Annotated in this window: 111 protein-coding genes, 1 rRNA gene, 1 pseudogene and 1 riboswitch (1 of these 114 cut by a window edge); of the genes and pseudogenes, 43 read left to right on the top strand and 70 right to left on the bottom strand. The window is 70.3% G+C overall.

Going from position 1 to position 110,599, the window contains the following annotated elements; genetic code table 11:
* From ASF53_RS16435 to ASF53_RS16410, 6 genes are all read right to left on the bottom strand, one after another.
* Positions 1–559, bottom strand: partial view of an NUDIX domain-containing protein gene (locus tag ASF53_RS16435; RefSeq protein ID WP_056200583.1) — the 5' portion only. It extends 8 nt beyond the left edge of the window; the window shows 559 of its 567 coding nt (coding positions 1–559); the start codon lies at positions 557–559; its stop codon lies off the left edge, out of view.
* 20 nt (positions 560–579) lie between these two features.
* Positions 580–861 carry a sulfurtransferase TusA family protein gene (locus tag ASF53_RS16430; protein WP_056200580.1) on the bottom strand — a complete coding sequence of 94 codons (282 nt, stop codon included), beginning with the start codon at positions 859–861 and terminating at the stop codon, positions 580–582.
* A gap of 78 nt (positions 862–939) precedes the next feature.
* Positions 940–1,356: a hypothetical protein gene (locus ASF53_RS16425; protein WP_056200577.1), complete on the bottom strand. Its 417-nt coding sequence runs from the start codon at positions 1,354–1,356 to the stop codon at positions 940–942.
* A gap of 111 nt (positions 1,357–1,467) precedes the next feature.
* Positions 1,468–2,838: a glutamate--cysteine ligase gene (locus ASF53_RS16420; RefSeq protein WP_056200574.1), complete on the bottom strand. Its 1,371-nt coding sequence runs from the start codon at positions 2,836–2,838 to the stop codon at positions 1,468–1,470.
* A gap of 186 nt (positions 2,839–3,024) precedes the next feature.
* On the bottom strand, positions 3,025–4,008 hold the full coding sequence (locus ASF53_RS16415) for an asparaginase (RefSeq protein ID WP_056200572.1): 984 nt from the start codon (positions 4,006–4,008) through the stop codon (positions 3,025–3,027).
* 29 nt (positions 4,009–4,037) lie between these two features.
* Positions 4,038–4,790: a 16S rRNA (uracil(1498)-N(3))-methyltransferase gene (locus ASF53_RS16410; RefSeq protein WP_056200569.1), complete on the bottom strand. Its 753-nt coding sequence runs from the start codon at positions 4,788–4,790 to the stop codon at positions 4,038–4,040.
* Positions 4,791–5,099: 309 nt separating this feature from the next.
* On the opposite strand from ASF53_RS16410, the gene ASF53_RS16405 reads away from it, so the two are divergent.
* The 3 genes from ASF53_RS16405 to ASF53_RS26820 are packed head-to-tail and all read left to right on the top strand — an operon-like array spanning position 5,100 to position 6,907.
* Complete coding sequence (locus tag ASF53_RS16405; RefSeq protein ID WP_056200564.1) at positions 5,100–5,702, top strand: hypothetical protein; 603 nt, start codon at positions 5,100–5,102, stop codon at positions 5,700–5,702.
* A gap of 21 nt (positions 5,703–5,723) precedes the next feature.
* A complete protein-coding gene (gene ubiA / locus ASF53_RS16400; RefSeq protein WP_056200561.1) occupies positions 5,724–6,674 on the top strand; it encodes a 4-hydroxybenzoate octaprenyltransferase in 951 nt (316 codons plus the stop codon).
* 44 nt (positions 6,675–6,718) lie between these two features.
* Positions 6,719–6,907: a ribosome modulation factor gene (locus ASF53_RS26820; RefSeq protein ID WP_056200558.1), complete on the top strand. Its 189-nt coding sequence runs from the start codon at positions 6,719–6,721 to the stop codon at positions 6,905–6,907.
* Between the two features lie 14 nt (positions 6,908–6,921).
* Here the strand turns inward: ASF53_RS26820 and ASF53_RS16390 are convergent, their stop codons facing one another.
* Positions 6,922–7,422, bottom strand: coding sequence for a DUF6101 family protein (locus tag ASF53_RS16390; RefSeq protein ID WP_056200555.1), 501 nt, complete (start codon positions 7,420–7,422; stop codon positions 6,922–6,924).
* A gap of 365 nt (positions 7,423–7,787) precedes the next feature.
* Between ASF53_RS16390 and ASF53_RS16385 the strand changes: the two genes are divergently transcribed.
* Complete coding sequence (locus ASF53_RS16385) at positions 7,788–8,606, top strand: inositol monophosphatase family protein (protein ID WP_056200552.1); 819 nt, start codon at positions 7,788–7,790, stop codon at positions 8,604–8,606.
* Positions 8,607–8,666: 60 nt separating this feature from the next.
* On the opposite strand, the gene ASF53_RS16380 is transcribed toward ASF53_RS16385, so the two are convergent.
* The 5 genes from ASF53_RS16380 to ASF53_RS16360 all read right to left on the bottom strand — a co-directional run bounded on the left by ASF53_RS16380 (position 8,667) and on the right by ASF53_RS16360 (position 14,069).
* Positions 8,667–9,290: an ABC-type transport auxiliary lipoprotein family protein gene (locus ASF53_RS16380; protein ID WP_056200549.1), complete on the bottom strand. Its 624-nt coding sequence runs from the start codon at positions 9,288–9,290 to the stop codon at positions 8,667–8,669.
* Between the two features lie 120 nt (positions 9,291–9,410).
* Positions 9,411–10,493 (bottom strand): MlaD family protein, encoded by a 1,083-nt coding sequence (locus ASF53_RS16375; protein WP_056200546.1) that lies wholly within the window; start codon positions 10,491–10,493, stop codon positions 9,411–9,413.
* Positions 10,494–10,564: 71 nt separating this feature from the next.
* On the bottom strand, positions 10,565–11,401 hold the full coding sequence (locus tag ASF53_RS16370) for an ABC transporter ATP-binding protein (protein ID WP_082482769.1): 837 nt from the start codon (positions 11,399–11,401) through the stop codon (positions 10,565–10,567).
* A gap of 96 nt (positions 11,402–11,497) precedes the next feature.
* Entirely contained in the window at positions 11,498–12,646 is a 1,149-nt protein-coding gene (locus tag ASF53_RS16365) for an ABC transporter permease (RefSeq protein WP_056200997.1), read from the bottom strand.
* Between the two features lie 217 nt (positions 12,647–12,863).
* On the bottom strand, positions 12,864–14,069 hold the full coding sequence (locus tag ASF53_RS16360; RefSeq protein ID WP_056200543.1) for an MFS transporter: 1,206 nt from the start codon (positions 14,067–14,069) through the stop codon (positions 12,864–12,866).
* Between the two features lie 158 nt (positions 14,070–14,227).
* Here ASF53_RS16360 and ASF53_RS16355 point away from each other — a divergent pair, with 158 nt between their 5' ends.
* Both ASF53_RS16355 and ASF53_RS16350 read left to right on the top strand, forming a co-directional pair.
* Complete coding sequence (locus tag ASF53_RS16355) at positions 14,228–15,445, top strand: hypothetical protein (RefSeq protein WP_056200541.1); 1,218 nt, start codon at positions 14,228–14,230, stop codon at positions 15,443–15,445.
* Positions 15,446–15,541: 96 nt separating this feature from the next.
* Complete coding sequence (locus ASF53_RS16350; protein WP_056200538.1) at positions 15,542–15,982, top strand: DUF1489 family protein; 441 nt, start codon at positions 15,542–15,544, stop codon at positions 15,980–15,982.
* Between the two features lie 272 nt (positions 15,983–16,254).
* Here the strand turns inward: ASF53_RS16350 and ASF53_RS16345 are convergent, their stop codons facing one another.
* Positions 16,255–16,482 carry a hypothetical protein gene (locus ASF53_RS16345; RefSeq protein ID WP_056200536.1) on the bottom strand — a complete coding sequence of 76 codons (228 nt, stop codon included), beginning with the start codon at positions 16,480–16,482 and terminating at the stop codon, positions 16,255–16,257.
* Between the two features lie 208 nt (positions 16,483–16,690).
* A complete protein-coding gene (locus ASF53_RS16340) occupies positions 16,691–16,900 on the bottom strand; it encodes a cold-shock protein (protein WP_003598898.1) in 210 nt (69 codons plus the stop codon).
* A 345-nt stretch (positions 16,901–17,245) separates the two neighbouring features.
* On the opposite strand from ASF53_RS16340, the gene ASF53_RS16335 reads away from it, so the two are divergent.
* Entirely contained in the window at positions 17,246–17,635 is a 390-nt protein-coding gene (locus ASF53_RS16335) for a hypothetical protein (protein WP_003598900.1), read from the top strand.
* 57 nt (positions 17,636–17,692) lie between these two features.
* Here the strand turns inward: ASF53_RS16335 and ASF53_RS16330 are convergent, their stop codons facing one another.
* Positions 17,693–18,127 carry a hypothetical protein gene (locus tag ASF53_RS16330; protein WP_056200533.1) on the bottom strand — a complete coding sequence of 145 codons (435 nt, stop codon included), beginning with the start codon at positions 18,125–18,127 and terminating at the stop codon, positions 17,693–17,695.
* 180 nt (positions 18,128–18,307) lie between these two features.
* Positions 18,308–18,529 carry a hypothetical protein gene (locus tag ASF53_RS16325; RefSeq protein WP_056200531.1) on the bottom strand — a complete coding sequence of 74 codons (222 nt, stop codon included), beginning with the start codon at positions 18,527–18,529 and terminating at the stop codon, positions 18,308–18,310.
* A 173-nt stretch (positions 18,530–18,702) separates the two neighbouring features.
* Here ASF53_RS16325 and ASF53_RS16320 point away from each other — a divergent pair, with 173 nt between their 5' ends.
* A complete protein-coding gene (locus ASF53_RS16320; RefSeq protein WP_056200528.1) occupies positions 18,703–19,281 on the top strand; it encodes a type 1 glutamine amidotransferase domain-containing protein in 579 nt (192 codons plus the stop codon).
* 75 nt (positions 19,282–19,356) lie between these two features.
* On the opposite strand, the gene ASF53_RS16315 is transcribed toward ASF53_RS16320, so the two are convergent.
* Together ASF53_RS16315 and ASF53_RS16310 are read right to left on the bottom strand one after the other, a co-directional pair.
* Positions 19,357–19,659: a hypothetical protein gene (locus ASF53_RS16315; RefSeq protein ID WP_056200525.1), complete on the bottom strand. Its 303-nt coding sequence runs from the start codon at positions 19,657–19,659 to the stop codon at positions 19,357–19,359.
* Positions 19,660–19,800: 141 nt separating this feature from the next.
* On the bottom strand, positions 19,801–20,826 hold the full coding sequence (locus ASF53_RS16310) for a TerC family protein (RefSeq protein WP_056200521.1): 1,026 nt from the start codon (positions 20,824–20,826) through the stop codon (positions 19,801–19,803).
* 315 nt (positions 20,827–21,141) lie between these two features.
* Between ASF53_RS16310 and ASF53_RS16305 the strand changes: the two genes are divergently transcribed.
* On the top strand, positions 21,142–22,365 hold the full coding sequence (locus ASF53_RS16305) for a TIGR03862 family flavoprotein (RefSeq protein WP_056200518.1): 1,224 nt from the start codon (positions 21,142–21,144) through the stop codon (positions 22,363–22,365).
* 1 nt (position 22,366) lies between these two features.
* Here ASF53_RS16305 and ASF53_RS16300 read toward each other — a convergent pair whose 3' ends face one another.
* Complete coding sequence (locus ASF53_RS16300) at positions 22,367–23,245, bottom strand: collagen-like protein (RefSeq protein WP_056200516.1); 879 nt, start codon at positions 23,243–23,245, stop codon at positions 22,367–22,369.
* Between the two features lie 336 nt (positions 23,246–23,581).
* Between ASF53_RS16300 and ASF53_RS16295 the strand changes: the two genes are divergently transcribed.
* The 7 genes from ASF53_RS16295 (at position 23,582) to ASF53_RS16265 (ending at position 31,183) form a co-directional block, all read left to right on the top strand.
* On the top strand, positions 23,582–24,022 hold the full coding sequence (locus ASF53_RS16295; RefSeq protein WP_056200513.1) for a hypothetical protein: 441 nt from the start codon (positions 23,582–23,584) through the stop codon (positions 24,020–24,022).
* 157 nt (positions 24,023–24,179) lie between these two features.
* The gene (locus ASF53_RS16290) at positions 24,180–25,712 is read left to right on the top strand and encodes a malonate--CoA ligase (protein ID WP_056200509.1); all 1,533 of its coding nucleotides are present in this window, start codon (positions 24,180–24,182) and stop codon (positions 25,710–25,712) included.
* Positions 25,713–25,916: 204 nt separating this feature from the next.
* A complete protein-coding gene (locus tag ASF53_RS16285) occupies positions 25,917–27,383 on the top strand; it encodes an HWE histidine kinase domain-containing protein (RefSeq protein ID WP_056200507.1) in 1,467 nt (488 codons plus the stop codon).
* A 132-nt stretch (positions 27,384–27,515) separates the two neighbouring features.
* Entirely contained in the window at positions 27,516–28,670 is a 1,155-nt protein-coding gene (locus ASF53_RS16280; protein ID WP_056200504.1) for a YihY/virulence factor BrkB family protein, read from the top strand.
* A 103-nt stretch (positions 28,671–28,773) separates the two neighbouring features.
* Positions 28,774–29,190, top strand: a complete 417-nt coding sequence (msrB, locus tag ASF53_RS16275) for a peptide-methionine (R)-S-oxide reductase MsrB (RefSeq protein WP_056200501.1) — start codon at positions 28,774–28,776, stop codon at positions 29,188–29,190.
* Positions 29,191–29,435: 245 nt separating this feature from the next.
* Positions 29,436–30,491 carry a CYTH domain-containing protein gene (locus ASF53_RS16270; protein ID WP_056200497.1) on the top strand — a complete coding sequence of 352 codons (1,056 nt, stop codon included), beginning with the start codon at positions 29,436–29,438 and terminating at the stop codon, positions 30,489–30,491.
* Positions 30,492–30,892: 401 nt separating this feature from the next.
* On the top strand, positions 30,893–31,183 hold the full coding sequence (locus ASF53_RS16265) for a hypothetical protein (RefSeq protein ID WP_056200494.1): 291 nt from the start codon (positions 30,893–30,895) through the stop codon (positions 31,181–31,183).
* Here the strand turns inward: ASF53_RS16265 and ASF53_RS16260 are convergent.
* From ASF53_RS16260 to ASF53_RS16225, 8 genes are all read right to left on the bottom strand, one after another.
* On the bottom strand, positions 31,153–32,127 hold the full coding sequence (locus tag ASF53_RS16260; RefSeq protein ID WP_286134498.1) for a DMT family transporter: 975 nt from the start codon (positions 32,125–32,127) through the stop codon (positions 31,153–31,155). The two genes, ASF53_RS16265 and ASF53_RS16260, sit on opposite strands and share 31 nt — an antisense overlap.
* A gap of 469 nt (positions 32,128–32,596) precedes the next feature.
* The gene (locus ASF53_RS16255) at positions 32,597–33,865 is read right to left on the bottom strand and encodes a BatD family protein (protein WP_056200487.1); all 1,269 of its coding nucleotides are present in this window, start codon (positions 33,863–33,865) and stop codon (positions 32,597–32,599) included.
* A 167-nt stretch (positions 33,866–34,032) separates the two neighbouring features.
* Positions 34,033–34,983, bottom strand: a complete 951-nt coding sequence (locus ASF53_RS16250) for a tetratricopeptide repeat protein (RefSeq protein ID WP_056200484.1) — start codon at positions 34,981–34,983, stop codon at positions 34,033–34,035.
* Positions 34,983–35,906, bottom strand: coding sequence for a VWA domain-containing protein (locus ASF53_RS16245; protein ID WP_056200482.1), 924 nt, complete (start codon positions 35,904–35,906; stop codon positions 34,983–34,985). The genes ASF53_RS16250 and ASF53_RS16245 overlap by 1 nt, the downstream gene beginning before the upstream one ends.
* A gap of 11 nt (positions 35,907–35,917) precedes the next feature.
* Complete coding sequence (locus ASF53_RS16240; RefSeq protein ID WP_056200480.1) at positions 35,918–36,937, bottom strand: VWA domain-containing protein; 1,020 nt, start codon at positions 36,935–36,937, stop codon at positions 35,918–35,920.
* A 5-nt stretch (positions 36,938–36,942) separates the two neighbouring features.
* Positions 36,943–37,419: a DUF4381 family protein gene (locus ASF53_RS16235; RefSeq protein WP_056200477.1), complete on the bottom strand. Its 477-nt coding sequence runs from the start codon at positions 37,417–37,419 to the stop codon at positions 36,943–36,945.
* A gap of 123 nt (positions 37,420–37,542) precedes the next feature.
* Entirely contained in the window at positions 37,543–38,472 is a 930-nt protein-coding gene (locus ASF53_RS16230) for a DUF58 domain-containing protein (RefSeq protein WP_056200474.1), read from the bottom strand.
* Between the two features lie 5 nt (positions 38,473–38,477).
* Positions 38,478–39,473, bottom strand: a complete 996-nt coding sequence (locus tag ASF53_RS16225; RefSeq protein ID WP_056200470.1) for an AAA family ATPase — start codon at positions 39,471–39,473, stop codon at positions 38,478–38,480.
* A 284-nt stretch (positions 39,474–39,757) separates the two neighbouring features.
* Here ASF53_RS16225 and ASF53_RS16220 point away from each other — a divergent pair, with 284 nt between their 5' ends.
* The 3 genes from ASF53_RS16220 (at position 39,758) to ASF53_RS16210 (ending at position 41,611) form a co-directional block, all read left to right on the top strand.
* Positions 39,758–40,474 carry an MgtC/SapB family protein gene (locus tag ASF53_RS16220; protein ID WP_056200467.1) on the top strand — a complete coding sequence of 239 codons (717 nt, stop codon included), beginning with the start codon at positions 39,758–39,760 and terminating at the stop codon, positions 40,472–40,474.
* A gap of 62 nt (positions 40,475–40,536) precedes the next feature.
* Positions 40,537–40,722 carry a hypothetical protein gene (locus ASF53_RS16215; protein ID WP_056200464.1) on the top strand — a complete coding sequence of 62 codons (186 nt, stop codon included), beginning with the start codon at positions 40,537–40,539 and terminating at the stop codon, positions 40,720–40,722.
* Between the two features lie 202 nt (positions 40,723–40,924).
* Entirely contained in the window at positions 40,925–41,611 is a 687-nt protein-coding gene (locus tag ASF53_RS16210) for an SDR family NAD(P)-dependent oxidoreductase (protein WP_056200462.1), read from the top strand.
* A 35-nt stretch (positions 41,612–41,646) separates the two neighbouring features.
* On the opposite strand, the gene ASF53_RS16205 is transcribed toward ASF53_RS16210, so the two are convergent.
* Entirely contained in the window at positions 41,647–42,018 is a 372-nt protein-coding gene (locus ASF53_RS16205) for a hypothetical protein (protein WP_056200459.1), read from the bottom strand.
* 310 nt (positions 42,019–42,328) lie between these two features.
* On the opposite strand from ASF53_RS16205, the gene ASF53_RS16200 reads away from it, so the two are divergent.
* Positions 42,329–43,189, top strand: a complete 861-nt coding sequence (locus ASF53_RS16200; RefSeq protein WP_056200993.1) for a C40 family peptidase — start codon at positions 42,329–42,331, stop codon at positions 43,187–43,189.
* A 6-nt stretch (positions 43,190–43,195) separates the two neighbouring features.
* Here ASF53_RS16200 and ASF53_RS16195 read toward each other — a convergent pair whose 3' ends face one another.
* On the bottom strand, positions 43,196–44,347 hold the full coding sequence (locus tag ASF53_RS16195; protein ID WP_056200456.1) for an aminotransferase class I/II-fold pyridoxal phosphate-dependent enzyme: 1,152 nt from the start codon (positions 44,345–44,347) through the stop codon (positions 43,196–43,198).
* 106 nt (positions 44,348–44,453) lie between these two features.
* Between ASF53_RS16195 and ASF53_RS16190 the strand changes: the two genes are divergently transcribed.
* From ASF53_RS16190 to ASF53_RS16165, 6 genes are all read left to right on the top strand, one after another.
* On the top strand, positions 44,454–44,684 hold the full coding sequence (locus ASF53_RS16190) for a hypothetical protein (protein ID WP_056200453.1): 231 nt from the start codon (positions 44,454–44,456) through the stop codon (positions 44,682–44,684).
* A 59-nt stretch (positions 44,685–44,743) separates the two neighbouring features.
* A riboswitch (glycine riboswitch) is annotated at positions 44,744–44,845 on the top strand.
* Positions 44,846–44,992: 147 nt separating this feature from the next.
* Complete coding sequence (gene gcvT / locus ASF53_RS16185; RefSeq protein WP_056200451.1) at positions 44,993–46,171, top strand: glycine cleavage system aminomethyltransferase GcvT; 1,179 nt, start codon at positions 44,993–44,995, stop codon at positions 46,169–46,171.
* A 26-nt stretch (positions 46,172–46,197) separates the two neighbouring features.
* Entirely contained in the window at positions 46,198–46,560 is a 363-nt protein-coding gene (gene gcvH, locus ASF53_RS16180) for a glycine cleavage system protein GcvH (protein ID WP_056200448.1), read from the top strand.
* A 181-nt stretch (positions 46,561–46,741) separates the two neighbouring features.
* A complete protein-coding gene (gene gcvP, locus ASF53_RS16175) occupies positions 46,742–49,588 on the top strand; it encodes an aminomethyl-transferring glycine dehydrogenase (RefSeq protein ID WP_056200444.1) in 2,847 nt (948 codons plus the stop codon).
* Between the two features lie 219 nt (positions 49,589–49,807).
* On the top strand, positions 49,808–51,058 hold the full coding sequence (locus tag ASF53_RS16170) for an adenosylmethionine--8-amino-7-oxononanoate transaminase (RefSeq protein WP_056200441.1): 1,251 nt from the start codon (positions 49,808–49,810) through the stop codon (positions 51,056–51,058).
* A gap of 268 nt (positions 51,059–51,326) precedes the next feature.
* Positions 51,327–51,725: a response regulator gene (locus tag ASF53_RS16165; RefSeq protein WP_056200438.1), complete on the top strand. Its 399-nt coding sequence runs from the start codon at positions 51,327–51,329 to the stop codon at positions 51,723–51,725.
* On the opposite strand, the gene ASF53_RS16160 is transcribed toward ASF53_RS16165, so the two are convergent.
* The 6 genes from ASF53_RS16160 to ASF53_RS16135 form a co-directional block, all read right to left on the bottom strand.
* Positions 51,700–52,689: an NAD-dependent epimerase/dehydratase family protein gene (locus tag ASF53_RS16160; RefSeq protein ID WP_056200989.1), complete on the bottom strand. Its 990-nt coding sequence runs from the start codon at positions 52,687–52,689 to the stop codon at positions 51,700–51,702. The two genes, ASF53_RS16165 and ASF53_RS16160, sit on opposite strands and share 26 nt — an antisense overlap.
* Complete coding sequence (locus tag ASF53_RS16155; RefSeq protein WP_056200435.1) at positions 52,686–53,219, bottom strand: dTDP-4-dehydrorhamnose 3,5-epimerase family protein; 534 nt, start codon at positions 53,217–53,219, stop codon at positions 52,686–52,688. Before ASF53_RS16155 ends, ASF53_RS16160 begins: the two co-directional genes overlap by 4 nt.
* A gap of 178 nt (positions 53,220–53,397) precedes the next feature.
* Positions 53,398–54,627: a class I SAM-dependent methyltransferase gene (locus tag ASF53_RS16150; protein ID WP_056200432.1), complete on the bottom strand. Its 1,230-nt coding sequence runs from the start codon at positions 54,625–54,627 to the stop codon at positions 53,398–53,400.
* Positions 54,624–55,718, bottom strand: coding sequence for a CDP-glucose 4,6-dehydratase (rfbG, locus tag ASF53_RS16145; protein ID WP_056200429.1), 1,095 nt, complete (start codon positions 55,716–55,718; stop codon positions 54,624–54,626). The genes ASF53_RS16150 and rfbG overlap by 4 nt, the downstream gene beginning before the upstream one ends.
* Positions 55,718–56,485: a glucose-1-phosphate cytidylyltransferase gene (gene rfbF, locus ASF53_RS16140; RefSeq protein ID WP_056200426.1), complete on the bottom strand. Its 768-nt coding sequence runs from the start codon at positions 56,483–56,485 to the stop codon at positions 55,718–55,720. The genes rfbG and rfbF overlap by 1 nt, the downstream gene beginning before the upstream one ends.
* A gap of 31 nt (positions 56,486–56,516) precedes the next feature.
* On the bottom strand, positions 56,517–58,697 hold the full coding sequence (locus tag ASF53_RS16135) for a glycosyltransferase (protein ID WP_056200984.1): 2,181 nt from the start codon (positions 58,695–58,697) through the stop codon (positions 56,517–56,519).
* A gap of 245 nt (positions 58,698–58,942) precedes the next feature.
* On the opposite strand from ASF53_RS16135, the gene ASF53_RS16130 reads away from it, so the two are divergent.
* Positions 58,943–59,575: a MarR family winged helix-turn-helix transcriptional regulator gene (locus ASF53_RS16130; protein ID WP_056200423.1), complete on the top strand. Its 633-nt coding sequence runs from the start codon at positions 58,943–58,945 to the stop codon at positions 59,573–59,575.
* 121 nt (positions 59,576–59,696) lie between these two features.
* Here ASF53_RS16130 and ASF53_RS16125 read toward each other — a convergent pair whose 3' ends face one another.
* From ASF53_RS16125 to ASF53_RS16090, 8 genes are all read right to left on the bottom strand, one after another.
* Positions 59,697–60,023, bottom strand: coding sequence for a hypothetical protein (locus ASF53_RS16125; RefSeq protein WP_056200420.1), 327 nt, complete (start codon positions 60,021–60,023; stop codon positions 59,697–59,699).
* Complete coding sequence (locus ASF53_RS16120) at positions 60,020–60,331, bottom strand: hypothetical protein (protein WP_056200418.1); 312 nt, start codon at positions 60,329–60,331, stop codon at positions 60,020–60,022. Before ASF53_RS16120 ends, ASF53_RS16125 begins: the two co-directional genes overlap by 4 nt.
* Positions 60,332–60,499: 168 nt before the next feature.
* Positions 60,500–61,162, bottom strand: coding sequence for a M15 family metallopeptidase (locus ASF53_RS16115; RefSeq protein ID WP_056200981.1), 663 nt, complete (start codon positions 61,160–61,162; stop codon positions 60,500–60,502).
* Entirely contained in the window at positions 61,162–61,599 is a 438-nt protein-coding gene (locus tag ASF53_RS16110; protein ID WP_056200416.1) for an EamA family transporter, read from the bottom strand. Before ASF53_RS16110 ends, ASF53_RS16115 begins: the two co-directional genes overlap by 1 nt.
* A gap of 11 nt (positions 61,600–61,610) precedes the next feature.
* Complete coding sequence (gene crcB / locus ASF53_RS16105; protein ID WP_056200413.1) at positions 61,611–61,979, bottom strand: fluoride efflux transporter CrcB; 369 nt, start codon at positions 61,977–61,979, stop codon at positions 61,611–61,613.
* A gap of 188 nt (positions 61,980–62,167) precedes the next feature.
* A complete protein-coding gene (locus ASF53_RS16100) occupies positions 62,168–64,429 on the bottom strand; it encodes a xanthine dehydrogenase family protein molybdopterin-binding subunit (protein WP_056200410.1) in 2,262 nt (753 codons plus the stop codon).
* Between the two features lie 9 nt (positions 64,430–64,438).
* Positions 64,439–65,455 (bottom strand): FAD binding domain-containing protein, encoded by a 1,017-nt coding sequence (locus ASF53_RS16095; RefSeq protein WP_056200407.1) that lies wholly within the window; start codon positions 65,453–65,455, stop codon positions 64,439–64,441.
* A complete protein-coding gene (locus tag ASF53_RS16090) occupies positions 65,452–65,976 on the bottom strand; it encodes a (2Fe-2S)-binding protein (RefSeq protein ID WP_003599579.1) in 525 nt (174 codons plus the stop codon). The genes ASF53_RS16095 and ASF53_RS16090 overlap by 4 nt, the downstream gene beginning before the upstream one ends.
* 290 nt (positions 65,977–66,266) lie before the next feature.
* Here ASF53_RS16090 and ASF53_RS16085 point away from each other — a divergent pair, with 290 nt between their 5' ends.
* The 6 genes from ASF53_RS16085 to ASF53_RS16060 all read left to right on the top strand — a co-directional run bounded on the left by ASF53_RS16085 (position 66,267) and on the right by ASF53_RS16060 (position 73,645).
* On the top strand, positions 66,267–67,652 hold the full coding sequence (locus tag ASF53_RS16085) for a dipeptidase (RefSeq protein WP_056200404.1): 1,386 nt from the start codon (positions 66,267–66,269) through the stop codon (positions 67,650–67,652).
* 185 nt (positions 67,653–67,837) lie between these two features.
* Complete coding sequence (locus ASF53_RS16080) at positions 67,838–68,524, top strand: hypothetical protein (protein WP_056200401.1); 687 nt, start codon at positions 67,838–67,840, stop codon at positions 68,522–68,524.
* A complete protein-coding gene (locus tag ASF53_RS16075; RefSeq protein WP_056200975.1) occupies positions 68,524–70,437 on the top strand; it encodes a glycosyltransferase in 1,914 nt (637 codons plus the stop codon). The genes ASF53_RS16080 and ASF53_RS16075 overlap by 1 nt, the downstream gene beginning before the upstream one ends.
* Positions 70,438–70,440: 3 nt before the next feature.
* Positions 70,441–72,516: a glycosyltransferase gene (locus ASF53_RS16070; protein ID WP_056200398.1), complete on the top strand. Its 2,076-nt coding sequence runs from the start codon at positions 70,441–70,443 to the stop codon at positions 72,514–72,516.
* On the top strand, positions 72,513–73,397 hold the full coding sequence (locus ASF53_RS16065; RefSeq protein ID WP_056200394.1) for a hypothetical protein: 885 nt from the start codon (positions 72,513–72,515) through the stop codon (positions 73,395–73,397). Before ASF53_RS16070 ends, ASF53_RS16065 begins: the two co-directional genes overlap by 4 nt.
* Positions 73,398–73,465: 68 nt before the next feature.
* Positions 73,466–73,645, top strand: coding sequence for a hypothetical protein (locus ASF53_RS16060; protein ID WP_056200972.1), 180 nt, complete (start codon positions 73,466–73,468; stop codon positions 73,643–73,645).
* A 172-nt stretch (positions 73,646–73,817) separates the two neighbouring features.
* On the opposite strand, the gene ASF53_RS16055 is transcribed toward ASF53_RS16060, so the two are convergent.
* Together ASF53_RS16055 and ASF53_RS16050 are read right to left on the bottom strand one after the other, a co-directional pair.
* Complete coding sequence (locus ASF53_RS16055) at positions 73,818–75,257, bottom strand: acetamidase/formamidase family protein (protein WP_056200392.1); 1,440 nt, start codon at positions 75,255–75,257, stop codon at positions 73,818–73,820.
* A 103-nt stretch (positions 75,258–75,360) separates the two neighbouring features.
* Positions 75,361–77,694 carry an NADP-dependent malic enzyme gene (locus ASF53_RS16050; protein ID WP_056200389.1) on the bottom strand — a complete coding sequence of 778 codons (2,334 nt, stop codon included), beginning with the start codon at positions 77,692–77,694 and terminating at the stop codon, positions 75,361–75,363.
* 75 nt (positions 77,695–77,769) lie between these two features.
* On the opposite strand from ASF53_RS16050, the gene ASF53_RS16045 reads away from it, so the two are divergent.
* On the top strand, positions 77,770–78,396 hold the full coding sequence (locus ASF53_RS16045; RefSeq protein WP_056200385.1) for a CatB-related O-acetyltransferase: 627 nt from the start codon (positions 77,770–77,772) through the stop codon (positions 78,394–78,396).
* A gap of 33 nt (positions 78,397–78,429) precedes the next feature.
* Entirely contained in the window at positions 78,430–78,681 is a 252-nt protein-coding gene (locus ASF53_RS16040; RefSeq protein ID WP_056200381.1) for a DUF3297 family protein, read from the top strand.
* A 252-nt stretch (positions 78,682–78,933) separates the two neighbouring features.
* On the opposite strand, the gene ctrA is transcribed toward ASF53_RS16040, so the two are convergent.
* Entirely contained in the window at positions 78,934–79,635 is a 702-nt protein-coding gene (ctrA, locus tag ASF53_RS16035; protein ID WP_003599593.1) for a response regulator transcription factor CtrA, read from the bottom strand.
* 438 nt (positions 79,636–80,073) lie between these two features.
* Here ctrA and fliI point away from each other — a divergent pair, with 438 nt between their 5' ends.
* From fliI to ASF53_RS16015, 4 genes are all read left to right on the top strand, one after another.
* Positions 80,074–81,429 carry a flagellar protein export ATPase FliI gene (gene fliI, locus ASF53_RS16030; RefSeq protein ID WP_056200378.1) on the top strand — a complete coding sequence of 452 codons (1,356 nt, stop codon included), beginning with the start codon at positions 80,074–80,076 and terminating at the stop codon, positions 81,427–81,429.
* A 95-nt stretch (positions 81,430–81,524) separates the two neighbouring features.
* Positions 81,525–81,929, top strand: coding sequence for a flagellar export protein FliJ (fliJ, locus tag ASF53_RS16025; protein ID WP_003599595.1), 405 nt, complete (start codon positions 81,525–81,527; stop codon positions 81,927–81,929).
* Between the two features lie 246 nt (positions 81,930–82,175).
* Complete coding sequence (locus ASF53_RS25845) at positions 82,176–82,709, top strand: hypothetical protein (protein WP_056200375.1); 534 nt, start codon at positions 82,176–82,178, stop codon at positions 82,707–82,709.
* 260 nt (positions 82,710–82,969) lie between these two features.
* Positions 82,970–84,022, top strand: a complete 1,053-nt coding sequence (locus ASF53_RS16015) for a lysylphosphatidylglycerol synthase domain-containing protein (protein ID WP_056200372.1) — start codon at positions 82,970–82,972, stop codon at positions 84,020–84,022.
* Positions 84,023–84,196: 174 nt separating this feature from the next.
* On the opposite strand, the gene ASF53_RS26445 is transcribed toward ASF53_RS16015, so the two are convergent.
* The 3 genes and pseudogenes from ASF53_RS26445 to flhA all read right to left on the bottom strand — a co-directional run bounded on the left by ASF53_RS26445 (position 84,197) and on the right by flhA (position 86,940).
* Positions 84,197–84,478, bottom strand: a complete 282-nt coding sequence (locus ASF53_RS26445; protein WP_210168538.1) for a hypothetical protein — start codon at positions 84,476–84,478, stop codon at positions 84,197–84,199.
* 67 nt (positions 84,479–84,545) lie between these two features.
* Positions 84,546–84,728, bottom strand: a pseudogene (locus ASF53_RS16010) (methyl-accepting chemotaxis protein); the annotation flags it as partial.
* Positions 84,729–84,792: 64 nt separating this feature from the next.
* Positions 84,793–86,940: a flagellar biosynthesis protein FlhA gene (gene flhA, locus ASF53_RS16005; RefSeq protein ID WP_056200366.1), complete on the bottom strand. Its 2,148-nt coding sequence runs from the start codon at positions 86,938–86,940 to the stop codon at positions 84,793–84,795.
* A gap of 200 nt (positions 86,941–87,140) precedes the next feature.
* Here flhA and ASF53_RS16000 point away from each other — a divergent pair, with 200 nt between their 5' ends.
* Together ASF53_RS16000 and ASF53_RS15995 are read left to right on the top strand one after the other, a co-directional pair.
* On the top strand, positions 87,141–87,446 hold the full coding sequence (locus ASF53_RS16000) for a hypothetical protein (protein ID WP_056200363.1): 306 nt from the start codon (positions 87,141–87,143) through the stop codon (positions 87,444–87,446).
* Positions 87,447–87,483: 37 nt separating this feature from the next.
* Complete coding sequence (locus ASF53_RS15995) at positions 87,484–88,200, top strand: hypothetical protein (RefSeq protein ID WP_056200360.1); 717 nt, start codon at positions 87,484–87,486, stop codon at positions 88,198–88,200.
* A gap of 10 nt (positions 88,201–88,210) precedes the next feature.
* Here the strand turns inward: ASF53_RS15995 and ASF53_RS15990 are convergent, their stop codons facing one another.
* Both ASF53_RS15990 and ASF53_RS15985 read right to left on the bottom strand, forming a co-directional pair.
* Positions 88,211–89,455: a KpsE/RkpR family capsule polysaccharide export protein gene (locus ASF53_RS15990; protein ID WP_056200357.1), complete on the bottom strand. Its 1,245-nt coding sequence runs from the start codon at positions 89,453–89,455 to the stop codon at positions 88,211–88,213.
* Positions 89,456–89,607: 152 nt separating this feature from the next.
* On the bottom strand, positions 89,608–90,261 hold the full coding sequence (locus ASF53_RS15985) for an ABC transporter ATP-binding protein (RefSeq protein WP_056200354.1): 654 nt from the start codon (positions 90,259–90,261) through the stop codon (positions 89,608–89,610).
* 324 nt (positions 90,262–90,585) lie between these two features.
* On the opposite strand from ASF53_RS15985, the gene ASF53_RS15980 reads away from it, so the two are divergent.
* Entirely contained in the window at positions 90,586–90,891 is a 306-nt protein-coding gene (locus tag ASF53_RS15980) for a hypothetical protein (RefSeq protein ID WP_286134496.1), read from the top strand.
* On the opposite strand, the gene ASF53_RS15975 is transcribed toward ASF53_RS15980, so the two are convergent.
* The 19 genes from ASF53_RS15975 to ASF53_RS15885 all read right to left on the bottom strand — a co-directional run bounded on the left by ASF53_RS15975 (position 90,878) and on the right by ASF53_RS15885 (position 109,533).
* On the bottom strand, positions 90,878–93,199 hold the full coding sequence (locus ASF53_RS15975; protein WP_056200350.1) for a Tex family protein: 2,322 nt from the start codon (positions 93,197–93,199) through the stop codon (positions 90,878–90,880). The two genes, ASF53_RS15980 and ASF53_RS15975, sit on opposite strands and share 14 nt — an antisense overlap.
* Before the next feature lie 98 nt (positions 93,200–93,297).
* The gene (locus ASF53_RS15970) at positions 93,298–94,836 is read right to left on the bottom strand and encodes a hypothetical protein (RefSeq protein WP_286134495.1); all 1,539 of its coding nucleotides are present in this window, start codon (positions 94,834–94,836) and stop codon (positions 93,298–93,300) included.
* A 2-nt stretch (positions 94,837–94,838) separates the two neighbouring features.
* The gene (locus ASF53_RS15965) at positions 94,839–95,441 is read right to left on the bottom strand and encodes a hypothetical protein (protein ID WP_286134493.1); all 603 of its coding nucleotides are present in this window, start codon (positions 95,439–95,441) and stop codon (positions 94,839–94,841) included.
* Positions 95,429–95,692, bottom strand: a complete 264-nt coding sequence (locus ASF53_RS15960; RefSeq protein ID WP_056200346.1) for a hypothetical protein — start codon at positions 95,690–95,692, stop codon at positions 95,429–95,431. The genes ASF53_RS15965 and ASF53_RS15960 overlap by 13 nt, the downstream gene beginning before the upstream one ends.
* 97 nt (positions 95,693–95,789) lie before the next feature.
* Positions 95,790–96,215 (bottom strand): hypothetical protein, encoded by a 426-nt coding sequence (locus tag ASF53_RS15955; protein ID WP_056200342.1) that lies wholly within the window; start codon positions 96,213–96,215, stop codon positions 95,790–95,792.
* Between the two features lie 67 nt (positions 96,216–96,282).
* Positions 96,283–97,050 (bottom strand): hypothetical protein, encoded by a 768-nt coding sequence (locus ASF53_RS15950; protein ID WP_286134491.1) that lies wholly within the window; start codon positions 97,048–97,050, stop codon positions 96,283–96,285.
* A 51-nt stretch (positions 97,051–97,101) separates the two neighbouring features.
* Positions 97,102–98,091 carry a hypothetical protein gene (locus ASF53_RS15945; RefSeq protein ID WP_056200339.1) on the bottom strand — a complete coding sequence of 330 codons (990 nt, stop codon included), beginning with the start codon at positions 98,089–98,091 and terminating at the stop codon, positions 97,102–97,104.
* A complete protein-coding gene (locus tag ASF53_RS15940) occupies positions 98,088–98,432 on the bottom strand; it encodes a hypothetical protein (protein WP_056200336.1) in 345 nt (114 codons plus the stop codon). Before ASF53_RS15940 ends, ASF53_RS15945 begins: the two co-directional genes overlap by 4 nt.
* A 14-nt stretch (positions 98,433–98,446) precedes the next feature.
* Positions 98,447–99,403, bottom strand: coding sequence for a hypothetical protein (locus ASF53_RS15935; RefSeq protein ID WP_286134490.1), 957 nt, complete (start codon positions 99,401–99,403; stop codon positions 98,447–98,449).
* A 38-nt stretch (positions 99,404–99,441) separates the two neighbouring features.
* Positions 99,442–100,305 (bottom strand): OmpA family protein, encoded by an 864-nt coding sequence (locus ASF53_RS15930; protein WP_286134489.1) that lies wholly within the window; start codon positions 100,303–100,305, stop codon positions 99,442–99,444.
* Between the two features lie 106 nt (positions 100,306–100,411).
* Positions 100,412–100,837, bottom strand: coding sequence for a type II toxin-antitoxin system VapC family toxin (locus ASF53_RS15925; protein ID WP_056200329.1), 426 nt, complete (start codon positions 100,835–100,837; stop codon positions 100,412–100,414).
* Positions 100,834–101,091: a FitA-like ribbon-helix-helix domain-containing protein gene (locus ASF53_RS15920; protein WP_056200956.1), complete on the bottom strand. Its 258-nt coding sequence runs from the start codon at positions 101,089–101,091 to the stop codon at positions 100,834–100,836. The genes ASF53_RS15925 and ASF53_RS15920 overlap by 4 nt, the downstream gene beginning before the upstream one ends.
* A 79-nt stretch (positions 101,092–101,170) precedes the next feature.
* Positions 101,171–102,211, bottom strand: a complete 1,041-nt coding sequence (locus ASF53_RS15915; protein ID WP_286134488.1) for a trypsin-like serine peptidase — start codon at positions 102,209–102,211, stop codon at positions 101,171–101,173.
* A gap of 16 nt (positions 102,212–102,227) precedes the next feature.
* Positions 102,228–103,406, bottom strand: coding sequence for a hypothetical protein (locus tag ASF53_RS15910; RefSeq protein WP_056200325.1), 1,179 nt, complete (start codon positions 103,404–103,406; stop codon positions 102,228–102,230).
* A gap of 34 nt (positions 103,407–103,440) precedes the next feature.
* A complete protein-coding gene (locus ASF53_RS15905) occupies positions 103,441–103,944 on the bottom strand; it encodes a hypothetical protein (RefSeq protein ID WP_056200323.1) in 504 nt (167 codons plus the stop codon).
* Positions 103,941–105,332 (bottom strand): hypothetical protein, encoded by a 1,392-nt coding sequence (locus ASF53_RS15900; RefSeq protein ID WP_056200321.1) that lies wholly within the window; start codon positions 105,330–105,332, stop codon positions 103,941–103,943. The genes ASF53_RS15905 and ASF53_RS15900 overlap by 4 nt, the downstream gene beginning before the upstream one ends.
* 232 nt (positions 105,333–105,564) lie before the next feature.
* Entirely contained in the window at positions 105,565–106,896 is a 1,332-nt protein-coding gene (locus tag ASF53_RS15895; protein ID WP_056200316.1) for a hypothetical protein, read from the bottom strand.
* A complete protein-coding gene (locus tag ASF53_RS15890) occupies positions 106,893–108,983 on the bottom strand; it encodes a caspase family protein (protein WP_056200312.1) in 2,091 nt (696 codons plus the stop codon). Before ASF53_RS15890 ends, ASF53_RS15895 begins: the two co-directional genes overlap by 4 nt.
* Positions 108,984–109,272: 289 nt before the next feature.
* Positions 109,273–109,533 carry a hypothetical protein gene (locus ASF53_RS15885; RefSeq protein ID WP_056200307.1) on the bottom strand — a complete coding sequence of 87 codons (261 nt, stop codon included), beginning with the start codon at positions 109,531–109,533 and terminating at the stop codon, positions 109,273–109,275.
* Positions 109,534–110,490: 957 nt separating this feature from the next.
* Between ASF53_RS15885 and ASF53_RS15880 the strand changes: the two genes are divergently transcribed.
* A 16S ribosomal RNA gene (locus ASF53_RS15880) occupies positions 110,491–110,599 on the top strand; the annotation flags it as partial.

Below are 110,599 nucleotides of genomic sequence, written 5' to 3'. Positions count from 1 at the left end.
AGAGTTCGGGGCGGCGCAGGCGCAGCGAGAGCAGGAGCACCAGCGTCTTCATATCGACGATCTCGCCGGCCTCGCTCATGGCGGCGAGGGTGGAGAGCGGCATCTCGACCACGGTGATCGCCTCGTGCTCCTCGGCCAAGCCGCCGCCCGGCCCTTCCCGGTCGCTCTCCGCGTAGGGGGCGAGGAACAGGTGCATCCGCTCGGTGGAAATCCCCGGCAGGCTCCACACCGTGGAGACGGGCTCGAGATGCGACAGTCGCAGCCCGGTCTCCTCGAAGGCCTCCCGGCGCACGCCCTCGGCCGGATCGGCCTCGTCGAGCAGGCCGGCCGGCACTTCGAGCAAATCAGTCACGCCCGCGGTGAAGAAGGGCGGAGCGCGGAACTGTCGGATCAGCATGGCCACCTTGCGCGCGGGATCGTAGGGCAGCACGCAGACCGCCTCGCCGTGATCCTCGATCTCGCGGGTTACCGCGGCGCCCTCGGGGGTCGTCACCTCGGCGACGAGGAAGCTCGCCCAGCCATCGTGAATGGTGCGGGTGCCGCGGATCTCGGGGGGCATGGCGTCTCCGGCTCGTCGCTTCAGGTCGGGGTCAGGCTTGCACAGGCCGGCGGGCGGTCGGCGCTGCGGCGGATCAGGAAGCGCGCGGCCGGGCCGTGGCGCTCCTGCGCCTCCAGCGCGGCCCCTTCCTCGCGGACGACGTTGGGGATGTCGATCCCGGCCAGCGGATCGGTCGCGGTCACGGCCAAGCGCGCGCCGGGCGCCAGCGCCCGCAGGGCCTTGCGCGTGCGGAGCGCGGGGAGGGGGCATTTGAGGCCGCTGAGGTCGAGTTCGACCGTGCCGTCCTGCGAGATCTCGGACATGGGAGCGGCGCATAACACGAAAACGCCCTGCCGGCTGAACCCAACCGCAGGGCGTTGTCTTCACGGAGGAGCAGACGGCTACCAGGCGTAAGGGTCGTAGCCGTAATAGCCGCCATAGGCCGGGTAGCCGTAGCCGCCGTAATAGCCCACGGGGCGGGCGTATCCGTAGCCGTAGTAACCGCCATAGGCCGGATAGCCGTAGTAGCGCGGGGCCGCGCTGGCGGCGATCGCGCCGCCGATCAGGCCGAGCGCCGCACCCGCGAACAGCGCACCGCCGATGTTGCGGCGGCGATACCCGTAGCCGTAGCCGTAACGGGGGCCGTAATAGCCTCCGTAATATCCGCGGCGCCAGCCGACGGTCTCGACGGTGGTGCCGCCGCCGACCTGCGCGGCATTCATCGCCGGTAGGGGCGCGGCCTGGACCGGCGGAACGGACGTCACGGTCAGGCTCGCCGCGGTGAGGCCGGCCAGCGTCAGGGTCGTGATGCGAGACATGGATGCGGACTCCTTAAGCGATAAGGAACACGCAGAGGAACAACGATGCGCCGAACGCGTTCCAACCGCCACGCTTTCCGCGGGTGAAAATCCGCCGCGGCGCCCTGACAATCAGAACGTGCAGGCGGTGAAGGCCGGATCGACTGATTTCTCCCAGGGGCCCTCGTAGTCGGCGAGCCGCTCCTGCGCATGGCTGCGGCCGGCGGCCACGATCGCTTCCAGCGGCTGAAGATAGACCGCCTCGTCGCGGCCGTTGCCGTCGCGGCGCGCCCGCGCCTGCAGGCCGGTGCGGGCGATGGCGAGCGCCTCCGCCGCGACCGCGCCGACGCAACGCCCGCCGATGCTGGCATGGAGCCCGAGCCGCGGCACGGCGGCGCGCATCGATTCCCGCTCGCTGGCCGTCCAGCCGCGCACCAGATCCCAGGCGGCGGAGAGGGCGGTCTCGTCGTAGAGGAGCCCGACCCAGAAGGCCGATTGCGCCGCGATCATCGCCGGCCCGCCGACATCGGCGCCGCGCATTTCGAGGAAGCGCTTGAGCCGCACTTCGGGGAAGACGGTGGAGGCGTGGTTCGCCCAGTCCGAGACGGTGGCCCGCTCGCCGGGCAATTGCGCGAGGCGCCCGGCCATCAGGTCGCGGAACGAGGCCCCGGCGACGTCGTGATAGGTCTCGCCGCGCTTGACGAAGTACATCGGCACGTCGAGCAGCCAATCGGCATAGGCCTCGTAGCCGAAGCCCTCATCGAAGGCGAAGGCCAGCATGCCGGTGCGGTCCGGGTCGGTGTCGCGCCAGATCTCCGAGCGGCGCGACAGGAAGCCGTTGGGCCGCCCGTCGGTGAAAGGGGAGTTGGCAAAGAGCGCCGTGGCGATGGGCTGGAGCGCGAGGCTGACGCGCATCTTGCGCACCATGTCGGCCTCGGAGGCGAAATCGACATTCACCTGCACGGTCGCGGTGCGCAGCATCATGTCGAGGCCGAGCTGGCCCACCTTCGGCATGTAATTCCGCATGATGCGGTAGCGGCTCTTCGGCATCTGCGGCGTCGCCTCGCGGGTCCATTTCGGACTCATGCCGAGGTCGAGGAAGCCGATGCCGAGGGGCTCGGCCGCGCGCTTCGTGGCGGCGAGATGCTCGTCGAGTTCGGTCGCCGTCGCGTGGATGTCGGGGAGCGGCGCGCCGGAGAGTTCGAACTGGCCGCCGGGCTCGATCGAGATCGCGCCGCCGCCCTCGGGTCCCGCCAGACCGATGATGTTGCCGGCATCCAAGATCGGCTCCCAGCCGGTCTCGCGGCCGAGATTCTCCAGAAGCGCCCGGATGCCGCGCTCGCCCTCATAGGGAACGGGTGCGTGGTCGGCGATGTAGAACGGGATCTTCTCGTGTTCGGTGCCGATGGCGAAGCGCGCGCACGGTTTCTCGCCCGCGGCGAACCACGCGATCAGTTCGTCCCGCGTCGTCAGCGGGGTGGTGTCGGACGTATCGCGCGCCATGCGCTGCCTCGAAGGTAACGTCGGTCGAAGGGGTCAGCGGCGCGCCGAGGATCCGCCACCGGAGGGGCCGGCCGCGGCCTTACCGGATGTCGTGTCCTTAGAGGACGCCGCAAGGGTGAACAACGCGCCCGCCGACCGCATGGCAGACATGACACAAGCTTCTGTTCACGGCGCTGACCCCGTCGATCACGGATCCGCGAAGTAAGCTCCGTAGGCCGCTCGATCGACCCCCGCGCGAAGGAGAAGCTGCAAGAGCAGCCGCGCCTTCACACCCGACAGAAGGCCTGCCGAGAGCGCACCGCGAGCGAGCAGATCGATCTCGCCGCCGGGATACCCGTATGTGCGCGAGAACACAGGACCGGTCTCGGTGCGGGAGGCGAGCAGTACCGGAAGCCGCGCGACCAGGGTGGAGACGGTCTCTGCCAGCGCCTCCGGCACGTGGCCCGCGCCCATTCCTTCGATCACGACGCCGGCGAAGCCGAGATCGGGCAGGGCGGCGAGCAGCCGTCCGTCGTCGCCGATGCCCATCTTCAGGAGCGCCACGGGGGCCGGCTCCGATGCGAGGGGGCCGCCGACGATGGGGCCGCGGCGGGGCGACACGAAAATCCGGGCCTCGCCCTCGATCACGAGCCCGACCGGGCCGGCAAGCGGTGAGCGGAAGGCCGAGGGCAGGGCGGTGTGGGCCTTCTGCACGAGGCGGGCGGCGTGGATCTCGTCGTTGAGGACGGCGAGCACGCCCATGCCCCGCGCCGCCGCGCTGCCCGCGACGATGGCGGCCGCCAGCAGGTTGCCGGGCCCGTCGGCCCCGGCGCTTTCCGGTCCGCGCATCGCGCCCGTGACGACGACGGGCTTGTCGCCGGCGACCAAGCTGTCGAGGACGAAGGCCGTCTCCTCGATCGTGTCGGTGCCCTGGATCACCACCGCGCCGTCGAGGTCGCCCGCGAGGCGCTCGGTGAGCGTGCGCGCCACGCCGATCAGGTCGTCGAGGGTGAGCCCGGCGCTCGGCCGGCGCAGGGGCGAAAGCGTCTCAATGGATGCCACCGCGGCGAGCCCCGGCACCGAGTCGGCGAGGTCGGCGGCCGTCAACGTCGGCACGATCCCGCCCTCACGGCTCCGGGTCATGGTGATCGTCCCGCCGAGGGACAGGAGGAGGATGCGGGGGGGAGTCATTCTTTAAGACATCCTCGAATCGGTCCGGCTCACCGCGCATCCCCCAGCACCGCCTGCACCAGCGTCAGCACGGCCACGGCGGCCGTATCCGCCCGCAGGATGCGCGGTCCGAGCGACAGCGCGACCGTGTTGGGACGGGCGGCGATCAACGCCCGCTCTTCGGCGTGGAACCCGCCCTCGGGGCCGACCAGCACGGCGAGCGGCGGCGGGCGCGCCGGATCGGCCGCGCCGCGCAGGGCCGCCACCGGGTCGGTGACGGGCGCGTCCTCGTCGCAGAACACGAGCAGGCGCTCGGGTTCGAGGGCTTCGAGGCAGGCGGGCAGCCGGGCCGGCTCGCCGATCTCCGGCACGGAGAGGATGCCGCATTGCTCGGCCGCCTCGATCGCGTTGGCCTGGAGGCGATCGAGCTTGATCCGCTCGCCTTGGGTGAAGCGGGTGAAGACCGGTTGGAGGCGCCCCGCGCCCATCTCCACGGCCTTCTGGGCCATGTAGTCGATGCGCCCCGTCTTCAGGGGCGCGAACAGGTAATGAAGGTCGGCGGGCGCCGGCTGCGGCCGGGTCTGCGCCACCACGCGCAGGTCGGCGCTCTTGCGGCCCTGCGGCACGATCTCGGCGCGCCACTCGCCGTCGCGCCCGTTGAACAGCAGGACGGGCTCGCCCTCCGCGCGGCGCAGCACCGTGAGCAGGTAGTTCGCCTGCGCCCGCTCCAGCGGCAGGACGCGCCCCTCCGCCAGATCCGCTTCGACGAAGAGGCGTGGGGCGGTGAAGTCGTAAGCAGCCATGGTCTCTCGCAGCCAAGCCGGTCTCGTCGCGTGGCGGCCCCGGCCTGTCAATCGGCGGCGAGCCCGATGCGCACTGGTGCAAAAAGAACACGCGCCCAATGTTTCACGGCGTTTCCCACGCTCCTGGCATTGGGGCGGCGGACAGCACCATTGGCGCCACAATCCCGTGCGCAGAAGACTCCCGCATCGAAACACTTCAAGCCCCTCTGCCGGGCCCGCGGCGCAAGCTGCCAGGGATTCGGGCCGGATGGGCGCTGCGGGATCGGGGGTTACACCCGTCGCGGCATGCGGGGAGAAGGACCGGGCCGAATGTCTGCCAGGATTGTTGCACCGACGAAGACCGCCGCCGCGCTAGTCGGCCTTGTCCTGCTGGCCGGGCCGGCTCTGGCCCAGAGCATGGGCGGGATGCCGCTGCCGGCGATGGATACGCCGGCCGAGCCGGCACCCTCGGCGGGCGCGCCGATGAGCGTGCCCGCGCCGATGGCTCCGGCCGCGCCGGCCCAGTCCGTGCCGCAGCAGGCGGGCACCGATTGCAGCTCGATCCAGAAGACGCTGATCGAGCGCAAGAACCTCGTGGCCAAGGCCAACTCCGCTTCGAACTCAAAGAAGAAGATGACGCCGCAGGAGGCGTGCTCCCTGTTCGGCCAGCTCCAGGCCAACGGCGCCACCGGCATCAAGTGGATCACCGCCAACAAGGAATGGTGCTCGATCCCGGATTCGTTCTCGGAAGGCTTCAAGGCCGACCACAGCAAGGTCGCGGCGATCCGCACCAAGGTCTGCGGCATCGCTGCCCAGGCCTCGAAGATGGAAGCCCAGGCCAAGACTCAGGCGCAGAACGGCGGCGGTGGCGGCGGTCTGCTCGGCGGTCCCGGCCTGTCGGGCGCCTTCCGCATGCCGCAAGGCGCACTGTAAGTCCTCAGCGCCCCGTCACCGTTGCCCTCTCCGTTCGAGCCCGGCTCCGGCCGCGTCGCCGACGCGGTCGCCGGCCATTGGGCCGACCGGCTCGCGCCGGCCGGGGCGCGGCCCTATCTGCGGCTCGCCCGGATCGAGCGGCCGATCGGCTGGTGGCTGCTGCTGCTGCCATGCTGGTGGTCGGCGGCCCTCGCTTCGACCGCCGCCGGGAATCCCGGCCCGCATCCCGGCCATCTCGTGCTGTTCCTGATCGGCGCGGTGGCGATGCGTGGGGCCGGCTCGACTTATAACGACATCGCCGACCGGAAGCTCGACGCGCAGGTCGAGCGCACCCGCTCGCGCCCGCTGCCCTCGGGACAGGTGACGACGAAACAGGCCGCCGCCTTCCTCGTGGCGCAGGCGCTGGTCGGCCTTGCGGTGCTGCTGCAATTCAACCCGACTGCGATTCTCGTCGGCATGCTCTCGCTGGCGCCGGTGGCGATCTACCCGTTCATGAAGCGGGTGATGCCGATGCCGCAGGCGGTGCTTGGCCTCGCCTTCGGCTGGGGCGCCTTGATGGGCTGGGTCGCCGTGTTCGGCCGCCTCGATCCGCCGGCCCTGTGGCTCTATGCGGGCACGATCTGCTGGATCGTCGGCTACGATACGATCTACGCGGTGCAGGACATCGAGGATGACGAGATCGTCGGCATCCATTCCTCGGCCCGTTTGTTCGGGGCGCGCCTGCGACTCGCGGTGGGGCTCTGTTACGCCGGCACCATCGCCCTGTTCGTGCCGGCGCTGGTCGGCGCCGGGGCCGGCCTCTTGAGCTGGATCGGGCTCGGGCTGTTCGCCGCCCATCTCGCCCGGCAGGTGATGCAGCTCTCCGAGCGCGACGGCCTGCGGGCCCTGGCATTGTTCCGCTCGAACCGCGATGCGGGCCTCATCCTGTTCGCGGGGCTTGCCGCCGACGCGCTGTGGCAGGGTCTGCACTGAACCCGACCGTGGCGAGGGCTCGGTCCCGCGCCATATCCGCTGTCATGAGCAAGACAGATCCGCACCGACCCCCCGACGATCCGATCACCGAGGGCGCCCGGGCCCGGGCCCAGGGGCGTCCCCGCGACGCCTGCCCCTATCCGGTGAATTCGCCCGAGCGCATAGAATGGCTCGAGGGCTATGACGGCGCTCCGGCCGACCGTTCGTCGGACAGGCCGCTCGAGAACGGCTGAGGCGAGACGCCGTCTCAGCCGCGCGAGATAATCTCGCTCTCGCCCCGGTGGATGCAGGGCCGGGCCGGGAGGCGGGCGGGCTTGCGCCGCACGAGGAAGCGCGGGCGGCGTCCGCTGAGCGCGGCGTGACGGCGGCGCTGGCGGCCCTTGCCGAGCACGACCGGGCCGAGCTGCTGCGAGACCGGGACGATGGAGCCGTCCTCGCGCAGCAGCATCCGGGCAAGACCGCCCGTGGTCGAGATGTCGCGCCACACCGCCACGACATCCTCCTCGGGGAACGGCCCGAGCTGCATCGTCACCTCGCCCTCGCCGTCGATGAGAAGCAGGGAGAAGCGGTCCTCGCCGCAAGCATCGGCCGCATCGTCGGCAAAGGCCAGCGCCACGCCGACGGGTGTGACGCCACGGGTCACCCCGAGAACCGGCAGCGGCGTCGCCTGCGCCTCGATGCGGAGCGCGCGCGTCTCGGTCTCGACGCCGGGCCGACAGTTCAGATTCACGGTCTCGAAAGTCATCATCGGTTCGACGCCCTATCCCTCGCCGCGGTCTCTGTCGGACGCGCTGATCTGACAAGCACAGTGCCGGTCGTCTCCCCCAAGGCGCCTTAAGAGTGAGCGTTAAGCGTTCGTGGATCGAGCCGAAGTCTGCCGGATGCTCAACGAACCCTTGCCGGGATTGGTGCAAATGTCGGTAACCGTGCGGACGCTCCGGCGCCGGCTCGGCGGTGCGGCCGAGCCGGGGCGCGGCCGAGGCGGCCGGCCCTGCATCACTGCGTTCCGAAATCCGATGGCCACTTTTTCCGCCGATGCTCTAGAACGAAAGGGCGCCTGCGCCGTTCAAACGGCATGAAGCCGGCTTTGTACGAACGGCTCCGACCGGATCCATGACCCAAACGACATCCTCTCTCGCGGCGCTGCGGCCCGTGCTGCACGACGCGATCCGGGAGGCCGCCGCGCTCGCGCTGCCCTTCTTCCGTAACGGGGAGCAGACGAGCGCGCGGGTCTGGTCGAAGGCCGGCGGCTCGCCGGTCACGGAGGCGGACGTCGCCGTGGACACCTTCCTCAAGATCCGCCTGTCGCAGATCGAGCCGCGCGCCGCTTGGCTCTCGGAGGAGACCAGCGACGATCCGGTGCGGCTCGGCCATGACTTCGTCTGGATCGTCGATCCGATCGACGGCACCCGCGCCTTCCTGTCCGGGCATCCGGATTGGTCGATCGCCGTGGCCCTGCTGGCCCGCGGCGAGCCGGTGCTCGGCGGCGTCTTCGCGCCGGCGACCGAGCAGTTCTACGAGGCGGTGGCGGGCGAGGGCGCGACCCTCAACGGCGCACCGATCCGCGTTGCGCCGCAGGCCATGCTGGAGGGCGCGCGCATCACCGGCCCGAAGCCGTTCCAAGACCGCCTGCTCGACGGTGCGGCGCGGCGCGGGCCGCGCCCCTCGGTCACGGTGGTCGATCGGGTGCCTTCGCTGGCGCTGCGGCTCGCGCGGGTGGCCGAGGGCCGGATCGACCTCGGCCTCGTCTCGAGGGATGCGCGGGATTGGGATCTCGCCGGTGCCGACCTCATCGTCCGCGAGGCGGGCGGCGTGGTCTGCGATCTTCAGGGCCGGCCGGCGGTCTACAACCGCCCGGAGCCGCGCCACGGCGAGTTGATCGCCGTGCCGCTGTCGCTGCGCGGTCCCGCGCTCGCCGCGCTGGAAGCGTGAGCGCCGGGCCCGCCGGGAACCGGGCGGGCTCGGTCGTTCGGGTAAAGGGTGGCCGCGGCCCTAGCGCGCGGTGTTCACCCACCGCACGAGGTCGGCGAGAACCTGGCCCAAAGCCGCATCGAGGCCCGCGGCGGCGCTCTGCGGATCGACCTTCTTCACCGGCACGCGGGCGGTGAAGACGCGGGCATTGACGACCCGCCCGGTTCCCTCGGCTATCAGCTTGGCCGAAAGGTCCACCACCGCTTCGCCGGTGCCGGAATTGACGTCGAACTCGCGGATCTCGCTGACGAGCTGGTAGTCCGACGGCACCTTGTCGCTGGGCCGCGAGACCGAGCGCAGGCGGCCGGTATTCTCCAGGCTCTGGATCACCCGCGTCTGGATCAGGCGCGGCAGGCGGTCGGCCCACTGGCCGCCGCCGAGGAAGGAGAGGGAGCCGCCGGGCTCGCGCACGATGATGCGGTCGGCCTCCATCGGCTGAAGGCCGACGGGCTCGGACACGACGATCGAACGCGCCGCGCCGCCCGCCCGCGCCTGACCCGGCAGGGCGGCGAGATCGAAGGTGAGCGGCGTGCCGCCACCGCAGCCGCCGAGGAGCGCGAGCGGCGCGAGAAGGGCGCCCGCCCTCAGGATGCGGCCGGGCAGGGGGCGACCGGGAAGAGCAGGCGAGAGAGGAAGACGCGTCATACGCTCGGGCACCGTCCGTTCGCTGTCGGGGAGACTGAGACCCCCTCTAGCACGCGGGAGCATACGCAAACGCTCAAGCTACGCCGTGCGTGCCGACACATCATCCGGAAACCGAACGGCTCAGCGGCCACCGTTGTATTCCGGCAACGATGGCTTGCCGCCGAAAATCACCTGTGACGGGTCGCGCTCCAGGCTGCGGGCCGCCCGGCTCAGGGTGTTGAGAGTGCGCTGGCCGTCGCTCGACAGCGCTTCGACCTCGCGCCGGCTCGTGCCCGACAGGCGGTTGAAGCTCGTCGAGATGTTGGCGGTGCGCTTGTCGAGGTTCTCCGACAGCGCCCGGAAGGCCCGGCCGGCATCGCGCACGGAGATCGCCGCCTCTCGGATCTCGGCGAAGGTGCCCGCGCCCTGCTGGCCCGAGGCCGAGCCGAGGAAGCCCTCCGCCCCCTTGAGCACGCCGTCGATCTTGTCGGCGGAGGCGTTGAGCTTGGCGGCGAGGCTGCGGGCATCGTGCAATCCGGCCTGGATGTCCCCGCTCGAATTCGCCAGCGCGGTCGAGAAGGTCTCGGCGTTCTCGATCACCCGGTTGAGGCGCTGCCCGTCGACCGACTTGACGAGGCCGGCGATGGAGGGCCCGGCCTCGGCCAGCGTCTTCGAGAAGGACTCGACGTTGGCGAGCGTGCGGTTGATCACGCCCTCGTTGCCGGCCACCACCTTGTCGAGGCGCTGGAGCACGTCGTCGGCCCGCTGCGCGATCTGCTTGGCGGCCGCCATCATGTCCTGGATGTCGCTCGAATCGGCGAAGATCGTCGGCATCTTGTCGCCCGAGCCCGGCGTGAGGGCGGGCGCGTCGGCGCTGCCGCCCGAAAGCGCGATCTGCGAGACGCCGGTCAGCATCGCGGAATCGAGCCGCGCGCGGGTGTCGGCGCGCAGGGGCGTCGAGGGATCGACCTGCACGATCGCCACGACCCGGCGCGGGTCCTGCGGCAGCAGGCGCACATCGAGCGCCTCGCCGACCTTGATGCCGTTGAACGAGACGGTCGAGCCCTTGGCGAGGCCGCCGACCGAGCCGGAGAACACGATGCGGAGCGCCTGGGTCGCCTGCCCCCGGGAGCCGCCCTGGAGCCAGAACACGAAGCCGAAGGCGGCCAGCACGACGCCGATGGTGAAGGCGCCGATCAGGACGTAGTTTGCGCGAGTCTCCATCGGCTCAGCTCTAATCCCGATCCGAGGGGGCGAAGCGGTGCGCAACCGCACCGGGGGCGATCAGCGGGGCTTTACGCATGGGCGTAACCGGGCTGCGCCGACTGGTTCGGCGTGGCGATGGCGCGGGCGCGCTTGCCGTGGAAGTAGGAGCGCAGCCAGGGATGGTCGCTCGCCAGCATTTCCTCGATCGTCCCCTGCGCGATGATCCGGCCGTCGCCGAGCGCCGCGATGCGGTCGCAGGCGGTGTAGAGGCTGTCGAGATCGTGCGTCACCATGAAGACGGTGAGCCCCAGCGTCTTCTTCAGGGTCGAGACGAGGTCGTCGAACTCGCCCGCGCCGATCGGGTCGAGGCCCGAGGTCGGCTCGTCGAGGAACAGGATTTCCGGGTCCAGCGCCAGCGAGCGGGCGAGCGCCGCGCGCTTGATCATGCCGCCCGAGAGTTCCGAGGGGTACTTGTCGGCCGCATCCGGCTTGAGGCCGACCATCTCGATCTTCAGGCGGGCGAACTCGTCGAGCAGCCGCTCGGACAGCTTGAGATGCTCGCGCATCGGCATCTGGATGTTCTGCTTGACGGTGAGGCCCGAGAACAGCGCCCCCTGCTGGAACAGCACGCCCCAACGCTGCTCCAATTGGCGCCGCCGGGCGACCGTGAGCCCGTCCACGTTCTCGCCGAAGATCTCGATCGTGCCGGAGCGTTTCGGCACCAGCCCGAGGATGGTGCGCGTCAGCACCGACTTGCCCTGGCCCGAGGGACCGACGAATCCCAGGATCTCGCCGCGGCGGATGTCGAGGTCGAGCCCCTTCATCACGATGCGCGGGCCGAAGCCGACCACGAGATCGCGCACGCGAATAATCGCGTCGCTCTGGGCGGCGTCTGGCCCGGCCGGGAAAAGGTGAGGGGTGGTCAAAGGGTCCGTCCGAACGTCGTCTGGCCGCGTGCTCTAGGTTTTTGTTTTCGCATCATCTTTTTCCGAAAGTCGGCGGCCACCTTTCGGGATGATGCTTTAGAAATCGATCGCGGCGAAGAAGACCGCGAACAGGCCATCCAGCACGATCACCATGAAGATTGACTTGACGACTGAGGCGGTGACGTGGCGCCCGAGCGACTCCGCCGAGCCCTCGACCGCGAACCCCTCGATCGTCGCGATGATGCCGATCGTCAGCGCCATGAACGGCGCCTTGATCAGCCCGACCGCGAAATGGTGGAACGACACCGCCGCCTGGAGCCGCGCCAGGAAGGCATCGGTGGTCATGCCGCCATAGATCGCGGCGGTGAGGCCGCCGCCCGCGAGCGCGGCGAGTGAGCCGAGGAAGGCCAGGATCGGCAGGCCGATCACGAGTGCGAGAACGCGCGGCAGGATCAGGATTTCGATTGGGTCGAGCCCCATCACCCGCAGGGCATCGACCTCCTCGCGCATCCGCATCGAGCCGATCTCGGCGGTGAACGCAGAGCCGGAGCGGCCCGCCACCATGATCGAGGTGAGCAACACCCCGAGTTCGCGCAGGATCAGCAGGCCGATCAGATTCACGACGAAGCTCTGCGCGCCGAAGCGCTGGAGCTGGAAGATGCCCTGCTGCGCGACGATGCCGCCGACGAGGAACGAGATCAGCACGATGATCGGCACGCCGTGCAGCGCCACCTGTTCGAGCTGGTTGACGAGCGCGGCCATGCGGAAGGTCCGCGGCCGGCGCGCGACCCGGCCACCCGCGGCCACCACCTCGCCGAGGAAGGCGATGCCGGACAGGATCTCGTTGCCGCCGCGGGCGACGCGCTGACCGGTGGCATCGAGGAAGCGCAGGGCTGGGTTACGGGTATCCTGCGGCGCCGGCTCGGGGTCGCGCAGGCCCATTTCGCCCAGAAGAATGCGGTGCTCGGGCCGCGCCCCGGCATAGGCCAGCCGCCCGCCCGCCGCCTCGATCTCGGCGCGGGTCCGCTCCAAGACCCAGGCGCCGAGGGTGTCGAGGCGCGCTAGGCCGCTGAGATCCACCAGAACGGGCTGGGTGCGGCCCTGGGCGGCGATGCGCGCCGAGGCGCTCTCCACCGCCGGCCCCTGATCCGCCGTCCAGCGCCCGTGCAGGATCACGCGGCCGCCGCCCGCATCGAGGTCGGCGCCCGCGGCTTCCGAGATGCCCGAGCCGTCTGCGATCCGCACGCGCCGCTCCCGCTTCCGCTCCAGCCTATTGTTTTGCATCATCTTTTTCCGAAAGCCGGAGGCCACCTTTCGGGATGATGCTCTCGGGATCTTGAAACGAATTCCTTACCAAGAAGCGTCGAATCCGAACCTTCGGGCTCGATGCCGCTTCTCGGGGCTCTGCCCCGAAACCCCGCCAAAGGGATGATCCCTTTGGGATCCCGAGATCGGAGGCTGGCTATACCTTATGGGGGGAGCCGCCGCCAAATCCGCGGGGATCATGGATGCGTTGCGCCAGCGCGACGAGGACGAGGCCGGCGAGCGCCAGCGGCGCCATCATCAGGAAGGTCGAAGGTCCGCCGAACGAGCGGTAGACCGCGCCGCAGGCCAGTGTCGCCAGCGCCGAGACCAGCGCGGTCGAGGCGCCGACCGTCCCCTGCGCCCGGCCGCGGGCGCCGTCCGGCGCGAAACCGGACACCGCCGCCATGATACCGAGATGGGTCGCACCAAAGGTGAGGCCGTGCAGCATCTGAAGCGGCAGGAGCAGGGCGAGGTCGCCGTCCGCGAGGCTGAGGCCGAGCGCTCGTAGCAGAGCCGCGCCTGCCCCAAGGCTAAGCAGCCGGAACGGGCTGCGCCAGCGCGCGGGAAAGCGGCCGACGACGGCAAACAGCGCGATCTCGGCCGCGACGCCGACCGCCCAGAGCGCGCCGATCCAGGGCGGCGAGACGCCGTGGCGGGCCCAATCGAGGCTGCCGAAGGCGTAGATCGCCGCGTGGCTTGCCTGGATCAGTGCCGCCGCGGCGATGGAGAGCCGCAGCACCCGCGGCAGGGGCGGAGCGGCCCCCGTCTTCGAAGCGGGCTCCACGGGCGGCGCGACCTCCTGACCCGAGGCTGCGACGAGGGTCGCGACGAGCGCGAGCCCGGTGAGCAGCAGCGGCACCGCCACCCGATCACCCAGCACGCCGAGCAGCGCGCCGCCCGCGAGGTTTGCCGCGAGGAAGGCGACCGAGCCGCACAGGCGGATGCGGGCATAGTCGATCCGCTTCGAGCGGCGGGCGGCGGCGAGCGTGAGGTAGTCGATGCTCGGCACCAAGGGAGCCTGCGCCACGGCGTTCAGGACGATCAGCGGGCCGAGCAGGGCCGCGGCGATCGCGGCGGCGGCCGGCATCACGGCATAGCTCACGGCCAGGGTCAGGCTTCCGGCGACAAGCAGGGTGCGCGGGCGCACGCCGCGATCGATCAAGCCCATCAGCGGCCGCGTCGCGACGACCTTGGTGGCGATCGGCAGGGCGAGCAGCAGGCCGATCAGCCCGGCATCGAGGCCGAGCGCGCCGAGCCAGACGGGCATGAACGGCATGGCGATGCCGATCTCGACGAAGACCACGGCGTAGAGGAGGCCGAGCCGGACGGGGTCGGGCTCGCCGGTCGGGGTTGTGCGTGTCACGGGATCGCGGCGAAGCGGGCCGCCTCTTTCGATCGGTCAAAAACGTCGCGCGGCGGGGCGAAGCGTAAGCCGCTGTTAAAGCACGCCTGTCAATCTGCCGCCGACCGTCAATCGTCGCGGCACTCCTCGCGGTGGGGCCCGAGTCTTTGCGGGGTGTGATGTCGAGTTCCCGTTCCCTGACGCCTCTGGACGCGTCGCAATACGATGCCATCGAGGACGCCGTCCGGGAGACCGAGCGCGGCCGGTGGTTTCTGACCGAATATGCCCGCCGCAACCGCAATGCCGACACCGAGGTGCTGCTGGACGCGATCCGGCGCATCGAGAACGTCGTCACGACGGATCGGCCGGATGATGTCGGGCGCTTCCGCGGCGACCTGATGGAGATGGCCGACGCCATCGCCCGCACCCGCGCGGAGGTGGCCGCCCTCTCGACCGCCGAGCAGGGCGAGAGCCGTCTCACGGTCGCCTCGGAAGCTCTCGATGCCATCGTGCGGGCCACCGAGCGGGCGACCTCCGACATCCTCAGCGCCGCCGAGGAAGTGCAGGAGGCCGCCTGGACCCTGCGCGAGACCGGAATCGATTCCGAGCTGTGCGACGCCCTCGATCGGCACGCCACGCAGATCTACACGGCCTGTTCGTTCCAGGATCTCACCGCGCAGCGCACAAGCCGCGTGGTGCATACCCTGCGCTACCTCGAGAACCGCATCGCTTCGATGATCGGGATCTGGGGCAGCTCCGAGGACGGCGTGCCGCCGCTCGGCGAGGACGCGCCTGCGCCGGCCGCCGCCCTCGATCAGAGCGATGTCGATCGCTTCCTTGATATGGAAGGGCCGGTGCCCGCGCCGGCCATGTCGACCCTGCGGCCCTTGCCGACCGTGGTGCTCGACGACGACCTCGCCTTCCTGCCGGCCAGCCCCGAGGCGCCGGAACCGGCGCGCGACGAGGCGCCGGCGGAGCCGGTCACGATCGAGATGGCGACGCCCGTCGCCGTTCTGGCGGATGAGATCCCGGAGGATCTCTTCGCGTTCGAAATGCCGGAGATCGAAGCCGCAGCCGAACCGGAGACCGTCTCGGCGATCCTCGCTCCGGCTCCGGTTGAACCGGAATTGGAGGTCGAGCCGGAATTGGAGGTCGAGTTCGAGGCGCAGGACGAGGCCGCGTTCGAAATCGTGTCGGACATCGACGCGTTCGATGCGGTGGAAGAGCCCGAGCCGGTTGCCGAGCTCATCATCCCGGCCGCCCCCGAAGCGGTCATGCCGGTGGCCGAGCCCTTGGTCGTGGCGTCGGTCGAGCCGGTGGCGACCGACGATCTCGCCGCGGCCTTTCCCGATCTCGATACCCTGAGCATCGAGGAAAAGATCGCGCTCTTCGCGTAAGGGCGTGACTCCGGGCGATGCGGTTCGTCATGCCGCATCTTTCGGTCTGAAATCCGGCGGCCCCTTTTCCGGCGGATGCCTTATACGGGCCCGGTCATGGCCCTGCATCTTCTGAAGCTGTGCGTCGGTCCCTCCTCCATCGAGGAGCTGGAGGCGCGGATCGCACATTACCGGGCGGAGGCTGTGCGCCTCGGCCAGGAGCCGGAGACGGTCCACGTCACCCGCATGTTCCCCAAGCGCGCAGCGGCCATCGCCGGTGGCGGGTCGATCTATTGGGTGATGAAGGGGACGCTGACCTGCCGTCAGTCGATTCGCGCCATCGAGCCGGTCACGGGAAGCGACGGGATCGACCGCTGCCGCCTCGTGCTCGATCCGGCGGTGACGCCGGTCTCGCCGCGCCCCTGCCGCCCGTTCCAGGGCTGGCGCTATCTCGAAGCGGCTGACGCGCCCGCCGACCTCGACCGGGCCAGTGCCGGGGAGGTCGCCGAGATGCCCGAGAGCTTGAGGCGGGAATTGGTGGCGTTGGGTTTGATCTAGAACCGTATCCGACCGGATGGCATCAGGCCGGCGTCTCTCGGTCCTTCTTTTGACGCGCATTCCTTCGACGAACCGATGGCCACTTCGTCGGAATGCGTTCAGAGGCGGTTCCCGCTTGATCCAAGCGGGACGCGTCTTGCTCGTCCCGAGCGGCGCTCGAGCCAAGGCCAATCCGGCTTTTCCAAAGGAATCGATCGGATTTGGTGTGAGGCCGCCTGCCTCGTGGCGGCGGCCGGTTGGCCTCGCTCTGGATGGGGGCGAGGCCGGGTCGGTCAGGCGGCTTCCTGCAACCGGACGACGGCCGGGGTAACCCCGAGGCGGTCGGCGAGGTGCCAGCGCAGTTCGCGCGGGGAGTGATACTCGTAGGAAGCGTCGATGAGGTGGCTGAGATCGGCCTGCGGGCTGCGTGCCTGCGTATCGACCAAGCTGCCCACCCGGAATGTCGCCGCGTTGGTCACGGGCGAAATGGCGCCGTCCTGGCGCCGGAACTCGAATTTCATTGTTGTTCTTCTTCTCGCACCGGATCCCGCGCCCTCTCGGCGTGGCCGGTGTCGTTTCTGGTTGTTTTGGTCTGGTGATTTTGGCGTCGGCGGCGCCCGCCGCAAGACATCCCTGGAAACGCGTTCCGAGAGCCTTCGTCCGGTGGGTGCCGCTTCGTTGGTTTTAGAATGCGCGGTCGGGCCGGCTCAACGCCAGTCCCGAAGCGACTTAGACGGCCTGCAGATTGCCGGCTGCGTCCTTGCCGCTGCGCTTGTCGGTCAGAACCTCATAGGACACCTTCTGGCCCTCGACGAGGTTGCGCAGGCCTGCACGCTCGACAGCGGAGATGTGGACGAACACGTCCTTGCCGCCGTCATCCGGCTGAATGAAGCCGTAGCCCTTGGTCTCGTTGAACCACTTAACAGTCCCAGTATCCACGAATAGTTCCTTCGTTCTTCACACGCCAAGCGCAAGCATCTGCTCGAAGCGAGCACCTGGCAGCGTCCGCCGATTTTGCGGGATGACAAGCGGGTTGCAAATGGACCGAAGCCATCCGCTCCGCCGCGCCCGTCACGACTACATGTAGGCGGACGATGCGGCCTTAACAAGGCGGAACGGAACCCTGCCGCCCCGGCGCTACGCGCGCGAGGCGGAAGTGACGCAGGCCAAACGAGCCTGGAGTACTGCCGCCGCCACCCTGTGACAAAGTCCGGGGCCGGTGCATATATGATCGTCAATCCAGGCGGTTACGCACCGCTCCAAGGCAGTGCAGTCAGGCGGTACATGGCGGGCATCTCGGTTTCCCTTGAAGGCGCGAACATCCAGCTTTCGTTCCAGAAGGACGACCAATCGACGGCGGTGGTCATGGATGCCCGCGCCGCCCGCGCGCTCGTGCGCGCCGTCGGCCAACTCCTCACCGCCATCGATGACGACGGCGAGGTCGATCTGCCCGACGAGAACGGCGACGAGGAAGTAGCCATGCTCGACGTGACCTCCTCGGCGATCGAGGTGGGCACCGACGAGCAGGGGCAAGCGGTGGTGGCCCTCCAGGCCGGCGCGCTCCCGCCGTTCCAACTCCGCCTGACCGACGAGGAGGCGCGCCACGTCGCCTCCAGCCTCAGCGAGATCCTGGCCGCGCCGCGGGACGTGCGGACGTCTCACGGCGGGCATTGAAGGCCGGCTCCGCGGAAGCGTCATGCTTCGGCAGAGCGGCGGTCGCGCTTCTTCCGGTTAGACGCCCGGCCTGCCGCGGCGGCGACGCGTGCGCTCCGCGCTCGGCAAGGCATCCGGCACCAGGGTGACCGCGACGGGATTGGGCGTGTGGTCCATGGCCGCACCGGTATAGGCATCCACACCCATGCCGACGAGGCCGCCGGCCAGGACGTTGCCGGCGAAGCCTGCAGCCCCCGTACCGGCCACCTTGGTACGCACCGGCACCGTTTGCGGCTGGAAGCCGGGTTTTGTGAAGGTGACGTCGAACTCTTCCGAGCGGGGCACGTCGAGCGAGCAGGGCGTGGTCGGGCAGTATCGGTTTGTCGTGGTGGCGACGGCGGCACCCGGCGGCTCGGAGGTGAAGGCGATCAGCTCGGAGGTGCCGCGCGTGACGCTTCCACACGCGGCAAGGCTCACCGCGACGAGCGCGGCGGCCAACGATTGCTTGAACATAAGATTGTGTCCCCTGCCGCATCTGCGTGCGGTGGGGCGGTTGTTGAGACGGCTCCGTCTCAACGCAAGCGTGCTGACGACCGGCGAATGGAGACATCCCTCGGGGTTGTCAGGTTGTGACGAAAATACAACGTCCGTTGGCCGCACCCCGCTCGAAGGGGGTGCGGCCTCGGCCTCCGATCAGAGCCGGATGCCGGGATCGGTCGGTCCGCCGGGCAGATAGTCCGGCTCGGAGCCGGGGCCGCGCGGTTCGTCGATGTTCGGGTCATCGACCGGGTAGGGCGTGCGCGGTCCGGTCGGGCCGATATCGGGCAGGTCGTCGGGTTGCGGCGGCGGGGGAAGATCGCTGGGGATCTGTCCACCGGGGGTGGGCTCGGGGATCGGGGCGCCGGGATTGGCCATGGACCGCCTCCTGTCTGGCTTTTCGGTTTGGCGGACCAACACATGCCCTTCGGTCCGGTTCCGTTCTTCCTTCGTCTCCTGGGCTGCCTCGGTGCGGCGCCGTGACGGCGCTTGGAACCTCACCGGAAGCGATCGGTTGGCCCGGCAATCCCTGACATCAACGGAGCCAATCCATGCCCGATTTTCGCGCGGCCAAGATCCTCATCGTCGCCACCGACGGGTTCGAGGAAAGTGAGCTGACGGTGCCGCAGGCCAAGCTGAAGGAAGCGGGTGCCACGGTCACCGTGGCGAGCCCGACATCCCGTCAGTCCAAGGCGACCATCCGCGGTTGGGACAAGACCGATTGGGGCAAGGACGTGCCGGTCGATCTCGATCTCGAGAGCGTGAACCCCGCCGATTACGATGCGCTGGTTCTGCCGGGCGGGCAGATCAATCCGGACAAGCTGCGCCTTGAGCCGACGGCGCTCGACGTGGTCCGGGCTTTCGTCACCTCCGGCAAGGTCGTGGCCGCGATCTGTCACGGCCCCTGGCTGCTGATCGAAGCCGGCGCGGTGAAGGGGCGCACGCTCACCTCGTTCGCCTCGATCAAGACCGACGTGATCAACGCCGGCGGCGACTGGCAGGACAAGGAGGTCGTCACCGATGGCGGCATCATCACCAGCCGCAACCCCGGCGACCTCGAGGCCTTCTGCGCCAAGATCGTCGAGGAGGTGAAGGAAGGCCGCCACGCGCCGCGTCAGCTCGCCGCCTGACCCATCCCACCGGCATGACAAAGCCGCCGATCCTCAGGGTCGGCGGCTATTTTTATGCCCGATGACGGGCCACTGTCAGCGCTTGGCGACGGCCTTCTGAATCTTCGGCCGTTCTGACGCGGCGCCGGCCATCAGCTTGGCCAGGTGATCCTTGTCGACGCCCCCGCCGAGGCTTGCCGGCATCACGGCCGCCTCCGGTGACAGGCGCTCAGGCTTGCGCGCGGCGATGGAGCCGGTGGTGACGGGATCGGCGAGCGCCGCCACCGGCAGGGCCGGTGAGGCGGGCTCGCGCTGGACGCGCATCGCCCAATGGGCGGCTGTGGAAAGAACGGCGATGGCCAGGATCGCCTTGATGCCGCTGGTCAGGAAACGCCGCATGGTCAGGCCCGAAAACGCTGGGAACGCAGCCGGTTCCCCGGCCTGTCCCCAGCATCGCGCAAGATCGTGAACGAACCCTCCGCCACCCTGCCAGCGAAGCGTGCCGGAACGGGAAGGCACGCTTCGCGGATCTTGCCGGCGTCAGGTTCGGTGCGCGACTTCCGCACCGGCCTTCTCGGCCTCCGGCTCCGCCAAGCCGCGGGTGCGCCACAGGCTGTAGACGACGCCGATGGTGAGCAGGACCAGGGTGACGACGAGCGAGACCCACGGCGGCAGGTGGATGAAGCCCAGCGTGTCGGCGACCATGATTTTGGTGCCGATGAACAGCAGGATGAGGGCGAGTGCCGTCTTCAGGTAGGCGAAGCGGTCCACCATCGCGGCGAGCGCGAAGTAGAGCGCGCGCAGGCCCAGGATCGCGAAAATGTTCGAGGTGTAGACGATGAACGGGTCGGTGGTGATGGCGAAGATCGCCGGCACGCTGTCGACGGCGAAGATCACGTCCGCAATGTTCACGAGCACGAGCGCCACGGCGAGCGGCGTCAGCCAGCACACCAGCTTGCCCGTCTTCGGGTCGGGCTTGCGGACGATGAAGTGCTGGCCCTCCGGCTTATCGGTGATGCGCACCCACTTCTTGAGCAGGCGCATGGAGGCACTGTTCTGGATGTCCCGCTCGTTCTCCTCCTTCGAGACGAGCATCTTGATGCCGACATAGATCAGGAAGACGGCGAAGATCGAGAGCACCCAATGCGCCTGCTGGACCAGGGCCGAGCCGAGCCCGATCATCAGGCCGCGCAGCAGCACCGCCGCGAGGATGCCCCAGACCAGAACCCGGTGCTGCGCCGCCCGCGGCACGCCGAGCGAGGTGAGGATCACCGCGATCACGAAGACGTTGTCCATCGACAGCGACTTCTCGATCACGAGACCGGTGACGTATTCCTGGGCCGGGTCGAACCCGAGCATCCACCAGATCCAGCCGCCGAAGGCGAGGCCGAGGGTGAAGTAGAAGGCGGTGAGGAGCAGGCTCTCCTTCACGCCGATCTCGTGGTTCTTGTCGCGGTGGAGCAGGCCGAGATCGAAGGCCAGCAGACCGGCCACCAGGGCGTGGAAGCCGAGCCACATCCAGACGGGCTTGCCGAGCCATTCGTGGGTAAAAAATTCCATCATCATTGCGCGGGACCGGATGCTTCGCTTTTGGGAGAGCATCGGCTCCGACATCGCGGACGCGTCTGCCGCCTCCCTCCCGAACGGGCCGCCGATCCGGCGGACGGATGATCTCACCGGAGTGCCGGGAGCATCGCGAGGGGGACGGTGCGCGTTCCGCCAGAGGGGCCCGCAGCCGATGTCGGGCAGTTAGACGCGCGATCGCGTCGAATCAAGGGCAGGGCGATTTTCATCCCTGATCCTTACCCACAAAGTGCATCTGCTGATTTTCAGCCCGGCCGCGCTTGACAGGAACGGTGTCTGCGGGCCCTGCCCCGGATCATGGACGCGGATCGAGAGCATGGAATCGCCATCGTCGGCGGCGGGCCGGCGGGGCTCATGGCGGCGGAGGTGCTGGCCGGGGCGGGGCAACCCGTCACCATCTACGAGCGCATGCCCTCCGTCGGCCGCAAGCTGCTCATTGCCGGGCGCGGCGGGCTCAACCTGACCCATTCCGAGCCGCTGCCGGATTTCCTGGGGCGTTACGCCCCCGTCGATCCGCGCCTGCCGGCCGCGGTTGAGGCCTATCCGCCGGACGCGCTGCGGGCATGGTGCGAGGCTTTGGGGCAAAACACCTTCGTCGGGTCGAGCGGCCGGGTGTTTCCGGACAGCTTCAAGGCCTCGCCGCTGCTGCGCGCCTGGCTCACCCGCCTCGAGGCCTCGGGCGTCGCGATCCGCACCCGGCACCGGCTCGTCGGCCTGGACGAGGGCGCGCTGACCTTCGAGACGCCGGAGGGCCCGCTCCGCGTCCGGCCGCGGGCGACGCTGCTCGCGCTCGGCGGGGCGAGCTGGCCGCGGCTCGGATCGGACGGGGCCTGGGTACCGCTGCTGGAGGGGAACGGCGTCGCGGTCGCCCCCCTCAGGCCCGCCAATGTCGGCTTCCGCGTCGCGTGGTCGGCGCATTTCTCGGGGCGCTTCGCCGGCGAGCCGCTCAAGCGCCTTGCCGCGCGCATCGGTGGGGCGAGCGCCCGCGGCGAGGCGGTCGCCACGGCGGACGGCATCGAGGGCGGGGTGATCTACGCGCTCTCGCGGCCGCTCCGCGAGGCGGTCGAGCGCGACGGCGTCGCCGAACTCATCCTCGATCTGCGCCCGGATCTCGAGCCCGACGCACTCCGAGCGCGCCTCGCCCGAAGCCGGCCCGGCGAGAGTCTCTCCACCCGCCTGCGCAAGGCGGCCGCGCTGAGCCCCGCCGCCATCGGCTTGCTGCGCGAGGCGCATGGCAACGCCCTGCCGACGGAAGCCGGAACGCTGGCGGCGGCGATCAAGGCGGCGCCGCTCCGGCTCCTCGGGCCGGCCCCGATCGCGCGGGCGATCTCGACGGCGGGCGGTGTCACCTTCGCCGAGCTCGATGCGCAGTTCATGCTGCGGGCGCGGCCCGGCCTCTTCCTCGCCGGCGAGATGCTCGACTGGGAAGCACCGACCGGTGGCTACCTGCTTCAGGCAGCCTTCGCCAGCGGCCGGGCCGCGGCGAAGGGGATGCTTGCCTGGCTCGACGGACAGAAGTGAATCAGGGTCGCGCGCAGATCCCGACCATGCCGCTGCTGCCGGCAGCGCAGGAGGCTTTCGTGTCGCCGTCCAGGGTCGCCGCGCCGCCCGTCTGGCAGGTGGCCGAGGCCAGCACCTCGCCCGCATCGCAGGAGAGCGCACAGCCCGTATCGGTGCAGGCGCGGGCCCGCACGACACGGAACGGGGCCGACACCGTCGCCGCAGTCTCACCTTTCGGTCCCGGATCACCCTTGGGGCCGCGCTCGCCCTTGGCGCCCGCTTCACCCTTGAGGCCCTGATCTCCCTTCGGCCCCGGCGCACCCGGAGGCCCGGCCAGACCGGCTTCGCCCTTTGGCCCGGTCTCGCCTTTGGGTCCCTGCTCGCCCTTGGGCCCCGGTTCACCTTTCGGCCCGGCGGCACCGGGCGGTCCCTGAAGGCCGGCGCTGCCTTGCGGGCCGGCGGGGCCCGGTTCGCCCGCCTTGCCGGCCGGCCCCTCCGGCGCGCAATTGGCGACCACCGCCTCGCGCTCGTTCTCGCCAGCCTTGACCATCGCGACGCAGGTCGCGGGCCGGTAGGGCAGCCGGAACTCGAAGCGTCCGCGCCGGTCCGACAGGACGGAGATGTCGTCGTCGAGGATCACAGTGACGCCGCTCTTGCCGACGCTGCCGCTCATGCGCAGGTCGCCGCCCTCAATGCGCGCGTCCCAGATCTGGATCGGCTGGACCGGCGAGGTCGGTGCCTTGGCGCGGGTGCGGGCCGCTTGCGGCGCCTCGCCCTGGCCCTGCGCCGCCGCCGGTCCGGCGAGGACGAGGCCCAGCGCGATCAGGATCGGCGAGAGGGTCGGCCAAACGGCTCGCGCAGTTGCCGGCTTTCGTGCCCCCAGGTCGCGCGTCGTCGGCATGCTCGCTCCTCCGATCTTGTCCCACGCATCTTCCGGCGCGGCGGAGCAAAGGTTTCGGTTGCCCGCCGGCCAGGGTCAACCCCGCGGCGGCGTCCACACCCGTCCACACGGCCCATCCACAGGCCAAGCGGCTGAGGCAGAATGCGGTTTCCCGATTGTGTCCACAGGTCCGCGCCACCGGAGGTGAGGCCGCCGCACGCCGCGCCGAGACCTCCCGGCAAAACCGGAAGCCAGCGTCAGGTCGATATCGTAAGAAGGCCGGCAGAATGCCCGGTCCGCCGTCAGCCCGCACGGGCGCGGCCGGGGCTTAGCGACCTTCGAGACCGAGCCACCGCCATGCTCCGCCCGCTTCTCGCAATCCTCTTCCTCCTCTCCACCGCCGCACAGGCCGACGAGTGCGACGCGCTCGCCACCCGCATCGCCCAGGCGACGGGGGCGAAGAAGGCCGGCCGCCGGGTCGGCCCGAGCATCGACGTTCGGGCGGCGAGTGGGGTCCGGCTCGATCTCACCTGCCGCGCGCAGCCCATCGTGCAGGCTTCCTCGGGCGATCCCTCGCCGTCGGCCGAATACTTCCGCGAACTGACGATCGCCGCCGAACTCGTGGTCGGCGAGCCGGCCGCGACCGTGCAGCCGATCCTGGCGCGGGCTTACCAGACGGCCCTGCGCGAGGGGCGCAAATCCTTCATCCAGCAGAACGGCTGGTCGGCGAGCTGCTACACCGACAGCGCCGGGGCGCTGCGCACCCTCTGCTCGGTCGGGCGCATCCCGACGGAATAGGTCCGACAGCCGGCGTCTCTTCCAAACTGCCCGGCCGTCTTCCCGATCGTTCCCGCTTGAATGAAGCGCGCGCCCGCGCCAATGCGGAGGGCAAGGATCCACCGCAAGGATCCGTCGCAAGAAACCGATCACAGGGCATTTGGTGAGGAAGCGCGCGATGGCCGAACCGATCGTCAATCACCTGTTCGGCCTCGTGCGCAGCCATTGCCCGGCCGATCCGGGCGCCAAGGTCTTCATCGAGACCGCGGAGGGCGCGCGCTACACCTATGCCGACCTGCTGGCCCGCTCCGGTGCCTATGCCAGCGCGCTCCAGGCCCTCGGGGTGAAGCCCGGCGACCGGGTCGCGGTGCAGGTCGAGAAGAGCGCGGAGGTGATCTTCCTCTATCTCGGCGCGGTGCGGGCGGGCGCGGTCTTCCTGCCGCTCAACACCGCCTATACCGGACCGGAGATCGCTTACTTCCTCGGCGATGCCGAGCCGGCCCTGTTCGTCTGCGATCCGGCCCGCGAGGCCGACCTCTCGGCGGTCGCGGGGCAGGCCGGCGTGCCGCAGACCCGCACCCTCGACGCCGCCGGGCATGGCAGCATGGCCGAGGCCGCCGACGCCGCGAACCCGGATTTCGCGGACGTGCTCCGCGGGGCCGACGACCTCGCCGCGATCCTCTACACCTCGGGCACGACCGGGCGCTCCAAGGGCGCCATGCTGAGCCACGACAACCTCGCCTCCAACGCGCTCACCCTCGCGCAGTACTGGCACTTCACCGAGCGCGACGTGCTGATCCACGCCCTGCCGGTGTTCCACACCCACGGGCTGTTCGTGGCCACTAACATCGTCCTGGCCACCGGCGGCACGATGCTGTTCCTGCCCCGGCTCGATGCGAAGAAGATCCTCGACCTGATGCCGCGGGCGACCGTGATGATGGGGGTGCCGACCTTCTACACGCGGCTGCTCAAGGAGCCCGGCCTCACCCGCGAGGCGGCGGCCCATATGCGGCTGTTCGTGTCGGGCTCCGCGCCGTTGCTGGCCGAGACGCACCGGGAATGGGCGCAACGCACCGGCCACGCCATCCTCGAACGCTACGGCATGACCGAGACCAACATGAACACCTCGAACCCCTACGAGGGCGCGCGGCGGGCCGGCACGGTCGGCTTCCCGCTGCCGGGGGTGACCCTGCGCGTGGTCGATCCCGAGACCGGGGCGCCGCTCGGGCCCGAGGAGGTCGGGATGATCGAGGTGAAGGGCCCCAACGTGTTCCAGGGCTACTGGCGCATGCCGGAGAAGACCGCCGCCGAGCTGAAGGTGGACGGCTTCTTCATCACGGGTGATCTCGGCAAGATCGACCGCGACGGCTACGTCCACATCGTCGGCCGCGGCAAGGACCTCATCATTACGGGCGGCTACAACGTCTACCCCAAGGAGATCGAGGTCGAGATCGACGCGCTGCCCGGCGTCGTCGAATCCGCGGTGATCGGTCTGGCCCATCCCGATTTCGGCGAGGGCGTCACGGCGGTGGTGGTGCCGGGCGAGGGCGCGCCCGACGAGGCGGCGGTCCTGGCCGCGCTGGAAGGGCGGCTGGCCAAGTACAAATGCCCCAAGCGCGTGCTGTTCGCCCCCGAACTGCCGCGCAACGCCATGGGCAAGGTGCAGAAGAACCTTTTGCGCGAGACCCACGCCAACCTCTACCGCGGCTGACGCGGCCGCCCATATGCCCTGGTAGGTTCTCCTGTCGGACCCGCCGAGAACGCCACGCGCTGGCGCTCTCAAGCCTGTGATGCGATGCGGGCGGGGACCGGTGTTATGAGCCTGCTTATGCTCCGGGGCCGCTGTGTCCCGGTGGCGTGGACCCCATGAGGTCCATGCTTATTCAGTCTTGAATCCTCGGAGTTTCGTCCGAACGTGACTACTCGTGCCGAACACGACCGGATTGAAGCCGAACTGGTCCGCGTTTCCAAAAGCTCCGATCCGTTCGCCGCCGCCGTCAAGGCGACGCGGATGCCGATGCTGATCACCGACCCGCACCGGCCCGACAACCCGATCGTCTTCGTCAACGGCGCCTTCAGCAAGCTCACCGGCTACAGCCGCGACGAGATCCTGGGGCGCAACTGCCGCTTCCTGCAGGGGCCGGAGACCGACCCGTGCGACGTCGCCCGGATTCGTGACGCGGTCGAGCGGCGCGTGCCGGTCGAGATCGATCTCCTCAACCACAAGAAGACCGGTGAGGTCTTCTGGAACCGCCTCCTGATCTCGCCGGTCTTCGACGACGAGGGGCAGCTCACCTACTTCTTCGCCTCGCAGTTCGACGTGACCCTGGAGCGCGACCGGATGGTCCGGCTCCAGCGCGACCGCGACGCCCTGGAACAGGAGGTCGAGCGCCGCAACGACGACCTCACCCGCAGCGAGCACCGCCTCGAATTCATGCTCGCCGCCGGCCGGCTCGGCGCTTGGTCCCTCGATCTCACCGACCGCCGGCTCGTCGCCTCCGACCTGTGCAAGCAGAATTTCGGGCGCCCGCTCGGCGAGCCCTTCAGCTACGACGACCTCGTCGAGGCGGTGGTGCCCGAGGATCGCGAGCGGATGCAGGCCGCGATGCAGGCCGCCATCGACCGCCGGAGCGATTACGACGTCGAGCACCGCGTCACGGCATCCGGCGGCGAGGTGCGCTGGGTGCAGCTGCGCGGCCGGGCCTCTTACCGGGCCGACGGGGCGCCGCATTCCATGGCCGGCATCTCACTGGACGTGACCGACCGCAAGCGGGCCGACGAGCAGCGCATCCTGCTCGCCGCCGAGATGAAGCACCGGGTGAAGAACTCGATCGCCACGATCCAGTCCATCGCCCACCAGACCCTGCGCAACGCCGCCTCGCTCGATGATGCCCGCCGGACGCTGGATGCGCGCCTCAACTCGCTGGCCACCGCCCACGACATCCTCACCTCGGAAGCCACCGCCGGGGTGACGCTCGCCGAGGCGGTGGAAAGTGCGCTGCAGCCGTTCCGGGTCACCCCGCGCAATCGCATCCGCTTCGGCGGGCCGGAGGTGCGCCTCACCTCCCGCCTGACGCTGGCCGTGGTGATGGCGCTGCACGAGCTGGCCACCAACGCCGTAAAATATGGCGGCCTCTCGAACAATTCGGGCCGCATCATCCTCAACTGGGAGGTCGAGGGCTGCGCCTCCAAGCGCCTGAGGATGCGCTGGGAGGAGCTCGACGGTCCGCCGGTCGAGAAGCCGTCGCGGGTCGGTTTCGGCACGCGCATGATCGAGCGGGTGCTGGCGGCCGAGTTCGGCGGCGAGGCCAAGATCGACTACCGCAGCCGCGGCCTCGTCCTCACCGTCGAGGCGCCGCTGCCGGAGCGCGAGGCTGTCTGAGGGTCTCGCGCGCCGAAGCCGTCTCCCGTCTCGACGTTTCCGGGGGATGCGCCGCGGTTCGAGGGAACGGCCAAGCCTGATCCGGGGTTGAACGGCGTCTCATCCAGGCGCTTGCGCCCGACCCCGCGAACCATGCCGTCCTCCCCCCAGACCCCGCCCCGCCTGCCCGCGGAAGGCACGGCCCCCGTCCTCTGGACCCTGATGATGGGTGCGGCGTTGATCGCGCTCGCCGCCGCGCCCCGGCGCCGGCCTGATGAGGAGGCGCCACCGGTCGAGGAGGCGAAGGAGCGCAATGGCGGCGCCCATTCCCATGAGGGGCGCTCCGCCCGCTGGGTGGCGGCGACGCAGGCCGATCGCGGGCGCAAGGCCGATCATCCCGGCGAGATCCCGTCCCCCGGCTGGTGGGACATCGCCACGCGGGTCTACCTGGAATTCAACAAGGACCGGGTGCTCTCGGTCGCGGCGGGCGTGACCTTCTACACCCTGCTCTCGCTGTTTCCGGCGATTGCCGCGCTCGTCACCTGCTACGGGCTCGTGGCCGACGTGAACACGATCAACGTCCACCTCTCCACCCTGCACGGCGTGCTGCCGGAGAGCGCCATCGAGATCATCGGCGAGCAGGTGAAGCGCATCTCCGCCAAGGGGGGCGGAGCCCTCGGCTTCACCTTCTTCACCAGCCTGACGCTGTCGCTGTGGAGCGCCAACGCCGCGATGAAGGCGATGTTCGATGCCCTCAACGTCGTCTACGAGGAGGAGGAGAAGCGCAATTTCTTCTGGCTCAACGTCCGTTCGCTCACCTTCACCGCGGGCGCGCTGCTCTTCATCATCCTGGCGCTGATCTCGATCGTCGTGCTGCCGGTGGTGTTCAATTTCCTCGGCCTCGGCGACGGCGCCCGCCTCATCGCCATGGCGCGCTGGCCGGTGCTGCTCCTCGTCCTACTCGGCGGGCTGGCCGTGCTCTATCGCTACGGCCCGAGCCGGGAGCGGGCGCGCTGGCGCTGGGTCGGCGCGGGCAGCGTTGTGGCGGGCCTGCTCTGGCTCGTCGCCTCGATCCTGTTCTCTTGGTACGTCGCCAATTTCGGCAATTACAACGAGACCTACGGTTCGCTCGGCGCCGGCATCGGCTTCATGACCTGGATCTGGATCTCGGCGACGATCGTGCTGCTCGGCGGCGAGATCAATGCCGAGATCGAGCACCAGACCGCCCGCGATTCGACCACGAGCCCGCAAAAGCCCCTGGGGCAGCGCGGCGCGCGCATGGCCGACACCGTGGGCGCGGCAGCCTGAGGCGACCAACCCATCATCCGATCTTGCGCGGCAGGGTCGCACTCGTGACAAGCGGTGCCCGGCACCATCTTGCCAAACGAGACAAGCCCCGGAGGAACGCGACATGGCCGGATCCGACGTCATCGGCACCGATCCCGAGACCCGCACGGAAGAGGAATGGCGCGCGGCGCTGACGCCGGAGCAGTACCGCGTGCTGCGCGAGCACGGCACCGAGCGGGCCGGCACGAGCGCCCTCAACGCCGAGAAGCGCCCCGGCACCTTCGTCTGCGCCGGCTGCGGCGCCCCGCTCTTCGAGAGCGACACCAAATACGAATCGGGCAGCGGCTGGCCGAGCTTCTTCGCGCCGCTCGACGATGCGGTGGAGACGAAGGCCGACCGCAGCCACTGGATGACTCGCACCGAAGTGCATTGCGCCCGCTGCAAGGGTCATCTCGGCCACGTCTTCGAGGACGGTCCGGCCCCGACCGGCCTGCGCTACTGCATGAACGGCGTCGCCCTCGGCTTCGAACCGGAAGGCTGAATTCATGGGATCGGCCCCATGAATTCCACGCCTTTTCGGCCTCCAGGCTTGCCGCGTGGTTGTTTCGGGCCCATCACTTCGCCATGAAGGTCCGTGTGAAGAACAGGTTAACGCCCCGGTCTTCGCGGACCGTCCATGTTCAATACGGTGGGCGGCAGCCGGTCCCGTTCGGGATCGGCGCCCCGAAGGCCGAGTGTCCGGGGGCGGTCCCGGACCGGTGCGTGCCGACCCGCGGAGGGAAGTGAATGAGTGTCGTTCGCCGGTTTCTCGTGGCGCCCTCTCTGGTCCGTCTTCTGCGGAAGGAGCGGGGCGGGTCCCGCGTCACCGAAGGCTATTTCGCGCCGCAGGCCGGGCGGACCTCGTTCGTGCGGCTGCAGGGCACCAACTGCTTCCTCGTGCTGATGACCGGCGCCGAGGGCGCGATGTCCGAGGAGCGCACCGAGGTGCCGCGCGCCCACGGCGACGCCCTTCTCGACGTCTGCCAGGGCCGGGCCGTCTACGAGCGCACCACGGTCGCGCTCGGGGGTTCGGTCGAGGCGCTGGTCGATCGCTACGTGCGTCCGTCGGGCCTCGACATCGTCAGCCTCGTCTTCGCCGACGCGTCCGCCGCGCAGGGCTTCACGCCGCCGGTCTGGTTCGGCGCCGAGGTGACGACGGACAAGGCCTATGACGGCCAGTCGATCGCGATCACCGGCGTGCCGAATCCGGGGGATATCCCCCTGAGCAACGCCGCCCTCGATGCGGTGCTCGATCTGATCGAGCCGCGCTTCGGCTCCAATCGTCCGCCCTTCACCCCGTCGAAGCCGGTATCGCCCCCGCGCGACGCTCCGGTGCGTTCGCCCGAGCCGCCGAAGCCCGCGCCGGTTCCGGAAGCGCTCCTCGCGGCAGCGGTGGCGGAGCCGGCTACGCCGCCCGAGACCAAGTCGGAGGAGCAGCCTCAGGCCTCCGAAGAGCCTCTCCCGGCCGCGGCCGAACCGGCGCCCGAAGCCCCCAAGGCCGAGGAGCCTGCACCCGCCGAGGCGCCCGCGCCCGAGCCGGCCGCTGCCGAAGCGCCTGCGCCGACCGAGGCCGCCAAGCCCGAGGAGGCTCAGCCCGCGGCCGAGACCGCCGAAGCGCAGAAGCCCGCCGCCGAGTCCGGCGAGCGGCTGCCGCCGGATGCGCGCATCGACGACGTGATCGAGAGCCTGTCGAAGGCCCTCGGCGCCGCGATCCGCAACCCGCAGGAGCCGGGCCGTGACGAGGAAGTGACCGAGGCGTTCGAGCGCTGGCAGGTTCGGCCCCGCCGCACGCAGCAGACCTGACCGGCTCTAATCACGTCGAAGAAATTAGAACGCCGGCTCCCGCAAGGGGCCGGCGTTTTCCGTTGGGGCCATTGCTCGAAGCCGCATCAGCGGCTTCGCGGCGCGAAGAACGCCGCGCGGAGCGGGCCTTGGCTCAGCCAAGGCGTCGAGCGGCGCGAAAGCCTAAGCCCGCGGAGGCGGGCGCCGGCGTCTGAGGCCAGCAGGAAGCCAGGGTCATCGCCCTCACGCGATGACGGCCCGCCTGCGCGTAGAAGCGGATTGCCGCCGTTCGTCACGGATCCTGGGGACGGCAGGGCGGTCGGCCGGAACCGGCAAGGGCAACCCTTCGTTGGCTGGCATCCGGTTGCAACCCGTCGGGTGAAGCACCGGCAAGTGTTCATTCCCAACGAGGAATCGCCGCCATGAGACGTTTCGCCATTGCCGCCGCAGGGCTGATGCTCTGCCTCCTGCCGATCGCCGGTGAGGCGCAGGCCCAGGGCATTCCCGGCGGGATGCGCCGCGGCGCGGCCGAGGGGGATCGCGTCGCCGGCCCGATCGGCGGCATCGTGGGCGGCGCCGTCGGCGGTGCGGTGGGCGGCGTGAACGGCGTGCTCGGCATCGATCCCGGCCGGCGTGCCTACCGCAGCCGGATGCGTTCGAACCGCGCCTACCATCACCGCCGTCACCATCCGCGCCACCACCGCCACCGCTGAGTGGGTGGCGCCATGCGCGGGGGAGGGGACGCTCTCCGCCGCGCATGGCGGCGCACCAGCGCATCCTCGCTCAGCAGAACGAGGCCCGAGGCGACGATGATGCCGGCGCCGAGCATCGTCCAGGCGCTCGGCACGTCGCCGAAAAGCAGATAGCCGAGCAAAACCGACCACAGGATCTGAGTATAGATGAAGGGCGCGAGCAGGCTCGCCGGCGCCCGTGCATGGGCCAGCACCAGCAGCCAATGCCCGATCGTGCCGAACAGCCCGACCGCGATCAGCAGCACCCAGACCGTGCCCGAGGCCGGTGCCGTCCAGATCCAGGGCAGGAGCGGGCTCATGACCGCGAGCCCGCCGAGCCCGGTATAGAACACCGTCGTCGCCGTCGAATCGTGGGCCGCGAGCTTGCGCGTCACGATCACGTAGACCGCGTAGCAGAGCATCGCGCCGAGGCTGAACAGGATCGCCGGCTTGGCCGCCAGCGCGTCCGGCCGCACGATGACGAGCACGCCGACGAAGCCCGTCGCCACCGCCGCGAGCCGCATCCGCGACGACCATTCGCCGAGCAGCGGCCCGGCGAGCAGCGCGACCGTGAGCGGCGCGGCAAACTGGATCGAGATCGTCTCGGCGAGCTGGAGCGAGCGCAGCGCCAGAAAGTTGCAGGCGGTCGAACCGAATAGCAGCAGCGAGCGCAGGATCTGGAGCGGCAGGCGCCGCGAATGGGCCACGCCGGGCCGCGTCACCGGATTGATCAAGGCCGTCACCAGCGCGACGTTGACCGCGTAGCGCATGAAGGTGGTGAGCAGCGGATCGACGCCCGCGCCCGCCAGCACCTTGCCGGTCGCATCGAGGCTGGCGAAGAACACCGGCGCGACGCACATCAGGGCGATGCCGACGAGGCGTCGCGGATCGCGGGCGGGCGTCGGTGCCGCCGCGGGCTGGCTCACGGTCACGTCGGTTCCTTTGTCGCGCGGTGACTGACCGACCCCGAGCGGGCCTCAAATCCAGCCGGGCCGCTGCGGGAACACGCGCCACCAGCCACGCCAGGAGGTTGCCGAGCAACAGGGCGGCCAGGACCGGAACGCTCTCCCCCGGCGCGATGGGATCGGTCAACTGCATCAGACGCACGGCCGCCAACGCCGTCACGAGGTTCTGCGCCGCGAACAAGAGCCAACCCCGCCGACGAGCAGATCATCCAGGAACACCAGGGGCGGCAGCGCGAGAAGTGCTGCAATCCCTCGTATCCGATCTCCTTCGCGCCGCGCGGAAACCGTATCACCCTGCCGGCGCGCGGCGGGACGCCGAAAGAAGCGTGTTCGGCCGCGGCTCAGGGGAAGACGGGACGGAGGCTGCGTCGCGATCGTTCACCCTCGCGCACCGGGCTTGTGGATCGGGCCGCCGTTCCGCGCCACCCGGTCACGCCTGCGCGACCGGGCCGTCGAGGGGCGCCAGCCGGGGAGCGGGGGCAAGCGCTGCGGAGGTGCCGCGTCTCCGGCGCCGGCCGAGCCGCCGCGCGAGACCGGGCAGATCGAGGCGATCCGCACCGGACGCGGCCGGGCCGAAGACCTGCCGGTCGAGGGCGGCGAGGTCGCGCGCCAGATCCGGCTCCGCCTGCCAGAGCGCGGCGAGATCCGGCTGCGCCTGCGCCGCACGGCCGAGCACCGTCCGGAACGCGGACGCGTCGCCCGCGGCCGCCGCCAGCCGAAGGGCACGGGCCTGCCCCCGGTCGAGTTGCAGCCAGCCCGGACCGGTGCGGAAGCCGATCAAGGCCAGCCCGAGGCCGAAGGCGGCGAGCGCCGCCGCGGCCAGCGCGGACCACGTGGCGGGCCCCGCAGTCTTGAGATCCTCCGCCCGGTCGGCGAGGCCGCCGCCGATCTGGCGGGCGGGAATCTCGGTCTCGCGCAGGGTGCGGGTGAGCGTGTCGAACCAGGGGATCTTGATCGCGTCGAGGGGGATCACCTCGGCCACGCCCTTCTTGATGTCCCACTGGTAGGTCGCCCGCGCCACCGGGCCGGAGGGCGTGATGAGGGTCTCGCGCTTCACCGGGCCGGCGAAGGTGATGATGCCGCGGGTGCGCATGACGGGGCGGGGCGGCAGCCCCTCGGCGAGCATACCCTGCGCTTCGAGTGTCACGATTCGGCGGGCGGTGTCCCCCTTGTTGAGCGTCTCGGGGTCGGGATCCCAGGAATCGGTGATCGCCACGTCCCGCGCCGGCAGCCACCAGGGTTCGGCCGTGTCGGGGCCGCCGCTCGCGCCGGTCCAGGCCGCCACGGGGAAGGGGACGGGCTCCGAGCGCACCTCGATCTGCTTGCGCTCGCCGCCGTCGTTGATCGTCAGGCGGTGGATGAACGGGTCGATGGTGAAGGTCCCCGTATGCTGGGGGAAGACCGCGATCGTGCGCTCGAATTCCAGCGCCATCTGCCCGTCGGGCATGCGCGTGCGGCCCCAATGGTCGCGGCCGAGCTGCGTCCAGGAGAAGTTGACGAGGGCCGGCTGGCGCACCTCCTCCAGCAGGATCTGCGTGCGGTAGACCCCGCGCAGGCGCAGCAGCACCATCTCGCGGGCAAAGGGCTGCGCGCCGCCGGGGAGATCGGGCGTCACGGTCAGGGTGAGGTCGCCGGGCTCGATGGCCTGGGCGGGGGCGGCGACGGCCAGCAGGATGAGGAGTGCGAGCAGACGCGGCATTGCCCTCCCCCCTCTGCGGGGGAGGGTGGCCCTCGCGTGAGCGAGGGTCGGGAGAGGGGAGCGCCGCTTCTGGAGAGTGCGGAGCCAGCCCCTCACCCGACCCCCTTCGGGGGCCACCCTCTCCCGCAGAGGGGAGAGGGGATACGCGTTGAGGATTGTGCCAGCTTCTACCACGGGTTGCTGCCTCCCGGGATGGCGGTGCCGGCCTCGATGCGGCGGGCCTGTTCGGCCTTGAGGCGCAGCTTGAGATAGCGGCCGGGCTCGTCCGGCAGGGTCTGGAGCCAGAGCCGGTCGGGATGGATCTCGTGCGCCTCGAAGCTCTTCGTCACCCGGCGTGCCTCGCGCTCGGGCGCGGCGGCGACCATGGCCGAGCCGGCGCCCTGGCGTCCGCGGCCGGCGGCGTCGCTGGCCGAGCCGCGGGCCTGCCCCTTGCCGGAATCGACCGCCTGCTGCTCGGCCTTGCCGCGGCGCGCCACCGGGCTGGTGCCCGGCAGGGAGGCGGAGGAGCCGCCCTCCTTGTTGCCAGCCAAGCCCTCGCCGCTGGCGGTGGCGCGGATGTCGTCGTTCTGGTCCTGGTTGGCCGTGTTGTTGTAGCGGGCGCCGTACTGCGCCGAGGCGTTGGCGAGGCCGCCGCCCTTGCCGCGGTCGATTTCCTCTTCCAGGGCCTTGGCGATCAGCGAGCGGTTGGCCTGCGCGTCGGCGTCGCGCGGGTTGTAGGTCAGCGCCTCGTCATAGGCCTCGAGGGCCCCTTGCAGGTCGCCGGAGCGGGCAAGCGCGTTTCCGAGATTGTAGGCGCCGCGCTTGCCCTGGGCCCGGAACAGCGGGATCGCCTCACTGTGGCGCCCGGCCTCGTAAAGGGCGGCGGCGCGCCATGCGGGTGTGTCGAACACCTGAACGGCCGCGCCGGGCAGACCGGCCGCCATCAGGACGCGGCCCAGCGTCGTGCGCGGCTCCGACACGAGCAGCAATCCGAGCAGGCCGCCGCCCGCCAGCGCAAGCCCCGCGATGCGGGCGAGCCGCCGCCAGTTGCGCGGGAAGGCGACGGGCAGCATCCGCCGCAGCGGCGCGGACCGGGTGAAGGGGCGTGCAAAGGGGTGAGGCGGAAGGGACGCCAGCATCACGCGCTCCGTCGGAACAGGAGGAGGGCGGGCAGCAGCGCCAGCAGCAGCAGCCAGCGGCCGAGATCGGCGAAGGCGAGCACGCCGTAGCCGTTCGCGGCGAGGTGCTGGGCGGTCGAAGCGCCGACGCGGTCGAGCACCGCTTCGGAGGCCTCGATGTCGGCGGCCCGGCCGCCGCCCGTGCCGGCGAGCCGGTCGAGGGCGGTCCGGTCGGGGCGCGGCGCGCCGGGGGGCAGCGCCTTGCCCGCGGGCACGAACAGGGCGTGGAGCTGCCAGCCCTTGTCCCGGATCGCGGCGGCCTCGCGCTCGGCGGCCTGCCCGATCCCGTCGCCATCGGAGATCAGCACCACGTCGGCGGCGACGACGTTGGCCTCGGCCAGAGTCCGGCGAGCCAGCGCCAGCCCGCGTTCCGGGTGGCTGCCCCGGTCGGGCACGGTGTCGGCATCGAGCGCGAACAGGGTGGTGGCGAGGCTCTCGCGGTCATTGGTCGGCGACAGCGCGGTGTAGGCGTCGCCCGCATAGACGATCAGCGCCAGCGAGCGGGTGCCCGCGGCCTCCGCCACCGCTTCCGCCGCCTGCCGCGCCTCCTTGAAGCGCCCGCCCTCGGTGACCGAGCGGGAGAGGTCGAGCACGATCACCGTGGCGTCGAGATTGCGGAAGGTCGCGGCCTCCGGGCGCTCGATGGCCGGGCCGGTGAGCGCCAGCGCCAGGATGCCGGCGGCCAGAGCGGCGGCGAGGTTGGCCTGCCGCCGCCCGCCGAGCACCGCCCCGCGGCGGGCGAACAGCGCCATCAGGTGTGGATCGACCGCCTTGTTCCAGTCGCCGAGCGGCGCCGAGCGCCACGCCGCCCGCAAGGCGAGCAGGGCCACGATGGGAATCGCCAGGAACCAGAGCGGGCGCAGCAGGGTGAGGGATTCGATCATGCGATTCCCGATCAGATCCGGCGCCGCGTCGCCAGGAGCCCGCAGGCGCAGAGGAAGGCCAACGCCGCCGGCCAGGGCCAGAGGTCGCGCCGCAGGGGCAGCGGCGGCGCCTTGGCGCGTCCGCCCTCCAGTTCGTCGATGGCGTTGGCGACATTCTCCAGGTCGTCGGTGGTCTTCACGCGGAACGCCCGGCCGCCGCTGGTCTCGGCCATGGCCCGCAGGGTCTCGACATCGACCACATCCTGCTCGTTGTCGGGGTTGTCGGCCATGTCGATCGGCCCGAGGGCGATTGTGTAGACGCGCACCCCGAGATCCTTGGCCAGCGCCGCCACGTCCTTCGGTGCGGTCTGGCCGGCATTGTTGGCCCCGTCCGAGAGCAGCACCACGACCTTGTCGCGGGCGGGCGGCGGCCCTTCGCCGTCGGCCGCCGCGACTTGCGCGGGTGCGAGGCGTTTGAGCGCGAGGCCGAGCCCGTCGCCGATGCCGGTGGAGCGCCCGACGAGGCCGATGGTCGCCTCCTCCAGAGTGCGGGCGACGGTGGCGGTGTCGAAGGTGGGGGCGGCGGCGACGTAGGCTTGATCGGCGAATTCGACGAGGCCGATGCGGTCGCCGGCCCGGCGGCGGATGAACTCGGCGCCGACGCGCTTCACCGCCGCGAGCCGACTGACGGTCTCACCGTCGAGGGAGAAGTCCTTGCGCTCCATGCTGCCCGAGAGGTCGAGGGCGAGCACGATCTCCCGGGCCGAGGCCGGCAGCGCGGTCGCCGGCAGGACGAGGCGGGGACCGGCCAGCGCGACGACCAGCGCCACCCAGAGCGTTCCGATGAGCCAGAGGCGGCGCCGGCCGTGGGCGGCGATGCTTTCGGCGTGCTCGGCGCCGCCGACGAGGGAGGGGGGAACGCGCAAGGCGCCGCTGCCGCCCTGGCGCTCCGGCGGGATCAGCCGGGCGGCGAGCGGCAGGGGCAGGAGCAGCAGGGCGAGCGGCGCCGCGAAGTCGAAGGCGGAGGCGAGGGCCGTGAACCAGGCGGGCATTCGGATCAGGCCCGGATCTGTGAGAGCAGGCGGCCGAGGCCGGTATCGATGGCGGCGGGATCATTCGCCATGGGATCGACGGTCTTCGGGCGCCGGTAGAGATCGTCGGCGAAGATGCGGCCCGGACCGGAGCGGAAGAAGTCGGTGGCGAAGGTGGTGTCGAGCGTCGTCGCCCAGGCCGCGCCGCGGGCGCCGGCCGCCGCCTCGCCCTTCAGCGTGCGCACCACGCGCCGCAGCAGGCGGGCCTGCGCGACCCGGCGGGCGTCCGGTTCGAGGTTTTGGGCCAGTGCCAATTCGCGCAGGGCTGCCCGGCGTACCGACGCGCCGCGCCGTGCGCGAACGAGGCGGATCAGGCCGACGAGCAGCGCGAGGCTGAAGCCGAGGGCCAGGGCCGCCACCATCTCGGGCTGCATCGCATTGTTGCCGCCGGTGGGGAGATGGAGGCCACGCAGGGTCGAGAGGTCGGGCGTGGGGGCGGTCATGGGAGCGCCCCGACACTTCCCTCTCCCGCAGAGGGGAGCGCCGCTTCCGGACAATGCGGAGCCGGCCCCTCACCCGCCTGCTCCGCAGGCACCCTCTCCCGCAGAGGGGAGAGGGTTTTGAGGTCACAACACCGCATCGAGCCGCTCCATCAGGGGGGCGTAGCTCTCCGGCCCGGCCTCGACGTCGATACGCAGGCCCTCGACGCCGCAGGCATGGAGGCGGGCCAGACGCGGGTCGATCGCATCGGCGGGTCGGGCCCTGCGATCGGCCTGGACGGTGCCGCGCTGTCCGCCCGGCAGGGCGTAGGGGTAGAGGCCGGCCGGGCGCGCCCGCTCGAAGGCGTCGCTCACCAGCAGCAGGCGGATCGAGAGCCGCTCGGCCAGCGCGGTGATCAGGCTCTCGAAATCCGGCCCCGGCGCATCCAGCGCACTCGCCACGACGAGGTGGCCGCCCGAGGGCAGGAGCGAGCGGGCGAGCGCCAGCGTGTCGGTGAGCGGCGGGTCGTCCGCCGCCGGGCCGGCGAGGGCTTCGGCGTGGGCATGGGCGAGCGCGCCGGTGACGGCGGTCATCGCCCGTTCGCCGCCGGCCGGGCGGATCACCGCGGGCTCGGCCCGGCCCGCCACGATCAGGCCGATGCGCCCGCCATCGCCGACGATTCGCCAGCCGAGCAGCGTCAGCGCCTCCGCCGCCGCCACCGAGCGCAAAGCCCGGCGGGTGCCGAACAGCATCGAGGGCCGGAAGTCGGCGAGGAGCACCACGGCCCGGTCGCGCTCGTCGTGATGGGTGCGCACATGCACTTGGCCGGTGCGGGCGGTGGCGTTGCGGTCGATGAAGCGGCGGTCGTCGCCCTCGGACCAGGGCCGCACGTCGTCCGGCTCCGAGCCGCGCCCGCGCTTGCGAGTGACGATGCCGCCGGGCAACCCGGCGATGGTGCGGGTCGCGGGCGAGACGCCGCGCCGCGCGAGATGGCGCAGGCTCATGAGTCCGGCGCCCGAAAGGTGGATGCCGGGGGCGTCGGTCAGGTCGCTTGCAGGCGCCGCAGTCGCGGTCATGACGGCTACAGCGCCCGCGTCCGCTCGACCAACCCGCCGATGATGCCCCGCGTGGTGCGCCCCTCGGCCGCCGCGCGCCACGTCAGGCCGATGCGGTGCGCCAGGGCGTCGGCGGCCAGCTCCGAAATGTCCTCGGGCACGACGTGGTCGCGGCCGTGGAGGTAGGCGCGGGCCTTGCCGGCGACCATCAGCGCCAGCGTGCCGCGGGGCGAGGCCGGGTGTTCGATCGCCGCGCGCAGCTCCGGCGCGACGCTGTCGCCGCGGGTGCCGGCCACGAGCCGTACGAGATAGTCCTTGAGGGCCGGCGAGACGTAGGTGGCGAGCGCGGCCTCGCGGGCGGCGATCACCTCGGCGACCGAGAGCTTCACCGGCATCGCTTCGGCGTGGTGGTTCAATTCGCCCTCGACGAGATCGAGGATGCGGCGCTCGGAGGCCTCGTCCGGCATTTCGACGACGACGTGGAGCAGGAAGCGGTCTAGCTGCGCCTCGGGCAGCGGAAAGGTGCCCGCATGCTCGATCGGGTTCTGCGTCGCCACCACCATGAACGGGTCGGGTAGGCGGTGAGTGTGGCCCGAGACCGTGATCTGCCCCTCGGCCATGGATTCCAGCAGCGCCGACTGCACCTTGGGCGGCGCGCGGTTCACCTCGTCCACGAGGATCAGCGAGTGGAACAGGGGGCCGGGCAGGAACTCGAAGGTGCCCGCATCCTGGCGCCAGACGGTGGTGCCGGTGAGGTCGGCCGGCATCAGGTCGGGCGTGCATTGCACGCGGGCAAACGAGCCGTCGAGCCCGTCCGACAGGCGCTTGACCGCGCGGGTCTTGGCGAGCCCCGGCGCCCCCTCGATCAGCAGGTGGCCGCCGGTCAGCAGCCCGATCAACAGGCGCTCGACCAGCTTGTCGGCGCCGATCAGCCCGTGGCTCAATCCGTCGCGAAGCTGGAGGATGCGGTCGCGGACGGGCGCCGCCCCGAGGGCGGGCCGGGCGAGTGCCTCGACGCTCATACGAGCACCGTCGCCGATGCCGGTCGAGCCTCGGCCCTCGTCGCAGGAGAAAGATCCTGCAGCATGCGCGTCTCCTCAGCGTGGGTTTTTCTTAAGGCTCCCACAATCCTGCCGGTGTGCCCGCTGCCCGGTCGCCGCGTCAATCCCGCGCGGCGGCCTCGGCCACGGGCAAATTGACCGCAGGCGACCGGGTGTGCGCGGCGCGGTGACGTTTCGTCACGCAACCGTCACGCTCGTGCGACAGCGGGAAAACCGCACGATTCCGAAAAGGTCCCGAACGGTCCATGCCCGGCCCCTTTCCCTTCCCCACGCCCGAAGCCGTGAATTCCGGCATCAGCCTCGCGGTCGCCTTCGGTCTCGGCACCCTGATCGGCGTCGAGCGGCAGTACCGGCAGCGCAGCGCGGGCTTGCGCACCGCCGTGCTGGTGGCGCTGGGCGCGGCGGCCTTCGTCGATCTCGGCATGCGGCTGACCGGCGGGGAGGGGGCGACCCGCGTCGTCGCCTATGTCGTCTCCGGCATCGGCTTTCTCGGCGCGGGCGTCATCATGAAGGAGGGGATGAACGTGCGCGGCCTCAACACCGCCGCGACCCTCTGGTGCGCCGCGGCGGTCGGTGCCTTCTCCGGGGCCGACCTGCCGCTGGAGGCTTGCTTCGTCACCCTCGCAGTCCTGGCCGGCAACACGCTGCTGCGCCCGCTGGTGAACCTCATCGACCGCATCCCCATCGACGAGAGCGCGACGGAGGCGACCTACGCGGTGCAGGTGACGGTGCCGGCCGAGACCGCCGGCCTCGCCCGCGACCTGTTGGTGGAGCGCCTGGAGGCGGCGGATTACCCCGTCGGCTCGACCGAGGTGGAGGAACGCGGCGAGACCACCGTCGACGTCATCGCCACGCTCACCGCGACGACGGTCCACGCCAAGGATCTCGACGCGGTGGTGGCCGATTTGGAGAAGCGGCCGGAGGTGCGCCACGCCACGTGGTCGGTGCAGACGGGGGATTGAGGCGGCTCGCTCGGGTAGCCGGAGCATGCCATCGTGATCGCCGTAGCCGAGGGAAACATGGCATGGCGAAGCTCGTAAGGGATGGTGACCGGGGCCGGGCACGCTCGACACGGCCCGCCGAACCACCGGCCAAGCCGCGCCGCTTCACGCTCTCGGATCTTCTCGTCGGCGCCGAGCACCTTCCGAAGCTTTATGAGGGCGTGAAGAGCGCGCTCGACGGTCCCTCTGTCGGCGCGGAACTCGGCTGATCGGCCTTCGTATCCAATCCGCGCCCTCATCCTGAGGTGCCCGCGCCCGCGGGCCTCGAAGGATGTTCCAGATCCCGCGCGATGACGGGAAGATCCTTCGAGGCTCCGCTGCGCTTCGCACCTCAGGATGAGGGGAGGGATTGGACGAGACCGGTCTCTCGGCACCGCGAACAGAGCTTGAATTCAGGACTGCCGGATCATCATGAGCCATTCCCGGAAACACGCCCTGATCGTCGGCGCCTCGCGCGGCCTCGGGCTCGGGCTCGCCGAGACCTTCCTGCGGCGTGGCTGGCAGGTCACCGCGACCCGGCGCGGGGCCGCGCCCGGGCTCGAACGGCTCGCGGCGGAGGGCGTCCGGGTCGAAACGGTGGATATCGACGACGATGCGTCCGTTGCCGCCCTGCGCGAACGGACGCGGCACGAACGATTCGATCTCGTCTTCGTCGTGGCCGGCGTGCTGATCGAGGCGGACAAGCCCCTCAACGCGGTGTCGCGGGCGGTCCACGCACAGGTCTACCTCACCAATGCGGTGAGCCCGATCCTGTTCGCGGATGCCTTTGCCGAGACTCTCGCACCCGGCGGCACGCTCGCCTTCATGTCCTCGGCGCTCGGCAGCGTCGGCCTCAACACCGAGGGCGGCTGGGAGAACTACCGGGCGAGCAAGGCGGCGCTCAACATCAACGCCCGGAGCTTTGCGGCGCGCCACGCGACCCGCGATTTCGGGGTGCTGCTGCTGCATCCGGGCTGGGTCGCCACGGATATGGGCGGCGAGGGGGCCGACCTCGACGTGGCGACGAGCGCCGCCGGACTGGCGGATGTGATCGAGGCGAGAGCCGGCCGGACGGATCTCGCCTTTCTCGACCACCGGGGCGAGACGCTGCCCTGGTGAGCCCGAGCACCGTCCCGAAAGACGGTGCCGGGGTGTTACCGGCGCGGGTCGAGGGGCCGGCTGCGGCGCTCGATCACCACGGTGGGGCGGCTGCGGCGCTCGACGATGACGGCCCGCGGCGGGGCGCGGTTCGGGCTCGTCGGCGCGAGGATGCGCTGCTCCAGCGGCCGGTGCGCCGGGCGCGCCGCCGCGGCCTTGGCGGCGGCGACCACGTGGGGGCGCACCTCGTCCGGGGCGAGGCCGATCAGCCCGCAGGCGATCTCCACCTGCTGCTCGACATCGTCGGCCAGATCCTGGGCGGCGGCGACCGCCTCAGCGACCGTGGGTGGCTCGCGCCGCACCCGGATCGGAGGCAGATCCTGAAAGCTCTTATGGTTCTTTTTCACGGCACGACTCGCGGTCTTCATGCACCGATCATAGGACGGTCCGTCCGGTTTGTGCACTGCACCCAAATCGGACGTGACGGACCGCCGGCCGCATGGCTTGCCGGGCGGACGCCCCGCTCGTCGAGCATGCAGGATGCGCGCCGATATGCGTCGGCGCCAGCACATTCGTTGATGAGGCCATCGGACGAGTAACGCGTGTGCCGGTCATAGAGTCGCGGCAGCGCAGCAAATGGATGGCCGAATCCCGTGTCGACGAGCCACGCGAAAATCGGTGGTCTTAAGACTCGGCATCCCGAATCCCGCCCCGATCCTGCGCCAAGCCGGCGCCACGATGCCCAACACACGCGACCCCCGCCTCACCCCGGCCCGGCCGGACCTCGCCGACATCCGCCTGAAGGGCGTCGTTGCGGCCGAGCGCTACGCCGCGGGCGAGCCGGCGCGGGTCGCCGTGCCCTCAGCCCCTTTGCGCCGCGCGCCGCGCCTCGAGGCCGGGCTCGAAACCGAGGCGGTGATGGGCGACGCCGTGACGGTGTTCGAGCGCCGTGACGGGTTCGCCTGGGGTCAGATCGCCCGCGACGGCTATGTCGGCTACCTGCCGGAGGCGGCACTCGGGGCCATCGATCCGGCGCCGACCCACCGGGTCGCTGCCTTGCGCACCTTCGTCTACCCGGCGCCTGACCTGAAGCGCCCGCATGTTGCCCATCTCAGCCTCGGCGCCGCCTTCGCGGTGGAGGCGCAGGAAGGCGAGTATTGGCGGCTCGCCGGCGGCGGCTATGTCTTTGCCGGCCATGCCGTGCCGATCGGGACCGCCGTGCCCGATTTTCCGGCCACTGCCGAGCGGCTCTTCGGCACGCCTTATCTCTGGGGCGGGCGCACCAGCCTCGGCCTCGATTGCTCGGGCCTCGTCCAGCTCTGCTTGGAGACCGCGGGTCTTGCCTGCCCGCGCGATGCCGACCAGCAGGAACTGGCCCTTGGCAACGCCCTGCCGCCGGGGCTCGACGGGCTGCGGCGCGGCGACTTCGTGTTCTGGAAGGGCCATGTCGGGCTGATGCTCGACGCCGAGCGGCTCATCCACGCCAACGGCCACCACATGGCGGTGGCGGTCGAGCCGCTGCGCGAGGCGGTCGAGCGCATCGCCGTCAAGAGTTTCGGCGCCGTCACCGCGATCCGCCGGCTCGATCCGATCGCCTGAGGGCGTTCAGCCGGCGCGGACGCTCTCCGGGGCCAGTTCGGCCAACGCCTCGGCCAGGGCATCGACCTGCCCCTCGGTATGGGCCGCCGAGAAGGCGACCCGCAGGCGGGCGGTGCCCGGCGCCACCGTCGGTGGGCGGATCGCCACGACGAGGAAGCCGCGCGCCTCCAGCGCCGCGGAGAGAGCGAGTGCGGCCTCCGCCGCACCGATGAGAACCGGCACGATCGGGCTCATCGCCTCGGGCAGGCCGAGCCGCCCGGTGAAGCGGCGGGCGAGCGCGAGCGGCCGGGCGGCGCGATCCGGCTCGGACTCGACGATCTCCAGGGCTTTGAGCGCGGCAGCGGCGGAGGCCGGCGGCAGGCCGGTGGTGTAGACGAGGCTGCGCGCCCGGCTCGTCAGCAGGTCGATCACGGGCCGCGAGGCGCAGAGATAGCCGCCATAGGAGCCCAGCGTTTTCGACAGCGTGCCCATTTCGAGCGGTGCCCGCTGGCCGGGCTCGACCACGCCGAGGCCGTGGGCGTCGTCCACCAGCGTCCAGGCGTCGTACTCGCCCGCGATCGCCAGGATTTCGGGGAGCGGCGCCCGGTCGCCATCCATGCTGAAGACCCGCTCGGTCAGGATCAGCGCCCGCCGCGCCGCGCCGCGATGCTCGGCGAGCAACGCGTGCAACTGCGCCACGTCGTTATGGGCGAAGCGCACAGCCCGCGCGCCGGACATCCTCGCCCCGGCGAACAGGCAGGAATGGCCGAGTTCGTCGACCAGGATCAGGTCGTCCGCGCCGACGAGGGCCGGGGCGATGCCGAGATTGGCGAGATAGCCCGAGCCGAAGACCAGCGCGGCCTCCTTGCCTTTGTGCCGCGCGAGCCGTTCCTCCAGCGCCGCGAGCGGGGGGGAATTGCCGGTCACCAATCGCGAGGCGCCGGCGCCCGCGCCGTAGCGGGCCAGCGCTTCGGTGGCCGCCGCGATCACCCGCGGATCGTGGGCGAGGCCGAGATAATCGTTGCAGGAGAACGAGATGAGCGCGCGGCCCCCCCGCTCGGCCGCCGCCTCGGGGCCGCGGGCGGTCACGGCCAGCCGGCGGCGCAGGGCGCTGGCTTCCAGGCCGGCGAGCTTTTCTCCGGCGAAGGCGTCGAGGCTGTTCGATGGGTTCGGCGACATGGCGCTTCAAGGCGACGGCGCCCGGGGGATGTCAAGCCGGCGGTGACGGGCGCGGCGAACCCCGTGCGGGGCGGCGCGTTGCACAGGCTCTGCCGGAACCCCCGCCATGCTGCGCCGCCGCCTCATCGTCCTTCTGCTGATGGCTTTTGCCGGTCCCCTCGTCAGCCCGGTGCCAGCCTCGGCCGGCCCGGCCCAATCCTACCTGTTCGGCGAGCAGCGCTTCCGCAACGCCTGCCGTCCGCCGCTGAAATACGCGGCCGGGGCCTGTGTGCGCCGCTGCCCGGCGGGTTACGAGAGCTTCCGCGGCTATTGCCGGCCGCGCAACATGAGGCGCTGATCGTCACCAGGCTTGGCTTGCGCGAGGGGGCACAAAGTGCGAGCCTAATGTGGTCCGATACAGACGATACGGGAGAGCCCAGAATCATCGAAAGATGAATCATGGCGCCGACGGAGCAACCACCCCCGGAAACTCTCAGGCACAATCACCGTATCGTTGGACAATCTGGAGAGAGGCGCCGTCCGGCGTCCACCGAAGGAGAAACCTTACTCGAATGCCGAGTGAGGGAAGCTCTCAGGTAAGCGTGACAGATGGGGGCAACTTGCCAGCCGGCCGGCGGGCAAGATCCATCTGTCGTGAAGTGCCTGATGAGTCTGCAAGCTGCCGGGGCCGTGAGCCCTGCCGCCCCCGTTTCCGCTGATCCGCTGGCACAGACGCCGCTGCATGCGCTCCATCTGCGCCTCGGCGCCAAGATGGTGCCGTTCGCGGGCTACGCGATGCCGCTGCAATACCCCGCCGGGCTGCTCAAGGAGCACCTGCACACGCGGGCGGCGGCCGGGCTGTTCGACGTGTCGCATATGGGCCAGATCGCGCTGACCCCCCGTTCGGGTGACGTGGCGGAGGCGGCCCGCGCCCTCGAGGCGCTGATCCCCATCGATATCCTCGGCCTGCCCGAAGGCCGCCAGCGCTACGGCTTCCTCACGGATGACGCCGGCGGCATTCTCGACGACCTCATGGTCGCGCGCCTGCCCGACCGGCTCCACGTCGTCGTCAACGCCGCCAACAAGGCCGCCGGTTTCGCGCATCTCCGGGCGCATCTGCCGGACGACATCGACATGGCGCTCGTGCCGGATGCGCTGATCGCGCTCCAGGGTCCGAAGGCGGCGGAAGTGCTGGCGCGGCTGGCACCCGAGACCGAGGCGATGCGCTTCATGGATGTGCGCAGGGTCGCGATCCTCGGCGCGCCCTGCCTCGTCAGCCGCTCCGGCTATACCGGTGAGGACGGTTTCGAGATGTCCGTGCCGGCCGAGCGCGCCGAGGCCGTGGCCGAAGCCCTGCTCGCGGAGGCCGAGGTGCTGCCGGTCGGCCTCGGCGCCCGCGATTCCCTGCGCCTCGAAGCCGGCCTGCCGCTCCACGGCGCCGACATCGATCCCGGCACCAGCCCGGTCGAGGCGAGCCTCGCCTGGGCGATCTCCCCCGCCCGCCGCCGGGGCGGCGCCCGCGAAGGCGGGTTTCCGGGGGCGAACACGATCCTCCCCGCAATGGAAGCCGGGCCGGCCCGGCGGCGTGTCGGCCTGCGCCCCAAGGGCCGGGCGCCGGTGCGGGCGGATGCCCCGCTCTTCACCGCGGAGGCCGGCGGCGAGCCGGTCGGCCGCGTCACCTCCGGCGGCTTCGGCCCGAGCGTCGGTGCGCCCGTCGCTATGGGCTTCCTGCCGGCCGCACTCGCGACGCCCGGCACCCGCGTCTTCGCCGAGCTGCGCGGCCAGCGTCTCCCCCTCGTCGTCTCCCCGCTTCCCTTCGTCCCGGCCGGCTTCAAGCGCGGCTGATCCCCCTCGTATCAGGAGTTTTGACCATGCTGCGTTTCACCGACGAGCACGAATGGCTGCGCCTTGATGGCGACGTCGCCACGGTCGGCATCACCGCGCATGCCGCCGAACAGCTCGGCGACCTCGTCTTCGTGGAGTTGCCGAAGGTCGGCGCGAAGCTGACCAAGGGCGAGGCGGCCGCCGTGGTCGAGTCCGTCAAGGCGGCCTCGGACGTCTACGCGCCGCTCTCCGGCGAGGTCACCGAGGTCAACGAGGCGGCGGTTGCCGACCCCGCCTCGGTCGGCACCGACCCGCAGGGCGGCGGTTGGCTCTACCGGATCAAGCTCGACGATCCCTCGGCCATGGACGGGCTGATGGACGAGGCGGCCTACGCGGAATTCGCGAAGTAACGCAGACGGTTAGTCCTCTCCCCTCCGCGGGAGAGGGTGCCTGCGGAGCAGGCGGGTGAGGGGCCGGCTCAGGTCTCTCCGGAAAGGTCGCTCCCCTCTCCCGACCCCCTTCGGGGGCCACCCTCCCCCCGCAGAGGGGGGAGGGACGCCACGGCAATCGGTCGCTCGAAAAGGCACTCCCATGAAATACGATCGCCACGATCCCTTCGATTTCGCCGCTCGCCGCCATATCGGCCCGAAGCTCTCCGAGATCGACCAGATGCTGGAGACGGTCGGCGCCAAGTCGCTGCACGCGCTGATCGACGAGACGCTGCCCCCCGACATCCGGCAGGCCGAGTACATCGATTTCGGCGCCTCGCTCACCGAGCGCCGCTCGCTCGAAAAGCTGCGGGCTACCGCCAACAAGAACCGCCTGCTCGTCTCGCTGATCGGCCAGGGCTACCACGGCACGACGATGCCGCCGGCGATCCAGCGCAACATCTTCGAGAACCCGGCCTGGTACACCGCCTACTCGCCCTACCAGCCGGAGATCAGCCAGGGCCGGCTCGAGGCGTTGCTCAACTTCCAGACCCTCGTCTGCGATCTGACCGCCCTCGACATGGCCAACGCCTCGCTCCTCGACGAGGCGACCGCGGCGGCCGAAGCCATGGGCATGGCCAAGCGCGTGGCGAAGTCGGATAGGAACGCCTTCTTCGTCGACAAGGACTGCCTGCCCCAGACCATCGCCGTGCTGAAGACCCGCGCGGCGCCGCTCGGCTGGAACATCGTCGTCGGCGATCCCTTTGTCGATCTGGACCCGTCCACGGTCTTCGGGGCGCTGTTCCAGTATCCCGGCGTGAACGGCGCGGTTCACGACTTTACCGATCTCATCGCCGGGCTGCATGAGGCCGGCGCGCTCGCCGCGGTCGCCGCCGACCCGCTGGCGCTGACGCTGCTGAAGGCGCCGGGCGAGATGGGGGCCGACATCGCGGTCGGCTCGATGCAACGCTACGGCGTGCCGATGGGCTATGGCGGCCCGCACGCCGCCTATCTCGCAACCCGCGACGCGCATAAGCGGGCGCTGCCCGGCCGCATCGTGGGCGTCTCGGTCGATGCCCGCGGCAACCGCTCGTATCGCCTCGCCCTCCAGACTCGCGAGCAGCATATCCGCCGCGAGAAGGCGACCTCGAACATCTGCACCAGCCAAGTGCTGCTCGCGGTCATCGCCTCGATGTTTGCAGTCTATCACGGGCCGGCGGGTCTCAAGGCCATCGCCAGGCGCGTCCACCGCGACGCCGTCCGCCTCGCCGAGGGGCTGGAAGCGCTCGGCTTCACCGTCGAGCCCCAACACTTCTTCGACACGATCACCGTGCGGGTCGGCGCATTCCAGGGCGTGATCCTGAAGAGCGCGGTCGAGAACGGGGTGAACCTGCGCCGTATCGGCACGGACCGCATCGGCATCAGCGTCGATCAGCGCACCCGGCCCGATATCGTCCAGGCGGTCTGGCGCGCCTTCGGGGGCACCGATCTGGCTTACGATGAGGGCTACCCCGAGCCCCGCCTGCCGGCCGCGCTGGAGCGGACCTCGGAATACCTGACTCACCCGATCTTCCACATGAACCGGGCCGAGAGCGAGATGACGCGCTACATGCGTCGCCTCGCGGATCGCGACCTCGCGCTCGACCGGGCGATGATCCCGCTCGGCTCCTGCACGATGAAGCTCAACGCCACCGCCGAGATGCTGCCGATCTCCTGGCCGGAATTCTCGGAGCTGCACCCGTTCGTGCCGGAGGATCAGGCGCTGGGCTATCGCGAGCTGATCGACGACCTCGCCCAGAAGCTCTGCGCGATCACCGGCTACGACGCGATCTCGATGCAGCCGAATTCCGGCGCGCAGGGGGAGTATGCGGGGCTCCTCGCCATCCGCCGCTATCACCTGTCGCGCGGGGAGGGGCACCGCACGGTCTGCCTGATCCCGTCCTCGGCCCACGGCACCAACCCGGCCTCGGCCCAGATGTGCGGCATGAGCGTCGTGGTGGTCGGGGCGGATGCCCACGGCAATATCGACGTCGAGGATTTTGCGAAGAAGGCCGAGCTGCATTCTGAGAAGCTGGCCGCCTGCATGATCACCTACCCGTCCACGCACGGCGTGTTCGAGGCGCGGGTGCGCGAACTCTGCGACATCGTCCACCAGCACGGCGGACAGGTCTATCTCGACGGGGCCAACCTCAATGCGATGGTGGGGCTGGCGCGGCCGGGCGATATCGGCGCCGATGTCAGCCACCTCAACCTGCACAAGACCTTCTGCATCCCGCATGGCGGCGGCGGGCCGGGCATGGGGCCGATCGGCGTGAAGACGCACCTGATCCCGTTCCTGCCCTCCGATCCGCGGACGGGCGAGGAGGGCGCGGTCTCGGCCGCCGCCTTCGGCTCGGCTTCGATCCTGCCGATCTCGTGGAGCTACTGCCTGATGATGGGCGGGCGCGGCCTGACCCAGGCGACGCGGGTGGCGATCCTCAACGCCAACTACATCGCCCGGCGGCTCGATGGGGCCTATTCCATCCTCTATGCCGGCCAGAATGGGCGGGTCGCACACGAGTGCATCGTCGATGTCCGCCCCTTCCAGAAGAGTGCGGGCGTCACCGTCGAGGACATCGCCAAGCGCCTGATCGATTGCGGCTTCCACCCGCCGACCATGAGCTGGCCGGTGGCGGGCACGCTGATGATCGAGCCGACCGAATCCGAGACCAAGGCCGAGATCGACCGCTTCTGCGACGCCATGCTGGCGATCCGCGAGGAAATCCGGGCGATCGAGGAGGGGCGGATGGATAAGGCGAACAACCCGCTCAAGAACGCGCCCCACACGGTGCAGGATCTGATCGGCGCCTGGGAGCGGCCCTATTCCCGCGAGGCGGCCTGCTTCCCGTCGGGGTCGTTCCGCATGGACAAGTACTGGCCGCCGGTGAACCGCGTCGACAACGCCTACGGCGACCGAAACCTCGTCTGCTCCTGCCCGCCGACCGAGGCCTATGGCGAGGCGGCGGAATAGGACTGCTGCATGCGATACCCTCCCCCCTCTGCGGGGGAGGGTGCCTGCGGAGCAGGCGGGAGAGGGGCAGCGCGACGGTGCCATTCTCTGCCGCGTCGATTTCGTGGAAGCCGGGCTCCCCTCACCCGACCCCCTTGCGGGGGCCACCCTCTCCCGCAGGGGGGAGAGGGATCGTCGGCGCGTTTGACTCCGTCCGCGCCACCCTCCAATCCCCCGCGCATGACCGCGCTCGATCACCACCACCTCTGGCGCCCCTACACCCAGATGAAGACCGCCGCGCCGCCGCTGGAGGCGATCGCGACGCGGGGCTCGCGCATCACGCTGAAAGGCGGGCGCGAGCTCATCGACGGCATCGCCTCGTGGTGGACGGCGGTGCACGGCTACAACCATCCGCACATCGCCGCGGCGATGGCCGACCAGCTCCTGCGGATGCCGCATGTGATGTTCGGCGGTCTCACCCATGCCCCGGCCGAGCGGCTGGGGGCGCGCCTCGCCGCGCTGTTGCCGGGGGATCTCAACCACGTCTTCTTCACCGATTCCGGCTCGGTCGCCGTCGAAGTCGCGCTGAAGATGGCGGTGCAGCTCTGGCTCAACCGCGGCGAGACCGGCCGCACCCGCGTGCTCGCCTTCCGCGGCGGCTATCACGGCGACACGATGGGCGCGATGTCGGCCTGCGACCCCGAGGAAGGGATGCACCGCCGCTTCGGCGCCTACCTGCCGACACAGGTCTTCTGCGATCTACCGCGCACGGCCGAGGCGGAGGCCGCCCTCGATGCGGCGCTCGCTCGCCATCGCCACGAACTCGCGGCGGTCATCGTCGAGCCGCTGGTGCAGGGGGCGGGCGGGATGCTGACCCATCCGCCGGAGGTGCTGGCCACGGTCGCGCGCCTCGCCCGCCGCCACGGCCTGCCGCTCATCGCCGACGAGATTTTTACCGGGTTCGGCCGCACGGGGACGATGTTCGCCTGCGAGCAGGCCGGCATCGTGCCCGACATCCTCTGCCTGTCGAAGGCGCTCACCGGCGGCACGATGGCGCTCGCCGCCACGGTCGCCACCACCGAGATCTTTTCCGCCTTCTGGTCGGACGAGGCGTCCGCCGCGCTGATGCACGGCCCGACCTTCATGGCGAACCCGCTCGCCTGCGCGGCGGCGAATGCCAGCCTCGACTTGTTCGAGACCGAGCCGCGTCTCGCGCAGGCCCGAGCCATCGCCGCGCGGCTGGAGGAGGGGCTCGTTCCCTTGAGCCGGTTGCCCGGTGTGCGGGACGTTCGGGTGCTCGGCGCCATCGGCGCGGTGCAGTTCGCGGCCACGCCCGACCTTGCCGACCTCAAGCGGCGCTTCATCGAGCGCGGCGTCTGGGTGCGCCCCTTCGGCGACATCGTCTACCTCACCCCGGCCCTCACCATCGAGGCCAGCGATCTCGACCGTCTGATCGCGGTCGTGACGGCGGTGACCGAGGCCGTGGCCTGACGCCGGCACGCCGTGATCGGCCCTGCGGCGCGGAGCTTGCAGGCTTGTCCGCAGAGAACCATGGGACCCTGCAACCCGCAGCGGGGTTACTCGTTGGATGATCGCAGCGCAGCGGTTCCCGACACGGGAAACGGCCAAGCCTGTGAGCACGCTTAAGTCTGTGAGCGGGCAAGTCTGTGCGCAGGTTAAATCTGTACGCAGGCTAAGTCTGCGAACAATAAGTCTGCGAACACCTTGGGCCGCTGGAGCAAATCGGGGAGAGCGTAAGGTGGCGAGCCAGACCGAGACGACGAATCCGGAAGCCGACCGTCCCGTCATCCTCATCGTCGAGGACGAGGCCCTGACCATCATGGACCTCGGCGACGTGCTGGAAGAGGGCGGCTACGACACCGTGCAATGCGCCTCCGCCGAGCGCGCGCTTTCCATCCTTCAGGCGCGGCCCGACATCTGCGGCCTCGTGACCGACGTGCAGCTCTCGGGCCGGGTCGATGGGTTCGATCTGGCCAATTCCGTCGCTCAGGCGCGGCCGAACCTTCCGATCCTGATCGTGTCCGGCCGCGCCTCGCCCGATCCCGAGCGCATGCCGGAGGGCGCGCAGTTCATCGCCCGTCCCTGCGCGGGCGAGGATATCCTGGCCCGCCTCAAGGGGCTGATGCCGCATTGCTGAGCGCGGCGCGCCACGCCGCCACGGTTTGCGCCACGCCCTGTTCCAGGCTGTAGCGTGGGATAAAACCAACCTCGTCGGTCAGGCGCCGGATGTCGGCCTCGATGCAGGCCGGCTCCGTCGGGCCGAGGGGGCGGGCGCCGAAATCGATCAGGTCGGGGCGCCCGGTCAGCGCACCGATCGTTTCCAGGATTGTGCGCACCGGTACTGCGTCGCCCGAGCCGATATTGACCGCGCCCTCCACCTGCGCGTCGAGCAGGGCCGCGAAGGCCGCACCGGCATCGGCGACATGGAGGAAATCGCGCCGCTGGCGGCCCTCGCTGGTGGCGAGGCGCTGGCACGCGAGCAGCGCCCGCGCCGCATCGCCGACGAGCCGGCCCGGCGTCTCGCCGGGGCCGTAGAGGTAGAACAGCCGTCCCCAAGCGAGGGAGAGGCCGGCATTCGCCGCATAGGCGTGCAGGATGCGGCGCAGGCCGTCTTTGGCGGCGCCGTAGAGCGTCGCGGGGTGGCAGGGGGCTGATTCTGGCAAACGACCCCCTTGGATCGCTACTGCATCCTCTCCCCGCGGGCGGGGAGAGGGGAGTTCCAGTTCTGCGCGCGGCAGAAGGTTGATCCCCGTCCAATCGTACTCGGCACAGGTTCCGGCCACCACGGCGCGGGTGCCGCCAGCCTCGCGGAACGTCCGCACGAGGTCGAGGCTCGCGGCGGTCCAATCGAGATTGTCCGGCGCCTGCCAGTAGCGGCCGGGTGTGGTGATCCAGGCGAGGTGGAGAAGGTGGCTCGCCGAGGCCGCCTGCACGGCCGCGCGTCTCTGAGCGGGATCGAGCAGGTCGGCGGCGTGGAAGGCGTGGACGCCCTCCGGCGCGGTCCGGCCGAGGGCGTGAACCGCGAAGCCGCGGGCGGCCAAAGCGGCGACCGCGTGGCGCCCGACGAAGCCGGCCCCGCCGGTGACGAGGACCCGCTTCACCGCCCCGCCCAATCGGGGAAGGCGAGGTCGCGCGGCGCGATGACCGTCACCGGCTTGGGCCAAGCGAGCCCGAAGGCCGGATCGTCCCAGCGCACGCCGTCGGCAGCGGAGGCCACGAAGGGCCGGTCGATCATGTAGAGGATCTCGGCATCGTCGCTCAGCGTCTGGAAGCCGTGAGCGAGGCCCTCAGGGATGTAGAGTGCGTGGCGGTTCGTGGCCGAGAGCGTGACCGACGCGGTGCGGCGATAGGTGGGTGAATCGGGCCGCAGGTCGATCACCGCGTCGTGAATCGCGCCGCCGGTACAGCGCACGAGCTTCGTCTCGGCGTGTGGCGGCTTCGAGAAATGCATCCCGCGCACGGTGCCGCGGCGATGGTTGAACGACACGCTCGACTGCGTGAAGCGCCCGATCAACCCGCGCTCCGCGAACTCGCTCTCGCACTGGGTGCGGGCGAAGAAGCCGCGCTCGTCCGCGTGCGGCTCGGGCGCGACGCGGAACAGGCCGGGCAGCTCCAGTTCCTCGAAGATCATGCGGCGCGCGTGCCCGGCTGCGAAGGCAAGGCCGATCCCATTCTCGCCCTCATCCTGAGGTGGGCGCGCGAAGCGGCGCCCTCGCAGGATTCTCCAGCCAGCCGCGCGATCCCTGGACGATCCGTCGAGGCCGCCGCGCGGCACCTCAGGGTGCGGATGGGATGGACGGCCCGCGCCATCAGAACACCGTCAGTTCGGGGATCGCCACGGCGAAGCGCCCGCCCCATTCGCGGATCGCTTCCATCTCGCCGGCGATCTCGTCCTTGAGGTTCCAGGGCAGGATCAGAACCGTGTCGGGCCGCACGCCCAAGAGTTCGTCGGGCGAGACGACGGGGATGCGGCTGCCGGGCAGCCACGTGCCCTGCTTGTGCGGCGAGCGGTCGGCGACCGCCTGGATCAGCTCGGGGCCGATGCCGCAATAGTTCAGGAAGGTGTTGCCCTTGGCCGCCGCGCCGTAGGCGCAGACGGTCCGCCCCGCCGCCCGCTCCTCGATCAGGAAGCGGAGCGCCGCGCATTTGATGTCGGCCACCGCCCGCCCGAAGCCGGCATAGCCGGAGGGGTCGAACAGGTTCGCCCCCCATTCGCTGAGCACCACGCGCTCCAGCTCCGCCGTCGGCGCGTGCGTGGCGGCCGCGTGGCAGGCGAAGACGCGCAGGGAGCCGCCATGGGTCGGCCATTCCTCGACATCGAACACCCGCAAGCCCTGCTGACGCAGGATGCCGATGACGACGCCGAGCGAGAGATAGGAGAAGTGCTCATGGTAGATCGTGTCGAACTGCCGATGCTCGATCATCCGCAGCAGATGCGGGAACTCGAAGGTCGCGACACCCTCCGGCTTCAGGATCTCGGCGAAGCCCGCCGCGAAATCGCGGATGTCGGGCACATGGGCGAGCACGTTGTTGGCCGCCGTCAGATCGGCCTTGTGGCCCTCTGCGGCGAGGCGCCGGGCGGTGTCGCGGCCGAAGAAGGCGACTTCGGTCGGCACGCCGCGCTCCACCGCGACCCGGGCTACATTGGCCGCCGGCTCGACGCCGAGCACCGGCACGCCGCGGGCGACGAAGTATTGAAGCAAGTAGCCGTCGTTGCTCGCGACCTCGACGACCTTGCTCTCCGGCCCCAGGCCGAAGCGCGCGATCATCGCGGCGACGTAACTTTCGGCGTGGCGCAGCCAGCCGGCGGAGAAGCCAGAGAAGTAGGCGTAATCGGAAAAGATCGCCTCGGGGCTCTCGAAGGCTTCGAGCTGCACCAACCAGCAGGCGTCGCAGACATAGGCGTGGAGCGGGTGGAAGGTCTCGCCCCGGTGGCGCCGCTCCGGCGCGACGTAGGAATTGGCGAGCGGCGACAGGCCGAGATCGCAGAAGGTCCGGGTGAGGGGGGCGCCGCAGGCGCGGCAGGTCGGGGCGGTCACGCGTGTGCTCCAGGCTGACCCAGCGCCTCGTAGCGCGCGATCTCGGCCTCGGCCAGAGCGCGCGGATCGGCGCCGGAGGCGGCGGCGCGATACCAGGCGGCGGTCCAGTCGAGGGCCGTATCGAGGTTCAAACGCCGGTCCCAGCCGAGGCGAGCGCGGGCTTTGGAGGCATCGACCTTGAGATAGGTCGCCTCGTGCGGATGCGTCTTCTGCGAGAGGTGCCAGCCGGCCCCCCCGCCCCAGCCCTGCGCCAGCCGATCCACGAGGAACGAGACCGGCCGGCAATCCTCGTCCGCCGGCCCGAGATTCCAGCCCTCGGCGAAGGCGGCGCCGTCGGCGCCCGCAAGGCATTCGGCAAGGCGCAGGTAGCCGGCCAGCGGCTCCAGCACGTGCTGCCAGGGGCGGATCGCGTGCGGTGCGCGGATCTCGACCGAGTCCCCGGCCTCGAACGCGCGCACGATGTCGGGGATCAGCCGGTCGAGGGACCAGTCGCCGCCGCCGATGACGTTGCCCGCCCGCGCGCTGGCGATCCGCGCCGGGTGGCCGCCCGCGCCGAAGAACGAGGCGCGGTAGGCGCTTGTCACGAGTTCGGCGCAGCCCTTCGAGGCGCTGTAGGGGTCGCGCCCGCCCATCGCCTCGGTCTCGCGATAGGCATAGGGCCATTCGCGGTTCTCGTAGGCCTTGTCGCTCGTCACGACGACGACGGCGCGCACGCTCGGCGCCGCCCGCACCGCTTCCAGCAGGTGGACGCTGCCCATGGTGTTGACCGCGAAGGTGCCGACCGGATCGGTATAGGAGGGCCGCACCAGGGCTTGGGCCGCCATGTGGATCACGATCTCGGGCTCGGACGTCGCCACGACCGCGGCGAGCGCCGGCAAGTCGCGGATGTCGGCGATGCGCGAGTCCTCGGCCGGAAAGCCAATCGCCTCGAACAGGTTCGGCCGTGTCTCCGGCGCGAGGGCAAAGCCGGTGACATGGGCACCGAGGCGGGCGAGCCACAGGCTCAGCCACGCGCCCTTGAAGCCGGTATGCCCGGTGAGCAGCACGCGCCTGCCGGCCCAGAAGGCAGGATCGGGGTTCAGCGCGCCCATCACCACACCTTCCAGGGCGCGTCGCCGCGGGCCCAGAGCTCTTCGAGGTGCTTCTTGTCGCGCAGGGTGTCCATCGCCTGCCAGAAGCCGCGATGATGATAGGCGTGGAGCTGACCGTCGCGGGCGAGGCTCTCCAGGGGGCCGCTCTCCCACACGGTGGCGTCGCCCTCGATCCGGTCGAGGACTTTCGGCGAGAGCACGAAGAAGCCACCATTGATCGTCGCCCCATCGCCCGCCGGCTTCTCACGAAAGCTGCGGACGGCGTCGCCCGCGAGGTCGAGGGCGCCGAAGCGGCCCGGCGGCACCACGGCCGTCAGGGTCGCGAGGCGCCCATGCGCCCTGTGGAAGGCGGCCAGCGCCGTGAGGTCGATATCGGCGACGCCGTCGCCGTAGGTCATGAAGAAATCGTCCTCGCCGAGATACTCGCGCACCCGCTTGAGGCGTCCGCCAGTCATGGTGGCGTCACCGGTCTCGATCAGCGAGACCTTCCAGTCCTCGGCCGCCGAGCGGTGGAACTGCACGTCGCCCCGGCCGAGATCGAGCGTCACGTCGCTCAAGTGCAGGCGGTAATTGAGGAAAAACTCCTTGATGACGTAGCCCTTGTAGCCAAGGCAGATCACGAACTCGCTGACGCCGTGGGCGGCGAAGATCTGCATGATGTGCCAGAGGATCGGCCGTCCGCCGATCTCCAGCATGGGCTTGGGGCGCACCACGGTCTCCTCCGAGAGCCGCGTGCCGAGCCCGCCCGCGAGGATCACCGCCTTCACAGGTCGTCTCCGGGTCTGTGTGTCGTCGTCGTCATCGCCACGCCTCTACCATGCGCTCCGCCGCGGCCGGAAACCGCTCGGCATCGAGGGTGAAGGCGGGCGGGCGGATGCCGAACGGGTCCGGGTAGTACGGGTCGCGGGCGAGCCGCGCCCCCCACCGCTTGCGGAAGCGCGCCTGCTCGGCGGGATCGACGGTGGGGATGCGGTTGCGGCTCTCGTAATGGTGCAGGCTCGCCTCGGCGCAATAGACCGTGCGCAGGCCGCGCTCGCCGAGGCGCAGGCAGAGGTCGATGTCGTTGTAGTTGATGGCGTAACCTTCGTCGAAGCCCTGGATGGCCTCGAAATCGGACCGCCGCACCATCATGCAGGCGCCGGTCACGGCGAGATAATTGCGGTTGGCCAGGCTCGAACCGTGATACCCGGCGTCATCACCGGGAAAGCCACGGCGGACATGGTTCGGCAGGCCCTCACCGAAGACCACGCCCGCATGTTGCAGGCTGCCATCCTCGAACAGGAGCTTGGGACCGACCGCGCCGACGCCGGGGATCTGTAACAAGGCCAGCATCGCCGCGATCCAGTCCGGCGTGAGGATGCTGATGTCGTCGTTGAGGAAGACCAGAACCTCGCCGCTCGCCGCCTTCGCGCCGAGATTCATCTTGGCGGCGACGTTGAAGACCGGCTTGTCCCAGGTCACGCTGCGCGCCCCGAACCGCTCGATCGCCGCCCGCGTCGGCGGGCGCAGGTCGCCGTTATCCACCGCCACGATCTCGATGTTTGCGTAGCTGCCCGTCTCGCGGATGCTGGCGAGGCAAGCGGCGAGCAGATCGATGCTGCGCCCGCCGATGAGGCTGTCGCGCCCGGCGGTCGGGATCACCAGGGAGACGAGCGGGCGCGTCGCGCGCGTGCGCCGCAGGGCAAAATGCTCGGGCGTGAGCGCGCGGACCGCATCGAGCCCACCGGTGCGCCGGGCGCGCCCAGTTAGTGCGCGAGCGGCGGCCTCCGGATCGGGCGTGGCGGCGCGGCGATGGCAGAGCATCTGCGCGACGTGGCCGATGCGCTCGCTCCGCTCAGTCACGCGGAGCGCGAGGTCGTAGTCGTGCGCGCCCTCGCTGTCCGCCGGAAAGCCGCCGACCGCCCGCACCAGGGCGGTGCGATAGAGGGCGAGCCCGCCGATATAGAAGCTGCTCTCGAGCGTCTCGGGCGACCAATCCGGCTTGAAGGAGGGATCGCGGCGCTCGCCCTCCGGCCCGATCCGGTCCTCGTCCGTGTAGAGCAGGTCGAGGTCGGGTTCGCGGGCGAGCCGCCGGACGAGGGCGAGGAGGGCGTGCGGCGCGAGCCGGTCGCCGGGCTCCATCGTTGCGAGAGAGGCGCCGCGCGCCTGTGCCAGCGCGGCATCGAGGGAGGCCGCCTTGCCGTCGGCGGGCGGCAGCAGACGGATGCGGCTGTCCTGCGCCGCCAGCGCGTCGAGCGCGGCCGAGGACGTGGCGGCGAGGCACAGCTCCCAATCCGGGTAGAGCTGCGCTTGCAGGCTCGCGACCGTCTCCCCGAGCTGGACCGGATCGGCGTCGCCGGCCGCGATGAGGAGGGAGATCAGCGGGCGCTCCGGCAGGGGTGCGAGCTGCGCCCGCATGATCTCGGTGGAGGGCAGGGCCTTGGCTTCCACCGCCTGAATCCAGGCGGCGTAGCTGGCGGGCGGACGGTGGGTCTGGGCGGCGCGGGTGAGGCGGCGCCAGATCTCGCCGGGCGGCACGCTGCGCAGCAGGCCGACGGCGCGGCGCAGGAGGCGCAGCGGCCGGCGCTCCTGCGGCGGCAACCGTTCGATGATCTTTTGGGCGGACAGGAGCGCCGCCTCGATCCGGCCCGCCGGTTCGATCCGCACCGCATCGAGGCGAAAGCGCGGGCCCGCTTCGGCGGCTTCCAGGCGCAGCGCGCTCGCGCTGGGCGGCAGGCGGATCAGGTCGTCGGTGCCGCCATCCCGCAAGGTGAGCCGGTAGCGCCGCGGCTCGACCTCGCCCGGCACGTCGACCGCGAGCACCGGTCGCACCGAATCCGGACGGCAGCGGAGGCGGACGCGCTGGCCCGAGAGAGCCGTCACCGCGTCCGCCGGGCCGAACGCGAAGACCGGATCGGGGCCGGTCGCGCTCCAGGCGCCTTCGGCGCCGCGGCGCAGGTCGCGCAGGGGGTAGAGGCCGAGCGCCTCGCGGCGCTTCATGAACACAGCCCGCCGTCTCGGTTTCGATGGAAGCTCATGCGGCGGGGGAATCCACGAAATCGGCCGTGCCGTGAAGCGGTTTCTTGCAAAAGCGGTGTGTTGTCGGCCCGTGGGGGCAAAGGGAATCACTTCTGTCATCGAAGTTTCATCGCCGGTCGGCAGATGCTTGCCCTGCGGGCCGCCCAGAGGGCACTCTTTCCGGGCATCGTTCAGGAGCCCGCACGTCCGTGAAGGGAAACCGGATCATGTCGGCGGCAAATGAAGCGCTCGCCGTGGCGACACACGGCGAGGCCCCCGCTCCGTCGGGCGGCAAAAGCGCGGCTAAGGACAAGGGTGGCAAGACCGTCAAGCGGCTGCGCCCCCCGGCGGCCAAGAGCGTCGGCTGGGCGCTGGTCCAGGCGGCGCGGCTCCACCGCGCCCGGATCGGCGACCGGCTCGCCGAGCTCGACCTGTTCGCCGGCCAGGAGCAGGTGGTGCAGGCGCTGGCGGCGGCCGGCAGCATGACCATGGGCGATCTCGCCGCGACCCTGCGGGTGCGCCCGCCGACCGCCTCGAAGACGATCTCGCGGCTGGCCGCCCTCGGCTTCGTCGAGCGCCGGGCCGAAGCCGGCGACGGGCGCATCGTGCGCGTGCGCCTCACCGAGACGGGCTTTGCCAAGGCCGCCGCGATCGAGCGGATCTGGGACGAGGTCGAGGCCGAACTGCTCGAAGACTTCGACAACAAGGAGCGCCGCCGCCTGCGCAAGCTCCTGCGCCGCGTCGCCCGCAACCTCGCGGAAGCCGCGGGCGTGACCGGCCACGAAGAGGCCGATGCCGAGATCGACGGCGAGGCCGACGACGAAGACGAGGCCTTGCTGGAGGCGGGCGCGACGGTCTGATCCTGAGGCGAAGCCGGCGGCGTGCGGCCCCATGGAGGGGGGCTGCCTCGCCGATTCGCGGTATGGCCAGCCGCTTGCGAAATCTAGCGGCTGATTCTCGCAGCGATGTTCGCCGGACCGCTCAGGCCCGCCCGGCCGGCACCATGTCGACGAGATCCCGCTGGGCCGGGCGGGAGAGGGCCGCAGCAAGCATCGCTTCCAGGACGATGAGGTCGGTTTCCGGGTCGGGCACCCAGCCGCAGGGGCAATGCCCATCGGGGCCGTGGGCGGCGGCCACCTGCCGGTAGAGCGTACCGACGGTGCGCGCCGCGGCTTCGAGTGCGGCCATGACATGCATCGGCTCGCGCTGAAGCGCCTGCCAGAAGGCGGTCGTGAGCGCCTGCTCCAACGTGCCCTGGGCGTTCCGCTCCGCCGCGTCGGGCGGGGCCGTGACGAGACCGGTGCTCATGCCTGCACCCGCGCCTGTCCCAGCCCCTGTCCCTGGGCCCTTGCCCGCATGCGGGCTTCGACCGGCACCAGCCGCGGCGGTGTCGCGTCGCCCGGTTCCAGCCCAACCAGGAATTCGAGCCCGCCCCGGCTCAAGCCGAGGGAGGAGCCGTCCCACCATGCGAGGCGCACGGATTCGAGCAAGGCGTCGAGGGCCGCGAGCAATCCGGCTATGCCGCCGGGGCCTTCGCGGACCGAGGTGAGCGTATCGGCCCGCGCGGGCCACGCGCCGACGTGAGAAGCGTTGGGAGATGTCAGAAGGTGTGCCATGCATTCATCATGGCTCCATCTGTCGATATTGCGCAAGTGATCTTCAAAACATTGGAAATGCTTTAATTGAGTTCTGTTGTGAGGCTTTGCACTATCGATTTAGAACAATTCAATCCGCTCTGGAAAATCCCTGCGGCATCGCGGTTTGGCGCGGTCGGACGGCGCCGATCAGCGAACGGGCCGGTCGAAGGCCGTGTCGGGGTAGGGCTCGCCCTTGAGGGTGAAGTGCCACCATTCCTGGGCGTAGGGTACGAAACCGGCGCGAATCATCGCGTCGCGCAGGCGGTGGCGGTTGCCCGCCTGGATCGGGCTGACCCCGGAAAAATCCGTTGCCGAGGCCGGGTCGAACAGGTCGAACGGCGTGCCCATGTCGAGTTCGGCGCCGTCCCCGAGGCGCACCAGCGTCAGGTCCACGGTCGAGCCGCGGGAATGCGACGAGCGCTCGGCGATGTAGCCGAGGCGGAACAGATCCGCCTTGTCGGTCCGCGGGTAATAGGCGGCCTTCATGCGCGTGTCGGCCGGGTCGCGCGCCCAGGCGGCGAAGTCGGCCACCGCCTGACGCGGGCGGTAGCAGTCGAACACCTTCAGGCCGAGACCGTCCGGTGCCAGCGACGCCTGCACCCGGGCCAGCGCGTGGGCGGCCTGCGGAGTGAGCAGGCAGCGCGGCGCCTCGTAGCCGGCAATGGGCCGGCCGACGAAATTGTCGGCACCGGCATAGCGCATGTCGAGGGCGAACCCCGGCACGTGCCGGGCGGCATCGACGAAGGGATCGGCCTCCGCTGAGGCCGGCTGGGAGGCGGCAAGGGCGAGGCCCGTCAGCACGGCGCGCATCAGGCCCGCCATGCCAGCAGCCCCGCGCCCGCCGCGATCAACCCGACGCCGAGCCAGTGATGGGGCGCGAGGCGCTCGCCGAGGAAGAGGACGCCGAACACGGCCACCAACACGACGCTCAGCTTGTCCAGCGGCGCGACGCGGCCGGCGTCACCCAGCGCGAGCGCCCGGAAGTAGCAGAGCCAGGATGCCCCGGTGGCGAGCCCCGACAGGGTCAGAAAGACGAGGTTTCTGCCGGAGACGCGGCCAAGCTCCTGCGCCTGACCGGCGGCGAGGAGGATCGCCCCGGCAAGCGCCACCACGACGAGCGTTCGGATGAAGGTCGCCACATCCGGCGCCACACCGTCGATGCCGACCTTGGCGAGGATCGCCGTGGCGGCCGCAAAGCCGGCGGAGAGCAGCGCCCAGAAGCGCCACGACAGGAGCCATTCGCTCACCGCTTCCTCCCTCACAGGACGTGGCGCATCACGATCAGCGCCAGGGCGAGCCCGCCGATGCCCGCCAGCACCGAGACGAGCACATAGGCGAGCGCCGCCAGGCTATCGCCGCGCTCCATCAGGGTGACGGCTTCGAGGGAAAAGGTCGAGAAGGTGGTGAAGCCGCCCAGGATTCCGGTGGCCACGAACAGCCGCGCCTGAGGCGGCCCGCCGCGCAGGGCGAACCAGCCGGTGACGATCCCCATCAGCACCGAGCCGGCGACGTTGATGCCGAGCGTGCCCCACGGGAAGCTCGACCCGAGCCGCACGGCCCAGAAGTTGACGCCGTGGCGCATCACGCCGCCGAGGCCGGCACCGAGAAAGACGAGAAGGGTGTTCAAGGCTGAAGGCTCGGGATCAGACGCGGCGACGGCGCGGACTAGCAAGGCGCGTGCAGATTTAGCGCATCGAGCGGAAGGAGGCGCGCTTCATCCGAACCCGTTGCGCGGGTTGCCGGAGCCGGCTCTCAAAAGAAAGCCCCACCGGCACGGGGCCGGCGGGGCTTCTGTCTTCAAGGTGACGGGGTGGTTCAGTCCTCGCCCAAGATCTTGTCGGGCGTGATCGGCAGGTGGCGGATGCGCTTGCCGGTGGCGTGGTAGACCGCGTTCGAGATCGCGGCGGCCACGCCGACGATGCCGATCTCGCCGAGGCCCTTCACGCCGAGGGGGTTTGCCTTGTCCTCCTCGTCGACGAAGATCACGTCGATGTCGTGAATGTCGGCATGGACCGGTACGTGGTACTCGCCGAGATTGTGGTTCATGAACCGGCCGATGCGGTGGTCGAGCATTGATTCCTCGTGCAGGGCCGAGCCGATGCCCATGACGACGCCGCCGAGGATCTGGCTGCGGGCGGTCTTAAGGTTGATGATCTTGCCCGCCGCGATGGCCGAGACCACGCGGGTGCAGCGCACTTGGCCGAGTTCCTCGTCGATCTTCACCTCCGCGAAGATCGCCGAATGGGTGTAGGCCTCGTATTCTTGCGCGAAATCCTTGTCCGGAGCGGCCTCGCCGGTCGCTTCCAGCTTCGGCGTGCCGGTCGCCTTTAGAACGTCGGCGAGCGCCACGCTCTTGGACGGATCGCCCGCCACCTCGATCCGACCGTTCGAGAACACCACGCGCTCGAAATCGGCATTGGCGAGCGGTGAGTTCTCCATGCCGCGGGCCAGCTTGAACGCCTGCTCGGCGATATCGTGGCAAGCCTTCATCACGGCGGTGCCGGAGGAGGCCGCCGTCCACGAGCCGCCGGCCACGGGCGCCTTGGCGAGCTTGGTGTCGCCGAGCTTGGTCGTGACGTGATCAAGCGGCAGGCCAAGCGTATCGGCGGCGATCTGGGTCAGGATCGTGTAGGTGCCGGTGCCGAGGTCGCCCGTCTGGTTGCCGACCTCGAGCCGGCCGTCCGCGGTGAGCACGGCATGCGCGCTCGACTGCATCATCATCGATTCCCAAATGCCGGTGGCCATGCCCCAGCCGACGAGTTCCCGGCCTTCGCGCATGGAGCGCGGCTGCGGGTTGCGCCGGCTCCAGCCGAAGCGCTCGGCGCCCTGATGGAAGCACTCCTTCAGGGCCTTGGAGCCGAACGGCTTGTCCTCGGTCGGGTCGCTCTCGGTGTAGTTCTTCAAGCGGAGCGCGATCGGGTCCTGACCGGTGGCGTAGGCCAGCTCGTCCATCGCCGTCTCGATGGCGTAGACGCCGGTCACGGCACCCGGCGCGCGCATGTCGCCCGGCGTCGGGGTGTCGAGCTTGGCCAAGCTGTAGGTGAGCGCGACGTTGTCACACTCGTAGAGCACCCCCGACCAATTGACGACGACCTCCTGGTAATCCTCGTAAGACGAGGTGCCCTGCACCGCGTCGTGCTTGAGCGCGGTGAGCTTGCCCGAGCGGTCGGCGCCGAGCGAGACGGTCTGGAGCGCCTCCGAACGGTAGGTGAAGGACCACATCTGGTCACGGGTCAGCGTCACCCGCACCGAGCGGCCGAGATCCTTTGCTGCCAGCATTGCCAGGAAGAGCTGGTATTGCGGGCGTAGGCCCGAGCCGAAGCCGCCGCCGAGATAGGGGTTCAACACCCGCACCTGTTCCGGCTTCAGGCCGAAGGCGCTGGCGATGTAGTCGTGGGTGTTCGAGACGCCCTGGATCTTGTCGTAGACCGTGTAGGTGCCGTCCTTCTCCACGACGACGGTGGAGGCGTGCGGCTCCATTGGGTTGTGGTGCTCGTCGGCCATCCGGTACTGGCCGTTGACGCGGATTTCGGCGGCGTCGAACGCCTTTGCGGCGTCGCCCCACGGCTCCGGCGGCGGCTTGATGCCGGCCCGCTTCATCGGCGGATCGTAGGCCTCGGGCGCCTGCGCTTCGAGGTCGGTGCGCGGAGCGACGACCCCGTAATCGACCCGCACCAGGGAGGCGGCGTAGCGCGCCGTCTCGAAATCCTCGGCGACGACGAGGGCCACCGGCTGGCCGGAGAAGACGATGCGGTTCGTCGCCAGCGCCTGGAACGGCGCGCCGGGGGGCGCCACCGCATCCTGGTAATCCTCCGGGTTGTCGGAGGTGGCCGGGCGGTTCTCGTGGGTGATCACCTTGATGACGCCGGGCACCGCTTCCGCGGCGGCGGCGTCGATGCTGCGGATGCTGCCCTTGGCGATGGCGCTCGACACGACCACGCCGTAGGCGAGGTCGGGCGCGGCGAACTCGCCGGCATATTTGGCGAGGCCGGTGACCTTGGCCGGGCCATCGACGCGGCTGACGGCGCTGCCGACGAAACGGTCGCGGCCAGCCGCCGGGCTGATCTGAACGGTCATGGCTGCTCCTTACTGGATGCGCTTGTCGGACTGGGACTGGGGCGTGCCGGCGGCGGCCTGCTCCAGGCCGCGAACGATGGCGCGGCGCGCCAGCTCGATTTTGAAGCCGTTGGTCGATTGCGGCTTGGCCTCGCGCAGGATGAGATCCGCCGCGGCCTTGAAGGTCTCGCGGGTCGCGGGCTTGCCCTGGAGCAGCGCCTCGGCCTCACTATTGCGCCAGGGCTTGTGGGCGACGCCGCCGAGCGCGAGGCGCGCGGTGCGGATGGTCTCGCCATCGAGTTCGAGCGCGGCCGCGACCGAAACCAGCGCGAAGGCGTAGGAGAGCCGGTCGCGCAGCTTCAGATAGGTGTGGTGGTGTCCGGCAAAGCCCTTGGCCGGCAGGTCGATGGAGAGGATGATCTCACCGGGGGCGAGATTGGTGTCCTTCGACGGTTCGTCGCCGGGCAGGCGGTGGAAGTCGGCGAACGGGATCGCCCGGTCGCCCTTCGGCCCGCTCACCTGCACCGTCGCCTCTAGCGCGGCGAGCGCCACGCACATGTCGGACGGGTGGGTGGCGATGCAGTGCTCGCTGGTGCCGAGGATCGCGTGGATGCGATCGACGCCGCCGATGGCCGAGCAGCCGCTGCCCGGCTCGCGCTTGTTGCAGGGCGTGGCCGTATCGTAAAAGTAGTAGCAGCGGGTGCGCTGCAGCAGGTTGCCGCCGGTGGAGGCCGCGTTGCGCAGCTGCGCCGAGGCGCCGGCCAGGATCGCGTCCGCCAGCAGCGGGTAGCGCTCGCGGATGCGGGCATCGTAGGCCAGCGTCGCGTTGGTCACGAGGGCGCCGACGCGCAGGCCACCGTCGTGCTCCTCGATCTCGCCGAGCGGCAGCCGGGTGATGTCGATGAGCTTGCCCGGCCGCTCGACGTCGTACTTCATCAGATCGATGAGGTTGGTGCCGCCGGCGATGAAGCGGGCCGCCGGGTCGCTGCCCAGGGCCTGCACCGCCTCCGCCACCGTGCTGGGGCGAACGTAATCGAAGCGGTTCATCGGGCGTCTCCCTGGTGCATCACCTCTTCGATCGCATCGACGATGTTGGTGTAGGCGCCGCAGCGGCAGATGTTGCCGCTCATGGCCTCACGGATCTCGTCGCGGGTCTTGGCGTGGCCCTCGTTCATCAGGCCGACCGAGGAGCAGAGCTGGCCCGGCGTGCAGTAGCCGCACTGGAAGGCGTCGTGCTCGACGAAGGCTTCCTGAATCGGGTGGAGGCTGTTCTTGCCCTCGCGATGGGCGAGCCCGGCAAGGCCCTCGACGGTGGTGATCTCGGCGCCGTCCTTCATCACCGCGAGCGTGAGGCAGGAATTGATGCGGGTGCCGTTCACCAGCACGGTGCAGGCCCCGCACTGGCCGTGGTCGCAGCCCTTCTTGGTGCCGGTGAGGTCGAGGCGCTCGCGCAGGAGGTCGAGCAGCGTGGTCCAGGGCGCCACCTGAAGCGCGCGCCGCTCACCGTTGATGGTGAGCGTGATGCCGATTGTCCCGACGGCGCCGGGCGAACCGCTGTCGATGAGCATGGTTACATCCGTGATGAGGAACGGGCTCCGCACGGACGGAACGCGAGGCGGAAGGCTTCGCGAGGGGCCGGACGGGGAGCGCGTCTTGGAAGGGCGCGGGCTCGGGGCCCGCACCGGGTCGTGTCGATAACCATTCCAAGGTGGCCCTGTTCCGCTCAGCCGTCGGAGGGCCGCCACCGCGCGATCACGGACCGGCGAGGCGCCGGGGTGCGCTACCCGGCGGAGCGGGGTTCCGCAGCGCGAGAAGCTCGGCTAACGCTTCGCGCGCACGCCGACTTCGAGGAGCCGCCATGGCCGATGCACTCGACCCCGTTCTCAACGACATCGACCGCGATCTGGACAACAGCCTGGAGCGGCTGTTCGCATGGCTGCGCATCCCCTCGATCTCGACGGATTCCGCCTATGCCGGCCATTGCCGCGAGGCGGCGCAGTGGCTCGAAGGAAACCTGACCGCGCTCGGCTTCGAGACCAGCGTCGAGGAAACCTCGCTGCACCCCGTGGTGCTGGCGCGCCGCCCGAAGCCGGGTGCGCCGCACGTGCTGTTCTACGGCCATTACGACGTGCAGCCAGTCGATCCGCTGAACCTGTGGCAGACCTCGCCGTTCGAGCCGCGCATCGAGGAGGCCGACGGCACCAAGCGCATCGTCGCCCGCGGCGCGTCCGACGACAAGGGTCAGGTGATGACCTTCGTCGAGGCCTGCCGGGCGTATCTCGCGATGAATGGCGACCTGCCCGTCGGCGTCACCATCCTGATCGAGGGCGCCGAGGAGAACGGATCGAAGGGCTTGCCCGAATGGGTCGAGGCCAACCGCGAGCGGCTGAAGGCCGACGTGGTGCTCGTCTGCGACACCTGCATGTGGGATCGCGCGACGCCGCAGATCACCACCTCGCTGCGCGGGCTCGCCTATTACGAAGTGAAGGTGACCTGCGCCGACCGCGACCTGCATTCCGGTTTCTTCGGCGGCGCTGCGGCCAACCCGATCCACGTCCTGTCGCGGATCATCGCCGACCTGCACGATGCCGACGGCCGCGTGACCCTGCCGGGCTTCTACGACGGCGTGCGCGAGCCGCCGCCCGAGTTGCTGGAGCAGTGGCGCGGCCTCGGCCTGACGCCCGAGAAGTTTCTCGGCCCGATCGGTCTCAAGGAGCCGGCGGGTGAGCGCGGGCGCCTGCCGATCGAGCTGATCCAGTCGCGCCCGGCCTGCGACGTCAACGGCATCATCGGCGGATATACCGGGGAGGGGGCGAAGACCGTCATCGCCTCTCAAGCTTCGGCCAAGGTTTCCTTTCGCCTCGTGGACGATCAGGACCCGGAGCAGCTCTCGAAGACCTTCGAGGCCTTCGTGCGCGCGCGCATCCCCTCCGACTGCTCGGTCGAGGTGATCTGCGACAAGGGCTCGCGGGCGGTGGCCTTGCCCTACGACATGCCGCAACTCGCCGCCGCTCAGGCCGCGCTCTCGGCCGAGTGGGGCCGCCCGGCGGTGGCGGTGGGGGCTGGCGGCTCGATCCCGATCGTCGGCGACTTCAAGCGCATCCTTGGTCTCGATACGCTGCTGATCGGTTTCGGCCTCGACGACGACCGCATCCACTCGCCCAACGAGAAATACGAGCTGACGAGCTTCCACAAGGGCACACGCTCCTGGGCGCGGATTCTTTCGGCGCTGGCGCAGGCGTAAGCGGCGCCGATGAAACCGGGAATCCCGATCCGCCGTCCTCATCCTGAGGTGCCCGCGCCAGCGGGCCGCGAAGGATGTTCCAGATCCCGCATGATCTCTGGACGATCCTTCGAGGCCGCTGCGCGGCACCTCAGGATGAGGGTGCGGGTGGGAGGCCCGGTTTCCTCCGCCCATCGCGTGACGGCATGAGCGCCGCTGCGCTGTCACAGCCGGTAAAGCCCGTCCCCGGCCGGCTCATCGAGGCTGCGCGCGGCGCCTGCGTGCTGCGCTTTCCCCTGCCGCCGTCGCTGCCGATTCCGCTGCATGTCGCGGCGCCCGAGAACGTGCGGCTGGTGACGTGGGTCTTTTCCGGCCTCGATGCAGGCGCGCTGGACGGGCCGATCTGCCTGCTCGCGCTCGAAGCGGAGAGCGCCGCGCTGCGCGAGGGCATCAGCCTCGCCACGCATTTCCACGACCTCGTGGTGCGGCCCGAGCCGGCCGCGGGCGATGTTCTGCCCCCGGCCGAGCGGATTCTGCTCGCGCGGGCTTTGCTCTCGGCGGGCACGAGCGGCCTTGCGCCGCTCGGGCGCCTGTTCGGCCTCATCGAGGCGGCGGTCATCGCGCTCCCGGTTGCCGAGGATGCGCCGGACCTCGCCAACGAGGATCACGGCTGGACCTTCGGCGGCACCGCGATCCCGCACGGGCTGCTGTTTCGCGCCCGCGCCGGCTGGGGCTGTGCGCGGGTGGCCGGGGCACGATTGCGCTTCGGCAAACACCCGCGCCAGCATCTCACGCTCGAACCCGTCTGGGGCGCGGCGCCCGAGGGCCTGCCCGAACGCTCCTTCGCGCTCCACGCCCACGGCTTCACGGCACTGACCACATGGGCTTCGTGATGCTGCCGGACCACGCGGACAAGCCCGCGATCCTCGTTCTCACGCCAATGCCGGCGGCGCCCGTGAGCGCCGGCAATCGGCGCCGGTTGGCGGCCACCTGCGAGGCGCTGACCCGCGGCGGCTTTGCCATCGATCTCGCCTATTACGCCCACGAGGATCAGATCTATCGCCGCTTCGGCCAGCACCCGCCGACCGATCTTGCGGCAATGGAGCGGACGTTCCGCAACGTCTTCCTGATCGAGGCACGCACGGTCATCCCGCTCAAGACGCGCTCAACCGCGTTCGGGATCGACGAATGGTGCCCCGACGAGGTCGGTGACTTCGTGGCGTGGTACGGTTCCGCCTACCCCGAGACCGGCGCCGTTCTGGTGAACTACGTCTTCCTGTCGCGCGCCCTGGAGCGGGTGCCGCCGGGCGTGCTCACGCTCATCGACACGCATGACCGCTTCGCCGGTCGCCAGAACCAGTACCGCCCGTTCCGCGCCGAGCCGAATTTCTTCTACACCGACGCAGCCGGCGAGGCGGCGGGTCTCGCCCGCGCCGATGTCGTGCTGGCGATCCAGGCGGCGGAAGCGGGCTCCTTCGCAAGCCTGACCGACAGCCGCGTCCTGCTGCTGCCGCCGCATTTCCCGGTCCAGAAGCCCTTCGCCGTGCCGGAGCGTGTGGCGCGCATCGGCTTCCTTGGCCACGGCAACGACCCGAACCTGTTCTCCATCGGCCGCTTCATCCGGGTCTGGCGCGAGGGCTGGACCCCGGATCGGCCCGAACTCGTCATCGCCGGCGAGATCTGCCGCAGCCTGCCCGGCGTCGAAGGCCCCGGCGTGCGGCTGCTCGGCTATCTCGACCGGCTCGAGGATTTCTACGCGCAGGCCGACCTCGTCGTGGCGCCGATGCTGATGGGCTCAGGGCTCAAGATGAAGGTCGGCGAGGCGCTCTCGTTTGGCCGCCCGGTGGTCGGCACCGAGATCGGCCTTGAAGGCTTCGAGCCGGTGGAACCGGCCCATCGCTGCCGGGATGCGGAAGCGGTCAAAGAGGCGGTTCTGGCGGTGGCCAGCGATGCCGACGCCCTGGCGCGGCTGACGCGGGCGAGCGAGGCGCTGTTCACCCGCTACGCCGCGACCGCGCTGGCAGCGGAGGCGGAGCTGATTGAATTGCTAAGGGCAGGGCGGGTCGAGCATGGCATCCCCTCTCCCCGCACGCGGGGAGAGGGTCGCAACGACAAGGTCGCCGAAGCCCTCTCCCCGCCTGCGGGGAGAGGGGAGGGCAACCCGGATGCGGCGTCGGTTGTCATCAAGGGTGGCGGCCTCGCCCTAACCTGCGAAACCACCGCCAAGTCCCGCCCCGCCGCCACCCCCGATCTCGGCGTGCTGGTGGCCACCGAGCGGCGACCCGGCCACGGCACGGCGGCGGTCTACACGCCGCAGCGGCAGCGCTGGTTTGCCCGTGCCGAGGCATCGACCGTCGGCGATCCGCCCGATCTCGGCGCGCTCGATGTCGCCCTGTCGCCCGAATGGGTGCGCGACCGAACGCTGCCACCCGCAACCCGCGCGGCGCTCGCCCGCGCCTTCGCCCGGATCCAGGCCGATTGGGAAACGGAAGGCCGCATCGTCGGCAGCGCAGGCGATCGCATCGAGATCGAAACCCTGCTGCCCGGCGTGCTCGTCAACGGCACCCATCCGGCGGCGGCCTTCCTGATCGCGGGAGAGGGCACGTCCGAACTGCGCCTGGAGCGGGTTACGCCGCTTCATCGGCGCACGATCGACGCCTATGCCGACCTCACCGGGCGCCTACCCGCGCCGCTGCCCGTGAACCTATCCTTCCGTGCAGCGTCTGCGCCCCCGGCGGGCGGATGCCTCCTGTTCCTCACCGATGACGGGATCGGCCGGATCGTCCTGCCGGAAGGCACGGCTTAGCCCATGAGCGAAACCCCCGCCGTCCCCTTGCTCGACACCGTCGATCCCGGCACCGGCCGCCGTGCCGCGCTCGCCGAGGCCGCGCTGATCTTCGACGCGATCCAGCGCAACGGCGTGCGCCTCGCCTTCGCGCCGCAGCCCGATCCGGACGTCTCCATCGTCATCGTCGCCCGCGATGCCCGCCATCTCCTGGCGCTCACCCTCTACCGCCTCTGCGCGAGCCAGGGGCTGGCCGGCGTCACCTTCGAGGTGGTGCTGGTCGATAACGCCTCCGCGCCGGAAACCCGCGCCCTCTACCCGCATCTCGACGGGGTGACGCTGATCGAGAACGCCACCAACACCGGCTTCGGGCCCGCCTGCAACGCCGGCGCGGCGCGGGCGCGGGGGCGCTTCATCCTGTTCCTCAACCCGGATGTCGATCTCCTGCCCGGCGCGCTGGCGGCGATGGTCGCGACCTTCCGCGATCACGAGGGCGCCGGGATCGTCGGCGCCCGCCTCGTCTTCCCCGGCGGCGTGCTGCAGGAATCCGGCGCGGGTTTTCGCGACGACGCGCAGCTCACCCACCCGCACGGGCGCGGCAACGCCGACCCCTTCGCCCCCGAGCATGCCGCGACCCGCGATGTCGGCTACGTCTCGGGCGCGGTGCTGATGATCGAGCGGGCCTTGTTCGAGGCGCTCGGCGGCTTCGATCCGCTTTTCGCCCCGGCCTATTTCGAGGACACCGATCTCTGCCTGCGCTGCCATCAGGCCGGGCGTCGCGTCATCGTGCAGCCGCGCGCCACGGCGATCCACTACGAGAACGCCACCAGCGCCCGCCGCGAAGACGTGGAGGCGCTGCTCGACCGCAACCGCGCCCGCTTCCTCGACCGGCACCGGCAGAGCCTGTTCGCGCAGGGGCCGCAGCCGCGGGGCACCGGCCTCCTCGATCACGATCCCTGGCGCCTGCGGGTGCTCTACGTCGATGATCGGGTGCCGCATCTCGATCTCGGCGCCGGCCTGCCGCGGGCCAACGCCATCCTCAACGCCATGGCGGGTCTCGGCTACGCGGTGACGTTCTTCCCGAACTACGAAGCGGATGCGGAGGAGGCGCGGCGCTACCGCGACCTCGATGAGCGCATCGAGATTTCTTACGCCAGCGGCGACGAGGGGTTCGCCCGCCTGATCGCCGAGCGGCGCGACCATTACGACGTGCTCTGGGTCAGCCGGCCGCACAACATCCTGTTCGTCACGCAGGCGCTGCACGCCGCCGGGCTCGATCCGCGGAGCTTCGTGCGCTCGCGGGTGATCTTCGATTCCGAAGCCCTGTTCGCACTGCGCGACTTCGTGACGGAGGCCGCGACCGCGGGCAGCGCGGTGGCCGCCGATCTGGCGTGGCAGGCGGAGCGCGAGACGCGCCTGTTCGGCCTCGCCGACGCGGTGGTCTGCGTCTCGCCGGCCGAGGCACGGGTGCTTGCCCGCTACAGCGCCTGCAACGCCACTGTGCTCGGCCACGCTTTGACCCGGCCTGAGGCGCCGACACCGGGTTTTGCCGGGCGCACGGGCTTCGTCTTCGTCGGCGCGCTCGCCCGCGAGGGCCAGCCCAACGTCGATTCCCTCGACTGGTTCTTCGACAAGGTCTGGTCCCTTGTGCGGGCGCGGTTGCCGGCAGCGCAGCTCACCATCGTGGGTGGGATCGCGCCGGAGATCCGGGAGCGCTATGCCCGCGAGCCGGGCGTACACGTTACCGGCCGGGTGCCGCAGACCGAGCCCTATCTCGATACCGCCCGCGTGTTCCTGGCCCCGACGCGCTTTGCCGCCGGCATTCCGCACAAGGTCCACGAGGCGGTGGCGCGCGGCCTGCCCTGCGTCGTCACGCCGATCCTCGCCGATCAGGTCGGCTGGGCGGACGGCGCCGGCATCCTCGTGCGCGACTGGCGCGACCCGAAACCCTTCGCCGAGGCGCTGGTGGCGCTCCACGAGGATGCCGCCCTGTGGGAGCGCGTCCGAGTGGAGGGCAGCGAAAAAATCGCCGCGGATTGCGACGCCGAGGGCTTCGCGGCCGCGATCCGGGCCCTGTGCGAGGCGCAGGTGGTGGCATGAGCGCATCCCCCGTCGCCCGCCTCGTCGGCCTTGCCAGCGGGCTCCTGCGCCGCGCCGTGATCGGCCGCGTCCCGAAGCTGTTCGACGCCGCCTATTACCGCGAGCGCAATCCGGACGTGGCGCGCAGCGGCCTCGATCCGTTCCTGCACTACGCGTGGGTCGGCGCCCGCCGGGACCGGAACCCGAACGCGGATTTCGACACCGCCTTCTACCGCCGGCAGAGCGGCCGGACCCGACTCGATCCGCTGCGCCATTACCAGCGGGTCGGCGCGGCGCAGGGCCTCGACCCGAGCCCCCGCTTCAGCACCAGCCTCTATCTCGCCCGCTATCCCGATGTGGTCGCGGCGGGGATCAACCCGCTCCTGCACTTCCGCACCGATGGCCGGGCGGAGGGCCGCGAGGCGGCGCCCTCGCCGATCGAGCCGGACCGCCTGCGGGCGCTCGACGGCGTGGCGGAGGATCACAGCCTCACCCTGCCCGACGCCGAGGGTGGGCGCTTCGCCCTGACGCTGCGGCGCGACAGCCCGCTCGACCGCGCGGCGGATTTCGCGCCGCGCTTCTGCCTCCAGCTCTGTGTCGATGGCGTCGAGTACGACGCCCTGCTCGACGCGTTCCGCGCCTTCGAGGCGGGGGCGCAGGCCTCGCTCGCTCTGGAGATCGACACGGCCGCCGGCCCGCACCCGCCGATGCCGACGCAGCTTCTGGCGTTCGAGCGCTGCTTCGTCTCCCGCTCCGGCGACGGGCGGGTGCTGCATCTGCGCTATGCGGAACTGCGCGCCTGGGATCTGCGCCTCAAGCGGCCCGGCGTGGCCGCCGTGTTCCCCGGCGGCCATGTCGCGGCGCGGCTCCTGGCGAAAGGGGAGGGGTGGCCGGCGGCCTGAACCCCGCTCGGGAAACCGGGGCAGCGGTGAGCGTTCCTTAGGCGAAGGACGCGAGCAGGATGGCCACCATGAGCGACGACGACCGCCCGAAGCGCGAGGAGCGCACCGACTCCACCGGCCCCAATGCCCGACCGCGCGACACCACCATCGCCCAGACGGGCGAGGGCATCCCCGACGATAGCGGCCGGCCCGTGCAGGTGGACGAGGCGGAGGCCAAGCGGATCGAGGAGAAGATCCGCGCGCTGTGAGCGACGACGAGGTCCGGTTCCCTATCCCCGCCTCATCCTGAGGTGGCGGCGCGGAGCGTCGCCCTCGAAGGATCCTCCAGAGATCGCGCGGGATCGGGAGGATCCTTCGAGGCCGCTTTCGCGGCACCTCAGGATGAGGGCGTCGGATTGGAGGATCGGCCGCCCGGCGTCGTCAGACCGTCCGTTCTGAAAAGATCGCCTTCTTGACGATGGCGTGGACGCCCCAGTTGCCGTCGACCACCTGGGTGATGCCGAAATCGACCGCGACCGACATCAGTGAGATCGCCTCGTCCTCCGTCAGCCCCTTCGCCTGCATCAGGAACTGACGCATCTTGCGGAAGGCGTCGCGCATGGCGAGGTCGAGGGAGGATTTCTGGAAGATCGCGTTCTGCGCGTCCGGGCCGAGATCCTTCAGGTAGTTCGGGTAGCTGAAGCCCGAGAGCACCCAATCGTCGGCGGTTTCGATCATCGGGAAGTCGAGGGATTCCAGCGAGGTGCCGGCGAGATCGGCCCGTTTGTGCAGGATGAACTGGAACGTGCCGGTGAGCGAGCACTCGATCGCCGTGCCGCAGAGTTCGGAATCACCCTGGCTCGCATGGGGATCGCCCACCGAGAACAGCGCGCCGGGCACGGCGACGGGGTAATACATCGTCGCGCCCTTGCCGATGCGCCAATTGTCGATGTTGCCGCCGGTGTAGCTCGGCGGAATCGAGTTCACCATCTCCGCCTCGGACGGGGCGAGGCCCATCGTGCCGAAATGCGGGCGGATCGGCACGCGGATGCCCTTCAGCACGTCGAAGCTGCGCTTGGTCTTGGTGTGATCGACCGGCAGGCCGGGATAATCGATCGTCGGATGCTCGCGGCCGTCCGGGTCGGTCACGCCCGGCCAGGGAAAGCTGTAGACCGCCTTGGCCCAGTCGCGCTCGCCGGTCGCATCGACCTCGTAGATGGTGAGCACCTCGCGCTTCTTGCCCCCCAGCATGTCGTTGTAGTGGTAGCCCCACCACGCCGCCGCGTTGCTGCCGAAGGTCCGGCCCTTGAATTTCGGGTTGGCCGAGGGGCGCGGGGCCACATCGAGGATGCGCACTTCCAGCACGTCGCCGGGCTCGGCACCGCGGATCGCCACCGGGCCGGTGCAGATATGGACGCCGAGCCCGCCGCCGGGGCCGAGCTTGGAATCCTCCGGCCCGGCGCCGCGGCGGGCCACGCCCTTCTTTTCCTTGGTCCAGAGGAACACGCTCTCGGCGCCGGGATCGCCCGTCACCATCCGCTCGGCGTCGTCGTTGGCGTGGTGGGTCAGCGTCTCGATGGTGACGAAGTCGCCCGACTCGATCTCGACCTGGGGTTTGAGGGTCTTCGAGAAATAGCCCCAGTGGATGGTCTCGGCATTGGCCGGCAGGTGGTAATGGGCGGTCTGCTTCAGCCGGCGTGCGCTGCTCTGCGCCAGGGCCGGGCTCACCAGCGAAAGGCCGCCCGCCGCCAGGGCTGCAGCGCCTCCGGTTGCGACGAAGCTGCTCTTCAGGAAGGCACGCCGCTCCGGCTCCATGTCGCGCCGGTAGCGCAGCCGATGCTCGGCGAAGGCGGCACAGGTCGGATCGTCACCAAGGCACATTGCAGACTCCAGGCGCTTTCAACGCCCGGAACTGAATGCAAAATTACAGCCAAGCTCAGGGCCGTCCCCGCGCGAGGCAGGGATAGCCCCGAGGCGCGCTGCGTTACTCCGACAGCGGCCCCGCACCGGGTTCGGCCTCCGGCGCAACCTGCAGCGGCACCGAGGCCTGCGCCTCCACCACCGCCGCGGCGGTGACGTTGACGATACCGCGCGCGGTGACGGAGGGCGTGAGGATGTGCGCCGGCTTGGCCGGGCCGATCAGCAGCGGACCGACCGGCAGCGCGTCGGCGAGCACCTTGGCGAACTGGAAGGCGATGTTGGCGGCATCCAGGTTCGGGAAGACGAGGATGTTGGCCGCGCCCTTCCAGTTCGAACTCGGCAGCACCCGGTCGCGGATGAGTTCGGACAGGGCCGAATCCGCCTGCATCTCGCCGTCCGCCTGAAGATCGGGCGCGCGCGCCTGGATCAGTTCGAGCGCACGCCGCATCTTCTTCGCGGAGGCGGAATCCGACTGGCCGAAATCGGAGTGGCTCAGGAGCGCGATCTTCGGCGTCAGACCGAAGCGGCCGACATGGTTCGCGCAGGCGATGGCGACGTCGGCGATCTCCTCCGCGCTCGGATCCTGGCGGACATGGGTGTCGGCGAGGAAGAAGGCGCCCTTCTTCGTCACGATCAGGCTCATGCCGGCGAAGTCGATCGAGTCGGGCGAGAGTCCGATCACGTCGCGGATCACCCGCAGGCGCGTCTCGAACCGGCCTTCCAAGCCGCAGATCAGCGCGTCCGCCTCGCCGCGGCGCACCGCGAGCGCCGCAATCACGGTGGAGTTGGTGCGCACCAGCGTCCGGGCGAGATCGGGGGTGATGCCGCGCCGGCCGGCGATTTCGAGATAGGTGGCGACATAATCCCGGTAGCGCGGATCGTCCTCGGGATCGATCAGGTCGAAATGTTCGCCGTGCTTGAGGTCGAGACCGAAGCGCTTGATGCGGGTCTCGATCACCCGCGGGCGACCGACCAGGATCGGCCGAGCGACACCGTCCTCGACCACGGCCTGTGCGGCGCGCAGCACGCGCTCGTCCTCGCCCTCGGCGTAGATGACGCGCTTCGGATCGCTCTTCGCCTTGGAGAAGAGTGGCTTCATGATGAAGCCGGAGCGGTGCACGAAGCGGTCGAGTGATTCCGCGTAGGCGTCGATGTTCTCCACCGGACGGCCGGCGACGCCCGAATCCATCGCTGCCTTGGCCACCGCGGGCGCGATGCGCACGATCAGGCGCGGATCGAACGGGCTCGGGATCAGCGAGCGCGGCCCGAACGGCCGGGCCTCGCCGCCATAGGCGCGGGCGACCACGTCGGACGGCGTCTCGCGGGCGAGCGCTGCGATCGCCTTCACGGCCGCCTTCTTCATCTCCTCGTTGATCTTGTGGGCGCCGACATCGAGCGCGCCCCGAAAGATGTAGGGGAAGCAGAGGACGTTGTTGACCTGGTTGGGGAAGTCCGAGCGCCCGGTGCAGATCATCGCGTCGGGCCGCGCCTGCTCGGCGAGATCCGGCATGATCTCGGGGTAGGGGTTGGCCAGCGCCATGATCAGCGGCTTCTCGGCCATCTTCTCGAGATACTCGGGCTTGAGCACGCCGCCCGCCGAGAGACCGATGAACACGTCGGCGCCGGGGATCACTTCAGCCAGGGTCCGCGCGTCGGTCTCCTGCGCGTAGACGTCCTTCCAGCGGTCCATCAGCTCGGCGCGGCCCTTGTAGACCACGCCCTTGATGTCGGTGACGGTGATGTTCTCACGCGTCGCGCCGAGCGAGACCAGGAGGTTGAGGCAGGCCAGAGCCGCCGCGCCGGCACCCGAGGTGACGATCTTGGCGTCCGAGAGCCGCTTGCCGGCGAGTTCGAGTGCGTTGAGGACGGCGGCCGCGACGATGATCGCCGTGCCGTGCTGGTCGTCGTGGAAGACCGGGATGTTCATCCGCTCCCGGCACCGCTCCTCGACCTCGAAGCATTCCGGGGCCTTGATGTCCTCAAGGTTGATGCCGCCGAAGGTCGGCTCCAGGGCGCAGACCACGTCCACCAGCTTGTCGACGTCCTTCTGGTCCACCTCGATGTCGAACACGTCGATGCCGGCGAACTTCTTGAACAGGACCGCCTTGCCCTCCATCACCGGCTTGGAGGCCAGCGGGCCGATATCGCCGAGGCCGAGCACGGCGGTGCCGTTCGAGAGCACGGCGACGAGGTTCTGGCGGATGGTGAGGGTGGCGGCCTCCTGCGGGTCGTCGTAGATCGCCATGCAGGCGGCGGCGACGCCGGGAGAGTAGGCAAGCGCCAGATCGCGCTGGTTGCCGAGCGGCTTGGTGGCCTGGATCTCGAGCTTTCCGGGTTTCGGCAGTCGGTGGTAGACGAGCGCCCCGGACTTCAGATCCTCGGACATATTGTCGGCCATGGCGATGCCGTCCTCTTCCGCTCGTTTTTGCGCGCCCGCACCCTCTTCTTGCGGGGGGCACTGTTGAGGCATCTGTTGCAACGGCTGAGGCGGGGGCGCAACCCGCACAACGAGACCCGGCTGCATCTGGAAAAGCTGGCCCAGCGCTGGAATTTCACAATTGGTGCATACTCTTACGGCCGGCCGAAGGTGCGCTTCCCCGAATCCGGCCGGCAGCTGACGATCGGCCGGTATTGTTCCATCGCGGATCGGGTCGAGATCCTGCTCGGCGGTGACCACCGGCTCGACTGGGTTTCGACCTATCCGTTCGCCGCGATGACCGGCCTCTGGCCGGGGGCGAACGCACCCCAGGATTATCACGCCTCGCGCGGCGACGTGATCATCGGCCACGATGTCTGGCTCGGATCGGGCTGCATGATTCTGTCGGGCATCACCGTCGGGCATGGCGCGGTGGTGGCAGCCCATGCCGTCGTCACGCGGGACGTGCCGCCCTACGCGGTCGTCGCCGGCAACCCGGCCCGGATCGTGCGCCGCCGCTTCGACGAGGCGACGACGGCCGCGCTCGTCGAGGCGGCGTGGTGGGATTTCCCGCATGAGACGGTGATGCGGTGGATCCCGCTCCTCCAGAGCGGACGGGTGGCGGAGCTGATCGAGGCGGTGCGGGCCGAGCGTGCCGTTGCGGGCGCGCCGCGATTGCCGTAACCGGCCGGCACGAATTCCAGGAACGCACGACCCATGTCCGAAACCCCTCCCGACCGTCTCTCGGTCAACCCGAACAGCCCCTTCTACGACGAGGCGGTTCTCACTCGCGGCGTCGGCATTCGCTTCAAGGGCGCCGAGAAGACCAATGTCGAGGAATACTGCGTCAGCGAAGGCTGGGTGCGGCTCTCGGCCGGCAAGGCGCTCGACCGGGCCGGCAACCCGATGACGGTCAAGCTCAAGGGCGCCGTCGAGCCGTATTTTCGCGAGGAGCCGGCCGAGGCCTGATTCGGCGGTTCGGTCCGGGTCGAGCGGGGATGAGGCGGAGGCGACGACGGGTCGTCGCCGTCCTCCTCGGCCTCGCGCCGCTGCCGGCTTTCGCCGAAGGGTTTTCCGTCCGCGAGCTCGGCACGCTCGCCTCCGGGGCGACCGCCGCGCTGGTCGGTCGCTTCTCGATGCGGGCCGAGACGGACCGGCTGACCCTGAAACGAAAGAACCCCGCCGGAGCGGGGTTCGTTGGCGAGGTCCCGGAGACGGGTCTCAGACCGCCATGCGGTCTTCACCCTCGACCGGTTCGCGCAGCACGTAGCCACGGCCCCACACGGTCTCGATGTAGTTCTTGCCGGCCGACGCGTTCGCCAGCTTCTTGCGCAGCTTACAGATGAACACGTCGATGATCTTCAGCTCCGGCTCGTCCATGCCGCCGTAGAGATGGTTGAGGAACATCTCCTTGGTGAGCGTGGTGCCCTTCCGCAGCGAGAGGAGTTCCAGCATCTGGTACTCCTTGCCGGTGAGGTGGACGCGCGAGCCCGAGACCTCGACGGTCTTCTGATCGAGGTTCACGATCAGGTCGCCGGTGGTGATGACCGACTGAGCGTGGCCCTTCGAGCGACGGACGATGGCGTGGATCCGCGCCACCAGTTCGTCCTTGTGGAAGGGTTTGGTGAGGTAGTCGTCGGCGCCGAAGCCGAGGCCCTTCACCTTGTCCTCGATGCCGGCCATGCCGGACAGGATGAGGATCGGGGTCTTCACCTTGGCGACGCGCAAGCTGCGCAGCACCTCGTAGCCCGACATGTCGGGCAAGTTCAGATCCAGAAGGATGATGTCGTAATCGTAGAGTTTGCCGAGATCGACACCCTCTTCACCAAGGTCAGTCGTGTAGGTGTTGAAGTTCTCGGACTTGAGCATCAATTCGATGCTCTGCGCCGTGGCGCTGTCGTCCTCGATCAGAAGTACGCGCATCGTGATCCCCACCGGACAGGCCGTTTCGGGGCGCTTGAGACAAGCTGCCGCCGGTCGTCCGCCGACGGCCCCGGCGGACGCTCCCTCATTCCCACTTTCGAAACGCTATTCCTTAACCGTTAACAAAACCCGAATCCCGCTTGCAAGCATTGTCTCTTTCGAGTCCCGGGGCGATTCTCTCGATCGTTGGCGATCTGTTCCCCGGCGCTGTGCGCGCGCCCGAATCGGGGGATGAGCCTCGCCCGCTAACCCCTTCTGTTGTCTCAGCTTGGCTCTCCTGTTGCAGAAACGTGACGGAGGCCATTCGTCTCCGATCCCATTCTCGCGAGCGGCGGCCTCGCCGTCCGGATCGGGGGCCGGGAGCCTTGGCGCGGGGTCCGGCGGTGTTAAGACATCGGCCGGTTCGGTGGCAGGACGCGGTTAACGGGGTCGGAGCACATGACGCAGGAGCGCGGCTCCGGGGGGCTGGCGGCGGCGCTCGCCGCACTCTCGACCGTCGAGACCCTGGAAACCTTCGGCCGGGTGACGGCGATCCGCGGCCTTCTGGTCGAGGTGGCCGGGCCGGTTTCCGCGATGCGGCTCGGCGGGCGCATCGATGTGATGGTGGAGGGCGCCGGGGTCGCGGCCGCGACGGTGCCCTGCGAAGTCATCGGCTTTGCCGGCGACCGGGCGCTCGCCATGCCGTTCGGCTCGCTGGAGGGGGTGCGCCGCGGCTGTCCGGCCCTGGTGCGCGACGAGGCGGCGGGCGCGATCCGCCCCTCCGCCGCTTGGCTCGGACGCACCGTCGATGCCCTCGGGCGCCCGATCGACGGCCTCGGCCCCCTCGCGCAGGGGCCCGCGATCTATCCCCTGCGGGCCGACCCGCCCCCCGCCCACGGACGACGGCGCGTCGGGCCGCCGCTCGATCTCGGGGTTCGCTGTATCAACACCTTTCTCACCATGTGCCGGGGACAGCGCATGGGCATCTTCGCCGGCTCCGGCGTCGGCAAGTCGGTGCTGCTCTCGATGCTGGCCCGCTACACTGCCGCCGACGTGGCGGTGATCGGCCTCGTCGGCGAGCGCGGGCGCGAGGTTCAGGAGTTTCTCCAGGACGACCTCGGCCCGGCGGGGCTCGCCCGCTCGGTCGTGGTGGTGGCGACCTCCGACGAGCCGGTGCTGATGCGCCGCAACGCCGCCTACGTGACGCTGGCAGTGGCCGAGTACTTTCGCGATCAGGGCGCGCAGGTCCTGTGCATGATCGATTCGATCACTCGCTTCGCCATGGCCCAGCGCGACATCGGACTCGCCGGCGGCGAGCCGCCGACCGCCAAGGGCTACACGCCCACCGTCTTCTCCGAATTGCCGCGCCTGCTCGAACGGGCGGGGCCGGGCGTGGGAGAGGGGGCGATCTCCGGCCTCTTCACCGTGCTGGTGGAGGGCGACGACCACAACGAGCCGGTGGCGGATGCGGTGCGCGGCATCCTCGACGGGCACATCGTCATGGAGCGGCGCATCGCCGAACAGGGGCGCTACCCGGCGATCAACGTGCTGCGCTCGGTCTCCCGGACCATGCCGCGGGCCTGCGACCCCGCCCATCTGCCCACCGTACGCCGGGCGCGAAAGGTGCTGGCGACCTACGCCGACATGGAGGAGCTGATCCGGCTCGGGGCCTACCGTGCCGGTTCGTCGCCGGAGGTGGATGAAGCGGTCGCTCTCATGCCCGATCTGACGGCTTTTCTGGGGCAGGGTAAGGAAGAAGCAACCTCCATCAGCGAGGGTTACGACCGGTTGGCCGCCATTGTCGGCGGTGCGTGAGGCGACTTCGAAGAGCGCGTCGGGGTAACGGTCCATGTGGATCGCCCGCGCCGATCGGGTCGCGTCCCGGCGTAGCGTGGAGTGGATGGCCCGACATGAAATCGCGTGACACGCTGATCCGGTTGCGTCGGTTCCAGGTGGATGAGAAGCGCCGCAGGGTGGCGCAGATCGAGATGATGATGGCCGACTTCAACCGCATGGCGGCCGAACTCGACCGGGAAGTCTCGCAGGAGGAGGCCCGTGCCGGGATCTCCGATCCGGCCCATTTCGCCTACCCGACCTATGCCCGCGCCGCCACCGGCCGCCGGGACAACATGCGCCAGTCGGCCGCCGCTCTGGAAGGCCAGCTTGCCGAGGCCAAGGCCGAACTCGGCGAGGCGTTCGAAGAACTGAAGAAGGTCGAGATCCTGGAGGATCGCGAGCGCTCCGCCGAGCGCGCGGCCGAAGCCGCCCGCGAACAGGCCGAGATGGACGCGATCGGGCTTCGGGCGCGCGCCTGAGGGCTGAGATCGTCGGCTGAATTGTCGAGCGCGCCGGCCGCACGAGGCCGGCGACGCAAGCGAGATCACGGCTTCCTGCCGGCACCCCATCGGAACCGCACGCCGCGACCCGGCCCGGCAGCCCGGCTGAGTGCCTGTGCCGGCCTGACGGCGACCGGGGGAACCGCGAATAGGAAACGAAGTTTTTACCTATGTAGTCGGCAGCGAACCACTTAGTGGCGCGCTCCGCTCTCTCATAGGTGCGACATGCTGCAGTTTGGAACCAAGGTCCTGCTCGCGGCGTGTGTCGCCGGTTTTATCCCCTCGACTGCATTTGCGCAGCGCGTGATCTCGCTGGATGGAAGCGGGCCTCAGGTGACCGCGTCGGATGTGGGCGGCGCCCCATCGGATGTGACGGCAGGAAACGTCATCGCCCCGGACGGCATCGCCTATCGGGCCGAGACGTTCGGGCCGACGCCCGCATCGCGTGTCGGGGTGGCCCAGAACCTCGTGACTCCGAACGGCGCGGCGCCCGTCCCGAATGTGAATGACTGCACCTTCATTCGCGACCCGATCGCCCTGCGCGACTGCATCAATCTCTATGAGGGGCAGCGTTTGGGGCCGGGGCCCCGGACCGACGCGCTTCGCCCAGGCCCGATCACCAACGAGGCTCTCATCGACGCGGCCGGACCCATTCCGGGTTCGGGCAAGGGCAGATCCGGCAATCGCGAGCGGGTGAATCCCACGGATCTGAGAGGGCCCAGCGCGACCTATATCGATCAGGTCACGCCGTCGCGGTAGGGTAGGGGCCAAGCCGGTCCGCGCTTGCCTCCAGGATTGTATCCGCGCGTTCGTCGCGTTTCATTTCCTGGCGCACGAGCCGCACGGAAAAGCGGTGTGCGCGAGACCGGCTGAATCCACCAGAGCCGCATGTTTCGGCATGAAACCGTCATGATCTGACGGCAAGAGCCGGCCCCATCGAGACGGTTGCCCAGTCCCGCTTGCGATGCGCGCGGTCGTGGCGCAGGAGAGACCGCTCCCGAGAGAGGCGGCGGACATCCATGAAAAAAGTCAGTGAAGTCTTCTGGGGGCTGATCGGGCTCACCGCGGTGGCGGTGTCCTGCTACCTGCTCTGGGGGCAGTTGAAGACCCTGTCCTGGGCGAGCATCGAGGCGGCGTTCGCCGCCATCCCGCTCCACCACTTCCTGTTCGCGGCCCTCTCCACCCTCGTCGCCTACGCCGCGCTGGCTTGGTACGACCGGATCGCGCTGCTGCATCTGGGCGTGCGCCACATCTCGTGGCTGTTCGTTTCGCTGTGCTCGTTCACGACCTACGCGCTCTCGCACAATATCGGCGCCTCGGTCTTCTCCGGCGCCCTGGTGCGCTACCGGGCCTATACCTCGAAGGGCCTTTCGGCAGCGCAGGTCGCGGTGCTGGTGGCGCTCTGCTCCTTCACCTTCGGCCTCGGCACGATCCTCCTCGGCGGCTTCGTTCTGGTCTACGATCCGGGCCTGCTCGCGCGGCTCGACAACCTGCTGCCCGCGGTGCTGACCAATCCCGCGACCTCGCGTCTGGTCGGCTTCGGCCTGCTTGGTTTCGTCGCGCTCTACGTCCTCGGCTCGGTGCTGCGCTTTCGCCCGCTGACGATCCGCAATTTCAAGATCGAGTATCCGCGGCCTGGCATCATGGTGCGCCAGCTCATCGCGGCGCCGCTGGAGCTGCTGGGTGCGGCCGGCATCATCTACTTCGCCCTGCCGGATGCCCTGAATCCCGGTTTCATCGCGGTGCTCGGCATCTTCCTCGCCTCGTTCTCCGTCGCGCTCGCCTCGCACGCACCGGGCGGCCTCGGCGTGTTCGAACTCGTGTTCTTCACCGCCATGCAGCTCCAGACCGATGCCGAGAAGGCGCCGGTTCTCGCCGCGGTGCTGATCTTCCGCCTGTTCTACCTGATCATCCCGTTCGCCGTGGCGATCGTCGTGGTGCTGCTGTTCGAGCGCTCCCGCCTCACGAACGCGCTGGGCAAGGACGGCAAGGCCGCGCCTGAGCCGCCGCTCGTCTCGCCGGGCCTCGACAACCACGTGATCGAGCGGCGGCTCGAGAAGAAGGCGGTCTGATCCACCATCGTCGACACTCCTGCCGGCGGCCGCTCTCGCGAGCGCGCCGCCGGTTGCGTTTCGGACCACGCGCCCTCAGTTCCGCGTCCATTTCGTCGCAGTGACGGCGGGTTCATCGATCCTTACCTGACACCGCTGCCGTGGATGAATGGGACGCGCAGGGTTGCGAGCCTTTCAGGAACGGTTAAGCTTCGACGGAATGGGGAGCCGCTCTGGCTCCTGGATGGACATCATGGCTTCGATCAAAATTCGGGTCGCCGAAGACGGCACCTGTTCGATCTGCCGGGACGGCACGATCATCAGCAGCGGGCTCACGCGTTCCCAGGCCGACCAAATGGTCGCCGTCCTGCGCGCGATCGAGGGACACGCCTGACCGGCGGCTGACGCCAGCGCCGAGCCGTTGAGCTGACTCCCGGCGACGCCGTCCCTTCGAAAGAACAACACCCGCAGAATCAAGAGCCGAGCCGACCCGTTGAGGTCGGCTCGGCTCTTTTCGTACGGCCGTCCGCGATCGGGCCGGGCCTCAGGCGGCGTGCACCGTCGCCGGAAAGCCTCGGATTTCGGCCCGCAGGTGATCGGATTGCTGAGACAGCTCCGCGGCGGCACCGAGCACCTGTGCGGAGGCCGCCCCGGTCTCCTCCGAGGCGCGGGCGACACCGGTGATGGTGTGCTTGGCCTCGGGGGTGCTGGTCACAGCTTGGGCCATGCCGGATCGCTCACAAACCTCTCGTCGCGCTGTCATCGCCCGCGTGAGAGCGGGCGTTACGCCCTCACACCGATCCGACCGTCCGCAGCCGCGCGCGGGAATGAATCTCCGCCTGGCTCATCACCGGGGTCTCGCGGCGGAAGCGCTCGATGATCGAGCGCACGAACGGCCGGGCCTGCACGGAGGTGACGAGCACCGGCATCTCGCCCATGCGGGCCGCCTGCTCGAAGCGGTCGCGCACTGTGTTGACGAACTCGGTGAGCTTCGAGGGCTGCATCGCGAGGTAGCGCTCCTCGCGCTCGCCGACGATCGATTCGAGGAAGGCCTGCTCCCAGGCCGGCGACAGGGTGATGATCGGCAGCGTTCCGTCTGGGCCCTGGTACTGCGCGCAGATCTGGCGGCCGAGCCGGGCGCGGACATGCTCGACGATGTCGCGCGGATTCTTCACGTGGCCGGCGACTTCGGCGATGCCCTCGACGATGGAGCCGAGGTCGCGCACCGAGACCCGTTCGGTGAGCAGCAGTTGCAGCACCCGCTGGATGCCGGTGGTGGCGATCTGCGAGGGCACCACTTCCTTGAGGAGTTCGGTGTGCTCCTTGGGCAGTTCGCGCAGCAGCTTCTGCACCTCGACGTGGTTCAGGAGTTCCGAGACGTGGGCCTTGATCAGTTCGGTCAGGTGCGTCGAGATCACGGTGGCCGCATCGACCACGGTGTAGCCTTTGAGCTGGGCCTGATCGCGCAAGCCGGCATCGACCCAGGTCGCGGGGAGGCCGAAGGTCGGCTCCAGCAGGTGTTGGCCGGGGAGCTGCACCTGGCCGCCCATCGGGTCCATCGCCATGAACTGGCCGGGGAAGACCTGGCCCGTGCCGGCCTCGATCTCCTTCACCCGCACCACGTAGGTATTGGCCTCCAGGCTCACATTGTCGAGGATGCGCACCGAGGGCATGACGATGCCGAGTTCCGCCGCGAGCTGGCGGCGCAGGGCCTTGATCTGGTCGGTGAGCCGGTCCTGACCCTCGCCGTTGACGAGGGCGAGGAGCGCGTAGCCCATTTCCAGCTTGAGGTCGTCGAGCTTCAGGAGGTCGGTGACGGTTTCCTCGGCCGGTGCCCCGCTGCCGCCGGGAGCGCCGGCGCCGGGTGTGCCCTCGGCCGCCTCGGGCGGGGTCTCGCGCTGCGTCTTGGCGATGCGCCACGCCGCGTAGCCGGAGGCGCCGCCGAGGGCGAGGAAGGGCAGCATCGGCATGCCGGGCAGCAGCGCGATCAGGATCATGACGCCGGCCGACATGCCGAGCGCTTTGGGATAGTTCGCCATCTGCTTGCCGAGCGCCTTGTCGGCGGCGCCCTTCACGCCGGCCTTCGAGACGAGGATGCCGGCCGCGGTCGAGACGATCAGCGCCGGCACCTGAGAGGCCAGCCCGTCGCCGATGGTGAGCAGGGTGTAGGTCTTGGCGGCCTCGGCAAAGCCCAGCCCCTGCTGGGCGACGCCGATGATGATGCCGCCGACCACGTTGATGCCGGTGATGAGGAGCGCGGCCACCGCGTCGCCGCGCACGAATTTCGACGCGCCGTCCATGGCGCCGAAGAACGAGGATTCCTCCTCCAACGCCGAGCGGCGGGCCTTGGCCACCTTCTCGTCGATCAGCCCGGCCGAGAGGTCGGCGTCGATCGCCATCTGCTTGCCGGGCATGGCGTCGAGGGTGAAGCGCGCGGCCACCTCGGCGATGCGGCCCGAGCCCTTGGTGATGACGACGAAGTTCACGATGATCAGAATCGCGAACACGATGATCCCGATCACGAAGTTGCCGCCCATCACGAAGTGCCCGAAGGCCTCGATGACGTGGCCCGCCGCCGCCGTGCCCTCGTGGCCATGGCCGAGGATCAGCCGGGTCGAGGCGAGGTTGAGCGCGAGCCGCAGCAAGGTCGCAACCAGCAGCAGCGTCGGGAAGACGGTGAATTCGAGCGGGTTGTCGATGAACAGCCCGGTCATCATGATCAACACCGAGAGGATGATCGAGACCGCGAGCAACATGTCGAGCAGGAAGGCCGGCAGCGGGAAGATCAGCACCACGAGGATGCCCATCACCGCAGTGGCGAAGAAAAGGTCCGAGCGCTTTGAGAGCGCCTGGAAGCTCGCCCGGTTCGGCATGCGCAGGGACGACAGGGCACCAAGCCCGCCTGCTCCCGCTGGAACGGCCCTGGCCGTTTCGCTCATCGCGCCGAATCCCCGAAGTCGAATCGCGCGGGCCACCCGCAGGACCGCACCCGGCAGGATTTGCCGGGTACAGGGTTAGCGATGCGTTAACGCCGGCCCCGACAACGCCCGCCTCGGGACGGAACCTCGGCCGGTGACGGGGCTTGGTCAGGCAACCGGCCCGGCGAACGGCCGAGCCCCTGCGGACGAGCCTGTGAGCCATGCGCGCCCTTCCCCTTCTCCTCCTCGCCATGCTGGCATCGACGGCGGTCCGTGCCGCGCCGGAGCCCATGGCGCCCGCCGTGACACCGGCGGAGAAGGCGCATGGGGCCGTGGGCGGGCGGCTCGAGCCGGGCGCCAACAGCTTCACCGCCGCGCAGGTGCGCGCGCGGTTCGCCGAGATGGGCTTTGCCGACGTCGCCGACCTGAAGCTCGACGGGCAGGGCATCTGGCGCGGGCGGGCCGAGCATGCGGGCCGCACGCTGAACGTCGGCATGGATTTCCGGGGCAACGTCGCCGCCGAGTGACGGCTGGCCGACCCCACAGCAGATGAGAGGAACGACCATGGCAGCACGCGCCGTCACCGCCCTGTTCGACAACCAGGACGCCGCCGCCCGCGTCATCGATCGCATCGAGGCGGCGGGCGTGCCGCAATCCGATATCGGCATCGTCTCGCTGAACGGCGGGGATCGAGCGGCCGGTGCCTTGGCCGGTGGGGCCGCGGGCGAGCCGGCGGCGCCGGGCCATGGCTCGGCAAGCGAGCATGAGAGTTCGGCGGCCGAAGGGGCGGGAGCGGGTGCGACGGTCGGCACCGTCCTCGGCGGCGGCGCGGGCTTGCTCGCGAGCCTTGGGCTGCTCGCGATCCCCGGCGCCGGACCGGTGATCGCGGCGGGCTGGCTCGTCGCAGCCCTGTCGGGGGCCGGGGTGGGAGCGGCCGCGGGCGGCCTGATCGGCGCCTTGACCGGCGCGGGCCTGAGCGGCGCCGATGCCGAGACTTATGCCGAGGGCATTCGGCGCGGCGGCACCGTGGTCACCGTGCGGGCGGAGGGGGAGGTCGCCGACCGCGTCATCGCCCTGATGCAGCGCGGCGGCGCGGTCGATCTCGACGAGCGCGCCGAGGGCTGGCGGGCGCAGGGCTGGACCGGCGGCACCGCGGGTGAGCCGCGCGCGACCGCAACGCCCTCGCCGGTGCCCGATCCCGCTCTCGCGCCCGAGCCGGGTACGCCGGCCGATCCCACCGCCTCGCCGCCGACCCGCCGTCCGCCCGGCGAGATCGCCTGAGTCCGCAGGTTTAGCTGTAGAGATACTTCCGGATCAGGACGCTGAAGCCGAACACCGCCATGGCCACGAGCGCGACGATGCTCGTGATCAGGTGTTTGCGCGGCTCGATCGCCGATGTCGGCACGACCGGATTGACCACGGGCGTGAAGAACTCGATTTGCCGGTTGGCGACGATGCGGGCCTGCTCGCTCGCGGCCAACACCTTGTTGTGATAGAGGAGCGCGTTCTTGCGCTCGTTCTCCAGCCCCTCGAATTCCGTCATCGCCTCCGACAGCAGGCGCCGCTGATCGGGGTCGGTGCTGGTCATCTGCCGCTCGATCTTCTCGATGTTGTCATCGAGATCTTGGATCTGCGCCTTCAAATCCTGGATCGGACGCCGCTCCGGCGCGAGATCGCGCAGGCTCTGGTTGAGCTGCACCGAAAGGTCGATGCGCTTCTTGCGCAGTTCCGCGATGACCAACAGGTTGTTCTTGTTGGCCGATTGCGCGTCGAGAATGCCGGCACGGTTGCGCAGGTCGCGCATGGCGCGCTGGACGGTGAGCAGGCGCTCCTCGGCGTTCTTGAGTTCGCGGCTGCTCTCGGCCAGCGCGGCGTTGCGCGCCTTGAGGCTGAGTTCGTTCACCATGCGCTCGCTCTCGTCGAGAAGCGCGCGGGTCAGCGTGTAGGATTCCTGCGGATCGAAGGCGGCGACCTTCAGGCTGATGATGCCGCCATTGGAATCGACCGAGGTCGTCACGCGCTTGTGCCAGTAGCGCATGAACCGCTCGATCGGCTCGTCGGCGTCGAAGCGCGAGAAGAAGTCGATGCCGTCCCGCGAGAACATCTCGCGGAGCGGCATCTGCCGCTCCATGGTCTCGATCATCTGCCGGCTGGCGATGTAGCTCGTCGTGATCAGCGTGTCCTGGGCGATCATCTGCTTGGACAGGGAGCTGTTGTTGCCCGTGTCTTCGCTCTGGACCTTATCGACGTTGCCGAGCGCCGGGCGCAGGGCAAAGCGTGCCTCGGTGATGTAGCGGTCCGAGGCGATGAGGTAGAAATAGCCGGCGGTGACCAGCGTCGGCAGCAGGAACAGGAGCACGAAGAAGACGGGGATCCAGGGATCGCGCCGGATATGCGTCTGATAGGCGCGAATGCCCTTCTTGTGGTCGGATTGGCGCGCGATGCGGGCGAACCGCTTGAGCGATTCCGTGACGGCCGTCGAACGGTCGGCGGTGGTCAGCGGTGCGCTGCTCGGACTGCTGATCTCGGTGCTCATGGTCTTCGGTGCTCGCACGCCTCGCACGGTCAGCCGCGCCGCATCATGGGCGGCGACGGATCGCACGCCCGTAGCTCTGGCCCGCCCTCGCGGCGAAAGCGTGTCCGAGCCTCGATAAGCCGGAGGCCGCCATCGTGCGGCCCGGCGCCCCTTTAGCTGTTCAGGCGCCGGTAGGCCGTAATCGCCTCATCGACGTCGTCGTAGACCACCGCTTGCCCGTTGATCAGGATCAGCGCCTGACTGCAATACTCGCGGATCTGCTCCATGGTGTGGGAGATCAGGATCACGTCCGCGGTCTCGCGCCGCTTGTTGAATACCTCGGCGCAGCGCTTCTGGAAGCGCGCATCACCCACCGAGAGCGTTTCGTCGATGAGGTAGGTGTCGAAGGGAATCGCCATGCTCATCCCGAAGGCGAGCCGCGAGCCCATACCGGACGAATAAGTGCTGACCGGCATGTTGAGGTAGCTGCCGAGTTCGGAAAAATCCTCGACGAATTCGAGCACGCGCCGCGGATCCTCCCCGTAGATCCGGGCGACGAAGATGACGTTGTCTCTGCCCGACATCTTGTAGTTAAAGCCGCCTGCGAAGCCCAGCGGCCAGGAGACGCGAAGACCCCGGGAGATGCGGCCCCGGGTCGGTTCCTCGACGCCGGCAATGAGCTTCATGGTGGTCGATTTGCCGGCACCGTTGATCCCCATGATGCCGTAGCTGATGCCGGGCTTCAGAGTGAAGTTCACCCGGTCGAGGATAGTGCGCCGCCGACCATAGGTGGAATAGACCTTGGTGACGTTCTCGAAGCGGATCACGGTTCGGTAGGCTCCATCGGTGAACGATGCGGGCCGGACACCGACGCACCGGAAGCGCCCGCCGTACGAGCGCCGCCTCGCCAGCGAACGTCGGCGCGGCACAGCGGGCGGGTGAGACCCGCGCCTTGTGCCGCGCAGGAAACCGAAAAAAGCGGCGAATCTGGGGACGGCCTGCACGAGGGGCTGCCCGCCCGCTTCGCTTCACCGCATCCAAGCCGCCCCTCGCCTTCCCAGACGATCCGGCTCGATCCCATGCCAGCATCTTAGGTTGATATTTTCTCTCATATAATTTCTTTGAGGTTTGTTTTGGCGATGGAGCAGGCCTTGAATCCCGATCTCATCGAGACATGCGAAGAGGCCCTGGCACTGGTGGATGCGGATCTGATCACGATCCAGGACTATGTCGTGCTGTGCCGGTTCAAGAGCTGGAATCCGACCGGGCAGACGCCCGCCCTCACGCTCACGGGGCAGGCCCTGTCGGCTGGTCGGGATGCGCGTTCCCAGCGTGAGGCGGCCGACGCGCTGCGGCAGCCGGCTCAACGGTCGGCGACGGTCCCGGAGGTCCCGCGCCGTGAAACGCCGGCCCCCGACCGTGGGCAGATCGTGCGCTTGTCCCTCAGGAACGCTTAGGCGACGAGACGCCGGCACGCCGGAGCGCGTCGGCCAGCGCCCCATCCTGCGGCGGGGCTGCGGGCGCGGGGCGCCGGGGCTGCGCCTCGGGGCGGGGGGCGTTTCCGCGCGGCGGCGAGGCTGTCGTGCCCTCGATCGGATCGTCGAGCCGCATCGACAGCGCGATGCGCTTGCGCGGCGCATCGACCGACAAAACCAGCACACGCACCACGTCGCCGGTCTTCACCACCTCGGAGGGCGAGGCGATGCGCTTGCGGGCCATCGCCGAGATGTGGACGAGCCCGTCCTGATGCACGCCGATATCGACGAAGGCGCCGAAGGCCGCGACGTTGGTGACGACGCCCTCCAACTGCATTCCCGGCTTGAGGTCGCCGATCGTCTCGACGCCCTCTTGGAAGCTCGCCGTCTTGAAGGCCGGGCGCGGGTCGCGGCCGGGCTTTTCCAGCTCGGCGATGATGTCGCGTACGGTCGGCACGCCGAAGCGTTCGTCGGCGAAGGCGGCGGGCGAAAGCGGGCGCAGGGCCGCTTCATTGCCGATCAGCACGCGGATGTCGCTCTTCGTCGCCTCCAGGATGCGCCGCACCACGGGATAGGCCTCGGGGTGGACGCCGGAACGGTCGAGCGGATCCTCGCCATCGGGGATGCGCAGGAAGCCCGCTGCCAGCTCGAAGGTCTTGGCGCCGAGGCCCGGCACCTTCTTCAACCCGGCGCGGGTGCGGAACGGGCCGTTGGCGTCGCGATGGGCCACGATCTTGTCCGCCACCGACGCGCCGAGGCCCGAGACCTGGGCGAGTAGGGGGCCGGAGGCAGTGTTCACATCGACGCCGACCGCGTTCACCGCGTCCTCGACCACCGCTTGGAGCGAGCGCGACAGCTTCTGCTCGGTGACATCGTGCTGATACTGGCCGACGCCGATGGATTTCGGGTCGATCTTCACCAGTTCCGCCAGCGGGTCCTGCAGGCGCCGGGCGATGGAGACGGCGCCGCGATGCGACACGTCGAGATCGGGCAATTCACGAGTCGCGATGGCCGAGGCCGAATAAACTGAAGCGCCGGCCTCCGACACCGTGACCTTGGCCATCTTCAAATCGGGGTTGGCGGCCAGGATCTCGGTGGCGAGCCGGTCGGTCTCGCGCGAGGCGGTGCCGTTGCCGATGGCGATCAGTTCGACGCCGTGCCCGCGGCAGAGCCGGGAGAGCGAGGCCACCGCCTCCTTCCAGCGCCGCTGCGGCTCGTGCGGATAGGTGGTCTCGACGGCCACGACCTTGCCGGTGCGGTCGACCACCGCCGCCTTCACGCCGTTGCGGTAGCCGGGATCGAGCCCGAGTGTCGCCCGCCCGCCCGCGGGGGCGGCGAGCAGGAGATCCTTGAGGTTGCCGGCGAACACCTTCACCGCCGCCTCCTCCGCCCGCTCGAACAGGCGCGCGCGCAGATCGGCCTTGATGCCGGTGCGGATCTTGGTGCGCCAGGCGATGCGAACGGTGTCGAGCAGCCACGCATCCGCCGGCCGGCCCCGCGCGGAGACGCCGAACCGGCGGCAGACGGCGAGTTCGAACGGCCCCGGCACGCCGGGTGCGGAATCCTCGCCCTCGGCGGCGAAAGCGAGGTCGAGCACCTCCTCCTTCTCGCCGCGGAACACCGCCAGCACCCGGTGCGAGGGCATGCGCTCCAGGCGCTCGCGCCAATCGAAGTAGTCGGAGAATTTCTGGCCCGTCGTCTCCTTGCCCTTGCGCACCTTCGCCACTGCCTCGCCGCCGCGCCAAAAATCCTCGCGCAGCCGGCCGATCAGGTCGGCATCCTCGGCAAAGCGCTCGATCAGGATCGCGCGGGCGCCCTCCAAGGCGGCCTCGGCGGTCTCGATGCCCTTGGCCGCGTCCACGAAGCCTTGCGCCGCTCGCTCCGGCGCGGTCTCCGGCCGGGTGAGCAGCGTCTCGGCCAACGGCGCGAGCCCGGCCTCGCGGGCGGTCTGGGCCTTGCTGCGGCGCTTCGGCCGGAACGGCAGGTAGATGTCCTCCAGCCGCGCCTTGGTGTCGGCGGCGGCGATGGCGGCGGCGAGTTCCGGCGTCAGCTTGCCCTGGGCGCGGATGCTCTCGGTGACGCTGGCACGCCGGTCGCGCAGCTCGCGCAGGTAGCCCAGCCGCTCTTCCAGGGTGCGGAGCTGGGCGTCGTCCAGCGAGCCCGTCGCCTCCTTGCGGTAGCGGGCGATGAACGGGACGGTGTAGCCGCCGTCGAGCAGGTCCACGGCGGCCGCCACCTGCCCCTCGCGCGCACCGAGTTCCTCGGCGATCAGCAGGTTCACGCTCTTCACGGGATCGGGCCTCGGTCGCGGTGGCAGGGAAGGTCGCGCGGCCGTCCTTCTGCGATCGGGCGAGGCGGCGCAAGCGTCTGGCGCCTCCCGAGCGCGGCTCAGTCGTTCGAGGAGAACACGCTGTCGCCGACAAAGATCATGTCGCGATCGGCCTCGGGCGGCTCCTTCTGCGAGCTGTAGGCGAAGAACAGGCGCCGGCTGCGTCCGTCCGCACCGGTCAGGGTGAGGGTGTGATGGTCGAGGCGGTACTGGCCGCCCTCGGGGGCGCGGCGCCGGCCGAGCGACGTGCCGACGCCGATGCTCGCCCCGGAATTGACGGCGCCGACCGAGCCGCCGCGCCCGTAGCGTCCGTCCGCCTTGAAGTCGTAGCGGCTCTCCACCGCGATCGTGACGTCGCCGCCCATGGCGCTGTTGCCGCCGCCCGACAGGCGCCGGTAGGAGCGCGCGACGCTCTCGCCCGCAGCGGCCGGAAAGGCCCGGAAGAAACTGCCGTCGCCGAGTTTGTAGTCGTTCGAGGCGCCCCGCGAATCCGTCAGCACGAAGCTGCCGCCCGCGCGTTTCCAGTGTCCGAAGCTCCGGGGCCGGGCCGTCCGCTCGGCGGCGAGGTCGACGTCTTCGAGCGCCGTGTCGCCGATCTCGTAATAGGTGCCGTCGCGCAGGAAGATCAGCGGCTCGAAATCGATGGTCATCATGCCGCCGACGCCGAAACCGGTGGTGGAGCGGAAATACACGCCCTCGACCGCATCCCAGTTGGCGGCGTGGCGCGGCGGGCCCGAGGCGTCCGGCGCCGCTCCGGGGGCGGGCGGCTGGGCCGGCCGGGGATCGGCGGCGGGTGGGGCCGCGTCCGTCGAAGCCATCGGCGGGGAGGGCCGGGCGACTGCCCGTCCCTGCGCCTGACCTTTCGCCACCAGCCCGGCCTCGGTCAGCGCCAGAGCCTGCAGCTTGGTGGCGGGGATGAACGCGTCCGGGAGGGTGGCGAGGAAGCGGGGCAGCACGCCGAGCTGTCGGGCTGCTTTCCAGCCCGCATGGTGGAGCACCGCGCGCAGCTTGACCTGTTCGGCGAAGGCGGCCCGGCTCGCGGGCTGCGACAGCGGCGGCTTGGCCGCCATCGGCATCACGAACCGGCGGCGGATCGCCTGGAGCGCCGCCGGGCTCGGCTCTGCGGTGGCGTCGTTGGCGACCATCCATTGCAGGACGATGAAAGCGGTGAGCACGTCGCCGGCATCCGCCGGATCGAGCCCGGTGCCATCGAGGAAGCCGCGGAAAATCCCGTTGTAATCGTGTTTGGCGAGTTCCCGCCCGGCCTCGGCCGCCGCAATCGGGTTCGTCGTGCGCAAGCTGCGCAGGTGCCGCTCTACCGTCGCCCGGCGCAGGTCGGGATTGGAGGCGAAGGGCAAGCGCTGGTTTGCCTCGCCGGGCTCGGAGTTCGGCGATGTTCGGGTAGTCTCGCGGAGTGGCCCGCTATCGATTTCGGGCCCGCCCGCCTGAGCGTGCTGCAGGATGCCGGTCCCGAGATCCTGTGCGGCGGCGGGGACCGCCAGCAGCGGGGCCGCGATGAGGCATATTCCTGCCCTGAACCGGAACACCGGCCGCTGCGGTGGTTGGGGGGCGCCGAGATCTGGGTGGCGGAAGGGCATGGTTAGTCTCGTATCCGCTTCGGCCCGCAGGCGGAGAGGGGCAGCCGGGCGAGGAGGAAGACCCGGTTCTGCGCATCCGGCGGCACGAAGCGGCCCTTCGTCCGGCACGCGGCGTCCGGGCTGAAGCCGGGCTCGGCGACCGCCGGCTGGGCAATGCGCGAATCCGCGTCGTCGTTGACGATCCGCAGCCGGCCGTCGGGCAGGAGATCGACGGCGAAATCACCCGCGCAGCTCGCGCTGCGTCCGCAACGGCGGATGCGCCCGCCGCTCTCGGGGCAGCCGACCGTGCCCTCGGCCTGTCCGCCGTCGGTGAATGCGATGCGCAGCGTCAGATCGAGTTCGGGGTCGATCCGGTCGGCCAGGGGCCGTGTCGCGATCAGGCCGCGGGACGAGCCGGAGAGGTGGATCGCGGTCACGACCTGCCCCGGATGGCGGGCGATGTGATCCGCGTCGTAGTGGCGGCCGTAGCAGGCGCCGGCCAGGGGGAAAGCGCGCTCGGCGACGAAGCCGGTCCCCTCGGCCCGGGCGCCGCCCGCGAGGAGGGGAAACGCGGCGAGAACCGCCAGGAGGCGGGCAAGGCCTAGCCGCCGCCTCACGACAGCCACGCGCTCGCCAGCGCCCGCAGGCCGATGCCGAGCCAGATCAGGCCCGTCAGCAGCATGAAGGGCAGGGCCAAGATGACCAGCCAGCCCATCATCATCAGCGCATAGAGCAGGCCGCCGATATCGATGCCGGCGACGAGGCAGGGATGCGCGCTCGCCTCGTCCACCCGGCAGCCGGTGAGGTGAACCAGCGCGAAGCCGAGCGCGAACAGCAGGGCCGGCGTCCAGACGAGGGCGGTCACGACGAGCATCATGCGCCGGTTTCCCCCTGGACGATGCGGTCTTTGCCGGTCCATTTTGCACCCCCTGATGGTCCGCTTAGAGGGAGTCGGGGCTGTCGGTGCGCGCGGCTCATAGCGTGAAACTCGCGACCCAGACCCGCCGCCAGCCAAGTTCGGCCGGTGCGACGACGACCTTCACCGCCCGCCGTCCTCCGATCATCCTCTCGCCGCCGGCGCTTCCCTCCGGCGGTGCCGCGATCCAGCCGTCGAACGACGTGCTCAGCAAACCGAGCCCCGGATCGGCGCCGGCTTCGAGACCCTCCGGCACGAGGTGGGCGGCGAAGGCGGCGGCCTCCGCCTCCGGCGCGTCGAGGCGCAGCAGGACCAGCCGGTCGATGCCCGCCTCGGTATAGGTTCGCAGGTCGCGGCGGCCGGGCGGGAGCGGCGTTTCGAGAAAGGCCTCGACGGCCGCGGGCGTCATCGTCGTCGGCGGGAAGGAGCAGGCCGCGAGCGCCGGCCCGGCGGCGAGGGCGACGAGGAGGGCGCGCCGGATCATGTCTCGCTCCGCCGCGCCCGGGCGGCGAAGGGCTTCCCGCGCGTGTTCCGCCATCGCTTGCGCCCCCTCACGATTCGCGCCGGTAGACGCCGCGGAAGCTGACGTTCAGGCCGCCGCAGGCGAGGTTGTCCTCCACCACGAGCCAGGGGCCGAAGCGGCGCAGCCAGACCTTGCACGTGGTTTCGTCACCCTTCTCGACAGGCAGGGTGCCTTTATCGCCCATGGCGAAGCTGGCGCTGTCGCCCTTCGGCGTGACCGTGCCGGACATCTCGCCGAGATGGACGCTGCCGCGCGCCACTTGCTCCGGGCTGCCCGCGCCCCAAGTCGCGTCACCCGCGATCGAGAGCGTGCCGGGCTTATTCCCCCGCTTCACCTGAATGCGGCCTTCCGCCTGGGTCCAGATGCCGAGCCAGTCGTCGAGCGTGACCGGGGCCGGCGGCTCGGCCGCCACGGCATCGGCCGGGATCCAGCCGGTCCGGGCCAGATCGCCCTTCGCGCCGCGGTAGCTGGCGCAGAGATAACCGCCGCGGCGCTCGCCCAGGATCACGGGATCGCCGGTCACCAGATAGGCCCGCTCGCGGCATTCCGCGCTGGCGTCGGGGCAGCCCCGTTTCTCCAGCCCGTCCTTGACGAAGGCGGTCCGGCCCGTCGCGGTGATCCGCCCGAAGCCGAGGGCCGGCCCTTCGGAGAGCGAGGGCGTGCGCCGGCACTCGTTCTTCGCGGACGCCTCGCGATCCTGCGCCCATGCGGTGCCTGGGGCGGCCGCAAGGATTGCCAGCAGGATCAGGCCGCGTGACCGAAGACCCGGCCGGGGGATCGAATGGGCGTGGTTCACGGAAGCGCTCTCGGTCTGAACGATGCGAACGGGGGATCGCGGCACGAAGGCTCAGCGCATCGCGACCGAAGCGGCGACGCGCTCGGCGCGGGCCAGCGCGTCGGCTCGGCCGGCATCGGCGAAGCCGATCACGCGCATGTAGCGCCCGCCTTCGAACACCACCGTCTGGGTCATGCCGAGCGTCCGCCCGGTCCTGGTATCGGTGCCGGTGCCGCGCAGGCGCACCACCACGGCGTCGCCGCGGGTGCTGCGCGCCTCGTCGGTGATCGCCACGTCCTTTAGATCCTTCTGCGCGGTGAAGATCCGGCGGGAATAGGCGACCTCCGCCCCCGCCGGCACCGGCGCCTGACCCAGCGAGGGCGCGACGATGATCACCGGCTGCTCGCGCTCGGGATCGACGTCCTTCGGTCCCTCCGTCAGGATGAGGCCGTTGCCGGCGAACACCCCCATCGGGCGGAAGCCGGCGGTGTCGCCGACGCTGTAGGGAAGGGAAGCGACCTGATCGGCGAGGCTCGCCTTGGGCCTGAACGCGATCGTGCGCAGGGCCGCCTCGACAGCCGGGGCCGGCACCTGCTTGGCGGCCGTCTCGGGCACCTGCACGGTGACGAGGCCGGTGCCGGGGGCGCCGCGCACCACGGCGACCCACTTGGTGTAGGTGAGTCCGTTAGCGCCCTGCGTCCCGCGCAGGACGAAGCCCTCGCCGCCCGCCACGGTCAGCGGCTCAGGGCCGCCCTTCACCCGGAAGCCGGAGGGCGCCAGGGCCTCGGGGGTGAACTTCCCGTTGATCTGGTTCCAGGCCTCCGGCGGCATCTCCACGAGGACGATCGAGGCGCCGGAGCGGTGCTCGAACCCCGAAAAGCTCGCGGCCGGCTTCATGCCCGGTGGCGGCGCGAGGCCGAGCGAGCCGGCGGGCGGGAAGACCGGTTCGGCCGCGAGGACCGGCACGGAGGATGCCATCAGCCCGGCGAGCAGGCCGCGCCGGGCCCACCGGCCGGGAACGAGGCCGGCGAGGAAGCGGCACAGCGGGTTGCGATCGGTCATGGGGTTTCTCCGAAGGCGGCGTGCAGAAGCGCGTCGAGGGTCTCGGCGGCGGGGGCGTCCGGGCCGCAGCGCCCTTCGCGGATCTGCGTGGCGCCGGGCCCGAACCGATAGAGTTCGAACCGGTCGTCGTGGATCTCGATCTCAATGGCCGGCCATGTGAGGCACAGCGTCGGCCAGTAGCCGGGCTGGACGGCGTCGGGTGCCGGCCAGCGCCCGGCTGCGTGGGCGACGAGGCCGTGGGCGTGCGCGATGGTCTGCACCGGGATCGCCGCCTCGGCGGCGACGCGCTCGACTGCGGCCCCGATGCGCTGCCAGCCCGCCTGCGAGGCTGCCTCGGCCATGTCCGGCGCCGGGGTCAACGGGTGGCGACGCGGCTGACGACGAAGGTGTTGCCGGAGAACTGGACCTGCCCCGGCGCGCTCATATGCTCCAGCATCAGGCGCAGGTTGCGGCCGAGCCGTGCCGAGTCGGAGCGGGTCTCGTACCAATACTCGGCGGTAGCGCCGGAGGCGCGCACGGGGCGGTGGTGCTCGTAGCAGCGGAAGGCGGCCATGTACTCCTCCGCCGCCTGCACCTCCTGGGCTGAGAATCCGCTGAGGCGCACGACATAGGCCGTCGGCAGGCCACCGCAGGATTCCCCCGTCGCCGCGGGCGGGGGCTCGGCGCCGGCCAAAGCGTTCGGAAGGGTGTTGGCGGGTGCACCGGCATCGGCGCCGCGGCGGGGGGCGATCACGCCGTCGAGCTTGGCCGTGAGCGCGGTGGCGACGTCGGCGGCGATGCTTTTGGCCTCGGCGCCCACCCGTTCGAGCAGGCATTCCCGGTCGCAGCCCTGGGGCAGGGGCGGGAGTTGCAGCCCCGCCACCTCGAAGGCGCCGAGCGATTGCCCGGTGCGCACGTTGAGGAGCCGGCCGGGAATGCGCACCTCCGGCCGCACGATGTCGGAATAGCCCGATTTCGAGGCCGCGGCGTAGACTTGGAACACCGCCACCACGTCGAGCGGCGGATTCTGGACCGCGCGGGCAACCTCGATCAGCTCCGCGTCGCGGCGGCGGACCCGGTTGGCCTGGGTGATCCCCATCGCCACCGCGGTCTCGTCGTAGACGTTGTAGCCGCGCAGGTTCATCGTCTCGGAGAGTTCGGCGATCACCCGCTGGAAGATGCGGTTGCCGCGGGGCACCGAATCCTCGTCGGCATCCTCGCCCATCACGACGATGTTGGGCCGGGTCTGCGCCGCCACCGGCACGGCGAGGCCGATAAGGGCGCCGCCGATCAGGGCGAAGGTGGCGAGCGTTCGGGCGGGTGCGCGCAGCATCGGAAGCATCCTGTGTGTCGGCGGTGATGTCGCGAGGGTCATTCGGTGCAGGGCAGCGGCGTCGGCGCTGCGCTAAAATCGTCGAGGTCGAGCGGGGCGTGGCGGCGGGGATCGTCGAGCCCGCCCGCCCCGCAGCCCTCCGCGGCGGCGGGCAGGATGAAGCGCAGGGCGCCGCTTCGCGCCGGCGCGATCAGGCTGACCTCGACCCGCCGGTTGATTCGCGCGAAGGGCTGAGCCGGATCCTTCGGCCGGGACGGGCCCCAGCCATGGATGCGCAGGCGGCTCGGATCGATGCCGTAGGCCTCGGCGAGATGGGCCTTCACCGCCCGGGCGCGGGCGAGCGACAGGCGCCGGTTGTAGCCCAGCCCGCCGGCCGCATCGGTGTGCCCGGCAATGAGGAAGCCGTGGCCGGCCAGATCGCGGGATTGCAGCGCTTGGCCCAGCGGTTCGAGCTGAACCCGCGCCTCCGGCGTCAGGCGGGCGCTGTCGTAGGCGAAGAACACGGTGAGATCGACCGAGCGGGCGGGATCGACCCGCAGGCTCGGGCCGCCATCGCCGGGGGAGACCGCGACCGGCGCGGCGGGACGGCCCGGATTGCCGTCGGCGAAGGGGGCGAGCGAGCGGATGATCGCGTTCGCGGACGGGTTCACCGCCCCGGCCTCGGCCTGCTCGGCGGCCTCGTCACGGGCCGGCGGCGCCTCCGCCTCGGCGGCGGGCGGGCGGGTGCCCGGCACCTCGGTCAGCGGGTTGGCGTGGGCAGGTGCAAGGGCGAGGATCGCGCCCGCCGCCAGCATCACACCGAGACACCGCCGCCATGCCGGCGCGGCGCTCCCGGCCGTTCCGCCTGCGCCGCGCGCCGGCCCGGCTGTCCCCTCGATGGCCTCCATGGCGTTCGTCTCCATCTCACAGGCCTTGCCGCGGCCCCGTCCCACTCATCCCTGGATCGCGCAGAACGGTTTTTGCCGTCTGCTCACGAAAAAAGCGCGAACGCGTGAGGTGGCGCCCCGGTTAGCCCCCGGCCCGCCACGGATCGATAACGCTGATTCCGGCGGCCTCGAATGGGCTCGTATCCCGCGTCGCGACGCTGAAGCCCCGGACTGCGGCGGCTGCGGCGATCGTGCCGTCCGCCATGCCGATGGCTTTTCCCGCGGCGCGGGCACGGGCCATGAAGTCGGCGTAGTGTCGCGACGCGTCGAGATCGAACGGCAGCACGCGGCCGGCGAAAGCGGAAAGAACCTCGCGCTCCAGCCGATCCTGAAAGATGTCCCGCCTTTTGCCCGGAGGCATCATCGCCAGACCGAAGCGGAGTTCGGCGACGGTGACGGCGGTGAGATAGAGGGTCTCGATCGCTTGCGCATCGACCCAGGCCACGACGTTGGGATCGGGCACGGCCCGCCACAACTCGGACAGGACATTGGTGTCGAGGACGATCACTCGAACCGTATCGGTTCGGGCGGCACCCTGTCGCGGATCCGATCGAACGCTTGCACTTCGGTCTCGCTCAGGCCGCCGGCCTCGCGGGCGATGGCGGACAGGAGCGTGCCGAGCTTCAGCCGGCCCTCTGGCTTGGCCGCCTGCTCGAGAATGGCGCGGATTTCGGCCTCGGTGCTGCGCCCGTGCTGCGCGGCGCGGCTGCGCAACGCGCGGTGCACTTCGTCGGGCACGTTGCGGATGGTGATCGACGCCAGCGGCTGCACTCCGTGGAACGACGAGAGTGCCATCATCCTAGCCGAGTGCCATCATATCGCAACTGCGCAGGGTGCCGCCTCAGCGCCCGCGCAGGATCGCGTTCATGCCCGCAGGGTCGAGCGGCCCGTCGGCGGGCGGGGCGGCGGGTTTGGCGGAGGGCGCCGTGCTCGCTTTGGGCGGCGTGTCTCCGGCGGGCGAGGCGGCGGCGACCGGTCGGCCCTGGCCGGCGGCGATCTCGGCGAGGATGGGGCTGCGCCCGAGGATGGCCGAAAGGCGCGTGGCCTTGTTGAAGCTCGACGGGTCTTTGGGGTCGAGGCCCCCCTCCTTATGCAGGGCGATGCCTGCAACGGAGGCGTCGAACATCAGCGAGCCGGAGGAGCCGCCGAGCGTGTCGCAGCGGTGGCGCAGATCCGGCCCCTCGGCCTGATCCGTCATCGCGAAGCAGCGGAAGCGGCTCATCACCTTGGGCCGCCCGAGGGGGTGGTGGATCACGAGCATCGAGCGGTTGCCCACCACCGCCTCGCCCGAGAGGCGGACGGTGCCGTAGGTGGCACTCGGATTTCCGGCGACGCGGGCCAGCGCGTAATCGAGGCGGGCATCGTGCTCGACCGGCTTCGAATCGATCTCGAAGCGGCGCGCGCCTTTGCCGTCCAGCGTCAGGAAATCCATCAGGATCGAGGCCTTGACCGGCGTGAGGTCGCCCGATTGCGGCAGGCAATGGTGGTTGGTCAGCACGTAATCGCCGGGCAGCAGCGCCCCGGTGCAGGAGGCGCCGACCTGCTGGCCGGTGCGGGTGTTGCGCAGAACGATGTCGACGCGGCCGATCGGCCGGGCCAGCGCGGCGAGCCCGTCCGTCGGGTCGAGTTCACTGATCGGCTCGAAGGCGCCCTTGTTCTGATCGACATAGGCCGCCGCGTCGCCGGTCGTCTGGCGAAGCGGAAGCTGCGCCCGGCCGTAATCGGCAGGGTCGAAGCCGACGCTCTGGGCCCGCGCGGGCCCCGCTGCGCAGAGGGCGATCAGCAGGCCGGCGGCCCGGCGTCTCCAGCGGATTGGGGTCATCGTCTCCCTCCTCTGCGTCAGCATCGTCGGCGCGCGGCTCTCGGCAGGGTCGAACATCATCGGGGCGGCTCCGCCATCAGCGCGTCAGAGCGTGGACGATCCGGCCGCCGGGCCGGGCGGCACCCGGCTCCGGTCGAGCCTGGACCGCGTAGACGAGGTTCTGTCGGCTGCCCTCGCGCAGGAAGTAGCCTTGCGCGCCGTCCGCGAGCCGAACCGGGGGGAGGGCGGCGGCGCGCAGCTCCGGCCCGATTTCGAGCCGCAGCCCCGGTGCCGCCGCGATGGCAAGCCCGCACAGCTCGGGCACGAGCCGGGTCGGCGCGAGGCGGTCTCCGCTCTCCGGCGTGACGGGACGGCGCTCGGGCTGCTCGGCACCGAAGGCCACGCGGCGGCAGGACGAGCCGGGCGGCGCCCGCAATTCCTCCACGCGGATCGCGGCCGGCGCCTCGGCCGGGGGAGGGGAGGGCGGTGCGATCTCGGCCACAGGAGCGGCCACGGGAGCGGGTTCCACCGATGCGGTGCCGGCCGCCGGGTCGTTCCCCGAACCGACGACCGGAGCCTGCCGGGCCCCGAGGGCGAAGAACCCGCCGAGCGCGACGAGGACGACGGCCGCGGCGGCGCCCGCCGGCAGGGCGAGACGGCGGGCGCGTCGCTGCGGCTCCGATGCGTTCATCTGGTTTGGCTGGGTCAGTGCCTCGACCGCCGCCTGTACGGTCTCGCCCGGCAGGAGGCGGGGCGCCTCTTTCCGCCCGAGGGCGTGGAAGGCCGCCGCGGCCGGTTCCCGCTCCGGACCCTCCGGCAGCAGAACCGCGAGGGGCACGTCCGGCGCCTCGGCGAGCAGGGTGCGGGAGCGCTCGATCTTGTCGAGAAGCGCGTAATCGCCGGGCAGCACCGCGAGGTCGAGATCGACGGCCCCGGTCGCCCAGAGGATCAGGTCGGCCTCTGCCGGCTCCGCGACGAAGCGGTGGCCGCGGGCGGCGAGGCCGTGGGCGAGACAGACCGGCACCTCCCAGGAGCGGCCGGCATCGAACGAGCCCGACAGGCGCAGTTCGTGCGGTCCGCCCGCCTCACCGCCGAGCCGGGCGACGGGACCGCCCGGTGCGCAGAGCCGGGCATAATCCGCCGACCAGGGCAGGGGGCGGTAGTCACCGTCGGCGAAGGCGGCGGGCGCCGGCAGGCCGGGGCGCGGGTTCAACGACCGCAGACGGAGCGGCCCCCGCGTGGTCGGGATCACGACGAGGATCGCGAGCCCGGTCATGCGCGCGTGATCCGCTGGGGCACGACCGGTCTCGTCACAACAGGAACACCGCGCAGGCCGGGTCGCGCAGCATCCGGCCGAGTTGGTCGGCCTCCGGCACGGATGGATCGAGGGCGAGCAGGATCGCGCCATCGACCGGCGAGCCAAGGTCGAGCCGCACCGTCTCGTCGCCGAGCCACGCCTCGATCCGCCGCGGCATTCCCCCATCCGGTCCGCGCAGGATCAGGAGCGGCGGCGTGCCCTCCAGGATTTCCAGCGCGAACGGGCCGACCCGGCGCCGCGTCAGCCCTCCGTCCGAGGCCGCCGCGGCGAGGGGCGCGTAGGCCACGGCTTGCGCGCCGAGCAGGGTGCGGTAGCGCCGCGCGGTCTCGGGATCGGAGCGGATCGCCCGGACCACCGCGAGATCGACGGGGCCGCCGGGCTCCCGGTTGGCATGGGCCCAAAGGGCAGCGTGGCCCGGCCGGAGCGCAGGCGCCTGCGCCCGTATCAGCGCGCGGGCGGCGTGGAGTTCGGCGAGCAGTCGGGCGTCGTCGCTCACGCCGCCGCCTCCTCGGCATAGGCTGCCGCGAAGGCCGCCGCGAAAACGGAGCGATCCGCCGCGAAGGCCGCGTCGAGCGGGCGCTGCCGGGCGAGGCCCGCGAGCGCTCGTTCGAGCCGGGCGGCCTCTTCGGTGAGGCGCAGGAGCGCGGCTTGCGCGGCGGCAAAGCCCGCATTGAGGGCGGCGCGGTCCTCGAAGCCGGCCCGGCGCACCCGGCGCAGATCCGCTTCCGCCGCATCCAGCGCGGCACGCACCTCCGGGGTGAGCCCGTCGCGCTCGGCGATGCGCAGGGCCGCCGCGATGCGCAGCATCCGCGCGAGATGGGCGGCGAGCGCGACGGCCCGCTCTTGCAACGACGTGTAGCTCTCAGCCTCGACACAGGTCGCCCGCTCGGTAACGTCGGCCCCGCCGCCGCCTCGGCGCAGGCGGTTGGCGATGCCCGATTGCACCCGCCCGAAGCTCGCCGCCCGCAAAGTCGTTAGCGGCCGGGTGCGGTGGAACGGCTCCAGGCGCAGGAAGTCGGCCAGATCCTCGCGCTCGGCCCCGGTGAGGATTTTTGGGCCCTCCGGCCAATCGGCGAGCAGGGCCGCCAGGGCCTCGGCCGGTTCGGCGGCAGCAAGATCGCCGAGTGCCGCGTCGAGCCGTTCCTCCCAACCCGCATGTGCGTCGAGGGAGACCGGCGCGGACAGCCCGTCCAGGCCGCCCACCAGATGCGCGCCCGCCTCGAAGGTCACGAAATGCTCGGCGATTGTGCGAAAGCCCGGCCGCTCGCCCGCCTCCATCTCATTGCGCCAGAAGGCGAGGATGTCGTCGTCGCTAAAATTTTTGCGCCCCCCCAGGAAGCCGAGGATCGCGCGGAAGCGGCGCTCCAGCGGTGCCAGCGGCAGGTGGGCGTTGCGGTAGGCGGAGAGATGGCGGGCGAGGCGCTTTGCCAGAAACGCGGCGCCCTCGGCATCGGGTGCGGCGGCGAGCTCGTCGAGCCAGCCCGTGACGGCGGCGAACTGCGCCAGATCCTCGGCCGTCAGCACGAACTCGGCCAAAGCGAGCAGCCGCGCGAGGCCGGCCCAGCTCGTGCGCCACACCTCGCCGAAGACCGGACCGCGGGCATCGGCCGCCACGGTCTCGGCGAAGCGCGCCGAGACCGTGGCGGCGGTGGCGAGGCCGGGATCGAGTGCCAGGGTGACGAGGTCACGCCCGTTCTGCGCACCCGTTGCCTGGGCCAGGGCGGTGAGCGCGTGGGCGAGGTCCCAGAGCGGCTTGTCGCGGTTCGGGCGCACGGCGCCGGTGACGACTCGGGCGAGCCAAGCGCGATCCTCGCGGGAGAGGTCGCGGCCGTCGCAGACGGCGGCCAGATCGGCCGCACAGCGCTCGTCGTATCCGCCGATCATGCGCCTCCTCGGAGCATCGGCGCGGGCCGGCGGCTGCCGGCATCCGGGCCGATGCGCGCGCACGGCGTGCGCCGCGAGCGGGCGCCCGACGTGATGAACCGGCGCGCATCGCCGTATCGATAGCCCGAGCCCGAACATCCGTCACCCTCCCGCGCCGCTCGGGGCATCGCTTCCCTCATGGGACGCGCAGAGCGGAATCGGCGGGTGTTCGGAGGAGCAGGGAGACGCCGCGTCACCGCACCACGATCCGCGCGGTCGCCTCGGTGATGCCGGGCGTCGCCCGGATCTTCTCGAGGAGATCGAGCACGTCGGGGGGCTGGAGCAGTTTCGCTTCGCCCTCCGCGCCCGGCGCCGCCGCGAGCCAGCGCGCGGCGAGTTCCGGCGGCAGACCGCCTTCGACGCCGAAACAGGCGAACAGGTTCTCGAACGGCTCGCCCGCCACGATTTCGTCGAGGCCGTAGCCGCGCGGGTAGCGCTTCGCCTCGCCGGGTTTGAGCGGCGCGGCGGAGGCGGCGTTGCCGCGCACCGGTAGGGCGACGAAGGCGGTCTCGTCGGGCGCGACCACCCAGCAATAGAGATTCTGCCGGGCGCGGGCCTCGATGCGCATTTCCAGGCGCTGCCCGGCCGTGAACGGGGTGGCGGTGGCCGCGACCGTGAGGCGCCCGGCATCGGTGCGGGCGGTGGCCGCCAGATGGTCGAGGAAGGGCCGCGTGGTCGGATCACAGCCGAGCCCCTCGATGCCGATGCGCCGCCGCCCGGTCGGGGCGAGCACCGCGCCGTCGCGCTGGAATTCCAGCTCCATCCAGGATTGCCGGCTCTGATCGGTGAGGAAGCGCCCGCGCGCGGTGATTGCGCCGGAGCAGGCGGTGCCGGGCGGGCGGCGGCGCACATCGAGCCGCGCGCCCTTCAGGATGCGGTTGGCCGAGCGCGCCTCGGCGTCGAGGGCGATGACGAGGCGATCGGTCAGCGCGCCGGCGCAGGTCGAGTGGCCCCCCTCCGCCACGAAGGGACAGACCTCGATGGCGTTCGCATGCGGCGCGGCCCCGGCGAAGGCCTTCACCGCGCCCTCCATCACCGCGTCGATGTCGGCGACGCCGGCCCCGACGCGGATCGGCAGGATCAGCGGCTCGCTCGTCGCCTTGCAGGCGGCGTTGCGGGTGATCGCCTGAAGCCGCAGGGCCGCGGTCTCGCCGGCCCGGCGCGGCTCCACCAGGAACACGCTCGCATCGCCCGAGAAGGCCGCGCGGATCTGCGCCTCGGCCCCCGCCCCCGACAATCCGGTGGTGCCCTCGCGCAGGGCCTTGATCCGCGCCACGTCGGCGGCGGCGGCGAGCCGCACACGACCCGTCGCCTGGAGCCGGCTCTCGACCGCGAGGCGCACCTCCTCGGCCTGCTCGCGCGAGAGCGCCGTCTGACCCGGCTCGACGCCGACCACGGCCAGCGTCAGGTCGGGCCGCCCGGCGCAGGCCGCCAACGCATCGAGGAAAGGCTTGAGCGTGGCGGTCGTCGGATCGGCGCGGGCGACCGCGGGGAGAAGCAGCAGGGCGGCGAGGAGGAGCCTCATTCCGCCTCGTTCGCCCGGGCGTACTGATCGAGGGCGCGGACGAAGACGGGGTTGAAGCGGCCATCGAGGGCGCCCGAGTAGTAATCCGCTTCCTTGACCGTGCGCTGCACGGTGCGGATCGTCTCCGGCTTCAGCTTCTGCGCCGCCGTGTCGGTGGCCGAGACCGAGGCCGCGCCGAGTTCGCCCCGCTTCAGCGCCCGCAGCACCATGTCGGTGGAGCGCACGCCCGGAAAGTAGCGGCCGAAACCGTTGTCGATCAGCGTCGCCATCGTCGCCATGGCGACGGGATCGCCCTTATCGGCCGCCTGCCGGAACAGGTCGAAACCCTGGCGCAGATCCTTCGGGAAGCCATAGGCGCCGGTGGCGTAATGCGGCACCAGCTTCGAGATCGAGGGCACGTCGCCGCCTTCCACCGCGCGCTTGTAGAGCGCGACCGCCTCCGCCTCGTTCTTGGGGATGCCGTTGCCGTATTCGAGCATCCGCGCGGCGTTGGCGAGCGCCACCACGTTGCCGCCTTCGCCCGCCTGCCGGTAGAGCCGGAAGGCCTCGGCCTGCCCGCGCTTCACCCCCTGGCCGTTCTCGTAGAGCGTGGCGAGGTTGTTCATCGCCGAGACGCTGCCGGCCTTGGCCGCCCGGTCATAGGCGGCAAACGCTTCTTTGGAGCGGTCGGCCCGGTCATAGGCGCGGCCGAGCTGGTAGCTGAGGCGGCGCAGTTGCGGATAAGCAGCCGACGCCCCGCGGCAGGCTTCGATGGCGGCGGAGGCCTCGATCCGCCCGAGTTTCACCCCCGGCACGCCGTTCGGCCGGTCGGGATCATCGGTGCCGGCGGCGAGCTCATCGCAAAGCTTCACCCGCGGATCGGTGCTCGGATTGGCGCCACCGAGATAGCCCTCCGCGAGGCTGCGATAGGCGCACGTATCGCCGCAGGAATCGAGATAAGCTTGATACTGCCGTTGCGCGCCGAACTTGGCCCAGTTCTCCTGGTCGATCGCCGCCGCATCGCGCTTGCGGCCGGCAAGCAGCCGGTCCATCGCCTGCGAGCGGTAGGCGCAGGCCTCGCCGCAGGTGCCGACATAGGCTTCAAAAGCCTCGCGGGTGCCGAGGCTTTCCGCCCGGCGCCACGCCGCCTCGTCGCGGATTGCCGCGACGCCACCGGCCACCGCCGCGACGGGAAGCGAGGCCTTCACCACGATCGGCGCGTCGTCGATCTCCGGCACCTGCTCCCGGCCCGAGGCGCGCCGCGCCGCCTCCTCGACCTCGCGACGCAGATAGCCTTTCAGCTCCGGCCACTGAACCAGCCCATCGCCGTTGCCGGCTCCATCCTTGGCGTCGGCCAGGCCCGAAACGCCCATCAGGAAGCGGCTCGTCATCAGGCCGAGCTTGTTCGTCTCGTCCCAGTTCGCAGGCGTCGCGCCCGAAGTGGCGACGAGGCGCACGATGCCGCTCTCCGCCTTCGGCCGGGCCGGGGCAAAGCCCGGCGCTGAGACCGCAAGCAGGCTCTCGCCCTTGCGGCCCGTCTCGCCGGTGAAGCAGGCATCGACCATCACCACGAGCTGGCGCTCGGGCCCGATCTTGCGCTTCACGAGGTCGAGGTTGCGGTAGAGGGTTTCGAGGGAATAGCCGCTCTCGCCCTGGTTCGGGTTGCCGTCTTCGGGAAGCAGGAAGGGTTGCCGCGTCGTCAGGTCCGGCACGCCGTGGCCGGAATAGTACACGAACACGTTCGAGCGGCCTTCGCGCGCGGTGCGCCAGAGCCGGCCCGATTGCGGATTGCGCTCGGTGCCGAAGACTTGGTTGAACTCGTTGAGCGTCGCGTCCTTCAGGATGAAGACGTTGCTGTCGCGGTAGCCCAAGCGCTCGATGAGATAGGCGCGGATCGCCTCGGCGTCGTTGTGGGCATAATCGACCGGCACCGTCTGCTTGTAGCTGCGGTTGCCGATCACCACCGCGACCGAGTCGGCGTTGTCGCCGAAGGGCGCCGCCTCGGGCGCCGCTTGGGCCCACGCGGGGAGGGCGAGGCAGGCGGCCAGGAGGAGCGCGGCTCCACGGAGAAATCGGCGCGCAGCGATCACCGGGGCCTGTCTCGGCATGCGGATCGTCCTCCTCTCGGTTCGCGGACCGAGGCTGTCATCCTTGGAGCGGGGCGCGCCCGCTCTCGGACGCCGCCCAGGGGTAGCCGCTCGGTGTCTGGGAAACAATGTCGCCCGGTAGGCCCGTCCGCCCCTCCGAGGCGAGCGGTCCCGCGCACCGGATGACGGATGGGGCCGGCCTCGAGACAGGTCCGGCATCGCGGCGCTCAGCCCCCGGCAAACAGCGTGAGGATGAGGCCGAGGGCGGCGAGGTGGAGCGGTGAGATTGCAGCCAGCATCGCAGCACTCCCTACGGCAGGTAGAGGCCGCGGCCGCAGCGGCGCAGGCGGCGGGCCTCGACATAGCCGGTATAGCGGTTGAACACCTCGACGGTGCGGTAGACGCAGTACCGGCCTGAATTGCGCCCGTTGTAGTAGACGCCGCCATTGTCGAGATCGACGCCGAGGAATTCCTGGTTGGCAGGTTGCGGGGCTGTCTCCTGGGCGAGGGCCGAGGGGGCGGCGCCGAAAAGGCCGGCACTGACGAGCACGAAGATCATCACCTTGTTCATGTCGCATCTCCCTGATCGGGGCGGCTTCCATCCGCCCTCGCCAGGGGCATGGAAGCGTCAGAGCGATTTTCGCGGAGGCTCGGCTCAAAAAAATCGCAGATCCTTCGTTTGCGAGGCGGCAGACATCGATGGGCCGGGCGCGGAGCGGACACCGACAACGCACGCAACAACGTCGTTCGCGGCCAACCTGGAACGGGCGCTCGCATCGACCGTGTCTGGAGGAGGATACCGCGCATGCGGAGGGCCTCTGCAGCCCGTTCCGCAGCCCCGTAGCGGGCGTTTTCGATTTCCCTGCGTTTTTCCGATTGACGCCTCGTGTGACGCCCCTTATACCCAATTTCACCGACGGGGCGCCGCGGTCCACCGCTTGGTGGCCGAGAGCTTCGACGGTCTTCGGGATTGTTGGTGAGCGGAGCTGATCCGGGTGACTGGATCGGGCGATCGCTGTCCTTCTGGTTCCGGGGTGTCGGTTGATCCGGGTGCTGTGGCGCTTGACTGGGTCGGTTGACAGAACGGTTCGCCGGCTCTAGACGCCGCGGACYGCCGGCGCCGGGTGATCCCGCGCTGCGGACTTCATCGNGCTGTGGCGCTTGACTGGGTCGGTTGACAGAACGGTTCGCCGGCTCTAGACGCCGCGGACYGCCGGCGCCGGGTGATCCCGCGCTGCGGACTTCATCGCTGAAGGGTGGGCTGGAKGKGCCGGGCAACCGGGCTGCTGGCGCGTCTTTGGCGAAGGGTTRGACCTTCGGGTGTGACCGCTGCTATTTGACAAGTGAATCATACGAGAAAGAGAAACGCGGGCGGCTTATTTACGTCCTTGCGGGTCTGGCGAGAGCTGGACCGTAAGAGATGAAGCTGGACCGACGTTTCGGAAGCTCACCGTGCTTTGAGCGGAAACGCTTGAAGCTACGGATGTGAGCACTCCGTTTATGTTGTGATCAGCTGAGATCAACTCTTCAACTTGAGAGTTTGATCCTGGCTCAGAGCGAACGCTGGCGGCAGGCTTAACACATGCAAGTCGAACGGGCAYCTTCGGRTGTCAGTGGCAGACGGGTGAGTAACACGT

This window comes from Methylobacterium sp. Leaf123 (assembly GCF_001423405.1).
Classification (GTDB): Bacteria; Pseudomonadota; Alphaproteobacteria; order Rhizobiales; family Beijerinckiaceae; genus Methylobacterium.
This window is presented reverse-complemented; position numbering and strand designations above follow the sequence as displayed.

Coding starts and splice junctions, on each gene's coding strand:
- ASF53_RS16430 (WP_056200580.1), bottom strand. CDS start 861: ATGTCCGAGATCTCGCAGGACGGCACGGTCGAACTCGACCTCAGCGGC.
- ASF53_RS16425 (WP_056200577.1), bottom strand. CDS start 1,356: ATGTCTCGCATCACGACCCTGACGCTGGCCGGCCTCACCGCGGCGAGC.
- ASF53_RS16420 (WP_056200574.1), bottom strand. CDS start 2,838: ATGGCGCGCGATACGTCCGACACCACCCCGCTGACGACGCGGGACGAA.
- ASF53_RS16415 (WP_056200572.1), bottom strand. CDS start 4,008: ATGACTCCCCCCCGCATCCTCCTCCTGTCCCTCGGCGGGACGATCACC.
- ASF53_RS16410 (WP_056200569.1), bottom strand. CDS start 4,790: ATGGCTGCTTACGACTTCACCGCCCCACGCCTCTTCGTCGAAGCGGAT.
- ASF53_RS16405 (WP_056200564.1), top strand. CDS start 5,100: ATGTCTGCCAGGATTGTTGCACCGACGAAGACCGCCGCCGCGCTAGTC.
- ASF53_RS26820 (WP_056200558.1), top strand. CDS start 6,719: ATGAGCAAGACAGATCCGCACCGACCCCCCGACGATCCGATCACCGAG.
- ASF53_RS16390 (WP_056200555.1), bottom strand. CDS start 7,422: ATGATGACTTTCGAGACCGTGAATCTGAACTGTCGGCCCGGCGTCGAG.
- ASF53_RS16385 (WP_056200552.1), top strand. CDS start 7,788: ATGACCCAAACGACATCCTCTCTCGCGGCGCTGCGGCCCGTGCTGCAC.
- ASF53_RS16380 (WP_056200549.1), bottom strand. CDS start 9,290: ATGACGCGTCTTCCTCTCTCGCCTGCTCTTCCCGGTCGCCCCCTGCCC.
- ASF53_RS16375 (WP_056200546.1), bottom strand. CDS start 10,493: ATGGAGACTCGCGCAAACTACGTCCTGATCGGCGCCTTCACCATCGGC.
- ASF53_RS16355 (WP_056200541.1), top strand. CDS start 14,228: ATGTCGAGTTCCCGTTCCCTGACGCCTCTGGACGCGTCGCAATACGAT.
- ASF53_RS16350 (WP_056200538.1), top strand. CDS start 15,542: ATGGCCCTGCATCTTCTGAAGCTGTGCGTCGGTCCCTCCTCCATCGAG.
- ASF53_RS16345 (WP_056200536.1), bottom strand. CDS start 16,482: ATGAAATTCGAGTTCCGGCGCCAGGACGGCGCCATTTCGCCCGTGACC.
- ASF53_RS16335 (WP_003598900.1), top strand. CDS start 17,246: ATGGCGGGCATCTCGGTTTCCCTTGAAGGCGCGAACATCCAGCTTTCG.
- ASF53_RS16330 (WP_056200533.1), bottom strand. CDS start 18,127: ATGTTCAAGCAATCGTTGGCCGCCGCGCTCGTCGCGGTGAGCCTTGCC.
- ASF53_RS16325 (WP_056200531.1), bottom strand. CDS start 18,529: ATGGCCAATCCCGGCGCCCCGATCCCCGAGCCCACCCCCGGTGGACAG.
- ASF53_RS16320 (WP_056200528.1), top strand. CDS start 18,703: ATGCCCGATTTTCGCGCGGCCAAGATCCTCATCGTCGCCACCGACGGG.
- ASF53_RS16315 (WP_056200525.1), bottom strand. CDS start 19,659: ATGCGGCGTTTCCTGACCAGCGGCATCAAGGCGATCCTGGCCATCGCC.
- ASF53_RS16310 (WP_056200521.1), bottom strand. CDS start 20,826: ATGATGATGGAATTTTTTACCCACGAATGGCTCGGCAAGCCCGTCTGG.
- ASF53_RS16305 (WP_056200518.1), top strand. CDS start 21,142: ATGGACGCGGATCGAGAGCATGGAATCGCCATCGTCGGCGGCGGGCCG.
- ASF53_RS16300 (WP_056200516.1), bottom strand. CDS start 23,245: ATGCCGACGACGCGCGACCTGGGGGCACGAAAGCCGGCAACTGCGCGA.
- ASF53_RS16295 (WP_056200513.1), top strand. CDS start 23,582: ATGCTCCGCCCGCTTCTCGCAATCCTCTTCCTCCTCTCCACCGCCGCA.
- ASF53_RS16290 (WP_056200509.1), top strand. CDS start 24,180: ATGGCCGAACCGATCGTCAATCACCTGTTCGGCCTCGTGCGCAGCCAT.
- ASF53_RS16280 (WP_056200504.1), top strand. CDS start 27,516: ATGCCGTCCTCCCCCCAGACCCCGCCCCGCCTGCCCGCGGAAGGCACG.
- msrB (WP_056200501.1), top strand. CDS start 28,774: ATGGCCGGATCCGACGTCATCGGCACCGATCCCGAGACCCGCACGGAA.
- ASF53_RS16270 (WP_056200497.1), top strand. CDS start 29,436: ATGAGTGTCGTTCGCCGGTTTCTCGTGGCGCCCTCTCTGGTCCGTCTT.
- ASF53_RS16265 (WP_056200494.1), top strand. CDS start 30,893: ATGAGACGTTTCGCCATTGCCGCCGCAGGGCTGATGCTCTGCCTCCTG.
- ASF53_RS16255 (WP_056200487.1), bottom strand. CDS start 33,865: ATGCCGCGTCTGCTCGCACTCCTCATCCTGCTGGCCGTCGCCGCCCCC.
- ASF53_RS16250 (WP_056200484.1), bottom strand. CDS start 34,983: ATGCTGGCGTCCCTTCCGCCTCACCCCTTTGCACGCCCCTTCACCCGG.
- ASF53_RS16245 (WP_056200482.1), bottom strand. CDS start 35,906: ATGATCGAATCCCTCACCCTGCTGCGCCCGCTCTGGTTCCTGGCGATT.
- ASF53_RS16240 (WP_056200480.1), bottom strand. CDS start 36,937: ATGCCCGCCTGGTTCACGGCCCTCGCCTCCGCCTTCGACTTCGCGGCG.
- ASF53_RS16235 (WP_056200477.1), bottom strand. CDS start 37,419: ATGACCGCCCCCACGCCCGACCTCTCGACCCTGCGTGGCCTCCATCTC.
- ASF53_RS16230 (WP_056200474.1), bottom strand. CDS start 38,472: ATGACCGCGACTGCGGCGCCTGCAAGCGACCTGACCGACGCCCCCGGC.
- ASF53_RS16225 (WP_056200470.1), bottom strand. CDS start 39,473: ATGAGCGTCGAGGCACTCGCCCGGCCCGCCCTCGGGGCGGCGCCCGTC.
- ASF53_RS16220 (WP_056200467.1), top strand. CDS start 39,758: ATGCCCGGCCCCTTTCCCTTCCCCACGCCCGAAGCCGTGAATTCCGGC.
- ASF53_RS16215 (WP_056200464.1), top strand. CDS start 40,537: ATGGCGAAGCTCGTAAGGGATGGTGACCGGGGCCGGGCACGCTCGACA.
- ASF53_RS16210 (WP_056200462.1), top strand. CDS start 40,925: ATGAGCCATTCCCGGAAACACGCCCTGATCGTCGGCGCCTCGCGCGGC.
- ASF53_RS16205 (WP_056200459.1), bottom strand. CDS start 42,018: ATGAAGACCGCGAGTCGTGCCGTGAAAAAGAACCATAAGAGCTTTCAG.
- ASF53_RS16200 (WP_056200993.1), top strand. CDS start 42,329: ATGCCCAACACACGCGACCCCCGCCTCACCCCGGCCCGGCCGGACCTC.
- ASF53_RS16195 (WP_056200456.1), bottom strand. CDS start 44,347: ATGTCGCCGAACCCATCGAACAGCCTCGACGCCTTCGCCGGAGAAAAG.
- ASF53_RS16190 (WP_056200453.1), top strand. CDS start 44,454: ATGCTGCGCCGCCGCCTCATCGTCCTTCTGCTGATGGCTTTTGCCGGT.
- gcvT (WP_056200451.1), top strand. CDS start 44,993: ATGAGTCTGCAAGCTGCCGGGGCCGTGAGCCCTGCCGCCCCCGTTTCC.
- gcvH (WP_056200448.1), top strand. CDS start 46,198: ATGCTGCGTTTCACCGACGAGCACGAATGGCTGCGCCTTGATGGCGAC.
- gcvP (WP_056200444.1), top strand. CDS start 46,742: ATGAAATACGATCGCCACGATCCCTTCGATTTCGCCGCTCGCCGCCAT.
- ASF53_RS16170 (WP_056200441.1), top strand. CDS start 49,808: ATGACCGCGCTCGATCACCACCACCTCTGGCGCCCCTACACCCAGATG.
- ASF53_RS16155 (WP_056200435.1), bottom strand. CDS start 53,219: ATGATCTTCGAGGAACTGGAGCTGCCCGGCCTGTTCCGCGTCGCGCCC.
- rfbG (WP_056200429.1), bottom strand. CDS start 55,718: ATGGGCGCGCTGAACCCCGATCCTGCCTTCTGGGCCGGCAGGCGCGTG.
- ASF53_RS16135 (WP_056200984.1), bottom strand. CDS start 58,697: ATGAAGCGCCGCGAGGCGCTCGGCCTCTACCCCCTGCGCGACCTGCGC.
- ASF53_RS16130 (WP_056200423.1), top strand. CDS start 58,943: ATGTCGGCGGCAAATGAAGCGCTCGCCGTGGCGACACACGGCGAGGCC.
- ASF53_RS16125 (WP_056200420.1), bottom strand. CDS start 60,023: ATGAGCACCGGTCTCGTCACGGCCCCGCCCGACGCGGCGGAGCGGAAC.
- ASF53_RS16120 (WP_056200418.1), bottom strand. CDS start 60,331: ATGGCACACCTTCTGACATCTCCCAACGCTTCTCACGTCGGCGCGTGG.
- ASF53_RS16115 (WP_056200981.1), bottom strand. CDS start 61,162: ATGCGCGCCGTGCTGACGGGCCTCGCCCTTGCCGCCTCCCAGCCGGCC.
- ASF53_RS16100 (WP_056200410.1), bottom strand. CDS start 64,429: ATGACCGTTCAGATCAGCCCGGCGGCTGGCCGCGACCGTTTCGTCGGC.
- ASF53_RS16095 (WP_056200407.1), bottom strand. CDS start 65,455: ATGAACCGCTTCGATTACGTTCGCCCCAGCACGGTGGCGGAGGCGGTG.
- ASF53_RS16090 (WP_003599579.1), bottom strand. CDS start 65,976: ATGCTCATCGACAGCGGTTCGCCCGGCGCCGTCGGGACAATCGGCATC.
- ASF53_RS16085 (WP_056200404.1), top strand. CDS start 66,267: ATGGCCGATGCACTCGACCCCGTTCTCAACGACATCGACCGCGATCTG.
- ASF53_RS16080 (WP_056200401.1), top strand. CDS start 67,838: ATGAGCGCCGCTGCGCTGTCACAGCCGGTAAAGCCCGTCCCCGGCCGG.
- ASF53_RS16075 (WP_056200975.1), top strand. CDS start 68,524: ATGCTGCCGGACCACGCGGACAAGCCCGCGATCCTCGTTCTCACGCCA.
- ASF53_RS16070 (WP_056200398.1), top strand. CDS start 70,441: ATGAGCGAAACCCCCGCCGTCCCCTTGCTCGACACCGTCGATCCCGGC.
- ASF53_RS16065 (WP_056200394.1), top strand. CDS start 72,513: ATGAGCGCATCCCCCGTCGCCCGCCTCGTCGGCCTTGCCAGCGGGCTC.
- ASF53_RS16060 (WP_056200972.1), top strand. CDS start 73,466: ATGAGCGACGACGACCGCCCGAAGCGCGAGGAGCGCACCGACTCCACC.
- ASF53_RS16055 (WP_056200392.1), bottom strand. CDS start 75,257: ATGTGCCTTGGTGACGATCCGACCTGTGCCGCCTTCGCCGAGCATCGG.
- ASF53_RS16050 (WP_056200389.1), bottom strand. CDS start 77,694: ATGGCCGACAATATGTCCGAGGATCTGAAGTCCGGGGCGCTCGTCTAC.
- ASF53_RS16040 (WP_056200381.1), top strand. CDS start 78,430: ATGTCCGAAACCCCTCCCGACCGTCTCTCGGTCAACCCGAACAGCCCC.
- ctrA (WP_003599593.1), bottom strand. CDS start 79,635: ATGCGCGTACTTCTGATCGAGGACGACAGCGCCACGGCGCAGAGCATC.
- fliI (WP_056200378.1), top strand. CDS start 80,074: ATGACGCAGGAGCGCGGCTCCGGGGGGCTGGCGGCGGCGCTCGCCGCA.
- fliJ (WP_003599595.1), top strand. CDS start 81,525: ATGAAATCGCGTGACACGCTGATCCGGTTGCGTCGGTTCCAGGTGGAT.
- ASF53_RS25845 (WP_056200375.1), top strand. CDS start 82,176: ATGCTGCAGTTTGGAACCAAGGTCCTGCTCGCGGCGTGTGTCGCCGGT.
- ASF53_RS16015 (WP_056200372.1), top strand. CDS start 82,970: ATGAAAAAAGTCAGTGAAGTCTTCTGGGGGCTGATCGGGCTCACCGCG.
- flhA (WP_056200366.1), bottom strand. CDS start 86,940: ATGAGCGAAACGGCCAGGGCCGTTCCAGCGGGAGCAGGCGGGCTTGGT.
- ASF53_RS16000 (WP_056200363.1), top strand. CDS start 87,141: ATGCGCGCCCTTCCCCTTCTCCTCCTCGCCATGCTGGCATCGACGGCG.
- ASF53_RS15995 (WP_056200360.1), top strand. CDS start 87,484: ATGGCAGCACGCGCCGTCACCGCCCTGTTCGACAACCAGGACGCCGCC.
- ASF53_RS15990 (WP_056200357.1), bottom strand. CDS start 89,455: ATGAGCACCGAGATCAGCAGTCCGAGCAGCGCACCGCTGACCACCGCC.
- ASF53_RS15970 (WP_286134495.1), bottom strand. CDS start 94,836: ATGCCCTTCCGCCACCCAGATCTCGGCGCCCCCCAACCACCGCAGCGG.
- ASF53_RS15960 (WP_056200346.1), bottom strand. CDS start 95,692: ATGATGCTCGTCGTGACCGCCCTCGTCTGGACGCCGGCCCTGCTGTTC.
- ASF53_RS15955 (WP_056200342.1), bottom strand. CDS start 96,215: ATGATCCGGCGCGCCCTCCTCGTCGCCCTCGCCGCCGGGCCGGCGCTC.
- ASF53_RS15945 (WP_056200339.1), bottom strand. CDS start 98,091: ATGACCGATCGCAACCCGCTGTGCCGCTTCCTCGCCGGCCTCGTTCCC.
- ASF53_RS15940 (WP_056200336.1), bottom strand. CDS start 98,432: ATGGCCGAGGCAGCCTCGCAGGCGGGCTGGCAGCGCATCGGGGCCGCA.
- ASF53_RS15935 (WP_286134490.1), bottom strand. CDS start 99,403: ATGCTGCGCGCACCCGCCCGAACGCTCGCCACCTTCGCCCTGATCGGC.
- ASF53_RS15930 (WP_286134489.1), bottom strand. CDS start 100,305: ATGGAGACGAACGCCATGGAGGCCATCGAGGGGACAGCCGGGCCGGCG.
- ASF53_RS15915 (WP_286134488.1), bottom strand. CDS start 102,211: ATGATGTTCGACCCTGCCGAGAGCCGCGCGCCGACGATGCTGACGCAG.
- ASF53_RS15910 (WP_056200325.1), bottom strand. CDS start 103,406: ATGACCGGGCTCGCGATCCTCGTCGTGATCCCGACCACGCGGGGGCCG.
- ASF53_RS15900 (WP_056200321.1), bottom strand. CDS start 105,332: ATGATCGGCGGATACGACGAGCGCTGTGCGGCCGATCTGGCCGCCGTC.
- ASF53_RS15895 (WP_056200316.1), bottom strand. CDS start 106,896: ATGAGGCTCCTCCTCGCCGCCCTGCTGCTTCTCCCCGCGGTCGCCCGC.
- ASF53_RS15890 (WP_056200312.1), bottom strand. CDS start 108,983: ATGCCGAGACAGGCCCCGGTGATCGCTGCGCGCCGATTTCTCCGTGGA.
- ASF53_RS15885 (WP_056200307.1), bottom strand. CDS start 109,533: ATGAACAAGGTGATGATCTTCGTGCTCGTCAGTGCCGGCCTTTTCGGC.